Below are 100,710 nucleotides of genomic sequence, written 5' to 3'. Positions count from 1 at the left end.
CCGCTCTTTGTGCACGAAGCACAACTTTGGGAACCCACCAACCATTTTTCTCCCGCCGAAACGACTGGTGGGTACTCAAAGTCGCCCCTCGTGCCCAAAGAGCAGCCCCCTTCTCTTTGGGCACCACATCCAACTTTGGGAACCCACCGACCACGTTGTGCCTGTCAGAACGGTTGGTGGGTACTCAAAGTCGCGGTTTGTGCTCAAAGAACGGTCGGCTGCTCTTTGGGCGCGGGGTGGATGGTCGGTGGTGAAGGTGGCGTGGGCCGATAGGTTGGTGGTGTGGGTAGGCGGTTGGTGACGCGGAAGCGGGTCCAGGCGGTGGCGCCGTGGGCCGGGCTGGTCATGCTGTGGGCGGCGACCACGATGCTGGTCGGGGCGCTGGGGTTCTCGAACGACTCCGAGCGGGTCACGATCGGGGCGCACGCGGCAACGATCTCGCCGACGTTCGACGGTCATGCGACGCTCGATCTCGGGGCGGTGTTACCGCGGTTGCGGATCGCGACCGACACACCGGGCGGGGTCGGTGTGAACGTCGACATACAGGAGACTGACGCCGACAACCTCACCGAGCTGCTCAACCGTGACGCCCTGATCGCCTCGCAGCCCGACGGTGAGATCGCCCGGATCCAGCAGGTCATCCAGGAGATGGCCGTCGACAACCTCGTCGCCGGAGCTGGTTCGGGGTTGCTGGTGGTTGTGGTGGTGGCGACGCTGTGGACCTCACTCGGTCGTCGGCGGCGCCGCGAGTTGTGGGACTACGTGCACACGCACGAACGGCGGTTCGAGCACCGGGCCCTCGTCGTACTGGTCGCGATGCTGATCACGATCGCGTCGATCTTCGGCCCCGGACGGATGCGTACGGCGGAGGTCCCGCCGACCGAGTGGCGGCCGCTGTCGGAGTTGCTGCCGCAGTTGTCGCTCGACCCGCGGTTGAAGCGGGTCGAGGTCGCGTCTGGATTCTCCACCACCGGTGGTGTCGGCGTGATCAAGACGGCGGTCGAGACGTACGAGCGTTCGACCGAGTTCTACGGGCGGTTGCGGGATCAGGTCCCGCGGGTCGGCGGGCGGATCCACCAGGCGACCGAGAACGAGACGGTCGCGCTGCTGGTCTCGGACCGGCACGACAACATCGGGATGGACCCGGTCGCGGCCGAGGTCGCGAAGGTGGCCGGCGCGAAGGTGCTGATCGACGCCGGCGACGACTCGTCGTCGGGGCAGTCGTGGGAGGTGTTCAGCATCCACTCGCTGCGGGAGCACTTCAAGGACCTCAAAGTGGTCGCCGTCGCCGGGAACCACGACGCCGGCGGACACATCGAGGACGCGATGCGGAAGAACGGCTTCACCGTCCTCGACAGCAAGCCGGTCGAGGTCGAGGGGATCCGGTTCCTGGGCGACAGCGACCCGACCAAGACCGGGCTCGGCAGCGCGGACAGCCCCGGCGACGAGACGATCGCCGACCAGTCCAAGCGGCTCGCCGACGTTGCCTGCGAGCAGCCCGACGACAAGCGGATCTCGACAATGGTCGTCCACGACCCCTCGTCGTACGCCGAAACGGCCGCCCGCGGCTGCGCGATACTCCTGTTGTCCGGACATCTGCACCGGCAGGTCGGCCCCGAGACGAAGGTCGTCGACGATCGGCCGGTCACGACGTACACGAACGGGACGACCGGGGGAGCGGCGTACGCGTTCGCGCTCGGCTACACGCTGCGGCGGCCGGGGGAGATGACGCTGGTCACCTATACCGACGGCAAGCCGATCGGCCTGCAGACCGTCACCGCCGGGCTGGCCGGCGAAATCACCGTCGGGCCCTACACCCCCTTGCCTTCCTGACGTTTCAGGCTTCGCGGCCGCTTGTCACGGGGTGTTAACCCACCAGTAACGGGGGTGGACCAGCGGCGCAGTGGTCTTGTAGGAGTAGGGTTTTGTGACGTGCGTCGCGCAAAGATCGTTTGTACGCTCGGCCCGGCTACGGCCGCCCCCGAGCGCATCCTGGAACTCGTCCAAGCCGGTATGGACGTGGCTCGTCTCAACCTGAGCCACGGTGCCCATGCCGAGCACGAGCGGATCTATCAGCGGATCCGTACCGCCGCCGCGGAGACCGGCAAGAACGTCGGCATCCTGGTCGACCTGCAGGGTCCGAAGATCCGGCTGGCCGAGTTCGCCGAAGGCAAGGTCACGCTGACCTACGGCGAGCGCTTCACCATCACCACCCGGGAGGTGCCGGGTGACGTGACCATCTGCGGAACGACGTACGACGGTCTGCCCGGTGACGTGAAACCCGGCGACCAGCTGCTCATCGACGACGGCCGGATCGGGCTCGTCGCCGAGGAGGTGACCGCGACCGACGTGATCTGCCGCGTCACCGTGGGTGGCCCGGTGTCGAACCACAAGGGCATCAACCTGCCCGGCGTCGCGGTCAGCGTGCCGGCGCTGTCCGAGAAGGACGTCGAGGACCTGCGGTGGGCCCTGCACCTGCCCGCCGACATGATCGCGCTGTCCTTCGTCCGGGACGCCGCCGACATCGCCCTCGTGCACAAGATCATGGACGAGGAGGGCCTCCGGGTCCCCGTCATCGCCAAGATCGAGAAGCCGCAGGCGGTCGCGAACCTCGACGAGATCATCGAGGCCTTCGACGGTTTCATGGTCGCCCGCGGTGACCTCGGCGTCGAGCTCCCGCTCGAAGAGGTCCCGCTGGTCCAGAAGCTGATCATCGACCAGGCCCGCCTGAACGCCAAGCCGGTGATCGTCGCCACCCAGATGCTCGAATCGATGATCTCCGCCCCCCGCCCGACCCGCGCCGAGGCCTCCGACGTCGCCAACGCCGTCCTCGACGGCGCCGACGCCGTCATGCTCTCCGGCGAAACCAGCGTCGGCCGCTTCCCGATCGAGACCGTCAACACGATGGCCCGTATCGTCGAGTCCACCGAGGAACACGGCCTCTCCCGCGTCAAGGAAATCGAGTGGGAACCCCGCACCAAGGGCGGAGTCATCGCCCGCGCCGCGGCGGACGTCGCCGAGCGCCTCGACGCCAAACTCCTGGTCGCCTTCACCCAGTCCGGTGACACGGCCCTGCGCCTGGCCCGCTACCGCACCGAAATCCCCGTCCTGGCCTTCACCCCCGTCCCCTCGGTCAGCTCCTGGCTCTCCGTCGTCTGGGGCATCGAGACCCACATCGTCCCCACCGTCGACCACACCGACGAAATGGTCCGCCAGGTAGACCAGCGCCTGCTGGAACTGGGCAAACTCAAAAAGGGCGACCTGGTAGTAATCGTCGCCGGCTCCCCACCCTCCATCCCCGGCTCCACCAACGCCCTCCGAGTCCACCGAATGGGCGACGCCATCGAAGGCATCGCCCCGGCGTATCGGACTCCGAACCCGTAAACAGAGCGCTGTGACAGAGGCGGACGGCCAGGTGGTCGTCCGCCTCACTCATGTCTTAGGCCCGATGAACTCGTCGAGCCGAGCAACGCCTGCTTTTTGAGCCACCGACAGGGCATTTCGCCGAGGCATGCGCCAGGGGATGTCGAGCAGGCTGAGGGTCTCCTGACACAACCGCATGATGTCGGCCGACTCGTTGGAGAACTGGTACCGCGGGTACTCGTACCGCTTGGTCACACCACCGACCATCCGCGTCGCCCAGTTCGCTGCCCGGCAGCCGTCGGAGTTGAACAGCCCGCGCAGGAGCAGTTCCGGGTGCTCGGCAACGATCTCGCGCTGCCAATCCACCAACTCGATCCGCCGCCCGTGCTTCGGTCCGGCGCCATGCTGCGGAAACAGACACGGCCAGTGCTTCCAGTACGAGACAACGGACGTATACCCGACCGCCTGCACCCGATGGACCGGGCGGCTCGGGTGTATGGCGATCACAACCGCCGCGACCTCGTCGATCAGCCGCGGATACTTGTCGTCACAGGCGATCCGCAGCGCGTACACCTTCCGGCGATGCTCTGACAGACAGCCGTCGCCCAGATACCACCCCAATAGATGCGCGTACGACGCGCGGTCGAGCGCCCCACTCGAACACCGAGGGCAACTGCCGGACCGCGGCTCCGGATCGTCACGCCACTCACGCAACGCCGACCGGCTGACCCCGAGCCGCTTGCTGATCGCGTTGAGGCTCGCCCCGGAAGCCATCGCTTCCCGAGCCACAGCCCGCATCTTCTCGTCGTACATGAAGCGAGAATCGCAGGCCCTACAGACAAAAACTGTGCCCTGAGTGGGATTCGAACCCACACTGAATCGCGTTTGAGGCGACGCCCTCTGCCGTTGGGGTATCAGGGCTTTCTACCTACTGTGCAGGATTCAGATCCTAACCCATCGAGGTAGCTGGACCGCAAATTGTCGGTGGTCTTCGAGAGCATGTGGCATGGGGCACTTCAGGTCGCAGGAGACGGTTGACTCCGCGTTGCGGATGTCGGACAACGGGGTCAGCGATCGGGCCAACGCAGAGATACATGGCGTTGCGATCAAGACGATCAAGCGGTGGCGCCGGCTGTACCAAGAGCTGGGTCTGCCGCGGGGGACGGGTTTTCCGCCGACTCCTTGTCCTCGGTGTGATGGAGCGGAGCTGGATGAGAAGGCGTACGCGTTGCTGCTGGGGTGGTATCTGGGGGATGGGTGCATCGCCAAGGCGCGGCGGGGTGTGTTCACGCTGCAGATCGTGAATGACGTCAGGTACGTCGAGCTGAATCGCGAGATCGCCGAGACGATGATTCGGGTGAAGCCGACTGCTGGTCCGGTTCCTCGGCAAGGTATCGGGTGCGTCCGGACGGAGGTTAGGTGGAAGCATTGGCCGTGCTTGTTTCCGCAGCATGGGGCGGGGCGGAAGCATCTGCGGAAGATCGAGTTGGTCGAGTGGCAGTTGGAGATTGTTGCCAAGTACCCCGAGCAACTGGTGCGTGGGTTGTTCCACTCGGACGGGTGCCGGTTCGAGAATTGGGTGAGCAAGCCGGGGTCGGAGAAGCGGTACTTCTACTCGCGGTACATCTTCAGTAACAAGTCGGACGACATCCGCAACATCCTCACGCAGGCCCTCGACCTGCTCGGCATTCCTTGGCGAAGCCCGCGCTGGGATCACATCGCGGTGAGTCGGCGGGAAGGGGTGGAGAGGCTCGACACGTTTGTGGGGCCTAAGTCGTAGGTGGCGGGTCGATACAGTGGCCCTTGTGACTGCTAAGCGTGTGGTGATCGCTGAGGACGAGGCGTTGATCCGGATGGATCTGGCCGAGATGCTGGCCGAGGAGGGGTACGACGTCGTCGGGCAGGCGGGGGACGGCGAGGAGGCCATTCGGCTGGCTGCTGAGCATCGGCCGGATCTGGTGATTCTGGATGTGAAGATGCCGAAGCTGGACGGGTTGAGTGCGGCGGAGAAGATCGCGGGGGAGCGGATCGCGCCGGTGCTGATGCTGACGGCGTTCTCGCAGCGGGAGCTGGTGGAGCGGGCCCGGGACGCGGGGGCGATGGCTTATCTGGTGAAACCGTTCTCCAAGGCTGATCTGTTGCCGGCGATCGAGATCGCGGCGTCGCGGTACGTCGAGCTGGCGGAGCTGGAGCGGGAGGTCGCGGATCTGGCGGAGCGGCTGGAGACGCGGAAGCTGGTGGACCGGGCGAAGTCGGTGCTGCAGACGAAGTTCGGGTTGTCGGAGCCGGATTCGTTCCGGTGGATCCAGAAGACGGCGATGGACAAGCGGGTGTCGATGCGGCAGGTGGCCGAGCTCGTGGTGGACGAGGCCGGCGGCAACTGAGCGGGCGAGCGGCCAACCAGACAACCGGATCCGGTACTCCGGGGCTGGTTGCCGAGGGCATCCACCCGGCGGATGCCCGTCCGGGCGGGCGCCGGCGGGGGCGGACGGGCGGCGTACCGGGGGTTCGGTGCGCCGGACGGGCACGGATTGTCACCCGAAGGTGATGACTGGTGAAGATTTGTCACGGACCGTGCCGGAGGTGGCCTGTCGAAACCGGCCAGTCTTCACGCAAACGGGATGAAGAACTGACGCTGTGTCATCATCCTGCCGCTGGGACAGTTCTCAGATTGCAAGATGGTACTTACAGCTGTAACGACCTCACAACACAGCCAGTGCGCTGTTCGCTTGGGAGCATTCGGCGGTCTAACCTGCGGATGCTCGCGGCAAACGCGGGAGTCCGGGGATCGGCCGGACTATCCAGACATGGGAGGAACAGTGCACCAGCGTTCCGTAGTAAGGGTCGGCGCGTCGCTGATCGTTGCGTCGTTGGCCCTGACTGCCTGCGGTTCTCGCAGTGGCGGTGACAATGGCGGGGGGACTGGCGGCAGCACCAAGACCGCCAAGATCGGCATCATCGCGCCGCTGTCGGGTGACCTGTCGGCGCTGGGCCTCGGTATCCAGCACTCCGTCGAGCTGGCCATCAAGCAGGCCAACGACACCAACGCGATCCCGGGCTGGAAGCTCGAGGCCGTGCCGAAGGACGACGAGGGCAAGACCGAGCCGGGCAAGAACGCGGCCACCGCGCTGGCCGGCGACAAGGACGTCATCGGCGTCGTCGGCACGCTGAACACCAGCGTCGCCCAGCAGGTCCAGCCGGTGCTCGACCCGAAGCACATCGTCCAGGTCTCGCCGGCCAACACCGGCCCCGGCCTGACCCAGGGTGCGGCGTGGCAGACGGCGCCGAAGCGGCCGTACACCAACTACTTCCGCACCTGCACGACCGACGCGGTTCAGGGCCCGTTCGCGGCCCGGTACCTGTTCGAGACCGCGAAGATCACCAAGGTCGCCACGATCCACGACAAGAAGGCCTACGGCCAGGGTCTGGTCGGCACCTTCACCGACGAGTTCAAGAAGCTCGGCGGCCAGATCGTCGCGGCCCAGACGGTGAACCCGGACGACACCAACTACAGCGCGGTCATCTCGGCGATCAAGCCGTCCGGCCCGCAGGCCGTCTACTACGGCGGCGAGTACCCGCAGGCCGGGCCGCTCTCGCAGCAGATGAAGGCCGCCGGCCTGAACGTCCCGCTGATGGGCGGCGACGGCATCAAGGACCCGAAGTACATCACCCTGGCCGGTAAGAACGCCACCAACGACCTCTCGACGTCCGTCGGTGCGCCGACCGACTCGACCGAGGCCGGCAAGAAGTTCCTGGCCGACTACAAGACGGCCGGCTACAAGGAGGACTCCGCTGCGTACGGCGGTTACTCCTACGACGCGGCCAACGCGATCATCAACGCCCTGAAGACGTCGCTGGCCGGCGCTTCGGACGTCGAGTCGGCGCGTCAGAAGACTGTCGATGCCCTCGGCAAGGTTTCGTTCGACGGTGTGACCGGCAAGGTCGCGTTCGACCAGTACGGCGACAGCACCTCCAAGGTGCTGACCGTCTACAAGGTCGACGCGGGCGCGTGGGCGACCGTGGAGACGAAGGCTTTCGAGACCAAGTAAGCAAGGTCGACCTCATGTTCTCGGGGGTGGGAGAAGATCCTCCCGCCCCCGAGGCATGTCGTAACTGAGGTAGTTGGGAGGTCGACGTGGACCAGTTCTTCCAGCAGCTCGTCAATGGGCTGACCCTGGGATCGCTGTACGCCCTGATCGCCGTCGGGTACACCGTCGTCTACGGCATCGTGCAGCTCATCAACTTCGCCCACGGCGAGGTGTTCATGATCGGTGCGTTCGGCGCACTGACCACTTATCTGTTGTTCTTCGACGGCAAGACCTCGGTCTGGATCCTGCCGGTGATGATGCTCGGCGCGATCATCGCGTCGGTCGGCACCGCGGTGCTGATGGAACGTGTCGCGTACCGTCCCCTGCGGAACGCGCCACGACTGGCACCACTGATCACCGCGATCGGTATCTCGGTGTTCCTGCAGGAGTTCATCCGGCTGATGTACGACCAGCCCGCGTGGACCGTCGTCGTGTTCGCCGGCGGCGCGCTGGCACTCGGGTACGTCGTGGGTGGGCGGCCCGGCCGTCCGAACCTGAACCACCCGGTGACGAAGTGGCTCGACCGGGCCCCGTTGCTCGGTGCCGCGACCGGCGCCGTCGTACTGTGGATCGTCGCCCGGCTCGTCGAGCGGGAGCTGAGCGTTCTGCTCGTCCCCGGTGTCGTCATCGTCGGCGCCGCGGTCGGTACCGTCGTCGGTTGGTTGCTGTCGATCGCGGTCCGGAACAAGGCCCGGGTCGAGACCGGTATCCAGCCGATCGTGCTGGCTGCGGTCACCGCGGTGGCGGCGGCCGAGATCGGCTGGGTGCTGTGGCGCACGCTCATCACTCACGTCGAGTGGCCGAGTGCCAAGCAGAGCATCCCGTTCCCGCAGATCGACGTGGTCTCCGGTACGGCGCTCTCTGTCGGCGGAGTCACGATCCAGCGCTCGGCGATCTTCACGGTCGCCGCACTCGCGATCTGTGCGATCGTGCTGTGGTTCTTCATCAACCGGACCCGCGTCGGCCGCGGTATGCAGGCCGTCTCGCAGGACCCGGACACCGCTCGCCTGATGGGTATCAACGTCGACCGGATCATCGTGGTCGCGTTCGCCCTCGGTGCTGTGCTCGCTGCGATCGCAGGTGTATCGCAGGGACTGCAGAACAGCAACATCCAGTACCGGATGGGCTTCCTGGCCGGTCTGAAGGCGTTCACCGCCGCCGTACTGGGTGGTATCGGCAACATCTACGGCGCGGTCGTCGGTGGCCTCGTCCTCGGTGTGGTCGAGGCGATGGCGACGCAGTACATCCCGGGCCAGTTCGGTGGTAGTACCTGGAAGGACGTCTGGGCGTTCGTGATCCTGATTCTGGTTCTGGTGTTCAGGCCGCAGGGCCTGCTGGGCGCGAGGGTGGTGGACCGCGCATGACCGACGTACAGACACAGCCTCCGGCAGCGCCGGAGGTTGCGGGCGCGCCCAAGGGCCGTCCGTTCGCGTGGCCGCTCGGCCTGGCCGGCGCCGTTCTGGTGATCTTCGGATCGTGCCTGTCCTGGAGCTACGACGGCTCGATCCTGAACGATCTGTCGATCGACCTCTATCCCGGTGGCCTGCAGATCCTGGCGATCATCGTCGCCGTGGTGGCGCTGGTGCTGCTGGTGGCCGACAAGGGCAAGCTCGGTTGGTGGCTGGACACGACCGCCGGTCTGCGCGCGCTCGGGTCCGGGCTGGCACTGTTCATGGTGCTGACCCTGGCGGCGATCAGCGTCGAGTCCGACGGTCTGATCAACGTCAACCCCGGCGGGTACATCTCGCTGGTGGGCGCGCTGCTGCTCGCGGTGGCGGCCTGGCTGATGCCGTTGCGGCACGGGCTGCGCGACATGAGCAAGGCGAAGTCGCCGGCCTGGGCCGAGATCCTCGCGATCGCGCTGCTGATGGCGGCGCTGCTGTTCACGGCGGCGTACGCGCTCGGCCTGGACGACGCCTGGTTGTTCATCCTCTGCCTGGTCTTCATCGCGACGATCGCGGTCGCGCTGTTCCGGGTCGGAGCGATGAGCTGGATCAGTCATGCCGGGCAGCGGCACCGCAAGGTGCTGACGCTGGCGTCGTTCGCGGTGGCGTTCCTGTTCCCGTTCACCCAGAACGGGTCGGACGCGAACATGTCGATCGCGACCTCGGTGCTGGTCTTCGCGGCCACCGCGATGGGTCTGAACATCGTGGTCGGTCTGGCCGGTCTGCTCGACCTCGGGTACATCGCGTTCCTGGGTTCGGGTGCGTACGTCGCGGCGACGCTCTCGGAGTCGGCGTTCGCGACGATCGGCTGGAAGCCGCCGTTCCTGGTGGTCGTTCTGGTCGGTGCCTGTGTCGCGGCCCTGCTGGGTCTGGTGATCGGTTCGCCGACACTGCGCGTCTCGGGTGACTACCTGGCCATCGTGACGCTGGGCTTCGGTGAGATCTTCCGGTTCGCGATGTTCAACCTGGACGGCAACAACGGCCCGAACCTGACCAACGGGCCGAACGGTATCCCCGGGATCCCGGACCTGGTGCTGTTCGGCTGGGACTTCGGCGCCACCCGGCACCCGTTCGGGTTCGAGATCACCCGCTTCTCGAACTACTACTTCCTGCTGCTGATCCTGACCGGCGGCGTCATCCTGGTCTTCTCCCGGCTGAACAGCAGCCGGATCGGACGCGGCTGGGTGGCGATCCGGGAGGACGAGAAGGCCGCTGAGGCGATGGGTGTGAACGTCTTCGGCCTGAAGCTGCTGGCGTTCGCGGTCGGTGCGTTCCTGGCCGGTCTGGCCGGCACCATCAAGGCGCATCAGGACGGCGCGGTCAGCCCCGACCAGTACATCTTCCTGGAGTCGGCGTTCCTGCTCGCCGCGATCGTGCTCGGCGGTATGGGCACCATCGCCGGTGTGTTGCTGGGAGCAACGATCCTGAAGCTGCTGCCGGAGAAGCTGCGGTTCTTCTCGGAGTACCGGCTGTTGCTGTTCGGCATCACGCTGGTGCTGATGATGCGCTTCCGGCCCGAGGGTCTGGTAGCGAGCAGGCGGCGGCAGCTCGAGTTCCATGAAGAGGACGAGCAGCTCGCCGATGAGGTCGAGCACCAGCTCGTCGAGGAGGCCAAATGACCGTCACGGAATCCCGTCCGGCCGCTCCGGCGGTCGGCGGGCCGGTACTCGAAGCCTCCGGCGTCACCATGCGGTTCGGTGGTCTGCTGGCGGTCAACAACGTGAACCTGACCGTTCGCGAGGGCGAGATCGTCGGTCTGATCGGCCCGAACGGCGCCGGCAAGACGACGTTCTTCAACTGCCTGACCGGCCTCTACAAGCCGACCAGCGGGCAGGTCCGGTTCGCCGGCGTACCGCGGAAGGCCCCGGTGGCGCCGAAGCGGAAGAAGGTCAAGCCCGGACAGCCGGTGCCGCCGGAGGCCGCCGTACAGGTGCCGGTGTTGCCGCAGTTGTCGCCGTTGCCGCCCAAGCCGCGCGCCGTGGTGCGCGCGGGGATGGCCCGGACGTTCCAGAACATCCGGCTGTTCGCGAACATGACCGCGCTGGAGAACGTGATGGTCGGCCGCTACAGCCGGACCAGCGCGGGCGCGCTCACCTCGGTCCTGCACGGGCCGAAGTTCCGTCGCGAGGAGGCAGCCACCCGGGCCCGGGCCCAGGAGCTGCTCGACTTCGTCGGTCTCGGCCGGTCGACCGAGCACCTGGCCCGCAACATGCCGTACGGCGATCAGCGGCGGCTCGAGATCGCGCGGGCGCTGGCCACCGACCCGAAGCTCATCCTGCTGGACGAGCCGACGGCCGGTATGAACCCGCAGGAGACCCGGCAGGCGATGGACCTGATCTTCAAGATCCGGGACTCGGGCCTGTCGGTCGTGGTGATCGAGCACGACATGCGGTTCATCTTCAACCTCTGCGACCGGGTGCTCTGCCTGGTCCGGGGCGAGACCCTGATCGAGGGCACCCCGGGTGAGGTGCAGTCCGACCCGCGCGTCATCGAGGCCTATATCGGCACCGGTGAGGACGACGACGAGGACGACGACGACCGTCCGCAGGACGACGTCACCGAGGAGGCGAAGCCATGACGGATTCCACAGAGGAGAAGCCGCTCTCGGCGATGCTCGAGGTGCGGAACCTGGAAGTTGCCTACGGCAAGATCGTGGCCGTGAAGCAGATCAGCTTCAGTGTCGAGCAGGGGCAGGTGGTGTCGCTGATCGGCACCAACGGCGCCGGTAAGACGACCACGCTGCGGACGATCTCGGGTCTGCTCCGGCCGACCCAGGGTGAGATCTGGTTCCAGGGCGAGCGGATCGACAATGTCGCGGCGCATGACATCGTCACCCGCGGGCTGGCGCACTCGCCGGAGGGCCGGCGGATCTTCCCGCGGCTGACCGTCGAGGAGAACCTGCTGCTCGGTGCGTTCGCGCGCCGCGACCCGGCCGGTGTCCGCACCGACCTGGACTCGGCGTACGACCTGTTCCCGATCCTGGGGGAGCGGCGTAAGCAGCCGGCCGGGACGTTCTCCGGTGGTGAGCAGCAGATGCTGGCGATGGGCCGGGCGATGATGAGCCGGCCGAAGCTGATGATGCTGGACGAGCCGTCGATGGGTCTGTCGCCGATCATGATGAAGCGGATCATGTCGACGGTGACCGAGCTGCAGCGGCAGGGCACCACGATCCTGCTGGTGGAGCAGAACGCCCAGGCCGCCCTGAAGCGGGCGGACTACGGCTACGTGCTGGAGGTCGGTCAGATCAAACTGTCCGGCACCGGGCGCGAGCTGCTGGTCAACGACGATGTACGTAAGGCGTACCTCGGGGAAGACTGATCGCTTGTCCTCTCCTCGTTCAGTTGCGGATTACTACCAGCAGCTGAACGAGGAGAGGCGCGACGATCAGTGCCGGCAGCATGTCGGCGACGGCGATCTGCTTGATCTTCAGCAGCCTTAAGGCAACGCCGATCAGCATCACGCCGCCGGTCGCGCCGAGGGCGGTCACGTGGGCCTCCGGCAGGATGTCGCCCAGTACGGCGCCCACCGCGGTCATCAGCCCTTGAATGACCAGTACGACGAGGGCGGACACCATCACGCCCCAGCCGAGTGACGCCGCGAAGGCGATCGAGGCGAACCCGTCCAGCACGGCCTTGAGGAACAACTGGTCCGCGCCACGACCGAGCCCGTCGGACAACGCACCGAGGAACGTCAGCGGCCCGACGCAGAAGACCATTGACGCGGTAACAAAGCCTTCCACGAAAGTGCTTTCCCCGTCGCTGCGACGGAACCGGTGCTGCAGCCACGCGCCGAAACCCTCCAGCCGCTGCTCGATCCGGAGTACCGACCCCGTAATGCCGCCGATCAGCATCGCGCCGAGCACGATCAGGACCGGCGCACTGCTGCCGACCGCGTCGCTGAGCGCCTTGGCGCCCACGGTGAGTGCCGAGGTGATCGCGATCAGCAGCGTGACCAGACCGAGTGCGTCGGTGACCAGATCGCGGGTCCGGTGACTGAGTCGATGCCCGACGAGTACGCCGAGTGTCGACCCGGCCAGAACCGTTGCAACGTTGACGACTGTGCCGATTCCGACGAACAAAGCAGCTCTCCGCTCACTCTCCCGGGCGCAGCTTTGCAAGTGACCCTGGAGGGCCTACTGTTGCGCGAGGACGAGCGTATCGGGCCCGTCCCGTTCACCTCGGGGGTGGACCAGACCAGGAGGTCGCTGTGGCCGCTGCCATTGCGGTGCGGGACGCCCAGCCGGGGGATGCTGCCGCGCTCGTCGCGCTGTGGCGCGAGCTGACCACGACCGGTGCGCACCGCCTTCCCGGCGTGCCCACGGTCCCCGCGGTAGAGGTTGCCGTCAGCAAGCATCTGGCCGACCCGTGGGGCCGCCTGATCGTCGGTGAGCTGGACGGCCAGGTGCACGCGATGGCCTACCTGCGCCGGGCCGCGGTCAGCCCGCTGCACGACGACACCACGCTCACGGTGGAGTACCTGCACGTCAGTGATGCCGCCCGTCGGCACGGTGTCGGCAAGGCGATGATCGCCGAGGCGGTCGCCTGGGCCGAACACGAGAGCTGCCCGCACCTGGCCGTGGTCGCCCCGGCGATCGCCCGCGAGGCGAACCGGTTCCTGGCCAGGCTCGGGCTCGGACAGGCCGGCGTACTGCGTTTTGCGAACACGCACACGGTCGCCCGCCGGCTGGCCGCAGAGCACGCGCCGAACCTGCTGGCCCTGCTCTCCTCGCGACGCTCGGTGATCGCCCGCCGGGCTCAGTTGGCCCGGCCGTTGGCGACCGATCCGCTCAGCTACCCGCCGGAGCCTGAATCAGCTGGCAGGTGATTCGCGCCGTACAGACCCGCTTGTCGCGGTCGTCGGTGATCACGACCTCGTACGTCGTAGTCGTCCGGCCGAGGTAGACCGGAGTGGCGACGCCGGTGACCGTGCCCTCGCGGACGGCCCGGTGGTGGGTCGCGTTGATGTCGACCCCGACCGCGACCTTCCCGTACGCCGCGGCGTGCAGCGCGGAACCGATCGAGCCGAGGCTCTCGGCGAGCACGCAGGACGCGCCGCCGTGCAGGAGCCCGTACGGCTGGGTGTTGCCCTTGACGGGCATGGTCGCGACGACCCGATCCGGTGCGGCCTCGCTGACCGCGATCCCCATGAGTTGCAGCAGGCTGCCCTCGACGTCCATGCCTGGCGGGAGGTCGTTGTTAACTGTCACCGCAGCAGCCTAACTGCCGTGTTCGGAAACTGTCCCAGGGAAGCACTAGAGTCGGTGTGTGGCTCCAGATACTGACACTTCTACGCTGACCAAGGATCCAATGGCAGGCACAGCGACGGCAGGCAACGGCCGACCGCGCGTCCTGCTCCTTGATGGGCACTCGCTGGCCTACCGCGCGTTCTACGCCTTGCCGGTGGAGAACTTCTCCACCTCGACCGGGCAGCACACCAACGCGGTGTACGGGTTCACCTCGATGCTGATCAACATGCTGCGTGACGAGCAGCCGACGCACATCTGTGTCGCGTTCGACGTGTCCCGCAAGACCTTCCGCTCCGAGCAGTACACGGAGTACAAGGCCGGCCGGTCGAAGTCCCCGGACGAGTTCAAGGGCCAGGTGTCGCTGGTCAAGGAGGTGCTGGACGCGCTCCGCATCCCGACCACGGAGATCGACGGCTGGGAGGCCGACGACATCATCGCCACGCTCGCCACCCAGGCCTCCGAGCAGGGGTTCGAGGTGCTGATCAGCTCCGGCGACCGGGACTCCTTCCAGCTCGTCAACGAGAACGTGACGGTTCTCTACCCCAAGCGCGGCGTCTCCGAGATCGCCCGGATGGACCCGGCCGCGGTCGAGGCGAAGTACGGCGTACCGCCGCGGCTGTATCCCGACCTGGCCGCGCTGGTGGGGGAGAAGAGCGACAACCTGCCCGGCGTACCGGGTGTCGGTGACAAGACCGCGGCCAAGTGGCTCAACCAGTTCGGCTCGCTGAACGATGTGATCGACCGGGTCAACGAGATCAAGGGCAAGGCCGGTGAGTCGCTGCGCGAGCACCTGTCCGACGTGATCCGGAACCGGCAGATCAACGAGCTGATCCGCGACCTGACCCTGGATGTCACCGTCGACGACCTGCTCCGGGTGCCGTGGGACCGCGAGCAGGTGCACACGCTGTTCGACAGCCTTGAGTTCCGGGTGCTGCGTGAGCGGCTGGTCGCGGAGCACGAAGAGGTCGATGCCACCGTCGAGCACGGCTTCGAGCTGGACGGCGTGCAGCTGAAGCCGGGCGAGGTCGCGGCCTGGCTGACCAAGCACGTGAGCGCCGGTGAGCGGGTCGGCGTTGCGGTGCAGGGCAACTGGGGGCGTGGCACCGGTGAGATCACCGGACTGGCGCTGGCCAACACAGCGGGTGCGGCGGCCTGGTTCGACCCGACTGCGCTGACTCCCGAAGACGAGTCTGCCTGGCAGGCGTGGCTCGCGGACCCGAAGCAGCCGAAGGCGCTGCACGATGCGAAGGGCCCGCTGCTCGGTTTCCTGGAGCGCGGCTGGACGCTGGCCGGTCTGAGCTCGGACACCCAGCTGAGTGCGTACCTGGCGCGTCCGGATCAGCGTTCCTACGACTTGGCTGACCTGACCGTGCGCTATCTGAAGCGTGAGCTCCGGACCGAAGAGGTCGAGAACGGTCAGCTCAGCTTCGACGACATCGAGGGCGGCCCGGCCGCCGACCACACGATGCTGCGCGCCCGCGCGATCGCCGACCTCGCCGACACCCTGGACGCCGAGCTCGAGAAGCAGGCCGGTACGGCGCTCTTGGCGGATGTCGAGTTGCCGCTGATCGACGTGATCGCCGGGATGGAGCGCGACGGGATCGCGGTCGACCGCCCGTATCTCGAGGAGCTGGAAGAGCGGTTCGCGACCGGCGTCCGCGAGGCCGCCACGGCGGCGTACGAGGTGATCGGCAAGGAGATCAACCTCGGTTCGCCCAAGCAGTTGCAGGTGGTGCTGTTCGACGAGCTGCAGATGCCGAAGACGAAGCGGACCAAGACTGGCTACACCACGGACGCGGATTCGCTGCAGGCGCTGTTCGAGAAGACCGAGCACCCGTTCCTGGCGTACCTGCTGGCACACCGCGACGCGACCCGGCTGCGGCAGACCGTCGAGGGCCTGCTGAAGACGATCAGCCCTCGCGATGCGCGGATCCACACGACGTTCAACCAGACCATCGCGGCGACCGGCCGACTCAGCTCCACCGACCCGAACCTGCAGAACATCCCGATCCGCACCGAGGAGGGCCGCCGGATCCGGCAGGCCTTCGTCGTCGGCGAAGGCCACGAGTCGCTGATGTCGGCCGACTACAGCCAGATCGAGATGCGCATCATGGCGCACGTCTCCAAGGACGAGGGCCTGATCGCGGCGTTCAACTCCGGCATGGACTTCCACTCGGTGACCGCGTCGCGGGTGTTCTCGGTCGAGCCGTCCGAGGTGACCCAGGAGCAGCGCGCCAAGATCAAGGCGATGAACTACGGCCTCGCGTACGGCCTGTCGGCGTACGGGTTGAGTCAGCAGCTGAAGATCGGCGTCGACGAGGCCAAGGGCCTGATGGACGAGTACTTCGAAGGCTTCGGCGGAGTCCGCGACTACCTGCGCAGCATCGTCCTCGAAGCCGGCAAGAGCGGCTACACCGAAACCATCCTCGGCCGCCGCCGCTACCTCCCCGACCTCACCAGCGACAACCGCCAGCGCCGCGAGATGGCCGAGCGGATGGCCCTGAACGCCCCCATCCAGGGCTCCGCCGCCGACGTCATCAAGATGGCCATGCTCAAGGTCGACACCTCCCTCAAGGCTTCCAGCCTCCAGTCCCGGATGCTCCTCCAGGTCCACGACGAACTGGTCTTCGAAGTAGCCCCCGGCGAACGCGAAGCCCTCGAAGAACTGGTCCGCCGAGACATGGGCGCCGCCGTCGAGATGGACGTCCCCCTCGACGTCTCCGTAGGCGTAGGCCGAACCTGGCACGAAGCCGCCCACTAGTTCGCCGCAGGTTTCTGCACTGCATGGTCGAGGGCGGCTTTGCAGTGCAGGGTTGTGGTGGGGAAGACGGGGACGGGTAGGTCGGAGGCGGTGAGGGTGAGTTCTAGTTCGGTGCAGCCTAGGACGATTCCTTGTGCGCCTTGGGTGATTAGGTCGTTTGCGATGTGGATGAGGGACTCTCGGGACGGCTGGGAGACGAGGCCTACGCAGAGTTCGGTGTAGATGATGCGTTGGATCTCGGTGCGGGCGGGGGCGTCGGGGACGAGGGTTTGGATGCCGTGGTGGGTCAGGCGGTTGGTGTAGAAGGTTTGTTCCATCGTGTAGCGGGTGGCTAGGAGGCCGATGTGGGTGAGGCCTTGGGCGTGTACGGCGTTGGCTGTTACGTCGCCTAGGTGGATGACGGGGACGGTGACGGCTGCGGCGATGGTGTCGTAGACCTTGTGCATGGTGTTGGTGGCGATCAGGATCAGGGTCGCGCCTGCGGCTTCGAGGTCGGCGGCTCCGCGGGCCAGGATTCGGCCGGCGGCCGGCCAGTTGTTGGTGGCCTGGAGGTGTTCGATCTGGGCGAAGTCGACGGTGGCGACTCGGAGACGGGCAGAGTGCAGGCCGCCTAGGCGCTCTCGGACTCCTTGGTTCAGGAGTCGCAAGTACTCCGCGGTGGACTCCCAGCTCATTCCGCCCAGTACGCCGATGATCTCCATGCGGTCGATGATGCGTCGGCACGAGGTGGTAGCAGAAGAGCGATCTCGTGACCGGATCTGTCAGCATTGGTGACATGTCTGAGCTGGAACCCGATCCGCGCAGCCTGCTGGTGTTCAACGTGGTGGTCGAGGAAGGGTCGATGTCGGCGGCGGCCCGGCGGCTCGGGTGGACCCATCCTGCTATCAGTCAGCACATGCAGCGGTTGGAGCGAGCAGCCGGTACGGCGCTCCTGATCCGCTACGGCCGTGGAGTCCGGCCGACGGCGGCCGGTGTGGAGTTGGCCGCGGCGACCGCGGTTCTCGCCGGGGCGCAGTCGGCGGCTGCGGTGACGCTGCGACGACTCGGTGAGGCGGGCAGCGCCGTCGTACGGGTGGTGGCTTTTCCGACGGCTTGTGCGACGTTTCTCGTCGACACTGTGTCGGCGGTGGCGCCCGTGCGGGTGCAGCTACAGCAGGCCGAGCCTGAGGCTGCGATGGCGATGCTGGCTGAGCAGAAGGCCGATCTGGCCGTCGTGTTCGACGACGAGCCGTCAGCCGTGCAGCTGGAGCGGATCCCACTCTTCGACGACGAGTTGGTGCTCGTCGTACCTGAGGTTCATGTGCTGGCCGCAATGCCCAAGGTGTCCCCGACCCAGCTGAGCGAGTACACGGTGGTCGCGGGATGCGTACCGCTGGATCCGCCGCTGATCCGGCGGATCTCGGTGTGTCGCCGCGCAGGGCGGTCGGCGACCGAAGACGTGGCGCGGGTGCTGCAGGAGATCTGCGCTCAGGTGACGTAGTAGGGCGTGACGTCGGGGGAGAGGGCGCGCTCGATGAAGCGGAGCTCTTCTTCGCGCAGGTCTGGGAGTTTGTCGAGGGGCCACCAGCGGACATCGAGTGACTCGTCGTCGTTGACGCGGGCTTCGCCGGCGATCGGGCGGCAGCGGAAGCAGAGATCCAAGAACTGGACCTGGTCGCCGTTCGGATACATCGCCGGTGGGAACGACTCGACGTTGACCAGGCGTTCCACCGATGCCTCGACGCCGGTCTCCTCGTAGATTTCGCGGAGCAGGGCGGCCGCGGGTTGTTCGCCGGGTTCGAGGATGCCGGCCACGAGCGACCAGCGGCCGTTGTCGGCGCGCTGGACGAGCAGGACCTGGTCGTGGTCGTCGAGGACGACGGCGGTCAGGCCGGTGAGCCAGAGCAGGTCGTGACCGATCTTCGCGCGCAGCTCGAGGATGAACTTCGGGGTCGCCATGAAAACGACCCTATCCGGCACCGGGAGCAACTTTCTTTCCTGAGGAAAGTTGCGGACGGCGCTCGCTCACCCCTTTCGGACAGATCCGATCTCTGCCATTCTGCGGGACAGTCGATCGTAGATCCTATCGGATATCTCACAGACCGTATCGGGAGGCAGGATGCGCAAAGTGGTGAAACGACGGTCGTTCGTCGCCGGCGCCATGGGAATCGCCGCTGCAGGCAGCAGTGGCCTGCTGAGCGGGTGCGGCTCCAGTACGGCGGATGCGGGTGCCGCCCCGGAGAGCCTGACCCAGCCGCCCGTGGAGCTCGCGCCGCTGAAGTCCGGGATCAACTACCCAGCGGGGTATGTCGGTCCCAAGGCGCGCAAGCAGCAGACGATCGTGAAAGAGCCGGTGACGTTCACGGTCGTGGTCCCGCAGAGCCTCACCGTCGGTGACTGGTCGACGAACGAGTTCACCAAGTGGATGGAGCAGCAGACCGGGATCCGGATCCAGTGGCGGCAGGTGGCCGGCAAGGGCAACGACCCGGAGACCATGACGAAGGTCAACGCCATGATGGCGGCCGGCGACGTACCGGACGCGTTTCTCGGCATCACGTTCACCCGCTCGCAGCTCTACCTGTACGGCGCGCAGAACCTCTTCGTCGACCTGAACCCGTACCTCGAGCGCTACGCGCCCAACCTGCAGCAGGCGATGAAGGACTACCCCGAGGCGGGCAAGCTGATCGTGTCGCCGGACGACGGCGTCTACAGCTTCCCCGACTTCAACGACTGCTACCACTGCCGTGCCTCGGGCGGCCGGGCCCTGATCAACACCGAGTGGGTCCGCAAGGTCGGTCTGGCGGTGCCGACGACGACCGACGAGTTCCGCGAGGTGCTGACCGCGTTCAAGAAGGACGACCTCGGTGGCGGCGGGAAGACGATCCCGTTCGGCGGCTACAAGGACGCGCCGCTGGACACCTTCTTCATGAACTCGTTCCTCTACAACCCGAGCTACAGCGTCAACGGCGGTGACCGGCCATGGCTGGCCGTCTACGACGGCAAGGTCGAGGCGAACTTCGTCAAGGACGAATGGCGCGAGGGCCTGAAGTACCTGCACGGCCTGTACGCCGACGGGCTGCTGGCGAAGGACATCTTCACGGCGACCGAGGACCAGATCAAGCGGTACGGCGACAACCCGACCGGGCCGATCATGGGCGGTGCCCGGGTCTACTACTGGGGCACGTTCATGACGCTGGACCTGGACGACCCGAACGCGCGGTGGCGCCAGTACGAGACGATGACGCCGCTCAAGGGGCCGAACGGCGTACAGGTCGCTCCGTGGAACTACCTCAGCGTCGGCGTCGAGGTCTCGACGCTCGTGGTCACGCGCAAGTGCAAGCGTCCCGACCTGCTGGTGCGGTGGGCCGACTTCCAGATGGACCTCGAGGCCATCCTGCGCTCGTACGCCGGGCCGGACTTCCGCTGGTCGGCGAAGGGTGACAAGGGCATCAACGGTGAGCAGTCCGTGTTCGGCATGGAGTCCTGGAACACCGATGAGACCAAGGGCAAGACCTGGGATCAGTACGCCGTGATGTACCGGTCCGGCGATTTCCGGCTGGCCGAGCGGGTCAATCCGAAGAAGCCGACGTTCGAGTCGCCGCTGTACGAGCAGACCCGGGACCACTTGTTCCCGTACAAGCAGCCGATGGAGCAGCAGTTCCCGCCGGTCACCCTCGAGGCCGATCAGGCCGCGCTCGACGCCGAGATCGGGCTCAACCTCAAGAGCGAAGTGACCACCTCGCTGGCCAAGTTCGTCACCGGCCGGCTCGATCCGAACGACGACGCGCAGTGGAACGACTTCACCGGCCGCGTGCAATCGATCGGGCTGAAGCCCTACCTGGAGATCCAGCAGGCCGCCTACGAGACCTACCAGGGGTGATGGCGATGGCCACCACAACACCGACCGTGAACTCGGCGGGCTCGCCGGCTCCGGTGCAGGAAACCCGGTCCGACCGGATCGTGATGATCTGCAACTACACCGCACTCGGCCTGTTCACACTGGCTGTTCTCTACCCGCTCGTCTATGTGCTCAGCGCCTCGCTGAGTGATCCGAAGAATGTTGTCTCCGGCAAGGTCTGGCTCTGGCCGGTCGGGCTGAGCATCGAGTCGTTCAAGGCGGTCTTCGACTACGACTCGATCGTCAGCGGCTTCTCGAACTCCGTCGTGTACGCCGTCGGCGGGTCGGTGCTCGCGACCGTCCTGACCCTGTTCGCGGCGTACCCGTTGTCGCGGAAGGGGCTGCCGGGCAAGGGCCTGATCATGGCGCTGTTCGTGTTCACGATGATGTTCTCCGGCGGCCTGATCCCGTCGTACCTGGTGGCCGACCGGCTCGGCATCCTGAACACCCGCTGGGCGATCATCCTGCCGGCCGCGCTCGCGGTCTGGAACATGATCATCACCCGGACCTTCTTCCAGTCCACGATCCCCGAGGAGCTGGTCGAGGCCGCGAAGGTCGACGGCTGTACGGACTTCGGCTTCTTCTGGCGGATCGTGCTGCCGCTGAGCAAGCCGATCATCGCGGTCAACCTGCTCTTCTACGCCGTCGCCCAGTGGAACTCGTGGTTCAGCGCACTGATCTACCTGACCAACGAGCACCTGTTCCCACTGCAGCTGGTGCTGCGTCAGATCCTGCTGCAGAACCAGTTCGACCCGTCCCAGGTCCGCGACACCGCCGAGCTGATCCGGATGAAGGAACTCCAGGAGCAGCTGAAGTACTCGCTGATCGTGATCGCCACCATTCCACCCCTGCTCGTCTACCCCTTTGTCCAGAAGCACTTCGTCAAGGGAGCCATGGTCGGCTCCTTGAAGGGTTAGAAGATGGCCATCGACACTTTGGTACGACGTACTCCCGCGCGCAGCGGGGCTCAGCCGCGGCCGCGGAAGCAGGCTGTGTCGCTGGGGACGCGGATGCGGCGGAACTGGCAGTTGTACGCGATGCTGGCGGTCCCGCTGATCTGGCTGGCGATCTTCGCCTACTGGCCGATGTACGGCGCGATCATCGCGTTCAAGGACTACAACGTGATCGACGGGATCCTGGGCAGTCGCTGGGTCGGGTTCAAACACTTCGAGCGGTTCGTCGAGTCGTACCAGTTCGGGCGGCTGATCAAGAACACGCTGGTACTGCAGGTCTACGAACTCTTCGCGACGTTCTGGCCGCCGATCCTGCTGGCCCTCGGTCTGAACATGGCCCGCCGCAAGTGGTACCGCCGGTCGGTGCAGCTCATCACCTACGCACCGCACTTCATCTCCACGGTGGTCGTGGTCGGCATCATCGTCGTCCTCGTCGACCCGAACACCGGCGTACTGAACCAGCTGCTCGGGATCTTCGGGGCCGGGCCGATCGACGTACTCAACAACCCGGACTACTTCCGGCACCTCTATGTCTGGTCCAGCTCCTGGCAGACGATGGGCTTCTCGGCGATCATCTACCTGGCCGCGCTGACCAGCGTCTCCCCGGAGCTGCACGAAGCAGCGATCGTCGACGGCGCCTCCCGACTCCGCCGCGTCTGGCACATCGACCTCCCGGCGATCCGCCCGGTCGCGGTGATCCTGCTGATCCTCAACATCGGCACGATCATGACCGCCGGCTTCGAGAAGGTCCTGCTGCTGCAGAACACCCTGAACCTGCAGACGTCCGAAGTACTCGACACCTACGTCTACAAACTCGGCTTCGCCTCCGAGGTCCCGCAGTTCAGCTACGCGGCCGCGATCGGGCTCTTCCGCTCGGTCATCGGCCTGGTGCTACTGGTCATCGCCAACACCCTGGCCCGCAAGTTCGCGAAATCAAGCCTCTGGTGACGGCTGCTCACGGCCGGCCTGTCGATGCAGGCCGGCCGCGAGCGCCACAGCCAGTAGCAGGGCGCAGCCACTGGTGAGGGCGACCAGGGTCTTGACGCCGGTCATGCCGTTCGACAGGACGATGGCGGCGGTGACGGCGAGCACGATCAGGCCGGCCCAGATCAGCAGGGCGGCGCGCTTCTCCTGTTGCGCGATGGCGGCGTACACGACCATCTGCAGTACGGCGTACGCCGAGCCCGCGATCGCGAACATCCAGGTGAACGGGCCGAGTGTCGCGTACTTCTCCGGCCCACCGATCACCGCGACCACCAGGTCCGGCAGGACGAGCGTTCCGACGACTGTGCACACGCCGAGACCGGCGACCGCGAGGATCGCGCGGCGGAGCTTGACCGTGTCACCGGGGGAGTTGGCCAGGGACGGGAACACGATGACGATCACGAACTGCGGGAGGAACAGGCAGGCCTTGGCCACGATCACTCCGGCCGCGTAGTACCCGCTGTGCTGTCCGTCGAGCAGACCGCGGGCCAGCAGCACGTCGGCATTCGCGATCACGAAGAACGCGAGCAGAACGTGGGTGCCGTGCGCGGTCTCCCGCAGTACCTCCTTGACCAGCGGACGTGTCCCACCGGCCGCACCACGCAGCAGAACGCTGCCCAGCACAGCCGGTACGGCGGCGCCGAGCGCGAGCCCGATCATCGCCGAGTCCAGCGACGGGTGGATCAGCAGCGCACCACCGCCGAGCACCAGCCGGCCGATCCCGACCGAGGTGTACACCGCGGCCAGTTCGGTCCAGCGCTGGCTGCCCTGGAGGACGCCGAGCTGGGAGCCCATCAGAGTCAGCCCAGCGAGCGTTGGCGCGAGCAGGACGACCGCGACGATCGAGTCGATGTGCAGCAGCCACATGAACAGCGGTGTGGCGAGCAGACAGACCACGGTGAGGCCGACCGCCGTACGGCGACCTGCCTGCAGCATGGCGTGTGCCAGCGAGCCGTCGTCGGCGTGCGTGGCGAGCCGGCGCGCACCGGTGGCCTGCAGGCCGAGCGAGGCCACGTTGCCGATCAGCAGCAGCCCGAGCAGCGCAGTGATCGCACCGAACTGCTCCGGCACGAGCCGGTGCGTTCCGATCAGCGTGAAGCCGTAGGCGGCGACGTTCATGATCGCCATGCCGACCGCGACGACGGTGGCACTGCGCAGGAAGCTGAGCCTCGGCTCTGTGACGGAATTCATCGCCCCCAACCGTACGGGCCTGGGAGTTCCATATCACTATGGCCACGCCCAGCGATTGAGCGCCTCTGATCCGTTAGGGTCCGCCTGTGCTGAAGGCAGGAACGTCCGAGCAGGTGGTCTGGCGAGCGAGGCTCGTGCTGGGCTGTCTGTTGCTGTCGGCACTCTGTTTCCACCACGCACCGGGACCAGTTGCACCTGGTTCCAGAGTCAACGACCCGACTGCGCTGCTGCGGGGCGCACTGCACCTCTGGGACCCGGACAGTGCGCTGGGACAGCTGCAGAGTCAGTCCTTCGGCTACCTGCTGCCGATCGGCCCGTTTCAGTGGCTGATGCATGCGGTGTCGATGCCGGACTGGGTCGGGCAACGGCTCTGGTGGTGCGTGGTGCTGTGCGTCGCATTCCTCGGCGTGTGGAAGCTGGCCAACGCCTGGCGGTATGGCGTGCCCTGGACGCGGTTCGCCGTCGCACTGCTCTACGCCCTGAGCCCACTCCTCCTCAGCGGCATGTCGATCAGCTCAGCGGAAGTGTGGCCGCTGGCCATGGCTCCCTGGGTGCTGTTGCCGTTGGTGACGCCCCGGGCGCGGTCAGGCTGGTGGCGGGTCGGCTGGTCGGCCATGGCGTTCGCACTGATCGGTGGAGCGGACCCGGTCGCGGCCGGGCTGACACTGGTCCTCCCGATCGTCTGGTTGCTCACCCGGCGCCGCGACCGCTGGACACTCAAGGTCGCCGCGGGCTGGCTTGGCTGCGTCGTCGCCGTCTCGGTCTGGTGGCTCGTCCCGCTGCTGCTGGTCGTGCAGTACGGCACCCCAGCCGACCGCTCGGCCGCGTTCGTCCAGCCGCGCGGTGAAGTCGATGACCTGGACGCCGACCAGTGGCGACCATGGATCGAGAAGCAGAACACGAGCGGCAACGTGCTCGTCGTACCGACCGGTCAGCCGCAGTGGCTCGATGACGAGGTGGAGCGCCGTCTCGCCTCAGGCATCGGCGACCGTACGTTCCAGCAGGCCCTGACCCACGCCGGCGTCCGGTACGTCGTCATCCGCAACGACCGTGCTGCCGGAGTACCTCCTGCTGCGGTCGTTCACGAGACGCTGGACGAGGCGGGTCTGAAGCGAGTCGCGCATTTCGGTCCGGCGGTCGGGGACTACCCGAGTGTGGAGATCTACGACGTCGGTGGGGTGAATGTCGCCCGGCTGATCCCGGAGTCGCGATTCGTCGAGGTGCGTGGCGCCACGAGCGACGTACCGGCGGTGTTGTCGGCGCTGGGCGGCGACCGGGAGGCGATCACCGGCTCTGACGTGAGTGAGGCGCTCGGGCAGCTGCCGCTGATCCAGACCGACGGACTGCAGCGTCGAGCGCTCGGTGTGGACCAGCCGGCGGGCAGTCGGGCCGAGCGGGTCGAGTTGCCCGCGGCCGATCGGCAGCCGAGCGCACTGGTGCTCAGGAACCCGCAGATCGGACGCTCCGCTTGCGCGCATGTAGCCGGCCGGTCGGTGTGTCAGCCGAGTACGGCGCGTGACGCGGATGAGCCAGGTGGTTTGCTGCGAACCGTCGATCTGCCGCAGACCGCGTCGTACGAGCTGAAAGGTACGGCGCTGCCGCAGGACGGGCCTGCGCTCGATCGACTGCTGTCGGGGCCGATCGGAGTCAAGGCGTCGTCCCGTGCGGTCGCTGCACCGGAAGGGCGGCCGGGTGCCGTCGTCGACCAGGACATCACCACCACTTGGGTTGCGGACGCCGCAGACCGCGATCCGATCCTGACGCTGACCTTGCCGACCGCGAGGAAGTTGAGTGGGCTGCAGTTCCGGACCGAAGCAGCGCCTGCACCCGCCGAAGTCTCGCTCAGCTTCGACGGTGGTCCGGCCACGGTCAGCAAGCTGGATGCGGACGGCTACGTGCGCTTCGGGGAGCGGCTGGCTCGCACGGTCGAGATGCGTTTCGCCCGGACCGACAAGCCGGTAGCGATCTCGGAGATTCGCGTCGTCGGTGCCGACGAGCTGCGGCAGGCGCTACGGCTCGACAACCGGGTCGGGGAGTCCTGCGGGTCCGGGCCGGTGGTCAAGGTGGACGGCAAGCCGACCATGACGCGAGTGACCGGCTCGATGCGGGACCTCCTGCAGCGGCGTCCGGTCGCGTTCACCAGTTGCGATGCGGGACCCGTCGTACTGCAGGCCGGGCGGCACGAGGTCGATGTGCTGACGAACGGCGGTCTGGTCCCGACTGAGGTCACGCTGACCAAGGCAGGCTTCGGCGACGTGTCCGTGACGCCGGTGCACGGTGTGAACGTGTGGCGGCCGAACCCGGCCGCGCTGACCCTCGAGGTACCGGCATCGAGTAAGCCGTCGGTCTTGACCGTCGCACAGAACTACAACAAGGGCTGGGTCGCGTACGACGGCAGTGGGCGCAAGCTGACGCCGATCCGAGTCGCGGGCTGGCAGCAGGGCTGGGTACTGCCCGCAGGTGAGGAGCAGCTGGTCAACGCACGGTTCATGCCGGACCGGGCGTATCGGGCCGGTCTCCTGGTCGGCTCGCTTGGAGTGCTCGCCGTGATGGCGATGGCGGTGTTCTACCGGCGCCGGACCCGTCGGTCCGGACACCAGCTAAAGGCCGCTCCATGGTGTAGTAGCTGGCTGCAGCGAGCCCGATGGACGCGAGCAGAGTCGTAACGAACAGGAACACGAACTGCGTGCTGATGCGCTCGAGCAGCGTCAGCGCGATCACCTGGTACGCGAACACGCCGTACGTGAGGTTGCCGGCCAGACGAGCCGGTCTGCCGCCCAGGTAGTGCGCAGTACGAGCGCTCGGGGCCAAGGCCGGGAACAGCGCACAGGCCGCGATGCCGGTGTAGAGCAGGCTCTTCACTGCGGTCTGGCCGGGGGTGGCGGGCGATTGATCGTATGGACCGGCCAGCGGAGTCGCGGCAAGCAGGAGGAGCGCGGCTGCGACACCCCAGACGGTCCCGGGGATCGTGGTGAGGATGTCGAGGGCCGACGAGCCGAGCCGGCCGGTGCTGCGAGCGACCTGCCACAGCGCGAAGCCCATGCCGACCGCGAACCAGCCGAGGTACCCGGGCAGCCAGAGCCCGGCGTTCGGGTGATGTGTCGCGGCCATCACGGTCATCCACACCGGGCCGAGCACAGTGAGCCCCGCGAGCACGGTCAGCCGCCAACGGACACTGCGCCGGGTCGGACGCTCGTACCCGGTCAGGAGCTTGGCCAGCGCCGGGAGGATCACGTAGAACGCTGCGATCGCAGCCAGACTCCACAGCTGCGTGAGACCGGGCGCTGGCGAACCCTCGAAGTACACCTGCGTGAGCGTCGCGTGCTGCAGGTACGTCGACCAGTCAGCCGAGTGCAGCAGCACCGCAGCGAGCAGTACGGCGACCCACAGCACGGGCAGGATTCGCACGGCCCGCTTCCGCAGGTAGGGCAGTGTCAGCGGCGGCAGGGTGCCCTCGAACCACGCCACCACGTGCGGCCGGTAGAGCAGGAAGCCGGAGATCGCGCAGAAGACCGCAGCGCCGACGTCAAGCCGCGACAGCAGACCAGCGAGCGCTCCGGCATCGCTGTGCAGAGCGACCTGTGCAGTCAGCACCGCCAGCGCGGCCATAACCCTCAGACCGTCGAGTGCCGGGAACCTGTGGCGCGTCATCCCCAGTCCTCTCATGCACAGGCCTCCTTGCGGGCCGACCAGATCGCCGTACCGGGGACGTAGCGGCCGCGATGCGGACCCCAGCCACCCCAGACCAGCGTGTGACCGGCAGGCCACTCCGGTTCGAGCAGATCGTCGACCACGAAGCCGGACTCGGTCAGCGCACGAATCCAGTCACCGATCGTCCGGTGATGCTCCACGTAGACCGGCGTACCGGCGTCGTCGACCTCGACGTACGGCGTCCGGTCGAAGTACGGCTTGTCGATCCGCAGACCGCCGGCGTACGGGTCGTCGGGCATCGTCCAGCGGAACGGATGGGTCACCGAGAAGACCAGCAGGCCCTCAGGTTTGAGAGTGCGGGCGATCTCGCGCAGTGCGGTCCCCGCGTCGGCCACGAACGGCAGCGCACCGAACGCCGAGCACACGATGTCGAACGTGGCGTTGGCGTAGGGGAGTGCCGTCGCATCGGCAGCGACCGTCCGGACCGCGGTACCGGTCCGGACGTCCAGCTCCCGCGCGAGCCGCAGTTGCTCCAGCGAGATGTCGAAGGCAACGACATCGGCGCCTTGGCCCACCAGCCAGCGCGCACACTGGGCTGCGCCGCAGCCGACCTCGAGGATGCGCTTGCCACGCACCGGTCCGAGCAGCTGCGCGGACTCCTCGTCGACACCCTCGGGACCCCAGATGAACCGGTCGTCGCCGAGGAAGTCGCCGTGGTCCTCGAGGTACTGGGCGGCGGCGGAGTTCCAGTAGGTTCGGCTGGCCTGAGAGCTCTCGGCTTCGGTCAGCTCGATACGTTGCGGCTCGACCACGCGGTGACTCTAGCGAGCTTCGGCCGCCCGCGTCGCGATCGCCTGGTTCATCGCGCGGAACTGTGGCTCGATCGTGTCGCGCAGCATGCCGGCCGTGAACGGTACGGCGGCGCCGCGGAAGATCTCCTCCTGGATCAGCTTCGACCGCCCGTCGGGCAGCGCCTCGATCCGGAACGCGTGCTCACCGTCGAAGATCCCGCCGAATCCGATCCGGCCGATCCAGCGCAGTTCGCGGCCGGGCTGGACCGCCAGCAGCTTGGGCGTGAACGTCGTCTCCGCGCCCTTGGTGTCGCGCAGCACGTTGGTGATCGTGCCGCCGACGGCGAGCGGACCGGTCGAGGAGACGATGAACGGGTTCCAGGCCGGGTAGTGCTCGCGGTCGGTCAGCACTGTCCAGACCTGGTCGGGGGAGGCGTTGATCTCGACCTCGGTGCGCAGAACCGTCGGGCGGACGATCGTGTAGGTGGTGTAGCCGGCCAGCAGCAGAACAAAGACGCCAAGGCCTACCAGCAGGCGACGTTTCACGGGGACTCCTCAGGTCCAAGGACGCTGAGCACCAGCGTCCGAGCGTATTCAGGGGTGAGCGGCTCTTGCGTGACCAGGAGCCGGTAGTACAGCGGGCCGACCAGTTGGTCGACCAGTAGGGCGGGCGCGACATGGTCGAGCACGAGCCCGGCCTCCTGCGCCTTCGCCACGACAGCGGTGACGGCTCCGTGCCGCTCCGCCCAGAGGGCGCGGACGCTCTCGCCGACGCGCGGCTCACGGGCGGCTGCGGCCGCGAGATCGGCGATCAAAGTGGTCGGCGTCTCGGACAGACCTGCGGCGATCGCGGTGACCAGTGCGGTCAGATCGGCCCGCGGATCATCGGACGGCTCGAACGGGATCTCCTCGCGCATCATCGCGATCAGTGCGACGACGAGCTCGGCCTTGGACGCCCAACGCCGGTACAGCGTGGTCTTGGCGACCCCGGCCCGCTCGGCGACCCGGTCGATCGACAAACCGTCGTACCCGCCGTGCCGCAGCTCTTCGGCCGCGGCTGCGAGCAGCCTGCCCTCGATCGCGGTGTCTCGCGGCCGTCCCCGTGTCATGGCCTTTACGCTACGGCGGTAGCGTAAATAAAGCAAACGCCGCCGAGGTCTTGCCGAAAAGCTGAAAGCTCCTCATCGTGGTCTGTTACTGGTTGGTCACTTAACGTCAAAGGCGGCGGCATGAAGAGAACCTTGATAGCGGTGGCGGTAGCGACCGGACTGCTCGCCAGTGGGCTGACGCCGCTGCCGGCGATGGCGGCTCCGCCGCTGGTCTATGTGGCGATGGGCGACTCGTTCGCCGCGGGTTCGCTCGTGTTGCCGGCCAAGGAGCCGCTGACCTGTGCGCGCTCGGCGGTCAACTACGCGTCCCTGATCGCCGCGCAGGTGCAGCCCGCCAAGTTCCGCGACGTCACCTGTGGCGCGGCGACGACCGCGCACTTCGCGAATCCACAGCCGGGCATCATCCTCGGCACGGCAGCACCGCAGTACGACGCTCTGAGCGCGGACACCACGCTGGTCTCGGTCGGGATCGGCGGCAACGACATCGGGCTGGTCGGGCTCGCGTTCTCCTGCGTGAACCTGCTGCCGCAGCCGGTCGGGACCTCGTGCAAGGCGACCAACACCACAGGTGGTGTGGACAAGTTGGCGCAGAAGATCGACGCGTTCGCGCCGACGTACGGGACTGTGATCGAGCAGATCCGGCAGCGGGCGCCACAGGCAAAGATCCTGATGGTCGGCTACCCGACCGGGATCCGGAAGGGCGGCTGCTGGCCGGTCGTGCCGGTGTGGGCCGCGGATGCCGACTACCTCCAGTCGGCGCTGACCCGGCTCAACCGCCGGATGGCGGAACAGGCGAGCGCGCACGGAGCGACGTACGTCGATCTGGCCACGCCGAGCGTTGGACACGACATGTGCAAGCCGGCCGGGACACGGTGGATCGAAGGGCTGATCCCGAGTGTGACGACCAACGGCCTCGTGCCGCTGCATCCGAACGCGGCCGGGCTGCGCAACGCAGTACCGACGGTTTTGGCGGCGATGGCAGGATCGGGCGGGTGGATGGACTAGCGGCAAGTGCAGTTCCGCTGACCGGCGGTTACCAGGGGCAGACCTACGCGGTAACCGCCGGCGGCGAGGAAGCGGTGCTGAAGCTGTACGTGAAGGATCCGGATCGGGCGGTCGTCGATGCGGCTCTGCTGCAGCTCGTGCGCGGGTTGCTGCCGGTACCGCGGATCCTCGATCTGAAGCGCGAAGGGTCGCTGGAGGACCCGCCGTACTTGCTGATGGAGCGCCTGCCAGGCGTGAACCTGCAGGTCTATCTGGAGACGGCCGGTCCGGACGAACGGCGGAAGGTCGGCGCTCAGCTGGGGGAGTTGCTGGCCCGGCTGAGCGGGATGCCGTTCCTGACCGCGGGCATGTTCCGGGGCGGCGAGCTGACCGTCGAGCCGTTCGGTCCGGGTGACCTGGAGGAGTACGCCGCCGGCCTCGGTGTCGCGTACGGCGGTCTCGCGGAGGTGTTCGCGGAGGCCGAAGACCTCCTGGATGGCGCCCAGAATCGGTTCTGTCTGGTTCACAGCGACTTCAACCCGAAGAACCTGCTGGTGGACCCGGACACCGCCCGCATCACCGGCCTGATCGACTGGGAGTTCTCGTTCGCAGGTTCGCCGTACGCCGATCTTGGCAACCTGCTGCGGTTCGAGACGGACCCGGTGTTCGCCGGCGCGGTCCTGAGCGGGCTACGGGGGAGTGGAGTCGAGCTTCCGGAGCCGCTCGTGGACCTCGGCCGGGCCGCCGATCTGTGGGCTCTGCTCGAGCTCGCCTCGCGGGCGGCGGACAACCCGGTCGCGGCCGCTGCGGCGGCTCTGGTGTACCGGATGGCGGACACGCGGACCCTGTCCGGAGACCGTCCTGACCTGGAGGTCGTACATTGAGCTGAGTGGTACGTCGGGAGACCTCGGCGGGTGCCCGGTGCCGACCGGGTGCCCCAGGTTGTGTTGCCTCCGTCAAGACCGGTATTCTGTGAGATGCGCTATGGGCCTGCGCGACCTCGGACGGAGCAGGCTCGTGCTCGCAGCTTGTCGGTGGTGAATCTGTGCTCTCCAGGCAGTCCAGCGGTGTGGTGCGATCCAACGGCTCATACGCAACCTGACGAGACCACCAGTCCACGGAGCAACCCACCACATGACGGCCAGCATCGAGGCACCTCTCGACCCCGCAGTTCGCACCACCCCGCAGGTAGCGGTCAATGACATCGGGTCGGAGGAAGACTTCCTCGCGGCGATCGATCAGACCATCAAGTACTTCAACGACGGCGACATCGTTGAGGGCACCATCGTCAAGGTCGACCGGGACGAGGTTCTCCTCGACATCGGTTACAAGACCGAAGGCGTGATCCCCTCCCGCGAGCTGTCGATCAAGCACGACGTCGACCCGAACGAGGTCGTCAACGTCGGCGATCACGTCGAGGCCCTGGTTCTCCAGAAGGAGGACAAAGAAGGCCGCCTGATCCTCTCGAAGAAGCGCGCCCAGTACGAGAAGGCCTGGGGCACGATCGAGAAGATCAAGGAAGAGGACGGCGTCGTCACCGGTACCGTCATCGAGGTCGTCAAGGGTGGTCTCATCCTGGACATCGGCCTCCGTGGCTTCCTGCCGGCCTCGCTCGTCGAGATGCGTCGCGTCCGCGACCTCCAGCCGTACGTCGGCCAGGAGATCGAGGCCAAGATCATCGAGCTCGACAAGAACCGCAACAACGTGGTCCTGTCGCGCCGGGCGTGGCTGGAGCAGACGCAGTCCGAGGTGCGGATGAACTTCCTCACCCAGCTGCAGAAGGGCCAGATCCGCAAGGGTGTCGTCTCCTCGATCGTCAACTTCGGTGCGTTCGTGGACCTCGGCGGCGTCGACGGTCTGGTGCACGTCTCGGAGCTGTCCTGGAAGCACATCGACCACCCGACCGAGGTTGTCGAGGTCGGCCAGGAGGTCACCGTCGAGGTGCTGGACGTCGACATGGACCGCGAGCGCGTCTCGCTGTCGCTGAAGGCGACCCAGGAAGACCCGTGGCAGCAGTTCGCCCGGACCCACCAGATGGGCCAGATCGTCCCGGGTAAGGTCACCAAGCTGGTGCCCTTCGGTGCGTTCGTCCGCGTGGAGGAGGGCATCGAGGGTCTGGTGCACATCTCCGAGCTGGCCGAGCGTCACGTCGAGATCCCGGAGCAGGTCGTCCAGGTGAACGACGACGTGATGGTCAAGATCATCGACATCGACCTCGAGCGGCGCCGGATCTCGCTGTCGCTGAAGCAGGCCAACGAGGGTGTCGACCCGGTCTCCGACGACTTCGACCCCACGCTGTACGGCATGGCGGCGACGTACGACGAGCAGGGCAACTACATCTACCCCGACGGCTTCGACCCGGAGACGGGCGAGTGGCTCGAGGGCTTCGATGCTCAGCGTGAGGAGTGGGAGCGGCAGTACGCCGAGGCCCACCTGCGCTGGGAGGCCCACAAGAAGCAGATCGAGGACGCCAAGACGGCGGACGTCGAGGCCGGCGAGGCCTCCACGTACTCCTCGGCCACCGGTGGCGGCAGCGCTGCTCCGAAGGACGACGCTCCCGCCGAGGGCGCGCTCGCTTCCGACGAGGCACTGCAGGCACTGCGTGAGAAGCTGACCGGCCAGGGCTGATCAGTTAGCTGACTGCCAGGACCCTCGCATCCTTCGGGTTGCGGGGGTCCTGCACGTCTACGGGCCGCGGTGGGTGGGCTTGCGGAAGCCGTTGCCCCAGGTGCCGCCGCCCTCACCCTTCATCCGGGTCTTCAGCTCGATCACCGTGGCCCGCGCGGTACTGGAGGTGAAGAACCCGATTCGGTACGGCTCGTTCGGCGTGCCCGCTTCCCAGGCCGGCACCTGCTGTTCGCCGTACCGGACCATGCGGACCGGCGGGTCCTCACCGGCCTTGATCCGCGCCGCGTCCTGCGCACATGCCGGTACCCGTCGTGTCGCGCCGCTGCGCGGCGTCCACACCACGTCCAGGCTCGCCGGTCCGTGCTGCGGGTTGAAGAAGCACGGCGTACGGCGCTCTGGCAGCGGAAGGCCGTCGACTCGGGCTCGAGCGCAGGCGAGGGCGTACCGACCGGCGGTGAGGGTGTCGATCACCGCACTGATCGCCTCGACGGACTTCAGCTTGTCGACGAGCCGTTTCGCGCTTTCATAGGCGTCCAACGCGGTCTGGTAGTCGTGCCGGGCGTCCGCATCGAGCTCATGCGCGTCACCGAATCGCGTCAGCTCCTCGCCGAATACGATCGCGTCCTCTTCTGCCATCAACTGGACGTGCTCTAGCTCGCGCAGGTCCCGGCGCCGCCGTCTCCACCCCATAAGTCATAGTAGGTCGCGTGCTACGAGTTGGACTGACTGGAGGAATCGGCGCCGGCAAGAGTGCGGTGTCGTCGCGGCTGGCGGCGCGGGGTGCGATCGTGATCGATTCCGACGTGCTGGCGCGCGAGGTGGTGGCTTCCGGGACCGATGGACTGGCCGAGGTGGTGGCCGCGTTCGGGCCCGAGGTGCTGACTGCTGACGGGGAGATGGATCGACCGGCGGTCGGGCGGATCGTCTTCGGCGACGCCGAGGCGCGACGCCGGCTCGAGGCGATCATTCATCCGCGGGTGCGGGCCCGGGCCGCTGAGATCGAGGCGGCCGCGTCCGACGACGCGATCGTGGTGCACGACATTCCGTTGCTGGTCGAGACTGGCCAGGCCGACCGCTTCGACGTGGTGCTCGTGGTCGACGTACCGGCTGCTGTTCAGCTGGAAAGGCTGACGCAGCAACGAGGTATGGCGGAATCCGAGGCCGAGCAGCGGATCGCCAGCCAGGCAACGCGGGAGCAGCGACTGGCCGTCGCCGACGTGGTCGTCGAGAACGCCGGAACGCTGGCCGAGCTGGACACCCGGCTCGATGAGGTGTGGACCACGTTGCGGGAGCGCGCAGGGCACGGTCCGGACACGAAAGCGTGACCCCTGCGCGGTAAATGATGTTTCCGGGATCGGTTGTACGAGAATCTGTCCGGTCCGAAAGCCCTGAAGTCCCGAAGTAGGGAGGATGGCGTGGTGTGTCCGCGCTGCAACTCTGACGTCCCCGAGGTCTCGCGGTACTGCCACCACTGTGGCAACGACCTGCGGTCCGGGGACACGGAGCGGAAGAACGCGTACGCGGCGAGGCCCGATGAGTCGGTCGCGTCGTTCAAGTTGGTCTCCACGATCATGCCGCAGGGCTCGGGTAAGCAGCCCTACACGTACAAGGTCGCACTCGGCATCGCGCTGCTGCTGACCGTCGTGACGGCCGCCCTCGGTGCGCTGCCGGTGGCGATCATGGTGGCGGCCTTCTCGGTGCCGATCGTCTACATCCTCTATCTGTACGACGTGAACCTGTGGGAGGACGAGCCGATCCCGGTCGTCGCGGCGGCCTTCGTGCTGACCGGCGTACTCGCGGCCGTCTTCACCTGGCTGTGGTCGGACAACATCGCGCTGTCCACCGACACCATCGGGTCGAACGACATCGGCCCGTCGGGGCGCGATCTGCTGATCCTGCTTCTGCTTGTGCCGGTCGTGTCGGAGCTCATCCGCCAGGTCGGCCCGCTCTACCTGGCCTCGCGGCCGCGGTACGACGACCTGATGGACGGCTTCACCTTCGGTGTCGTGGCCGGCGTCGGGTACGCGTGTTTCGAGACGCTCGTCCTGCACTGGGGCTGGATCAGCGGCGGCTTCGCCGGTCCGGGCAGCAGCGCCGGGACGTGGATCTCGATCGTGGTGCTGCACGGATTCATCAAGCCGCTGATCTACGGTTCGGCGACCGGCCTGGCCGGTGCGGAGTTCTCCGGCCTCGGCGCCGGGTACGACGGCTTCACGCCGCGCTGGGTGAGCGGTCTGCTCCAGGCCATCGTGGTGAACGCGCTGTTCCAGGGCGGTGTCTACCTGCTCGGTTTCGTCGGCGGCCACGGTTCGACGATCGGCGCCGTACTCGGTGTCGTCTGGGGCCTGTTGCTGCTGGGCGCGCTGATCATCCGGGTCCGGACCGTGCTGCACAAGGGCCTGCTCGAGGCCGCACTGGAGTCCGCCGCACGCGGTGGCTCCAACCACGCCTCCGGCGACCAGGCCTTCTGCTCGCGCTGTGAGATGCCGCTCCTGCCGCACTCGGACTTCTGCTCCGCCTGTGGCAACTCCGTCCGCTCGGTGCCGAAGTCGGCCCGTGGTGTGACCGCACCGGCGACAGCGAGTGGGTACGACGTGACGACTGGGGAGACGCAGGCATGAGCAACCAGCAACCTCCGTACGGACAGGGCCAGCCTCCGCAGGGTCCGCCGCCTGGCTACGGGCCGCAGGGCCAGCCGCCGCAAGGACCGCCGCCCGGGTACGGACCGCCTCCGCAGGGTCCGCCTCCCGGATACGGCCAGCCGCCGCAGGGGCAGCCCCCGCAGGGGCCGCCGCCCGGTTACGGTCCGCCTCCGCAGGGTCCGCCGCCTGGCTATGGCCAGCCGCCGCAGGGTCAGCCTGGCTACGGCCAGCAGCCCCAGGGGCAGCCGGGATACGGGCAGCAGCCGGGGCAATCGCCGTACGGGCAGCAGCCCTATCCGGGCCAGCAGCAGGGGTTCCCCGGGCAGCAGCAGGGGTACCCGGGACAGCCGCAGTACGGCGGCGGGGCTCCGCGGGGTAAGGGCAACAGCAAGATCCTGTACCTGGCCGGTGGCGGTCTGGTTGTCGTCGCGGTGATCGGCATCGTGCTCGCGCTGATCTTCGGTGGTGGCGACGACAAGAAGCAGGTCCAGCCGACCCCGACGGAAAATGGCGGCGGCGACAACGGCAACAGCCAGCCGGTCGACGAGGGCATCGAGGTCGGTGAAGGCGTCTTCGTGAAGCCGGCCACGGGCTACGTGCGCAAGGAACTGAAGGACTTCAAGGGCGTCTACCTGCTCAAGTCGGGTGAGGCCTACTTCATGGTCCAGGTGTTCAAGGCCGAAGGCGAGACGGCCGACACCGTCCTGCCGAAGCTGCTGACCGCCGAGACCAAGGCGCACACCTCGGTGAAGACCAAGGAGCCGGTCCGGATCACCCCGGGTGCGAACGACAAGACCCCGGTCAAGGTCGCCATCACGCAGTCCTACTCCGGTCTGTCGGCCGGTCAGCAGGGCAGCACCGAGGTCGTCGGCTTCGTCGGTGTGATCGAGCGCAACGACGGCGTCATCACGCTGGTCCGGGTGCTCGCCCGCAAGGACAAGGTCTCGACCGCGCAGCCGGACAGCACCGCGATGCTGCAGTCGGTGCTCAAGAGCCAGTGACCGGAAAACGCGACAAAGGGGCCGGGGACAGCAACCCGTGGGTGAGCAAACCCGGCCCCGACGAGGACCCAGCGGCAGCGCCGGCACCGGCGCTGCCGCCGTCCCCGTGGAACCTCGAGGTCCCACCAGGACCTCAGCAGCCTGACGGTCCGGCGACCGAGACGTCGTCCGCGTGGGGTGACAAGGTCGGTCCGCCGTCTCTGCGTCGTCCACCGCCTGTGAAGAAGGGCCCCCGGATCCCCCCGGTGCTGCTGCCGATCGGCGCCGGTCTGGTGGTCGTCGCGCTGGTCGCGGTGGCATTGGTGCTGCTGTCCGGCGGTGACAAGAAGGGCGCTGACCCGGTGCCCAGTACGACGCCGACGCCGACCACGCCGAGTACGTCGTACACGCCGCCGGCCGGTGCGATCCCGGTCGCGTTCGGAGTGTCCGTCGTACCGGTCCCGGGCTGGAGTGTGCTGGAGACCGAGAAGCAGGGCAAGGAGCTCGTCACCTACGCACCGAACGGTGAGGCGCGGGCGTTCTTCTGGGTCCGCCAGAAGGAGAACGTGACCGCGAAGGCGTACCTGCTCGCGATCATCGAGGGCGAGACCGAGAACGAGATCGCCAAACTCGGTGACGAACGGAACCTGCCGTGCCCCAAGGACGTCCTGGAGGAGTGCATCGCGATGAGCTACACCTCCACGGCCAAGGACAAGGCCGGGCAGGACGTCGCCGTACAGGGCTATGTGGAGGTCTACCTGCGCAAGGACAAGGTGGCCACCGCACTGGACTTCCGGACCCGCACCGACTTCGCGCCGAAGGCCGAGGCGGACGCCGCCCAGATGAAGACGTCGGTTCTCGACAGTTTCTGATACCTTCCCCGCCCCACCACCCCGGTCTTGTGCCGAACCCCCGACACCACGAGGAACAGCTATGAGTCAGCAGTACGGACCACCTCCGGGCCCGCCGCCGGCCGCCGCACCCGGTGGCTGGGGCAGCGGCCCCGGTGGCGCGGGACCCGCGGGTCCCGGCGGCTGGGGGCCGGGTCCTGGCCGCCCGCAAGGCCGGCCGGCCAAGTCGAACCGGTCGCAGTTCATCATCATCGGCTGCGCGGTGCTCGCGATCGTCCTGGTCGCGGTCGGCGTCGTCCTGCTGGTGACCGGCGGTGGCGACGACAAACCGGTCGCGGAGCAGACCCCGGACGCGCCCGGCACCATGTACACGCCGCCGGCGGACTCGAAGCCGGACGACTCCAAGGGGCCGAACGACGTCGGTGTCGAGGTCGGCCGCGGGATCTGGTTCACGCCGGCCAAGGGCTGGCTGCCGGACCCGAAGTCGAAGACGCAGTCCGGGAAGAACTACATTCTGCAGCAGTTCAACGTCCGCGGCCTGATCGACGGGTACTACTGGGTCCGCCAGACCGAGCTGTACGACGCGAAGGGGTTCGCCGAGCACCTGGTCGACGTCGAGTCGAACGGGATGCAGAACGTGGTGATCGGCAAGGGTGAGGTCTGCAAGCCGGCCAACGAGGCGATCAAGACCTGCTACGCGCTGAACTACACCGCCAAGATCAAGACCAGCAAGAACGGCCTGATCGACTACAAGGGCTTCGTGACGGCGTACGCGGACAAGTTCGACCGGGTCACCGCCACCGACGCGGGTCTCGAGGCGCGGGTCTACGAGCGGCGCTTCAACCAGCTGCAGTCGATGAACGCGAGCGTTGAAAAGAGCTTCTGACCAGGGCTTTCAGTTTTTGTCGGCGGCGCCACGTACGGTTGGACCCATGAGACAGGTCTCGGATCTCCAGCGTATGGTGGCGCCGCTCAAGGTGGTGTCCGACTTCGATCCGGCCGGTGACCAGCCGGCCGCGATCGCGGAGCTCGAGCGGCGGATCAACGCCGGCGAGCAGAACGTCGTACTGCTGGGCGCCACTGGTACGGGTAAGACGGCGACGGTCGCCTGGCTGGCGGAGAAGATCCAGCGGCCGATGCTGATCCTGCAGCCGAACAAGACGCTGGCCGCGCAGTTCGCGACCGAGCTGCGGCACTTCTTCCCGGAGAACGCGGTCGAGTACTTCGTCTCGTACTACGACTACTACCAGCCCGAGGCGTATGTCCCGCAGACGGACACCTACATCGAGAAGGACTCCTCGATCAACGAGGAGGTCGAGCGGCTGCGGCACTCGGCGACTTGGTCGCTGCTGACCCGGCGGGACGTGGTCGTGGTGGCGACCGTCTCCTGTATCTACGGCCTGGGCTCCGCCGACGAGTACCTGAACCGGATGATCCACGTGAAGGTCGGCGCCGAGATGGACCGCGACGGTCTGCTCCGCAAGCTGGTCGGCGTGCAGTACGCGCGCAACGACCTGGCCGGCACTCGCGGCACGTTCCGGGTCCGCGGCGACACGCTCGAGGTCTTCCCGGTCTACCAGGAGCTCGCGGTCCGGGTGGAGTTCTTCGGTGACGAGATCGAGCGGCTGATGACGCTGCACCCGCTCACCGGTGAGGTCCTGAGCGAGGAGAACGAGCTCTATATCGGCGCCGCGACGCACTACGTGACGGCGCCGGAGAAGATGGAGCGCGCGATCACCTCGATCGAGGCCGAGCTGGCCGAGCGGCTGGCTGAGCTCGAGCGCGGGGGCCAGTTGCTGGAAGCCCAGCGGCTGCGGATGCGGACGACGTACGACATCGAGATGATGCGCCAGATCGGCACGTGTTCCGGCATCGAGAACTACTCCCGGCACACCGACGGCCGCGAGGCCGGCACCGCGCCGCACTGCCTGCTGGACTACTTCCCCGAGGACTACCTGCTCGTCATCGACGAGTCGCACGTGACGGTCCCGCAGATCGGCGGGATGTACGAGGGCGACATGTCCCGCAAGCGCACCCTGGTCGAGCACGGCTTCCGGCTGCCGTCGGCGATGGACAACCGCCCGCTGCGCTGGGAGGAGTTCCTGGAGCGGATCGGCCAGACCGTCTACCTGTCCGCGACCCCGGGGCAATACGAGCAGGACAAGTCCGACGGCTTCGTCGAGCAGCTGATCCGCCCGACCGGCCTGATCGACCCCGAGGTCATCGTCAAGCCGACCAAGGGCCAGATCGACGACCTGATCCACGAGATCCGCCTGCGCGTCGAGCGCGACGAGCGGGTCCTGGTCACCACCCTGACCAAGAAGATGTCCGAGGACCTCACCGACTACCTGCTGGAGATGGGCATCCGGACCAGGTACCTGCACAGCGAGGTCGACACCCTCCGCCGCGTCGAGCTGCTCCGCGAGCTCCGAATGGGCGAGTACGACGTCCTCGTCGGCATCAACCTGCTCCGCGAAGGCCTCGACCTCCCCGAGGTCTCCCTGGTCGCCATCCTCGACGCCGACAAGGAAGGCTTCCTCCGCTCCGGCCGCTCCCTGATCCAGACCATCGGCCGCGCCGCCCGCAACGTCTCCGGCCAAGTCTTCATGTACGCCGACAAGATCACCCCGTCCATGGAACAAGCCATCGACGAAACCAACCGCCGCCGCGCGAAACAGATCGCCTACAACACCGAGATGGGCGTAGACCCGCAGCCCCTCCGCAAGAAGATCGCCGACATCACCGACATGCTCGCCCGCGAAGACGCCGACACCGCCGAACTCCTCGGCTCCGGCCGAACCCAGTCCCGCGGCAAAGCCCCCGTCCCCGGCGCCGGCAAAGGCCGAGCCGGCGAAAAGGCAAGGGAGCTGGCCGGCGGCCTCCCTTCCTCCGACCTAGCCGACCTAATCCAGCAACTAACCGACCAAATGCACAACGCCGCCGCCGAACTCCAGTTCGAAGTAGCCGCCCGCTACCGAGACGAAATCTCCGAACTCAAAAAGGAACTCCGCCAAATGACCAACGCCGGCGCCAAGTAGCGCCATGGCACCGGCAGAATCAGCTGTGTAGGCCCGGCCAGGTGTTGGAGTACTCAGCTGGCATTGCCCGGAGTCTCGCAGGCCCCGGCCGACATCTTCGGGCCGGCCGGGGGGAGCGGGGCGACTAGACCGAGTTCAGGCAGATCGGGATCGCGATCGTACTGGCAGGCTTGGTGCGATCGGGCTGGTGGAAGAACTGACCGCAGTACTGGGTACCGGCCGGGGCGTTCTGAGGCGCCTGGAGACCTTCGTTGAACCCTTGCTGCCCGTGCCAGACACCCGTGTAGAACGAGCCATCGCTGCCCGTGACCCGGGTGTACCCGGCCAGCGGCTGGGCGGCATCGTTCTCCTTTGTCCCGACCACGACCTCCCACCAGTTCGCGTCGTACGGGCAGACGGTGATCTTGATGACCCCGTTCAAACCGAACCCGAGAGGCTGCTCCCGACTCTGGCACTCAGCCGCCGGCGCCGCAGCGGTGCGCTGTGACCCGACAGCGACCCCACCGGACGCAGCAGCCAACCCGACCGCGGCGACCGCGGTGACGAGACGACGTGACATCGCCCTCAACTTCATATTCCCTCCAACACTCGTGGTCCCAGAAGTCCACCCGGAGCCGGCCTGGCCCGCAACAGATTCGACCCTGTTGCAAACCGCACATGTTGCAGTTCTACGCAGAGAACCACGAGGAGTTCACCGGCAACCGAGACCTCGCCAGCATCCGCGCGCTGCACCCGGAACTGCAGTCCTTCGACACCTGGCTTGACCTGCACAAAGATGCCCTCAAGGCCGCCCTGAAGGGGCCGTTGGCTGCTTCGAAGCCGTCGCGGCCGCCGAGGATAGCGCCGGTGGTGCTGGTGTACTCGTCGGTGATGTTCGGCCGCGGGTTCGTGATGCCGCCCATCCAGTCCATGGCGTGATTCGGGCCGGCCACGAATCCGTCGAGCGATATCGTGAAGTGCCAAAGCACCTTGCCCGCGGCGGTCTGCGGCTCGGTGTCCGGAAGTGCAGTCATCAGAATCTCCTGCCGTCTTGGTGTTAGGTACGGCGGGTCTCGTCGACCGTTAGCGTGAAGATGTCGGGGCGGCTGTAGTGGCCGACCGGGTCGAAGTCGAAGACGGCTCGATCGCGGTCGCCTAGGTCCAGTTCGGCGAGGAGGACGGTTTCGCCGGTGCGGGCTGGGCCGGCGAGGATTTCGCCGAGGGGGTTGATGATGGTGCTGCCGCCGTTGATGAGGCCTTCGACGTACTGGTTGGCGCTGATCACGAAGCAGCGGCCTTCGAGGGCGACGTGGCGCATCGTCGCCTGCCACTGGTCGCGGTCGTCGACGGTCGGGGCACACCAGATCTCGACGCCCTTCGCGTACATGCTCTGCCGGAACAGCGGCATGTAGTTCTCCCAACAGATCGCCGCACCCAGTACGCCGTACTGAGTCGGTACGGCGGCCATCGTCGAGCCGTCGCCCTGTCCCCAGAGGTACCGCTCGGCCGCGGTCGGCATCAGCTTGCGGTGTTTGGCGACGAGACCGGGGGTGAAGAACAACGCGGTGCAGTACAGCGTCCCGCCGTCCCGCTCGATCACTCCAGCCACCAGGTCCACCTTCAGCTCGGCGGCCAACTCCGCCAGCCGCGCAGTATCCGGTCCCGGTACGGCGATCGCCGCCTCCCGATAGCGCAGGAACTGCTGACGCCCTTCCGCCGACCGCGATCCCACCGTCACCCCGAAGTCCATCCCCTTCGGATATCCACCCAGGAACGCCTCCGGCAACACCACGAGTCGCGCGCCGCCCGCCGCGGCCTCACGCACGTAGTGCTCCGCCTTCACCAGCGTCGCCGCCGTATCGAACAACACCGACCCCGCCTGCACCGCCGCCACCACGACTGAGTTCATGCTGAGGAGCGTAGATCGAGAGAGGATGGCGGGATGAGCCAATTGAGCCGGAACGACGTGCTGGAGTACTGCCTGGGTAAGCCGGGCGCCTGGCAGGACGAGCCGTGGGACGGCGACGTGGTGGCGAAGGTGGCCGAGAAGATCTTCGTGTTCATGGGGACAGACAGCGTCGGCCTGAAATGTGGCGCCAACCGCGATGAGGCCGACGAGTTGGTGGCGGCTTATCCCGAGGATGTTTCGAAGATGCCTTATATCGGGCGGTCGGGGTGGAACACGGTTCGGTTCGGTGGCGGCGTACCGGATGACGAGGTGTTCGAGCTGATCGATGCGTCGTACGACACCGTGGTGTCCAAGCTTCCCAAGAGTCGGCGGCCGGTCTGATCTGAGCAATTTCGGGGGAGTGGTCGGCGAGTCGAGGCAGGCGTTGAGGGGCGAATTTAGCCTCGGGGAATGACTGAGTTGTGGGGGAAGAAAGCACTTGTGACCGGGGCTACGTCGGGGATCGGGCGGGCCATTGCGCAGAGTTTCGCGAAGGCCGGGGCCGAGGTGGTGGTCACCGGTCGGCGGGCTGAGCAGGGCGCCGAGACGGTGGAGCTGATCACCGCGGCCGGGGGACAGGCGACGTACGTGCAGGCTGATTTCAGTGACATGGCCGAGGTCGAGCGGTTGGCGCAGCTGGTCGGTGACGTGGACATCCTGGCCAACAACGCCGGGTATTACCCGATGGTCCCGACCACCGCGCTCACCCCCGACGAATATCAACGCATCTACGACGTCAACCTGCGCAGCGCCTACTTCCTGACCGCCGCGCTCGCACCGCGGATGGCCGCCACAGGCGGCGGGACGATCGTCAACACGTCCTCGATCGGCGCCCGGATCGGCCTGCCGGTCGCGGCCGCGTACAGCGGGACCAAGGCAGCGCTGGAGTCGATGACCCGGTCGTGGGCGGTCGAGTTCGGACCGTCCGGCGTGCGGGTCAACGCCGTCTGCGCGGGTGGGGTCCGGACCGAAGCGCTGCTGTCGATCATGCCGGAGGAGGCGCTCGCCCAGAGCAGCGCGCCGGCGCCGCTGGGACGGATCGGTACGCCGGAGGAGATCGCCGAGGTGGTGTTGTTCCTCGCGTCCCCGCGGTCGAGTTTCGTCACCGGTGCGGTGATTGTCGCGGATGGTGGGTACAGCGTTCCGTAACAGTTCGTGACTATTCCCGGAGCGCCGTGTGATGATTTCGACAGGCGGACACGGTGTCCTGGATTTGGAGTCTGGGTCGGCGACCCGTCAGACTAGGGGTGAAGAAGGGGAGTATTCCTTCGCGGCGGCATCGTCATCACGGCCGTGGGTCCGTCCCACGCCCGGTGCCCCCGGTCGGCCACGTGGTCGGCGGAAGAGACCTTCGGAGTCCTGTCTCAGCTGCACTCCGGAGGTTACGCATGCACGTTGCTGACTACGTTTGGTACATCACGGTCGGTCTACTGCTCGCTCTGCTGGCTTTCGACGTGTTCGTGATCGGCCGCCGCCCGCATGAACCCACCACCCGTGAGTCCGCGATCGCGATCGCGTTCTACGTCGGTCTGGCCGTCGTCTTCGGGCTCGGTGTCTGGGTCTTCTCCGGCGGTCAGTACGCCGGTGAGTTCTTCGCCGGGTGGCTGACCGAGTACAGCCTCAGCGTCGACAACCTCTTCATCTTCCTGATCATCATGTCCAGGTTCGCGGTGCCGAGGAAGTATCAGCAGACCGCGTTGCTGGTCGGCATCATCCTGGCGCTGGTCTTCCGCGGCGTCTTCATCGCCGTCGGAGCCGCGGCGATCAACGAGTTCTCCTGGGTCTTCTACCTGTTCGGCGCGTTCCTGGTCTACACCGCGGTCCACCTGGCCAAGCAGGGTGAGAACGACGATGACGACTACAAGGAGAACGCGGTCATCCGGTTCGCGAAGAAGCGGCTGAAGGCGACCGACGAGTACAACGGCGTCAAGCTGACAGTGGTCCAGAACGGCAAGCGCCTGGTCACCCCGATGGCGATCGTCATCATCGCGCTCGGTACCACCGACCTGCTGTTCGCGCTGGACTCGATCCCCGCGATCTACGGCCTCACCCAGGAGCCCTTCCTGGTCTTCACCGCCAACGTCTTCGCCCTGATGGGTCTGCGGCAGCTGTACTTCCTGCTCGGCGACCTGCTGCGCCGCCTGGTCTACCTGTCGATCGGCCTGTCGGTGGTGCTCGCGTTCATCGGTGTGAAGCTGGTCCTGCACGCGATGCACGTGAACGAGTTGCCGTTCATCAACGGCGGTCACCACATCGAGTGGGCTCCGGAGATCCCGATCTGGTTCTCGCTCGGCTTCATCATCGTCACGCTGGGCATCACCACGGTCCTGAGCCTGCGCAAGTCCCGCAATCAGCCGGCCGCGGTCGAGGCCAAGGACGACTCCGCTCAGGACGAGGTCCCGGCCCCGGACGCGCACAAGGCCTGAGTCAGAAGCACCCAGCAGTCAGAAACGCGCCGCGGCGACCAACGTCGTACGGCGCTCGTCGGGAAGCGGTTCGTCCTCGAGCCGCTTCCCGGTCTCTGACGCGTGCAGCATCCCGGTGGGGGAGACGAACCCGACGTGATGCACGACCTGGCCCGGGCGGGCGAAGAAGTACAGGTCGCCGGGCTGCGCGTCGTCGATCGGCACGTTCTCCAGCGTGTCCGCCTGATCATGCGCATCCCGCGGGATCCGCAACCCGAGCACCCGGCTGACGGTGTGCGTCAGCCCGGAGCAGTCCAGCCCGTACGCCGACGTGCCGCCCCACAGGTATTCCAGCCCAAGGAACTGACCGCCGAGCCGCAGCCGATCCTCCGCGGTCGAGGGCTCGGCCACTGAGCGCAGTACGTCGTTCGCCAGCCAGCCTGACCCACCATCCGGAGTGGCAACCCGCGTGTACCCGCCCGCCTGCTCAACCGAGGCCAGCACGGTGCCGAACGACAGCGTCATGACCGGTGCACCAACCGCCGGCTCCGCGAGCAGCGGTGCAGTCGGCACGGTCACGGCGACCGGATCGGTCGCACTGCTCGGCAGCTCACCCAGATGGCTCGACGGCACCCAGCCCGGGTACCCGAGCTCGTCCTTGGACGACGGCTGCCACGGCGCAACGATCTCCGACCAGCCATCGCGCTCGGTGCGGACCAGCACCGGCTCTGCGAAGAGCAGCTGGGACAGCGTCCGGCCGTGCAGGCCGAGGCGGCTCTCGCGGTCCATCGACTTCGCCCACGCAGCCACATCGGGCTGCGCGGCAGTGGCGGGCGCGTCGATCTCGCGGGGCGCGTCCGGTTCGGTCCACACCGTGCTGATCGGGACCTTGGCGGCGACAAGCTTCATACCGACAAGCCTGTCACGCCGAGACCAGGCTCAAACGGAAGTCGGATCAGCGCGCCGTTGTACCGGATCCCGCCGGTCACCGGTGCGTCACGCAGCCACCACGCCGCGTCGAGATCGTTGACCGCGGAGGTCGGGTAGGCCGCGACCAGAGCGGCTGCCGCACCAACCCCGACGTGGCTCTCCATCATCGAGCCGACGATCGTCCGGATGCCGTGCTCCCGGGCGAGTTCGAGCAGGGTCCGGGCCGGCGCGAGTCCGCCACATTTGGCCAGCTTCACGTTGACCATGTCGGCGGCGCCATGCCGAATCACCGCCACGAGATCGCGGACGCCGTACACGGACTCGTCGGCGAGGATCGGCGTACCGACTCGGTCGGTGACCCACGCCATCCCCTCGAGGTCAGCGGCGACGACCGGCTGCTCGACCAACTCCAGGTCGCAGTCCTCCAGTGCGTTGATGGCGTTCACCGCGTCGCGGCGCGACCAGCCTTGGTTCGCGTCCAGCCGCAACCGCGGTCCCGGTCCGATCGCGTCCCGCACCCGGCGGACGCGCTCCACATCGGCGGCCGCGTCAGTCCCGACCTTCACTTTCAGTACGTCGAACCCGTCAGCGACCCGTGCCTTCGCGGCGGTCGCAAGTGCGTCGGCGTCGCCGACCGAGAGCGTCACGTCGGTTTGGACCGTGTCGACGGTCGAGCCGAGGAAGCCGTGCAGGCTGACGCCAAGTCGTCGGGCAGCGAGGTCGTGCAGGGCGGTATCGACCGCGCCTTTCGCGCCGAAATTCCCGGCGACCGCGTTCTGCACGCGACGCAGGGCCTCGGTGAGGTCATCCGGGCCGAGGCCGTCCAGCGCGGCGGTGATCGGTCCCTCGACACAGGCCTGCGCGCCGGCGAGCGATTCGCCGGTCACCTTCCAGACCTGCGGAGCCTCGCCCCAACCGCTCAGCGAACCGTCGCTGAGCTCGACCAGGAGTGAGTCGGCGTGCGTCGCAGTCCGGAGTGCGGTGATGAAGGGAGTGTGCAGCGGCGCGGAGATCAGATGGGTGGTGAGTTTCATCGGATCGCTCCCAGGTCGTGCCGGTGGTTCCACGCCTCCAGCGCAATCTCCGCGATCAGTTGCTGGGCGCGGGCGTCCGGCAGGTCGGACGTCGTACAGACGACGAGGACGAACGGGTCCGCGTCCGAGGGCCGGACGATCCCACCATCGTGCCGGATCCGGGTGTCCCAGCCGTTCTTGTGCTCGACGCGCGTGCCGGGTGGGAGCAGTGCCGGGATCTCGCCCTTCCACTGGTTGGCCGCGAGCAGGTCGCGAAGGTATTCGTTGCTCACCGCAACGAGTACGCCGGCCAGCCCGGCCGGGCTCATCTCGTTGCTGATCCCGGCCGCCTGGGCCGCGCGGTCGTCGATCCCGCGCCGGATCGCGCTGGCGCCGTCGCCGTACTCGGCCAGCACGGCGTGGGCCGCGTCGATGCCGACCTGTTCGAGCACGAGGTTGGTGGCCAGGTTGCTGGACACCGTGATCATCTCGGTGGCGAGCCAGCCGAGCGGCACCTTCGTGCCGAGCTTGGTCCAGGTGGCCGGCGCCTCGTCCTCATCCGGATTCACGCCGAACCGCCCGCCCGCCTGCGAGGCGAAGTCGTTGTGCACCAAGACCGGCTGATCGAGCGTGAGCTCACCGGCCGCGATCTTGCGCTGCATCGCCATCGCCACCGGCAGCTTCATCGTGCTGGCCGAGTAGTGCGTCCGCCCCGCTTCGTGCTCGAACACCGGCGTCCCGTCGGCCCGCCCCAACCACACCCCGAACTCGCCGCTCCCGTCGACCGCCGCGAGCAGTTCCGCAATCGCCATAGCACTCACCTTCGCACATATCTTTCCAGGCCCATATTCGACCCCGCACATTTGTTTCCTGGCAGACTTCTGCGGGTGTCCACCAGTTTCGGCTTGCTGCTCGGCTTCGTCGCCGACCGGGTCCTTGGCGATCCTCGGCGGTTCCACCCGGTCGCGGGTTTCGGGCAAACCGCGACCCGGCTGGAGTCACGCCTGTACGCCGACTCGCGGGCGGCCGGTACGGCGTACACGACTGTCCTGGTCGGTACGACGGCGCTGGCGGGAGTCGCGGTCGAGCGGCTGACCCGGGAACGGCCCGTCGTACACACGCTCGTCACGGCCGCCGCCACGTGGACCGTGTTGGGCGCTCGGAGTCTGGACCGCGAGGCCGAGACGATGGCCGGGTTCCTGGAGGCGAAGGACATCCCGGCCGCGCGGGATCGGCTCAGCTACCTGTGTGCCCGGGACGCGACCACCCTCGAGTCGGATGAGCTGGCGCGTGCGACGGTCGAGTCGATCGCGGAGAACACCTCGGATGCGTGTGTGGCACCACTCGTGTGGGGTGGTGTGTTCGGTGTGCCCGGCCTGCTGGCCTACCGCGCCGCCAACACGCTCGACGCGATGGTCGGGTACCGGTCCCCGAAGTACGCGAACTTCGGGTGGGCTTCGGCACGACTGGACGATCTTGTGAACCTCCTGCCGGCGCGGGTGTGCGCCGTACTGACTGGAGTGGTGGCTGAGCGGTGGAGCGAGGCACGGCGGGTGTGGAAACGCGATGCGGCGCAGCACCCGAGTCCCAACGCCGGTCCGGTCGAGGCGGCCTTCGCTGGTGCACTTGGGCTGTCACTGGGTGGGACGAACAGCTACGGGTCCTATAGCGAAGACCGTGGCACGCTGGGGGACGGGCCGACGCCGACGGTCGCGGATGTTCGCCGTACGGCGGCTCTGGCGCGGCGAGTCGGTATCGCCGCGGCGGGTGCGGCCGCGATCCTGGCAGTTGCGAGAGGACGGTTATGGGACTGAGCCGACGGCCGATGCGGATCGCGCTGATCCGGCACGGCGAGTCCGAGGCGAACCTGGACAAGTCGATCTACGAGCGGGTCCCGGACCACTCCGTCGCGCTGACCGCGCACGGCTGGGAGCAGGCGGCCAAGGCCGGGCGTGAGCTGCGGGAGCTGTTCGACAACGAGCCGATCCGGGTTTACGTGTCGCCGTACCTGCGCACACTGCAGACACTCAAAGGACTCGAGCTCGACGACCTGATCGGGATCGCACGGGAGGAGCCGCGGCTGCGGGAGCAGGACTGGGCGAACTTCCAGGACACCGAGGACATCGAGCGGCAGGAACGGTTGCGCGACTCGTACGGGCACTTCTTCTACCGGTTCACGCATGGTGAGTCGGGGTCGGACGTGTACGACCGGGTGTCGAGTTTCCTGGAGACCATGCACCGTGACTTCGAGCAGGCGGATGCGCCACGCAACGTGCTGCTGGTGTCACACGGGCTGACCATGCGGCTGTTCTGCATGCGGTGGTTCCACTGGTCGGTCAAGTACTTCGAGACGCTGCGGAACCCGGCCAACGCAGAAACCCGGGTGCTGCTGCGTCAGCCCGACTACCGTTACAAGCTGGACCGGCCGTTCGAGCGCTGGACGACCGCACATGAGCCCACTGACTTGGAGCGAGCAGCGTGGTTGTAGAGCAGACCCGGGAAGCGGCCATCGACCTGCTGCGGAGTCTGAGCCCGGAGCAGCGGGCGTTGGCTCAGGCGGCGTTCGACACACCGGATCACCAGGAGTGGACCTATCTGCCGGGGGACCGGCCGGGACTGCCGTTGTCGTCGCTGACACCCGCACAACAGCAGTTGGCGCTCCGGCTGATCGCACTGGGCTGCAGTGAACGCGGTCTGGCCGATTCACTCGCCGTACTGGACGCAGAGGTGCTCCTGCGCGGTATCCCGGCGCTGCCGGAGTCAGGGGACTGGGAGGGCACTGTCCTGGGCGGCCGCTACTACCTGCGGATCCTGGGTGACCCCGCCGGCTTCGAACCGTGGGCCTGGCGACTGAACGGTCACCACCTGGCAATCCACCTGACTCTGGTCGACGGTGCGATCTCTTTCACACCCTCGTTCATCGGCTCTAACCCGGCCACCGCCCCATCGGGCCGCCGCTTCCTGGCCGGCGAGAGCGACCTGGGCTTCCAACTCCTGCACGCCCTAGACGACAGCCAGCGCGCAGTCGCAGTCGTCTCACCCGATGCTCCCGACGACATCCTCACCCGTCACGACCCGGTAGCCGACCCGTCCCTGCTACACCGCGGCCTGGCGTACGGCGACATGACCGCCGACCAGCGTCAGATCCTCAGCCTCCTCGTCGGCCAGTACGTCGGCCGCGCAGCCGGCCCCATCGGCCTCCAGACCTGGCAAGACCTGACCGAACAAGGCATCGAGAACCTCACCTTCGCCTGGGCCGGCGAAACCACCCCCGGCCCCGGCCGGCGCCACTACTACTCCCTGGCCGCCCCCACCTTCCTGGCCGAGTACGACAACACCCAGGACAACGCCAACCACATCCACTCCGTCTGGCGCTCCCACCGCTCCGACTGGGGCACCGACCTCCTAGCCGCCCACTACGCCGCCCACGGCTGAGGTCACCAAACCCGGCGCTCACCCTTGCTCAGCCCGAACTGGCCCAGCTCGACCCTGCGCCGCAGCCGCTTTCGCCGGTACGGCGCCACGACGGCCAACGCGATCCCGTCCCGGTGCTCGGCCTCGACGCGGATCCCGTCGGTCCAGCCGTCCTCGTCGATCTGGACGTCCGCGACCACCGCTACCGCGACGAGGTCGTCACGCTGCGCGCGTAGCCCGGCCCACAGCACCTCGAAGACCTTGGCGGTGTCCGGTTCGTCGGCCATCTCGATCGATCCCTCGCCGGCCGCGTCCATGCTGAGCGAGAACGGGGCGAACCCGCCCTGTTTGCCGACCTGCTGCTCGGCTAGCTCGAGCGCCGTACCGAAGAGGCCGTCGAGAGCTTCCTGAGCCCGCTGCGAGGCTGCGTCGCGCCAGGATTCCATGGGTGGTGCCGCCTTCTGGTCGAAGTGATGTGTTCCGCATCCTGCCAATCGACGGGGTCGGATAGGGTGCAGGCGTCAAGCGACAGCTGTGCAGGAACCCGGTGTGAGTCCGGGGCGGTCCCGCCACTGTGACCTACCGGCGATGAACAACGCCGCGGGGAGTCAGGAACTGCTGCTGTCGCACCTCCGGCCGGGGCGTGGATACCCCCAGGAAGGACCGGTTCAGCGTGCCCGCGAACCTGTTGCTGTTGTCGACTGCCGACACCGATCTCTTGGCCGCGGCGGAGGCGGAGGCCGGCTGGAAGGTCGCGAACCCGGCCCGCCTGGAGCTGTCTGAACTCGCTCCGTTGCTGAATACCGCTCAGATCGTGGTGGTGCGGCTGCTGGGTGGCAAACGCGCCTGGGAGGAGGGGCTGGACGCCGTACTGGCCTCCGGGAAGCCAGCCGTGGTGGTCAGCGGTGAGGCGGCTCCTGATGCGGAGCTGATGTCGCTGTCGACTGTGCCTGCGGGTGCGGTGACCGAAGCGCTGGCTTACCTGCGGGAGGGCGGCGCGGACAACCTCCGGAACCTGGCCGGCTTCTTGAGCGACACCATCCTGCTCACCGGCGACGAATTCGACCCGCCTGCTGCACTCCCGGCGTACGGGGTGCGGGGGACGTTTGTCGAGGACGACCGGCCGGTGGTCGGGATCGTGTACTACCGCGCGCATGAGATCGCGGGGAACACGGCGTTCGTCGACGCGCTCGCGGCTGCGGTCTCTAAGGCCGGTGCGCAACCGCTGCCCGTCTACTGTGGGACGCTGCGCGGGCTGGACCCGACAAGCGCTGAGAACGCCGGACTGTTCGAGCTGCTGCGCAAATGCGACGTGCTGGTCACCACGCTGCTCGCAGCCGGTGGATCGGTCGCAGCGAACGCCAGCGCCGGTGGTGCGGACGACGCCTGGGACGCTGGAGCGCTCGCGTCACTCGACATCCCGCTGATCCAGGGGCTGGCGCTGACCTCGACGCGTGAGCAGTGGCTGGCCAGCGACGCGGCGATCAGTCCGCTCGACGCCGCCACGCAGGTCGCGATCCCCGAGTTCGACGGCCGGATCATCACCATCCCGTTCTCCTTCAAGGCGTATGACGCCGACGGGCTGGCCCGCTACGCGCCGGACCCCGAGCGGTGCACCCGGCTGGCCGGGATCGCGGTCGCGCACGCCCGCCTGCGGCACGTCCCGGTGGCCGAGAAGAAGCTCGCGCTGGTGCTCTCGTCGTACCCGACCAAGCACGCCCGGATCGGCAACGCGGTCGGTCTCGACACCCCGGCTTCGGCGGTCCAACTGCTCGGCAAGCTCGAGGAGGCCGGGTACGACCTCGGCGGGCTCGACCTTAGTGAGTTGCAAGGGGCTGATGGTGCGGACGGGCTGATCCACCGGCTGATCGCGGCCGGCGGTCACGATGTCGACTGGCTGACCGACGAGCAGCTGGCGTCCGCGGTCGCGACGATCCCACTGTCGACGTACTCGACCTGGTTCGCGCGCGTTCCCGAAACGTTGCAGGAGGCAATGACCGAGGCCTGGGGCTCAGCGCCGGGATCTTTGTACGTCGACAACTCCGGCCCCGAACCCGCGATTGCGCTGGCCGCGCTCCGATTCGGCAACGTCGTACTGATGATCCAGCCACCGCGTGGCTTCGGCGAGAACCCGGTCGCGATCTACCACGACCCCGACATGGCGCCGTCGCACCACTACCTGGCGGCGTACCGGTGGTTGGAGAACGCTCCGGCCGATGGCGGCTTCGGGGCGCATGCGGTCGTGCACCTCGGTAAGCACGGGACGCTGGAATGGCTGCCTGGCAAGGGAATCGGGATGGCCGCCGACTGCGCGCCGGACGCCGTGCTCGGCAACCTGCCGATGGTCTACCCGTTCATTGTCAACGACCCGGGCGAGGGCACGCAGGCGAAGCGGCGGGCGCATGCGGTCGTCGTCGACCACCTGGTGCCGCCGATGGCGCGGGCCGAGACGTACGGCGACATGGCCAAGCTGGAGTACTTGCTCGACGAGTACGCGACCGTCCAGGCGCTCGACCCCGAGAAGGTGCCGACGCTGCGGGCGCAGATCTGGACGCTGATCCAGGCGGCCCAGTTGCACCACGATCTGCACACTGACGAGAAGCCGGAGGACGACGACTTCGACGAGTTCGTCCTGCACCTCGACGGCTACCTGTGCGAGATCAAGGACGTGCAGATCCGCGACGGACTGCACATCCTCGGCGGTGTCCCGGCCGATGAAGCGCGGATCAACCTGGTCCTCGCCGTACTGCGGGCGCGGCAGCTGTGGGGCGGTTCGTACTCGATCCCCGGTCTGCGGACCGCGCTGGGGGAGACCTTCGGTGTCGACGAGGCCGAGCTGCTCGCGAACCCGGGTCTCGCCGCCGAGCTGTCCTCGTTGGCGACGCTGGCCGATCTTCCCGCAGTGAGTGGTGCGGATGGCGTCGACATCCTGGAGGCGGTCGCGCGCAAGCTGGTCGTCGCGATGGAGACTCTGAGCTGGGATGCGTCGAAGGTCCCGGTCGTCGTGACCGAGGTGATCGGCCGGTCGTCGGCCGGGGTCGAGTCCTCGCTGACCTTCGCAGCAACTGAGGTGGTTCCGCGCCTGAACCGCACGGATGACGAGCTGACGAACGTACTGCGCGCGCTGGACGGTCGCTTCGTCGAAGCCGGCCCGTCGGGTTCGCCGACCCGCGGTCTGGTGAACGTGCTGCCGACCGGCCGGAACTTCTACGCCGTCGACCCGAAGGCGATCCCGAGCCGGAACGCCTGGGATGTCGGTGTCGCGCTGGCCGACTCATTGCTGGCCCGGCACAAGTCCGAGACAGGGGAGTGGCCGCGTTCGGTCGGCCTTACCGTCTGGGGTACGTCGGCGATGCGGACCCAGGGCGATGACCTGGCCGAGGTGTTGTGGCTGCTCGGCTGCCGCCCGGTCTGGGACGAGGCGTCCCGTCGCGTCACCGGGTTCTCGGTGGTCCCGCTGGAAGAGCTGGGGCGGCCGCGGATCGACGTGACGATCCGCATCTCCGGGTTCTTCCGGGATGCGTTCCCGCACGTGGTGTCGCTGCTCGACGAAGCGGTCCGGACGGTTGCGGCGCTGGACGAAGATGCCGCCGACAACTATCTGCGGGCCCATGTCGACGATGACGTTGCCGCGGGCAACGACGTACGGTCGGCCACGGCTCGGGTCTTCGGATCCAAGCCGGGCTCGTACGGTGCCGGGTTGCTGCCGCTCGTGGATGCGCGGAACTGGCGGACCGACGCCGAACTGGCCGAGGTGTACGCGGTCTGGGGTGGGTACGCGTACGGCAAGGATCTCGACGGCGCCGAGGCGCGCGGGTCGATGGAGCGTGCGTACGCGCGGATCCAGGTCGCGGCGAAGAACGCGGATACCCGTGAGCACGACATCATGGATTCCGACGACTACTTCCAGTACCACGGCGGCATGATCGCGATGGTGCGGCACCTGACCGGTACGAATCCGAAGGCCTATGTCGGCGACTCCGCCGTACCGGCGCAGGTCAAGACGCGGACGCTGGAAGAGGAGACCAAGCGAGTCTTCCGGGCGCGCGTGGTGAACCCGCGGTGGATGGCCGCGATGCGGCGGCACGGGTACAAGGGCGCCTTCGAGATGGCGGCGACCGTGGACTACCTCTTCGGGTACGACGCGACCGCGGGCGTGGTCGACGACTGGATGTACGAGACGCTCACCACCGAGTACGTCGCCGACCCGGAGATGGCCGAGTTCTTCCGCAAGTCCAACCCGTGGGCACGGCACGGGATCGCCGAGCGGCTGCTCGAAGCCGCTCAGCGTGGACTCTGGTCCTCTCCGAGTGATGAGGCGTTGGAGACCCTGCGGAACGCAGTCCTTGAGACGGAGGGTGACATCGAGGACCGCGGCTGATTGGGTGGACGTATGGCGCGGATCCTGATCACCAACGATGACGGTTTCCAGGCACCCGGGATCCGCGCACTCGCGCCGGTGATCGCCTCACTCGGGCACGAGGTCTCGGTGATCGCGCCGCTGGACGACCAGAGCGGTTTCGGTTCGGCCCGGGTCGGGACTGTCAACCGCCCGATCCAGACCGTCGTCGAGGAAGAGGGCGGCATCAGCTACCGCGGGGTCGCCGGGACACCGGCCCTCGCGGTGACGCTCGCCACGGTCGGCGCGTTCGGGCCGGCGCCGGACTTGGTGTTGTCGGGAATCAACCGCGGGCACAACATCGGCGTACCGATCTTCCACTCGGGGACCGTGGCTGCGGCGTTGACCGCGGCGGGTCAGGGGATCTCCGGGGTCGCGGTCAGCATCGAAGGCGCGGCCCCGACGAACTGGATAACCGCGGCGACGATGGCCGGTGAAGCCCTCGCCTGGATCGCCGCCGAGCCGGTGGGAACCGTGCTCAGTCTGAATGTTCCGGACCGCCCGATCGACGAACTGGCCGGCGTACGGCACGCGACGCTGACCCCGATCACGCGCGAGCGTCTGGTTGCGACCACTGCCCCGACCGGCGAGCCGATGATCACGGTCGCGCCGCCGCGCCCCGACCCGCCGGCCGGGACCGACGAGGCGCTGCTGCGCGCCGGCTACGTCACCGTCAGCCCGCTGATCGGCATCCGCGTGCTGCCGGATGACGACGCCGCGATCGCGCTGGCGAAGCGGCTGTCGTCGTACCGATGAAGGTCAACGGCACCAACCTGTACGTCTCGGAGTACGGGTCGGCTGATTCGCCGCCGCTGCTGTTCATTCACGGTCATGGCGGTGGCTACCACTGGACGCAGTGTCAGGGCTCGCGACTCGGCACTGCGTTGCACGTGATCGCGCCGGATCAGCGCGGTGTCCTGCGGTCGGATCCGACCGAGCTCGAGATCCGGATGGACATCCTGATCGACGACTTCGAGGCACTCCGCCTTGCGTTAGGTATCGACCGGTGGGCGATCCTCGGCCACTCGGCAGGCGGCAACTACGCTGTCGAATACGCGATCCGGCACCCCGACTCCGTCACCGCCGTCGTCTTCGACTGCCCCTGCTGGGACTTCGACGCCAACGACCGCCACCGCCTCCCCATCTTCGCCGCCCTCTACGACCAGGCCGGCGACCCAGCCAGCGCAGCCCGCTGCCGCGAACTAGCCGCCCTCCCACGCCGCCTGACCCCGGCCGACAAAACCTACGAACTCGCCTTCGGCCTAGGCGAAGCCTTCCAGGACTTCTCCTGGTACGACCCCACCAACCGCCCCGCCTTCGAACAACTAGGCCGCAACGCAGGCTTCACCGACGAAATGTGGTCCCGCGCCTACAGCCACCTCCCAACCCTCACCGACCTCTACACCTCCAAACTCGACCGCCTAGCCGACATCCCCCACCCCACCCTCCTCATCAGAGGCACCAAAGACCCAGCCGACCCCCACTCAGTCCACACCTACCGCAACACCGGCCGCCCAGCCGTCACCTTCGCCCACTCCGGCCACTTCCCCCACTTCGAACAGCCAGCCCTGTATGCCGAGACTGTTCTGACCTTCCTAACGACAGGAGGTGTCGCCTCAGGCTGACCGCAGGAAGGTGCGCCCCCGGTTCCGGGCGGTGGGTGCTAGGTCTATATGTCCTGTTCTTAGAGCGATTGCCTGCCTGATGACGTCGATCACCCACACCGGATCCCGCAGAACCTGGTGATAGGTGAAGCGCAGCACCAGCCAGCCGGCGGCGACGAGATTGTCGTAGCGGCGGCAGTCTGCCGCGTAGTCCGGTGCCGACCCATGGAACTCGTAGCCCTCGGCCTCGAGCGCGATCCGAAGCACTCGGTGACCGAGGTCGACTCGCATCCGGATCCCGTCGTGCTCGATCTGTACCTGAAGCTCGAAGCCTTCGATGCCGGCCTCGATGAGCAGGCTCCGCAGGACGGATTCCAGGAAGCTCTCGGCCAGTGCACTGGCGGCTGTCGCGACCCGAAGTGCCATCGGGCACCCCGCGCCGCGCATAGCGGCGATCGCTGAGTTCAGCTCGCTCGAGTTGAGGTTGCCGGATCGCAGCGCGGCATCGGCGATGGCGAGGGCCTGTCCGAACGGCAGGATCCGGCAGCAGTCGACGACGGTACGGTCCAGCCCGGTGACCCGGTGCCGCCGCTCGTCAGCGGAGACTTCCGCCCAGTGCAGGACAGCCGGCCGACCGGCTCGTGGCCGGCGCTTCGCGGGAACGATGATGTGCGGCTTGTCCGGTAGAACCAGGAGAGGCAACCGCCAGAGGGCCGCGGCGCTCAGATAGGCGACCACGCCGTCGTAGGCGAGGGCAGCCAGCTTTGCCGGCTCAAGGGTTGGCAAGGCATAGACGCCGCGAGCGATCCGCTCGACCTCGCCAAGGCGGACGGCAGCGTTCAGGTGATGCCGGGTGGTCACGCGGATCAGCTCAGCAGTTGTCGCTGAGCCACCCGACCGGGCGAGGAAATCGGATACGGAGTGCACCTATCGATGGTGACGGAAAGTCAACCGCCGGGGCTGAAGTTATCCACAGGCCTCCGTGCGACAGGACGTATACGTCCACTGCGGGCGGCCGAGGGGAAGCGGCAGGCTGGGGTGGCTGGGTAGTAGGTCTATACGTCCTGTTCTTCGGCGGATCAAAGCAAGCTGAGGAGGTGGGCGGTCGAGGTGGCTGGTTCGCCGGTGGGGGTGGTGAGGGTGTCTTCTAGGCCTAGGCGGAGGTGGTGGGCTTGGGAGCGGGCCCAGTGGAGGGTTGGCCAGGTCCAGTGGGATTCGCCGTGGACGAGGATGGGGGTGTTGGTGGCGGGGAGGGCGGCGAGGATGGATTGGGCGGCGGTGGGGCCGTCGGGGCCGGGGGAGATACCGGGGATGGCTTCGATCAGGATGCGGTGGGTGGGGCCGGACCACGCCAGGTAGGTGGCGGCGGCTTGGGCGGTGAAGAGGCCGGCCTCTACGGCGATTCCTCGGGACAGGAGGAGGTCGGCGACCTGGGCGGCGCCGGGTTCGTGGAAGTTGACGCTCGCGAAGTCGGGGCCGGGGTACCACTCGGCGATCAGGCGGAGGCGTTCGGTGAGGTCGGGGACGATCGGTTCGCGGGTCGAGACGCCGAGGGGGACGCCTGGGCAGGCGGTCTGGACTGCTTCGACGGCGGCGCGGAGGTCGGGCCAGTGCAGGCTTTCCCGTTCGTCGGCGCCGCGGGGGTGGATGTGCAGGGCGTCGGCTCCGGCTTGTACGGCGGCCGCGGCGGCTTCGGCGAGTTCGGCCGGGGTGATGGGGACACCGGGGTGCTCGGCGCGGGTGCGGTCACCGTTCAGGCAGGCCTTGATCATGCGGTCAGGGTAGGTGTGAACCTGGTCGCTGAGCGGCGGGGCGGGGTGTGCCATGATCGAGCGGACAGGTGTGGAGGAACACCGGTGACCGGGTGCAGACCCGGAAGTCCGGGGCGGTCCCGCCACTGTGACCGGGAGACCGGAAGCCAGGACATCCACACCCTGTCCGCCGCGGTCCCCGTGGCGTACCAGCTGCCGAAGCGGGCGTGGACACCCGCTGACGAAGGGATTCCCCGCTGATGCGGCCTGCGCCACCCTCGACCGGCTTCCCGTTCACCGCGGTGGTCGGGATGGAAGACCTTCAGCTCGCGCTGATCCTCGCGACGATCTCACCGGCGATCGGCGGGGTGCTGATCCGCGGCGAGAAGGGTACGGCGAAGTCGACCGCCGTCCGCGCGCTGACCGAGATCCTGCCGCCGGTGGACGTCGTACCGGGGTGCCGGTTCTCGTGTGACCCCGCGGCTCCGGCGGCGGACTGTCCGGACGGGCCGCATGTCGCGCCCGAGGCGGTGAGCCGGGCGGCTCGGTTGGTCGAGCTGCCGGTCGGCGCGACCGAGGACCGAGTGCTGGGGTCGTTGCACCTCGAGAAGGCGCTGGCGGAGGGCGTCACGGCGTACGAGCCTGGGTTGCTGGCGGCCGCGCACCGCGGACTGCTGTACGTCGACGAGGTCAACCTCCTGCACGACCACCTGGTCGACGTGTTGCTCGACGCCGCCGCGATGGGCCGGGCGACGGTCGAACGCGACGGGGTGTCGGTCACGCACCCGGCGCGGTTCGTGCTCGTCGGCACGATGAACCCGGAGGAGGGCGAACTGCGGCCGCAGCTGCTCGACCGGTTCGGCCTGACCGTCGATGTGGTCGCGAGCCGCGATCCCGCCGTGCGCGTCGAGGTGATGCGCGCGCGACTCTCCTACGAGGCCGACCCGGCCGCGTTCGTCATCCGGTACGACGGTCCGCAGCGTGAGCTCGCGGAACGGATCGTGAAGGCGCGCGACCTGCTGAGCGAAGTCATCCTGACCGACTCGGCCTTGCGTCAGATCGCCGAGATCTGCGCGTCGTTCGACGTCGACGGTATGCGCGCCGACCTGGTCACCGCCCGCACCGCCGTCGCCCACGCGGCATGGTCCGGCCGAACCGTCGTCGAGGTCGAAGACGTGCGTGCGGCCGCCAAACTAGCCCTTCCACACCGTCGCCGCCGAAACCCGTTCGACGCCCCCGGCATGGACGAAGACCAACTAGAACAAGCAATCCAAGACAGCACGCCGCCGCCGCCCGACCCCGACGACGACCCCGATGGTGGACCGGACGACGGTGGACCCGGCGGCGGCGTGGACCCGGAGCCGACGGACTCGACCGACGGGCCGGATGCGGATCGGGAGCCGGACGCCGGTCAGCCCGAGAAGCAGATCCCCGGTCCTGCACCGGCTGGTGATGTCGCGGGAAGCTCCGAGCCGTACAAAGCGCGACTGCTGAGTGTGCAGGCTGCGGGTGCCGGGGTTGCTGGTAGGCGGTCCCGGGCGATCACCGAGGTCGGGCGCGTGGTGGGCGACCGCGCACGCGTGGGACGAGAGTCGGGCCGGCCGCACCTGCTGGCGACGATCCGGGCAGCAGCACCACACCAGCACACCCGCGGTCGGATCGGTGCCGGGCTGGCGGTTCGGGCTGGGGATGTGCGGCTTTCCGTTCGGGAGGGGCGCGAGGGGAACCTTGTGTTGTTCTGTGTGGATGCTTCTGGGTCGATGGGGACGAAGCGGCGCATGGGTGAAGTGAAGACGGCGATCGTCTCGTTGCTGCTTGACGCGTACCAGCGGCGCGACACGGTCGGGCTTGTCACCTTTGCGGGTGCGGAGGCGACTGTTGCGTTGCCGCCGACCGGGAGCGTGGAGACCGCCGTACGGCGGCTTGAGTCGCTGCCGACTGGGGGTCGGACACCGCTGGCCGAGGGGTTGTTGCAGGCAGCCGAAGTACTGCGGATTGCGGCGATCCGGGATCCGCGGAGAAGGCCGTTGCTGGTGCTCGTGACGGATGGGCGCGCGACGCATGGCGAGAAGGCGTTTGCGCGGGCGAAGCAGGCGGCTGGTTGGCTGGCGCAGCGCGGGATCGCGACTGTGGTGGTCGACTGTGAGCCGCGGCGCGGGGTTCGGCTCGGGCTGGCTGGTGAGCTTGCGGCTGACCTGGGTGCGGAGTATCTCGACCTCGGGGATGTTGCCGCTGGCAACCTTGTTCGTGCGGTCACCGAAAGGAAGGCGGCCTGATGCCGAAGGGACAGCCGGAGGTCGTACCGCAGGACGGCCTGACCACGCGGCAGCGTCGCAATCGCCCGTTGCTGATGGTGCACACGGGTGAGATGAAGGGGAAGTCGACCGCCGCCTTCGGGATGGCGTTGCGCGGCTGGAACCAGGGCTGGAACATCGGGGTCTTCCAGTTCGTGAAGAGCGCGAAATGGAAGGTCGGCGAAGAGGGTGCCTTCAAGGCGCTCGGTCAGTTGCACGAGGCAACTGGTCAGGGTGGGCCGGTCGAGTGGCACAAGATGGGTGAGGGCTGGAGCTGGTCGCGCAAGGCCGGTACCGAGGAGGACCACGCCGCCGATGCCGTGGAGGGCTGGCGCGAGATCCAGCGCCGGATCGCCGCCGAGACCCACGATCTCTACGTGCTGGACGAATTCACCTATCCGATGAAGTGGGGCTGGGTCGACGTCGACGAGGTCGTCGAGACGCTCGTCAACCGGCCCGGTCACCAGTACGTCGTCATCACCGGCCGCAACGCCGACCAGCGCCTGATCGACGCGGCGGACCTGGTCACCGAGATGACCAAGGTCAAGCACCCGATGGACGCCGGGCAAAAAGGCCAGCGAGGTATCGAGTGGTAGCCGCTGGGGCGGGATCGAACGGCTGCCCGAGGAGCCGGGCGTGGTGATTCCACGGATCGTCGTGGCGGCGCCCTCGTCGGGTGCCGGGAAGACGACGGTCGCGGTCGGCCTGATGGCGGCGTTGCGCCGGGCCGGGCACGTGGTGGCCGGGTTCAAGGTTGGTCCGGACTACATCGACCCGGGGTTCCACGCTGTGGCCACTGGTCGGCCCGGTCGCAATCTTGACCCGATGCTGTCCGGTGAGGAGCGCGTGGCGCCGCTGCTCGCGCATGGCGCGCAGGGTGTAGACATTGCGGTGATCGAGGGCGTGATGGGCCTGTACGACGGCGCGCTGGGGACCGAAGGTTTCTCGTCGACCGCGCATGTGGCGAAGTTGCTCAAGGCACCGGTTGTCCTCGTGGTGGATGCTTCCGCCGCAGGGCGGAGTGTCGGGGCGGTTGTGCAGGGGTTCGTTGCCTTTGACACCGAGGTGCGGATCGTCGGGGTGATCCTGAACAAGGTCGGTTCAGATCGGCATGAGGCCGAAGTGCGGGCTGGAGTGGCGCCGACCGGCGTACCGGTGCTGGGGGTATTGCGGCGGGACACCCGGTTGACGGTGCCGAGTCGGCATCTGGGGTTGGTGCCGGCCGATGAGCAGCGGGAGCAGGCGGAGAACGCGGTCGAGGCTGCGGCTGAGCTGGTCCGTGCTGGGGTTGACCTGGAGGCGTTCGTTGCGGCGGCTCGGGCGGCCTCCGAGCTGGAGACGTCAGCGTGGGATCCGGCGGCGGAGGTGACGCCGGCGGAGGGAGGTCGACCGGTTGTGGCGGTGGCTGGTGGGCCGGTGTTCTCGTTCCACTACACCGAGACGACGGAGTTGCTGACGGCTGCTGGGGCTGAGGTGGTCCGGTTCGATCCGCTGCACGACCCGTTGCCTGAGGCAACTGCTGCGTTGTATCTCGGTGGTGGGTTTCCGGAGTTGCATGCGGAGGCGTTGTCGGCCAATGAGCAGTTGCGTCGGCAGGTCGCGACCGAGATCGCGGCTGGGCTGCCGGTGATCGCGGAATGCGCCGGGCTGCTGTACCTGTGCCGCGAACTCGACGGTCACCCGATGACCGGCGTACTCCCGGCGACCGCGCGGATGACGGGCAGTCTGACGCTGGGCTACCGGACCGCGATCGCGGCGACGACGACGGCGTTCTTCGACGAGGGTCGCCGGGTTCGGGGGCACGAGTTCCACCGGACTGCGGTTGAGCTCGACGGTGAGGTCGACGCGGCTTGGTACCTGCCCGGCGGGGTCGAGGGGATTACGCGGCCGCGCGTGCATGCGTCGTACCTGCATCTGCATTGGACGGCGAGTCCGGACGTGCCCGCGCGGTTGGTGGCGGCGGCACGCGTGCATGCTGGGTTGGAGAAATGAACCTGGTCGTCGGCGTCGGCCTCCGCGCCGGTACGTCGTACCGCGAGCTCCGAACGCTGGTAGACGAAGCCGTCGCTGAGGCAGGCGGCGAGGTGCGGATCCTGATCACGGTCGAGGGGCGTGAGTCCGAGCCGGGTGTCCAACGGCTCGCTGCCCACCTAGGTGCGGAGCTACAAACAGTCGCCCCAGCCGAACTGCGTCGCCAGAACGCGCCAAGCCCAAGCCAGCAGGTCGACCACCTCGCCGGCACCCCAAGCGTCGCCGAAGCCGCCGTCCTCACCACAGGCGCCAATCTGATAATCCCCAAACGAACTTCGGCGCAAGCGACTGTTGCGGTGGGGCGGCTTGCCTCCGCTCCGGGGTATGCGCCGGGGGAGCGGGCGGTGGTGCATCGGGTGCTGGCTGAGCGGCGGGATGTACGGCGGGGGTTCGTGGACCTGCCGATTCCGGATGACGTGCTGACGCGGGTGCTGGAGTCTGCGCACCGGGCGCCGAGTGTCGGACTCAGCCAGCCGTGGGACTTCCTGCTGATTCGGGAGATCGCGACTCGGCGGAAGATTCATGATTTGGCGGCTGCGCAGCGGGATGCGTTCGCGGCTTCGTTGCCGGAGGAACGGCGTCAGCAGTTCGACGGGTTGAAGATCGAGGCGATCCTCGACACCCCACTGAACATCGCAGTCACGTGCGACGCCGGCCGCGGTGGACGACACGTCCTCGGCCGGCACGCGGATCCGCGCACCACGTGGTTCTCGGTCGCGATCGCCATCCAGAACCTGTGGCTGGCCGCGCGCGCCGAAGGACTCGGGGTCGGCTGGGTCTCGTTCTTCGAGCCCGGCGAGGTCGCCGCGGTACTCGACCTACCCGCCCACATCGAGCTCGTCGGCTACCTCTGCATCGGGTACGTCGACCAGTTCGCCCCCGCACCGGAGCTGGTCCGGTCGGGCTGGGCGTCGCGCCGCCCGCTGAGCTGGGCCGTGCACCAGGAGTCGTGGGGAAGGCGAGGCCTCCCAGGCGCCGAGCCAACCTCGATCGCCGAAGACGCCGAACAAGCGGTGCTGAGCACCCGCACCCCCGTGGCTGATGGCGGAGCGCCTCAGAATGTGGCGCAGCGGGAGTCTTCCTCGGGTGGTTGGGCTCCGACTCACGTAGCTGGGGGTGGTGTGGCGCCGGGAGACTCCACCCCGGGACCTCCGGCTCGGGAGATGGCGCCGGGAGCGTCCCTCGGGTGTCCTGCGCCGGGGCTTGGTTCCGGTGGGTCGACGCTGGGTGATGCTGGTTCGCGGGCGCAGGTGGTTCGGGTGGTGGTTGGTGGGGATCCTGCCGACTACCTCGGGCGGGCGGACACTCTCGTGGTACAGGTGGGGGCGAAGCCTGCGGCTGACTTCGGGGTGTTGTGGCGGCCGGTGCGGGATGTGGTGGAGGGGGTCGAGACCGGCGTGGAGATCGTGCGGGATCTGGCGATGCAGGGGGCTGGGGAGATCGTCGTACGGGTGGTTGCTGACGGCGAGGTGGCGGTTGCGGTGGGGCGAGGACTGCGGGTGGGGGCTGGTGCTTGTGGGGTTGGGTTTCGGGATGAACCGGGGGAGCTGCGAGACTCCTCCGCATGACTGTGCCACCCAGTGGGGGATCCATGTACGTGCCCGCCTTCTCGATGAAGCAGCGGATCACGCTGATGGCCAACAAGTACGAGCTGATCACGACCAACCCGGACGGGTCCGACGGGCCGTTGCTGGCGTTCGCGCAGCAGAAACGGATGGCGTTCAAGGAAGAGGTCACGTTCTACACCGACGACACCAAGTCGCAGGTGGTGTTCTCGTTCAAGGCGCGGAAGCGGATCGACCTCGGGTCGGGGTACGACGTTTTCGACGCGAACGGGCAGCAGATCGGCTGGTTCAAGAAGGAGTTCGGGAAGAGCCTGCTGCGGTCCAGCTGGCAGCTGACCGGGGCCGGCTTCGAGTCGTCGGGGACGGAGCGGAGCGCGGGGATCGCGATTCTGCGCCGGGTGTGGGACTTCGTGCCGTTCGTCGGTGAGATCCCGCTGCCGTTCATTTTCCACTTCGACTTCACCGACAACGCGAACCAGCAGCCGATCCTGTCGGTCGAGCGGAAGATGTCGATCCGGGACCGGTACCGCATCACGGTGCAGGACCAGCGCGTCGACTTCCGGGTCGCCGCTGCCATGACAGTCGCCCTGGACGCCCTCCAGAGCCGCTGATCAAAGCATAAAAACGCCCGTCGTACGGCTCGTGTACTACTGGGGTCGTACGGCGGGCTCACTCTTTCGGGTGAACTGACCCTGAGCCCCCTTGGCTGGGCTTGCCGCCGGTGCGAGTCTTGAAGACATGGGTGCAGCGCAGCGCAGTCGACGGTGGTTGGTTCCGGTTTCAGCGGTGGCCGTGGTGGCCGGAGTGGGGACGCTCGGGCCGGTGGTTGCCGATGCCTCGCCGAAGTTGCCCGATATCTCCGCACAGCAGCTGCTGGCGAACGTGCAGACCGCGAAGGTCGACGGGCTGAGCGGCACGGTGCACTCGTCCGCGGATCTCGGACTGCCGGCGCTACCCGGTGTGACCGGTGGTAGCGATTCCGCGAGCGGTCAGGTGACTGAGTTCCTGAGCGGTGAGCACACCGCCCGGGTCGCCTTCGCGGCGCCGGACAAGGCGCGGGTTTCGGTGCTCGACAACATGGCCGAGCGGGTCTGGACGACGGACGGCAAGTCCGCCTGGGCCTACGACTCGGGTAAGCGCGAGGCCGTCAAGCTCCAGGTTCCGGAGCACAAGGCCGGCAAGCCGGAGAAGGCGCCGCAGTCGTACAACCCGCAGGACGTGGCCAAGCAGTTCCTGGACGCGATCGACCCGAGCACGAAGGTCGACGTCAGCGGTACCGAGAAGGTCGCCGGGCGGGACGCCTACAAGCTGCGGCTGACCCCGAAGACGGATAAGACGACGGTCGGCTCCGTGACGCTCGCGGTGGATTCCAAGACCTGGGTCCCGCTGCAGGTGAGCGTGCTGCCGAGGACCGGCAAGGACCCGGCGGTCGAGATCGGCTTCACCCAGGTCTCCTTCGCCGTACCGTCCGCGAGCACCTTCACCTTCACTCCGCCGAAGGGCGTCGAGGTCACTCAGCCGAAGGTGCCGACCACGCGGCCGGACGTCCCGAAGAGCATCCCGAGCAAGCCGGACGCCAAGCCGGAGAAGAAGCCCGGTACGGCGGATGGGCCGACCGTGCTCGGGGAGGGCTGGGCCTCCGTGGTGATGGTCAAGGGTGTGAAGCTCACCGGCGACGGTGGTCCGGTCGACCAGTTCCTGGCGAGTGCGCAGACGGTCGAGGGTTCGTGGGGCAAGGGCAAGATCGTGACCAGCAAGATGGTCAACGCCCTCATCACCGACGACGGCCGCGTCTTCGCCGGCCTGGTCACCCCCCAAACCCTCCAGGACGCCGCAGCCAAGGCACCCCGCTGACCGTGACAGAGACTCAGGTGTCCGAGGGGTCTTCAACAGCCTCCTCGGACCACAAACCCCCACCTGCCACTCCGACCGGCGGCTCTCCGCTCATCACGAGAGGGCTCACGAAGCGGTTTCGGGGTGGGCAGGTGGCGGTGGACTCGGTGGATCTCGAGGTGCCGGCGGGGAGTGTTTTCGGCTTCCTCGGGCCTAACGGGTCCGGCAAGACCACCACGATCCGGATGGTGCTCGGGCTGATCGCGCCGACTTCGGGCGCGGTCGAGTTGCTCGGGCAGCCGATGCCTAAGGCGCAGTTGCGGGTGTTGCCGCGGGTGGGGGCGTTGGTGGAGGGGCCGGCGTTCTATCCGTTCTGGAGTGGGCAGGCGAACCTGCTGCGCTTCGACGCCGCCGACCGGACGGCGGACCCACGCACTCGCAAGGCCCGGGCTGGTGAGGCGCTCGAGCGGGTCGGTCTCTCGAACGCGGCCGGCAAGAAGGTGCGGGCGTACTCGCTCGGCATGAAGCAGCGGCTGGCGATCGCGGTCGCGCTCATGCAGCGCCGTGAGCTGCTGGTGCTCGACGAGCCGACGAACGGCCTCGACCCGCAGGGCACTCGCGAGGTGCGGCACCTGATCCGCGAGCTGGCCAACGACGGTACGACGATCTTCACCTCGACCCACCTGTTGGCCGAGGTTGAGCAGGTCTGCACGCATGCCGCGGTGATGAGCCGTGGCCGGCTGATCCGCCAGTCGAGCATGGCCGAGTTGCGCTCCGAGTTGCGTCCGCGCCTGGTCGTGAAGACACCGGATGTCGCCGCAGCCGCCGAGACCCTGAAGAGCCTCGGCGTGACCGACCTGCGAACCGCCGGCGACACCGTCGAGGGTGACGCGGGGGAGTTGCCGCTCGAGAAGTTCGCCGCGGGGCTGGTTGCCGCGGATGTCCGGATCCACGGGTTCGGCCTGGAGCGTCCCAGCCTCGAAGAAGCCTTCGTCGCGCTCACCGGGGAGGGTTTCGATGTCGCCGAGTAGCGCAGTCGCCGGGGTCGCGATCGCGAGGCCGAGCGCCGGCCGCCATACGCTGGCGTTGTTCAAATCCGAGCTGCAACTCGTCTTCGGCCGCGCCCGGACCTGGGTGCTGCTGGCCGTGCTTGCCGCCGTCCCGGTGATGATCGGCGTCGCGATCAAGCTCTCCGGTGCCGAAGGCGGCGCCGAGGGATTCCTCGGCCAGGTCGCAGGAAACGGGCTGTTCCTGATCGTGGCCAGCCTCGGGCTCTCGCTGCCGTTCTTCCTGCCGACCGCAGTGACTGTGATCTCGGGCGAATCCCTGGCCGGTGAATCCAGCCTCGGCACCCTGCGAAACCTGCTCACCGCACCGGCCGGGCGCTCCCGGCTGCTGGCCGCGAAGATGGTCGCGCTGGCGATCTTCTGCCTGGCCGCGACCTTCACGATCTGGGTCGCCGGCCTGATCGTCGGTTTCGTACTCTTCCCAGTCGGCGACGTCCTGCTGCTCTCCGGTACGACGATCTCCCTCGGCGAAGGCCTACTCCGGGCCCTGGCGATCGCCGTGGTGATCGCACTCTCCCTGATGGGTCTCGCCGGCATCGGCCTCTTCGTCTCATCGCTCACCTCGACCCCGCTCGCGGCGATGGCAGCCACCTTCGGCACGTTCATCGTGCTCGGCATCCTCTCGGCGATTCCGCAGATCGACGTGATCCACCCCTGGCTGCTGATGTACGGCTGGACGTCGTTCGCCGACCTCCTCCGCGACCCGCCGTACTGGGATGCGATCGTCCGCAACCTGCTCCTGCAAGCCGGCTACCTGGCCGTCTTCTACTGTGCGGCGTGGGCCCGGATCACCAGTCGCGACATCGTCTGACCGTTTCGTGGGTGTGGAGATCGCGTGGTGGCGCCGCAGTCCGAGCCACCGCGGCGGGTCAGGCGACTGGACTCGCCCTCGCTGGCGGCAACCACAGCCCGGAAGTCCAGGCAACCTTTCACCTCTGGCCGCCGACCTCGCCAAGCAGCCCAGCCACAGGCCGCCCCAGCCACACCTCCTCTGTAAACCGGCCGCAGCGGCGAGCAACCGGCGCCGTACGTTGCCGGCCGCATCTGAGCGACCGCAGCAGCAGGTGACAATAGGTGGGTGGATCCCGACCTGGTCGCCGTACTGCGTTGTCCGGTCTGTGCCGAGGCATTGGCGCTGACCGACCGGACAGCGCGCTGCGCGCAGGGGCATGCGTACGATCTCGCGAAGCAGGGCTACCTCAATCTGTTGCCCTCGGCATCGAATGGGATCGAGGGTGATTCGGCCGGGATGATCGGCGCCCGGACGGTGTTCCTCGGCGGCGGTCACTACGCTCCGATCCGGGACGCGTTGATCCTGCGCGCGGCCGAATATCTGCAGCCGGACAGCGACGAGCTCGTCGTCGAGGTCGGCGCCGGCACCGGCTACTACCTCGCCGGCGTCACCGGCAGATCGCGACCGGGGCTCGCTCTCGACGTCTCCCGGTACGCCGCTCGTCGCGCCGCGAAGGTGGATCCGCTGATCGGGTCGGTGGTGTGTGATGCCTGGCGCGAACTGCCCGTGGTGGACGGCGCGGCCCAGGTCGTACTGAATGTGTTCGCCCCGCGGAACGCGACCGAGATGGCTCGGATCTTGCGACCGGGTGGCGCGCTGCTGGTGGTGACTCCGAATCCGGAGCACCTCGCCGAACTGGTCGGCGTACTGGGGATGGTGTCGGTCGACGAGGACAAGGAGCGGCGCCTGCAGGACGCGCTCGGTGGGACCTTCGTCGAGACCGGCCGCGAGGTGATCGCAGAACCGATGCGGCTCGATCGAACCGCGGTGGAGCAGTTGGTGCTGATGACGCCGAGTGCGCGGCACATCTCGCCACACGAACTCGCGGACCGGATCGCGGTCTTGCCGGAACCAGCGCTGGTGACCCTGTCGGTCACGCTAACCACCTGGCAGCTCAGCTGATCCGACGCCGGCTAGCACGGCATCGCATCAGGAGCGCTGTTGGTCAGGCAGCCTTGGCGACCAGTTCCTTCGCGACCACGGCCCCGAGTTCCTCGGCCGTGACGTGGGCCTCGGCCTCGGAGGCCTTGGACAGGTCGATGAGCGACTCCATGCCTGGGGTGACCGGGGCGAGGGTGAGCTCGGCGGCCGCGATCCGGACGTTCATCTTGAACACGTCACCGAAGATGCGCTCCAGGTACGCCGTCGCGTGGTCCCAGCCGTGCTTCGGCGAACCGGGCTGGTAGCCGCCACCGCGGGCGAGGGTGAAGATCGCCGGGCGGCCTTCCACCGGGTTCTCGACGTGGTAGGCCATGTCCAGCAGGAGGACGTCGATCCAGGCCTTCACATGCTGGGCGATGCCGTAGTTGTACAGCGGGACGGCGAGCAGGACCGCGTCGGCGTTCTTGAGTTCGTTCGTCACTTCCTCGGCCAGTGCGCGGGCTTCGGTGAGCAGCTGCTGCTCTTCGTCGGTGGCCGGCTCCTCGCCGACCTGGGCCTTGGCCAGCGCCGGCCAGACCGTCGCCGGCAGCGGGTTGCGGCCGAGGTCCCGGCGGACGACGACGCCGTCCGGGTGTTCGGCCCGCCAGGCCGCTTCGGCGCTGTCGGCGAGCGCCCGGCTGACCGATCCGTTCAGGCGCACGCTGGCGTCGACGCGTAGCAAGGTCGTCATAGTCGTTCTTCTCCTTGGGGGCTGTAGAGGCTCATTCGAGCTGCTACGAAGATAATCTGTTGAGCAGAACATATTCAAGTCAGATCGTATTCCGGGTGGTGTAGACCACGTAGACTGGGCGCGTGACCAGTACTTCGCCGGATGTCGGCGCGCGAACGGCCCACGGCGTCTCGCCGCGGGTGGCCAGTGGTGCGCCGGTCGAGGCCGATCTGGGCTGGGCGCTCGGGGTCGTGTTCCGCCGGTACGCGAAGGCCTCCGGGGCCGCGCTCGACGACGTACCGGGTGGGCCGCGCGGCTACCAGGTGCTGGCCACGGTGACGTCGGACGGGCCGAAGCGGCAGCTCGATCTGGCCGCTCAGCTGGGCGTCGACCGGACCGTGATGACGTATCTGCTCGACGACCTCGAGAAGGCCGGGCTGGTGCAGCGCCAGCCCGATCCGGCGGATCGGCGCGCGCGGCTGATCGTGCCGACCGAGCAGGCGACCGAGACCCTCTGCGACCTGGAGCGCCGGCTCGCGGCCACCGAGGACGAGGTGCTCGGCAGCCTGGATGAGGCGGAGCGCGCCAGCTTCCGCACACTCCTCCAGCGGGTCGCGCTGAAGGCGGATGCAATCGATCCGCTGCACAACGCCTGTGTGCTGGCGGACGAGAGCGTCGACCCGGCCACCACCTAGTGCAGCGGCACGAAGCCTGACTCGTAGGCCTTGATGACGGCCTGCGTGCGGTCCCGGGCGTTCAGCTTGGACAGTACGTTCGCGACGTGGGTCTTGACCGTCTGCAGCCCGAGGATCAACTCGGCCGCGATCTCCGCGTTCGACAGGCCACGAGCCATCAGCCGCAGAACCTCCTGCTCGCGGTCAGTCAGCTGGAATTCGTCGAGCCCGGTCGGCCGCTGCGCCTGCGCTCCGACATGGGCCAGCGCCAGCGCTCGGATCGCCTCCGGGAACAGCAATGACTCGCTGCCGGCGACTGTGCGGATCGCCGCGATGATGTCGTCCGGCGGGGTCCGCTTCAGCAGGAACCCAGATGCGCCGGCGCGAAGGGCGTCGTACACGTAGTCGTCGTTCTCGAAGGTGGTCACCACCAGGACGCGCGGTGCCGGGTCGAGGCTGTCGAGCAGCAACCGGGTCGCCTGGATGCCGTCGACCGCGGGCATCCGGACGTCCATCAGAACAACATCGGGACTGGTACGGCGGACGACCGGCAGCACCTCGGCGCCGTCACCGGCCTCGCCGACGACGGTCAGATCCGGCTCGGCGTTGATGATCGCGCGGAGTCCGCTGCGGATCAGCGGCTCGTCGTCGACCACCACCACGGACAGCGTCATGCCTGTCATCCCTTCGTCGTCACTGCGACCGGCAGCGATACGGTCAGCCGCCAGTCCTCGTCGTCCCGGCCGGCCGTGACTGCACCACGCAGTACGGCGACTCTTTCACGGATGCCGGCCAGTCCCCGCCCGCCACCGGAGTTGGCGGAGTCGCCACTGACCGGGTTGGTCACGGTCAGCCGCAGCCCGGAGGTGTCGAGCCGGATCTCCAGGGCCACGGTCAGCTGGTCGTCCGGGTGACCGGCATGCCGGATCGCGTTGGTGAGCCCTTCCTGGAGGATCCGGTAGGCCTCCCGCGACACTGCTGCGGGCAACTTGTCGAGGGCCCCGATGCGCTCGATCGTGACGGTGATCCCGCCGGCCCGGGTGGACTCCACGAGTCGGTCGAGATCGTCGAGAGTCGCCTGTGGGGCGGTCGCCGAACCCGGCCGGCGGTCATCGCGCAGGAGCCCGAGAACGTGGTCGAGATCGGCCAGCGCCGACCGGGCCGAGGTCTCGATTGCACCCAGAGCGGTCTCGGCGAACTCCGGGTCGCTGGCCAGAACCCGGCGGGCGGCGGCGGCCTGAATCGTCACCAGGCTGAGCGCATGGCCGACGCTGTCGTGCAGTTCGCGGGCCAAACGGTTGCGCTCGGCAAGTGTCGCCGTACGGCGCTCGAGGAGTTCGATGCGCTCGGCCGCTGTCGGGCCGAGGATGCGAGGTGCGAGATGGGCGAGCAGTGCGCCGACGGCCGACGAGATCAGGAACAACACCGCCAGTGCGACCAGGACCACGAGTGGCATCCACAGATCGGTCCAGCTGCCAGTGACGTCGTACGAGATGCCAGGTACGAGCTCTTGCGAACCCGTCGAGCGGAAGGGGGCGACGAGCAGTACCGGCCCCGCGCCGACGACGGCGGTGCTGAGGATGCCGACGATGCCGCCCGCCAGCAGATGCAGGGTCAGCCAGAAGGCAGTACGGCGGCGCTGGGCCCACGTCTTCGCCGGGCCGAGCGGCCGCTCGTCGAACTTCACCCCGAGCAGCGACGAGACCGCGATGCCCTCCACCTCACGTACAGCGGGCAGCAGGCCGATCGCGAGCGGCGGCGCGACGCCGAGCAGGATCAGGATCACGGCACTCGCCGGACCCGGCAGCCGCAGGTCGTGCGTGAGCGCGCCGACCGCACTGCCGACCAGGAGAACGGCCAGGACCAGTGCGGCGCCGATCAGGAGATAGATCCAGCGCAGGTACGTCGACGCCCGGCCGAGGGACCTGAGTGCGTTCACCACGCCCCCATGGTGTCAAACCCGGGCCGTCCCAACCTCCCTCGGCGGAGTGAACGGGCTGAACGGAGTGCTCGGAATCACAAGAGGTTGAGGGTTTACGCAAATTTGATGCCGAAGTCCCCGATCGGCGCTCCGGGGGCGTCGCGATCTGCTGTTCATGCGGGTACGGTCTGTGGTCGGGGCGGGTGGCCGGGCCGGGAAGGGCCAGGTCAGGGGGAACGGCTCCAGGACAGGTGGCACAGCGCGAACTGCGGGAAGCACAGTGCACTAAGGGCAGGTAAAGTCACTGTGAAGTCCCGGGGGGCCGATTGACCACCTTTCCATATTTGATGTTTGATCAAATATCGGATGAGAGAGGTCGATATGAGGTTGAGGCGTTCCGTCGTCGCGCTGACGGCGGTCCTGGGGCTCGCCCTGGTCAGCGCGTGCAACAGCGGGAACGACAAGGGCAGCGACAGCGGTTTGCAGAAGGTCAGCTACCTGACCTCGTTCGGCCAGTTCGGCCGCGAAGCATATGCGTACGTCGCGCTGGAGAAGGGCTACTTCAAGGACGCCGGTTTCGACGTCAAGATCAGCCCCGGGTCCGGCACCGTGGACGTGATGAAGCAGGTAGCCGGTGGTCAGGCCGACTACGGCATCGGTGACTTCACCGCGATCACGATCACCCTGGGCAAGCAGAAGCTGCCGGTGACCACGGTGGGGATGATCCACCAGAAGTCGCTGGCCGCGATCGTCTCCCTCGAGGGGATGGGCATCAAGGAGCCGAAGGACCTGGTCGGCAAGAACATCGGCGACCAGCCTGGTTCGACCAACCAGGTGACGTTCCCGGTCTATGCCCAGCGGGTCAAGATCGACGACAAGTTGGTCAACTTCGTCCCGGCGCCGCCGCCGGCGCTGCCGCAGTTGCTGTCGACCGGCAAGGTGCAGGGCATCGGCCAGTTCGTGGTCGGCGTCCCGCTGGTCGAGAAGGCCGACAAGGACGGCCGCAAGGCTGTCGTGCTGCCGTACGGCGATGTGCTGCCGGAGCTCTACGGCAACGCGATCCTGACCCGGTCCGATCTGGCCAAGGAGCACCCGGACCAGGTGAAGAAGTTCACCGGTGCGCTGCTCAAGGGGCTGCAGGACGCGATCAACGATCCGGCCGCCGCGGCCGAGATCCTGAAGAAGTACGTGCCGACGACCGATGTCGGCGTGGCCAAGCAGGAGCTCGAGCGGATGAAGCCGTACACGGTGCCGGCCAACTCGGGTGATCCGCTCGGCGCGGTCGACACCGAGCGCGTCCAGAAGATCCTGGACATCCTCGGCGGCGCGAAGGCGATCACTCCGGGCACGCTCAAGCCTGCTGACCTGGTCACGGTCGACCTGGCCCCCAAGGGCTAGGCCGCATGATCCGGCTGGACGGTGTGGGTCAGGTCTTCGACGGACGCGAGGGCTCGATCACGGCCCTCGAGAAGATCGACCTGCACGTCCGCGCCGGTGAGTTCGTCACGCTGATCGGCCGGTCCGGGTGTGGCAAGTCCACCCTGCTCCGGCTGATCGCGGGACTGTTGTCGCCGACCTCGGGCACGGTCAAGGTGGCGGGGGAGCCCGTCACCGGACCGCGTCCGGATGTCGCGTTCATGTTCCAGCGTCCGGCGCTGCTGGCCTGGCGGTCGGTGCTGTCCAACGTGCTGCTGCCGGTGGAACTGGACCGCACGATCCGCGACCGGACGGCGTACAAGAACCGGGCGCATGAGCTGCTCGAGCTGGTCGGGTTACAAGGGTTCGAACGGCGGTTGCCGCACGAGCTGTCCGGTGGGATGCAGCAGCGGGTGTCGCTGTGCCGGTCGCTGATCCGCGACCCGCAGGTGATGCTCATGGACGAACCGTTCTCCGCGCTCGACGCGCTCACCCGGACCGAGCTGTCCGAGGAACTGCAGCGGATCAAGATGGAGCTGTCCACCACGATCGTGTTCGTCACGCACTCGATCGACGAAGCCGTCGTACTGGCCGACCGGGCCGTTGTCCTCTCTCCCCGGCCGGGTCGCCTGCGCGACGTCGTCGACATCGACATCCCGAGGCCGCGAAGCCTCGGTCAGAACAGTCATCTGGAGGATGTGGCTCGGATCAGCGCCAGGCTGCACGCGCTGCTGGCCGACAAGACGCCGCCGATCGCCGAGCGGCTGGTCGACGAGGTGTGGCCGCGATGACGAAGCGTTCCTGGTGGACCGAGTCCCGGGCCGCCGCCATCCTGCTTCCGATCGTCGGCCTGGTCGCGGTGATCGCGCTCTGGTGGCTGGCCACGATCGTCTTCTCGGTGCCGGACTACCTGGTGCCGAGCCCGGGCGACGTACTGGTCAGGTTCAGCCAGGACCCGGTGATGATGCTGCAGAACGCCGGGGTCTCGCTGCTGGAGACACTCGAGGGGTTCCTGCTCGCGATCGTGGTCGGGATCCCGATCGCGTTGCTGATCGTCCGGTCGGCGATTCTCGAGCGGCTGGTCTACCCGCTGCTGCTGATGGTGAACGCGATCCCGAAGGTCGCGATCGCGCCGCTGCTGGTGGTGTGGATGGGCTTCGGTCAGGGGCCGAAGGTCCTGATGGTGCTGCTGATGTGCTTCTTCCCGATCGTCATCTCGACCGCCCAGGGGATGAAGTCCACCCCGGTCGAGCTGGTCGAGCTGCTCCGGTCGCTGAACGCGAGCCGGACCCAGGAGTTCTTCAAGCTCCGGCTCTGGCACGCGCTGCCGCAGATCTTCACCGGGCTCAAGGTCGCGATCTCGCTGGCCGTGATCGGTTCGGTGATCGGTGAGTTCGTCGGCGCCACCCAGGGGCTGGGCTATCTGATCTACACGTCCGGTGCGAGTGCCGACACCGCGCTGGCGTTCGCGTCGATCACGTTGCTCAGCATCATGAGCATCATCTTGTTCTACGGGCTGGTCTGGCTCGAACACGTGTTGCTGCCCTGGGCCCAGGAGAGCCGGTGACAACTCAGGCATCCGACGCCGACCGCCGCGTCCTGGTCCGGCCGTCGTGGCTGGAGGCAACCGTCTCGGCCGTCTTCAGCGCGGTCGGCTTCGAGCCGGACGACGCCGTCTCGATCGCCATCGCGCTCGTCGAGGCGGACCTGCGCGGGGTCAGCTCGCACGGCATCATGCTTGTCCCGATGTACGTCGATCGCCTGAATGCCGGCGGGGTCACCCGTGAGCGCGAGCTGGACATCGTGTCGGACGCCGGTGCCGCGCTGGTCGCGGATGCCCGAGGCGGGATGGGCCAGCTGTCCAGCCCGCAGGCGATGGGTCAGGCGATCGAGCGCGCGGGGCGGTACGGCATCGGCCTGGTGTCGGTCCGCAACGCGCATCACTTCGGTGCGGCCAGTCGCTGGGCCATGCAGGCCGCGCAGGCCGGCTGTATCGGGATCGCGATGTCGAACACGACACCGTTGATGCCGGCCCCGGGTGGCGCCGAGCGACTGGTCGGCAACAATCCGCTGGCGATCGCCGTACCGACTGCTTCCGGTGTGGAGATCGTGCTCGACATGGCACTGTCGGCTGTTGCCCTGGGCAAGATTCGGTTGGCGGCCTCGGCCGGTCAGCCGATCCCCGACACCTGGGCCACCGACCCGTCCGGCATCCCGACGACGGACCCGGAGGAGGCCGTGCTCGGCATGCTGCTGCCGGCCGCAGGGCACAAGGGATTCGGGCTGGCGCTGATGATCGACGTACTGACTGGGGTTCTGAGCGGTGGCGGCTGGGGCGATCAGGTACGCCCCCTGTACCGCGAGCCGGGTCGGCCGAACGACTGCGCGCATCTGTTCCTGGCGATCGACCCGGAGCTGCTCGGTGGTGCCGACAGCTTCCGCCGCCGCTCGTCCGGGCTGGCGGACCGGGTCCGCGGCAGCGCGACCGCACCAGGGGTGGACCGGCTGTACCTGCCGGGTGAGATCGAGGCGGAACGCGCGGCTCACCAACGGCGGCACGGCGTACTGATCGAGAGGTCGGGTTTGGACGGACTGCTGGCGACTGCTCGCGCGGTCGGCGCCGTCATCCCGGCCGGAGGGGTGCTGAACTGATGGCGAAGAGTCAGGTCACGACGAGCGAGCTGCACAGCCCGAACGGCGTGTTCTCGCAGGCGACCACGGTCGCGGCGACCGGGCGGTTCGTGTTCGTCTCCGGGATGACCGCACGCCGTCCGGACGGCAGCATCGCCGGCGTCGGCGACATCCGGGAGCAGACTCGGCAGGTGTGCGAGAACGTCTCCGCCGCGGTTCGTGCCGCGGGTGGCACTTTGGCGGATGTCTGCCGGGTGGATGTGTACGTGCGCAACATGGAGGACTTCGCGAAGATCCACGAGGTGCGCGCGCAGTACTTCGTCGAACCGCTGCCCGCGTCCACGATGGTCGAGGTCAGCAAACTCGCGCATCCGGACTACTTGATCGAGATCAATGCAATTGCCGTGATTGCACCTACCGGGGGTGATTCCATGCGTGGCGTCGAGTGGACCTGAGATGAAGTACGTGATGGTGTCGTACGACGGTATGGAACGGCCCGGCGTACTCTCCGACGACTCGGTTCTGTTGCTCTCAGCAACGGATCTGACCGACGTGGTTGTCGCCGGTGCCTCGCTGTCGGGGGAGAAGATCCCTTATTCTGCTGGCATTCTGCGGCCGCCGTTGCGGCGGTTCCGGCGGGACATCCTGTGTACCGGGTGGAACTACTGGGACCACTTCGAGGAGAGCAAGGGCAAGCGCGAGGGGCAGGACGTCGACCGTCCGCTGCACCCGACGTTCTTCACCAAGGGGCCGGATGTGGTGATCGGCCCGTACGACGACATCGCGTGGGACCCTGCCATCTCTTCGAAATGGGATTACGAGGCCGAGGTGGCGCTGGTGATCGGCAAGACCGGACGGAACATCCCGGTGGCCGACGCACTCTCGTATGTCTGGGGCTACACGTTGGCCAACGACGTGTCGCAACGGGACCTGCAGCGTGCGCATGGCGGTCAGTGGCTGAAGGGCAAGAGCATCGACAACACCATGCCGCTCGGGCCGTGGATCGTGACGGCTGACGAGCTGGGCGACCCGCAGGATGTACAGCTGCAGTGCCTGGTGAACGGTGAGGTACGGCAGGACGCGTCGACGCGGCAGATGGCGTTCGACGTGGCCACGCTGATCAGTGAACTGTCGTTCGGGATGACACTGCGGCCGGGTGACCTGCTGCTGACCGGGACGCCGGCGGGGATCGGGAACGCGCGGGAGCCGCAGGTGTTCCTGCAGGACGGCGATGTGGTGGTCACACGCTCGGACAAGCTCGGTGAACTGCGGAATCGGGTGGTGGCCGTATGAATGGTCCGTTGGAGCTGCTGCCGGGCGGCGGCCGTGGTGGACGCCGGACGCTGGCGGAGCATGCGGCCGCAGAGCTGCACCAGCTGATCCTGTCCGGCGAGCTGCCGAGCGGTACGCCGCTGCGACTCGTGGAGCTGGCCAATCGGCTCGAGATGAGTCAGATGCCGGTGCGGGAAGGACTGCGGCGGCTGGAGGCGCTCGGACTGGTCGAGATCATCCCGCACCGCGGTGCCTGGGTGCGCGACCTGTCGCTGGAGGACCTGCGGGACACCCACGAGACCCGGCTGGCGCTGGAGTCACTCGCGGTGCGGGCTGCTGCTGAGCGGTTCACCGAAGCTGATGTTGAGAAGGCTGCGGCCGCGCTGGCGGATCACCTGCGGCTGTCACAGGCGCAGGACCTGGCTGGTGCTCGGGACGCGCATGCGGACTTCCACTTCGCCGTGTACCGGGCCAGCGGGTCGCAGTGGCTGCCTCGGGCTATTGAACCGGTGTGGCAGAACAGCGAGCGCTACCGGTTCGGTAGCCCGCTCACCGCGGCCATGATCGAGCAGAACCGGTCTGAGCACCAGGCGATCCTCGACGCGTGTGCGGCACGAGACATTGACGGTGCTGAGACCGCATTGCGCAGTCATCTGGCTGGTGCGTTCCAGCGGATCACCGAGACGATGACTTCGAGACAGAAGGAGTCGTCGTGAAGGTGACCTTTGACGCGACCGGAGTGGTCGTCGTGATCACGGGTGGCGCTCAGGGCATCGGTGCGGCGCTGGCGAGCGCGATCACGTCGTACGGCGGGACTGCTGTGGTGTTCGACGTGGTGAAGCCGTCGGACCCGGCTGTCTCGTTTGTCGAGGTCGACGTGGCGGATCGGGCGGCGGTGGACTCGGCGGTCGCCGGAGTGGTCGCGAAGTACGGGCGGATCGACGGACTGGTCGCCGGTGCGGCGGTGCAGCCGCGGTCCGCCGTACTGGACCTGGATCCGGCGGAGTGGAGTCGCACGCTCCAGGTGAACCTGGACGGCGTGGTGTGGGCGTGTCAGGCCGTCGTACCGCACATGGTGGCGCAGCGGTCCGGTTCGGTCGTGGTGTTCACCTCTGGGATGGCGTTGACGGGCTATCCGGGTGCGGCGGCGTACGCGACGAGCAAGGCCGGGCTGGTCGCGTTCGCGAAGTCGCTCGCGGCTGAGGTGGCCGCGGACCGGGTGCGGGTGAACGTGGTCGCGCCCGGGGTAATCGACACCGAACAGTTCCGAAATGCGAACCACGGGGTGGACCGGGAGCACTGGCGGGAGACGATAGGGATCGGCGACCCCGAGGACGTGGTCGGCCCGTTGCTGTTCCTGCTGTCCGATGCGGCCACGATGACCGGTTCGACGCTGACCCGGGAGCGGGCCTTCTCTTCTGAAGGGGGTGTCCGGTGACTGCTGACCAGCTGCCGGTCGTCGTCGTGGGTGCCGGTCCGATCGGTCTGACCACGGCACTCGGTCTCGCGCACTACGGCGTACCGTTCGTGCTCCTCGAGGAGGACGCGACACTGTCCTCGGACACCAAGGCCGGTACGACGCTCAGCCGGACCCTGGAGATCTGGAACCGGTACGGCGCGGTCGAGGAGATCCTGAACGCCGCGGTCCGGATCGACGAGATCGGTGACATCGACCGGGCCACCAACACGCCACGGGCGTCGGTGCGGCTGGCCGAGCTGGTGAACGACACCCAGTTCCCGTTTGTGATCAACCTGCCGCAGCAGCGGATGGAACCGATCCTGGCGGCCGCACTGGAGCGCGCTGGGCACACCGTCCGGTTGCAACACCGGGTGACGTCGTTCGAGGTGCTGGACGACCGCGTGGTGTTACAGGTGGAGACACCGGACGGTCCGCAGAGGCTGGAGGCCGCGCAGCTGCTGGCCTGCGACGGCGGCCGCAGCAAGATCCGCGACGCGCTCGGTGTGCCGGTGGTGGGGGAGACGCTGCCCGAGCGGTACATGCTGATCGACGTGGACGTCGACCTGGACGTCGATAACGCGCGCGACTACCCGTACCTCGCGTACTTCGCGGACAAGACCGAGTGGATGGTGCTGATCCGGCAGCCGGACAACTGGCGGTTCCTGTTCCCGCTGGCACCCGGGGCCGAGACGCCGGGTGACGTGGACCTGCTGGTGAAGGTGAAGCAGTTCATCGGCGAGGTGGACCGCATCGAGCTGCTGGGCACCGTCATCTACAACGTGCACCACCGGGTCGCGGACAAGTGGACCGTCGACCGCAAGGTGTTCCTGATGGGTGACGCCGCGCATCTGATCACCCCGATGTGGGCGCTGGGTCTGAACACCGGTGCGCTCGACGCCTCCAACCTGCCGTGGCGGCTGGCCTGGGTACTGCGCGGCTGGGCCGATCCGGCGTTGCTGGACGGTTACGAGCAGGAGCAGCGGCCGGTCGCGGTCAACGGGTCCGGCGAGATGGCCGAGGCGGCCCGGAAGTACATGTCCCACCAACGTGGTGCGGTGACTGCCGACACGAGTGACTGGGCGACGGCGTACACGAGGACTTTGCTCGGGGTGCGATTGGACGTGGACGGAGTGGGGGACTGGTCGATGGTGGCCACGACCGCCGAGCCGCCCGCCGTACGGGCAGGCGACCGGGCACCTGACCTCGCCTTGCAGGGACCGGCTGGGCGAGTGACGGTTCACGACCTCGTGCGGGAGTCGTTCGTCGCGCTGTACTTCACCGATGTGCGGCGGCGACCGGAGATCCCGCTCAACGACTCACCTGCGCTGCGCCACTACGCGGTGTCCCGCTGGGACGCGCCGCACGACTCCGGGCTGCGCGACAGGTCGCTGTTCGATCCGGGCAGCGTTGCCACGAACCGGTACGGCGTACCGGCGGAGAGCGTCGTACTGCTGCGGCCGGACGGGCATGTGGCTGCGGTGGCGCCGCTGTCGGCCGGTGTGGCCTTTGAGCTGTACTCGCGCGTTACTGGCCGGCCGGTGCCGCGGGAGGAGAGCTAGATGGCTTCTTTCGATGAGCCGCTGCGTGAGTTGTTGCTGCAGACGGATGACCTGGAGTGGGTCGAGAAGTCCTTGGACGGGCTGTCGCACAAGATGTTGTGGCGAGACCCGGAAACCGAGGCGTCGATCGCGCTGGTGCGTTTCGAGAAGGGCAGTGGGATTCCGTCGACGCACAAGCACGCGTCGAACCAGTTTATGTTCTGTCTGAGCGGGCGGTACGTGTATGTGCCGACCGGTGTCACGCTCGTGAAGGGCAGCTTCTACTGGAACCCCAAGGGCCTCGTGCACGGGCCGACGCTGGCCGAGGAGACCTCGGTGCTGCTGGAGGTGTACGACGGTCCGCACTATCCGGAGCGGCCGGCGTTCTACGACAACGACGAGGATGCGCGCTGACATGGCGGGCTGGGACGTCCATACGCACCTGATACCGCCGACCGTGCTCACGGCGGCGTACCGGGGTGAGTACGGGCTGTCCGTTGACAGCGGCATGTTGGTGATCGACGGGCAGCGGCTGCCGCTCAAGCGGCTGGCGGACCCGGCAGCTTTGCTGCAGTGGATCGCTAAACAAGAGCTGGACGGCGCTGTGGTCTCGGTGCCGCCGGCTCTGTTCAGGTACGACGCAGGTGTCGAGTGGGCCGAGTTGGTGAACCAGGGGCTCCGCGAGCTCGCCACACCACAGCTGCGGGTGCTCGGCCAGCTACCGCTGCTGGATCCGGCCGCACCGGCGGTGGCTGCGGCTCTTGCTCGGGAGGGCGTTTTCAGCGGGTTCGCTCTCGGTACGCCGGACTATGCGGGCCTCGATCCGGTGTGGCAGGTGCTGCACGAACTGGAAGCTTTCACCCTCATTCATCCAGGACACAGTGACGACAAGCGGCTCCGATCGTTCTACTTGTCGAACCTGTTGGGGAATCCGTACGAGACCGGGGTCGCCGCGGCGTCACTGGTCTTCGCGGATGTGCCGGGCCGGTTCCCGGGGATCCGGTTCTGTTTGTGTCATGGGGGAGGGGTGACGGCGGCGGTGGCGGGACGATGGCAGCGCGGAGTGGAGACGGGCCGGCCGGGGATCGAGGAGCTCTCGATGCCGGTGATCGAGGCGGTCCGCAGTTTCTACGTCGATGACCTCGTGCATGACGAGGCGATGCTGCAGCTGCTCACCAAGACCTTCGGTGCGGCCCATGTGCTGGCCGGTAGCGACTGGCCGTTCCCGATGGGCAGCGATGCGCTCGCGAGCGAGCGCGCGGTGACAGCCGGCGAGCTGACCGCGCCCCTGGCCAAGGAGGTCTCCGACCGGTGAGGTGGCGGTTTCCGTCGAGGGGTGTCGTGATCACATATCAAATGGGGGACAGATGAGGTCGCAGGAGGGGACCGTGCTGCGCAGGCACGGACCTGGCCCGGAGCTGGCGGTCGAAGAGATCGAGCAGACTGCCGGACCGGGGGAGACGCTGGTCGAGATGCGGCTGGCCTCGGTGACAGCCCAGGACCGGACCGCGCTGAGCGGCAAGCAACCGGCAGCGTCATTCACACCGGGCTCCGAGGGGTTCGGTGTGGTCGTGAGCTCGGCAGTCGCCGAGACCGGCGCTGGCGTGGTGCTGCGCGGCGAAGGGGTCGGCGTGACCAGGCCTGGGCTGTGGGGCCGGTACGCCGTCGTACCCGATGCGGCTGTCCATCCGGTACCGGCGTCGCTGGACCCGGCGACCGCGCTGGCGTTGCTGACACCGGCGTTGACCGCACACACCGCCGTACGGCGAGTTGGCCAGGTGCGCGGTGGTGAGACGGTCGTCGTCACCGGCATCACCGGACTGGTCGCGCGGCTGTGCGCAGCGGTCGCTCGGTCGGCCGGCGCGGCGCGGGTGATCGGGTTGGCTGGAGTCGTCGAGCCTGTCGACCTGGTTGGTGATCTGGTCGACCAGATCGTCCGCGTGGACGAGTTGGGCCAGGTCGGTCGCGACCTGCCGTGGTGCGACCTCGCGGTCGACACTCTGGGCGGTCCGGTGACCAGTGGGGTGCTGGGACACATCACACCGGGAGGGCGAATCGCCCTGCTGGGTTACAAGGCCGGTGAGTTCACCACACTCGACCTGCACCAGCTGATCGGTCGCGACCTCCGCGTGCTGCCGGTGAACGTGCAGCGGACGACACTCGAACCCGGTGCGGTCGGTCAGGCTTTGGCCGACATTGCACCGGCCCGGCTGCGGCCGGAAGTCGAGCTGTTGCCGGCTGCCCAGGTCAGTGAGGTTCTGGACCGATCCGCTTCCGGTGCACGGTTTTTGCTGGATCTAACGGCCCTCAGCTGAACTTTTGTGGTGAGCAATCTGTCGGCGAAAGCGCGCACTCGGCCCAGCCTGCCGTACGGTTACCTCCCAGAGCTGTTCTGTGTGGAGGAGAGAGGCAGCCCGCGCCCAATGACCCGACGACTCGAGCTCACGCCTGGGGGACCGACCGGCCGTCGTACTCTCGCCGAGGAGGCCGCCGCCGAGCTGCACGAGCTCATCCTGTCCGGCGAACTCCCCAGCGGTACGGCGCTCCGTCTCGAGGAGCTCGCCAAACGCCTGGACATGAGCCAGATGCCCATCCGCGAAGGCCTCCGCCGGATGGCCGCCCTCGGCCTGGTGGAAATCGTGCCCCACAAGGGCGCCTGGGTCCGCGAGCTCTCCCTCGAAGACCTCCGCGACACCCACCAGACCCGCCTCTCGCTGGAGTCCCTGGCCGTCCGAGCCGCCGCCACCCGCTTCACCGAAGCCGACGCCGCAGCCGCCCGCACTGCCCTGGCCGAGCACGTCCGCCTCTCCAAACTCGGCGACAACATCGCCTCCCGCCAGGCCCACACCGAGTTCCACTTCGCCATCTACCGAGCCGGCGGCTCCCGCTGGCTCCCCCGAGCCATCGAACCCGTCTGGCAGAACAGCGAGCGCTACCGCTTCGGCTCCCGCCAAACCAAAGCCCGCATCGAACAAACCCGCCGCGAACACCAAGCCATCCTCGACGCCTGCATGGCCCACAACGAGACCCAAGCCGAAACCGCCCTCCGAGACCACCTGGAAGGCGCCATGAAACGCATCACCGAAACCATGGAACGCCGTACCACCCGAGCCTGAAAATCTCAGATCCACGAAAGGTAGTCGTCGTTCACTTCGGGCAGATTCTGCGAGTCGTGAGCCGGGCGCTCTTCGGCGAACGCACTCGCGACAGCGTCGAGCATCTCTTCGACACCGCTCCAGTACGGCGCCGACGCCATACCGCCCTCGGGATGCCACTCCACGACGCACCCGACCTGGTCTCCGTCCCGCAGGTCGACGTACAGGCCCGCAGCACCTGCCGCGTCGACAGCATTCCCATCGCCGGTAAGAGGTTGTACAGGGGAGGGATGAGCGAACCCCGGATGTACCGGTGCTCGGTTCCGTTGGCGATCTGCAGGTACTCGACCAGGTCCGCCGGTAGTGGCCGGTTCATCGCGGCCTGCAGGTAGCGGAGGTCGACGGCCGTCGCCGGTGGGTTGATGTGCGGCACCGTGGACGGGTGGTTGGTTGCGAGCCAGTCGACGATGCGGGACCAGGACTTGCTGACGGTCACGCGAGGTGCGCCGGGAAGCCTCCGGTGGCCAACGGGCTCCAGCGAGTGGGGGTGATGCGGATGAGGCATTTGCCTTGGGCTTGCATGGCTTCGCGGTACTCGTCCCAGTCGGGGTGCTCGCCGGCGATGGAACGGTAGTAGTCGACCAGCGGCTCCACCGCCTCGGGGAGCTGGATGACCTCACCCTCACCGTCCACCTGCACCCACGCGCCGTTCCAGTCGTCCGACAGCACCACCACGCTGGTCTGCGGATTCCGCTCGACGTTCGTGCTCTTGGCACGCTGCGGGTACGACGAGATGACGATGCGCCCCGCGGGGTCGACACCACCGGACACAGGCGACGCCTGCGGCGTACCGTCCGCTCGAGTGGTGATCAGCAGCATGTGATGACGCGGCCGCACAAACTCCAGCAGCCCCTCAAGATCAACCTTGGTGTTGGTGGCAATAGTCCTCGGCATGCCACCACCCTATGCGCGCCTCCACCCGCCACCCCACCCCGTGCCCCCGCGACCGAAGCCACCGTGCCCCGCGACCGAAGCCACCGTGCGAATGTGATGAGTCGCCCGGTGAGTGCGGGAACCGTGTCGCCGAAAATCGATTTCCAGCGACACGGTTCTCACAGTCGACGTGCGGCTGAGGGGAACTTATGGGGGTGTCAGGCGGCGTGGGGGTGGTGAAGCCATCGGCGAGAAGCGATGGGAGTGGCTAGGCAGGCGCGGTGTGCCTCTTGGATGCGAGTGATCAGGGCGGGCGGGTTCCGCAGGTCCAGAGCTGTGACTCGAAGGACTGTCAGACCAGTGCGTTCGAGACCCTCTTCGCGGTAGTTGTCGCGGGTCTGCTGGCCGAGATCCCAGTGGTACTCGCCGTCGTACTCGAGGGCAAGACCGCCAAATGACTCCAGCAGGTCGACGATGCCGAGGAATCTCCCGTCGAGGTCGTAAACCGGTGCGTTGACAAGGAGTTGGGTCAGGCCTGCTGCGCGGCAGATCATCCGCAGCCTCGACTCAGGCGGCGACGCCGCTCGCCCGTTGAGCAGCGGTAGCGCGTCGCGCAGTTGGCGAACACCACGACGCCGGGAGTGGGCGGCTTCGTACGCCGCGATCGCCGTTGCATCCACAAGTCCGGCATGGACAAGGCCGTCGCCCGCAACGACGGCCTCGGTCAAGTCCGGCGCGAACCTCATCAAGTCGTACGCCGTCCGGGCGCCGGCCGTGCACGGTACGCCGGCTACCTGCACCACGTCTTCAGGTTCCAGCGCTGCACGCAAGGACCGGATGCCGGGACGATTCACCACGGTGTTCGGCGGGATCGCCACCAGTACAGGTTCACCGAGCCGGCCCTGCGCGGCGATGGCCGATCCCCAGCCACCGTCCAGCACCGTGACTCCTTGCAGATATGCGGAAGCCCAGCCGCCGACAACGCCGCCGTACGGCATGACCGCGACCGCATCCAGGATGCGCTGCCTGACGGGATCTCTGACCTGCGCCGACCGGTGATAGCCGAAATGCGGCGAGCTCCAGGAACCCGACTCCAACTGTGCCCGCGTAACTCCGGTAGCGAGCAGATCCATCCTGCGACGAGGCATGAACCCGCGACCGATGTATTCCATCCCCCAACGATGCCCTGAATCACCACTCGCCCCAGCAAGTTATCCACAGACACCCCCGCCACTGAAGCCACCGTGCGTCGCGCCGGCCACCCCGCCACCACCCGCCATCGAAGCCACCGTGCTTTGCGCCCGCGACTGAAGCCACCGTGTCAGGGCGGGTGATGTCAGCGAGTGTGAGGAGTTAGTCGTTGGAAACCCCTTACCGGCGACCAAGTCCTCACAGTCGATGGTCGACTCCCCACATTCGCACGGTGGCTTCGGTCGCGGGGTGGTCTGATTTGCAGGGTGGCTTCGGTCGCGGGGTGGGGGTGGGGGATCGCGGGGTGGGTTAGAGGACGGCTGTCTCGTGGACGGTTAGCCACTGGGTGCCTGCTAGTACGGCGGTGGTCCAGCGGGCGGTGCCGATCGAGTGTTGTTCCAGGAAGCGGCAGACTGTGGTGTCGGCGGACTGGGCGAGTACCTCGAAGTGGTCGATGGTGATCTTCAGTCCTGGTACGGCGTTGTGGGCTGTGCTCAGTCCGGTCATCAGCTCGTCCTGGCCGACCTTCACGCCGTCGATCGTGATCAGGGTGAAGTCTGGTCGGTGGGCGGCGCGGAAACGCTCTAGCACCTCCGGACCCGCCGTACCGCCTAGCCAGGCGGCCAGGTTGTCGTGGTGGGTGACCACTGCGTCGTACAGGGTGTTCATGAGAGGTCTCCGTAGAGGGGCAGCGGGTCGATCAGCTGCTCCAGTTCGTGGTCGGTGAGTTGGTTGATGCGGTCCTTGGCGCGCTGGGCCTGTGGGGTGGTGGGGATCTTGCCTGCCAGCAGGCTGGGCAGGGCGATCTCGTAGCCGGCCCGGACGCGTGGGGCGTAGCGGTGGCGGGTGCGGGCGACGGCTGAGGACACCCGGAGCGCGTGTTCGTTCAGGTACTGCGCACCGGGCCGGTCGGTCTCCCGGGCGGCGAAGCGGTAGCCGTTCGCACGGTCGCAGGCGGTGCAGCCGAGTGGGCCGGCGCCGAGGCCGGATCCGCACTCGGAGCAGGTCAGCTGCTTGAGTGCGCCGTCCACGACTCGCCAGTCGAACTCGGAAGTGTCTTGGAGGACGACCTCGGCCAGGTCGCGGGCTTCCGGCGTACCGGGGGTGACGCCGGACTCTGCGCAGAGCGCCTGCCAGGCGGTGTCGATGCTGTCCTCGACCTCCTCCAGCGCGCGCCGGAAGGAGGGGTGGTCGACACGGAGCATGGTCGGACGATAACCGTTCGGAGGGTTGTGGACGACCGGATTGACACAGTCGAACAGGTGTTCGAACATGGGATCATGACGGGGATCACGGCGCTTGACGAGGCTCGTGCCTTCCTGTCCACGACGAAGGCGCGGGGCGCCAAGGCCCGGGTGCAGCAGGCGCTGGACACGGCGACGGTGGACAGGGCGCTGCCGACGTCACCGGTGGTCTCCGAGCTGCTGGCCGGGGCTCCGCTGCGCGGCGGCGCGGTGTACTCCGTGCAGGGGTCGACGGCGCTGGTGATGGCGCTGATGGCGGGACCGTCCGCGGAGGGCGCCTGGTGTGGCGTGGTCGGCATGCCGTCGTTCGGTGCGGAGGCGGCGCAGGCGCTGGGGGTCGACCTGGAGCGCCTCGTGCTGGTGCCGGAGCCGGGTCCCGAGTGGCTCAGCGTGGTCGCCGCACTGGTCGATGCACTGAGTGTCGTCGTGGTCCGGCCGCCCGGTGAGGTCACGCCAGGTGAGGCGTCCCGTCTGGCCGCCCGGTTGCGGACCCGTGGTGCGTTGCTGATCGCCTCCGGTTCCTGGCCGGGCAGCGAAGCCCGACTGGAGATCGAGAGCAACACCTGGACCGGCCTGGGCGACGGCGAAGGACTCCTCGCCGCCCGCCAAGCCACCGTCGCCGTCACCACCCGCCGAGCCGGCACCACCCCACGCCGCCACCACCTCTGGCTCCCCGCCCCCGACGGCACCCTCCACACCATCACCCCACCTGCTTTGAGCGCAGCCCCCACCTGGCAAGAAGAGGCGGTCGGCTGATGCGCGGGGTGGCACTTGCCTGGGCGGGGAGGGGGAGAGGCGCCACCCTCCCCGCCCCCACACCCGCTGGGGGCTTGTGGTGAGGGGGCGGGAGGTTAGTCGGGTGATGGTGGTTTGGGTGCCGGACTGGCCTGTGGTGGCGGCGGGGGTGGGGGACGGGGCTGTTGCGGTGCTGGAGAAGGGGCGGGTGCTGGCTACTTCGGCGGCTGCTCGGCGGGAGGGGGTGCGGCGCGGGCAGCGGGCTCGGGAGGCGCAGGCTCGGTGTCCGGAGCTGGTGGTGGTGAAGTACGACGAGGTGGCGGATGCGCGGGCGTTCGAGCCGGTGGTGGAGTGTCTGGAGGTGTTGACGCCGGGGGTGCAGGTGATCCGGCCGGGGATGTGCGCGGTGAAGGCGCGCGGGCCGGCCCGGTTCTACGGGAGTGAGTCGGCGGCGGCGGAGAAGTTGCTGGACCGGCTCGAGACGTTCGAGGTGCCGGGTGGGCGGGTCGGGGTTGCGGATGGTCCGTTCGCGGCCGAGCAGGCGGCTCGGGTGAGCTCGGAGCAGACTCGGGTGCTGGTGGTGCCGCCGGGCGAGTCGTCGAAGTTCCTCGCGCCGCTCAGCGTCGACGTACTCGAGCAGCCAACGCTCACCGGCCTGCTGCGTCGCCTCGGGTTGCGGTCGCTGGGTGCGTTCGCGCAGTTGGCTGCCGCCGAGGTGCTGACCAGGTTCGGCCCGGACGGTGCGTTCGCACATCAGCTGGCCCGCGGGGCGGACGACCGGCCGGTGGTGGCGCGGGAGGTGCCGCCAGAGCTCACCCGCACGCTCGAGTTCGAGCCGCCGGTGGACCGGGTCGACCAGGTGGCGTTCGCGGTCCGGTCGGTGGCCGACGAGCTGGTCGACCGGCTGACCGAGCTCGGCGGGGTGTGCACGACACTGCGGGTAGAGGTCGGTACCGAGTCCGGCCGGATCCACGAGCGCGAGTGGCTGCACCCCCGCTGGTTCACCGCGGCCGACGTGGTCGACCGGGTCCGCTGGCAACTCCAAGGCAGCGGTACGGCGACCAGTGGGCTGACCTCACCGGTCACCCGGATCCGGCTAGTCCCCGAGCAGGTGGACCCGGTCGGTGCCCAAGCCGACGGCCTGTGGGGCGGCGGACCGGACGAGCGGATCCACCGCGCACTGTCCCGAGTCCAGAGCATGCTCGGCCACGGCGCTGTCGTGTCCGTGGTGGTCGGCGGCGGCCGCGGCTTCGCAGAGCGCCAAACCCTGGTCCCCTGGGGCGACCGCCCGGTCCCCGCCCATTCACCCGACCAGCCCTGGCCGGGCGCGATCACCGCACTAGCCCCTACCACCGTCTTCTCCGAACCGCTCCCGGCCCAGGTCTACGCCGCCGACGGCACCCAGGTCTCGGTCACCGCCCGCGGCGACCTCACCGCCGTACCCACCGCCTTCCGCCTAGCCCCCGGCCGCCACGTCGCCGACAGCAACAAACTCCACCCCATCACCGCCTGGGCCGGCCCCTGGACCACCGAAGAACGCTGGTGGGACCCCGCCACCACCACCCGCCAAGCCCGCTTCCAGTTCGTCACCGCCGACACCCGAGCCTGGCTCTTCACCCTCCACCAAGCCACCTGGCACCTCCAGGCCACCTACGACTGAAGCGCGCCCCGGCCCGATCGGATGGACCTCAAGCCAGGGTCGCCTGCTCTTTGTGCACGAGATCCATCTTTGTGTACCCACCAGTCATTATGAGGAGCTCCGCGTGGTTGGTGGGTTCCCAAAGATGAGCGGGGAGGGGAGGGGAGGGGAGGGTTAGGGGGTGGTGGGTGGAGCCAAGGCTTCGGCTCGGGTTTGGAGGTAGTGCTGTTCGGGGGTGCTTTGGGTTTGGCGGGCGGCGGTCAGGTAGGCGGCTCGGGCGGCGGCTGTGTCGCCGGCTAGTTCGTGGAGGTGGGCTCGGACGGCGGCGACGCGGTGGTGGTTGGTGAGGGTGGGGTCGATGTCGTCGAGGAGGGTGAGGCCGGCGGCTGGGCCGTGGACCATGGCTACGGCGACTATGCGGTTGAGGGTGACCATGGGGCCGGGGGCGGTGGACTCGAGGAGTTCGTAGAGCATCAGGATCTGGCGCCAGTCGGTGTCGTCGGCGACTGAGGCCTCATCGTGTACGGCGGCTATGGCGGCCTGGAGTTGGTAGGGGCCGACGGGGGCGGACTTCAGGGTGGCTGCGATCAGGTCGGTGCCCTCGGCAATGGCTGATGCATCCCAGAGAGAGCGGTCCTGGTCGGGGAGGGGGACTAGGTGGCCCTCGGGGGTGGTGCGGGCGGGGCGGCGGGCGTCGGTGAGGAGCATCAGCGCCAGCAGGCCGGCGACCTCACCTTCCGACGGCAGTTGCTCACGCAGTTGCCGGGTTAGGCGGATGGCTTCGGTGCTGAGCTCTACTCGGTGCAGGGAGTCGCCGGAGGACGCGGTGTAGCCCTCGTTGAAGATCAGGTAGAGGACGTGCAGTACGGCGGTCAGTCGGGCCGGCAGTTCGTCGGGTGGTGGCAGGGCGAACCGGGCGTCCTGCAGTTTGGCTTTAGCGCGGCTGATTCGCTGGCCGATAGTTGCCTCGGGCACCAGAAAGGCCCGGGCGATCTCGCCGGTGGTCAGGCCGCCGACCGCGCGCAGGGTGAGTGCGACCTGCGACTGGGTGGTCAGCTCGGGGTGGCAGCACAGCATCAGCAAGGTCAGCGAGTCGTCGACGGACGGCGCCGGTTCGGGCTCGGGCTGTACGCCGACCGCCTCCTCCCGCCGCTGTCGGGCCGCCTCACTGCGCAGTACCTCGATCCGCCGTCGCGACGCGACCGTGATCAGCCAACTGCGCGGATTCTCCGGTACGCCGTCAGTCGGCCACTGCATCGATGCCGCGAGCAACGCCTCCTGAACCGCGTCCTCGCAGGCGTCGAAATCGCCGTACCGGCGCACGAGTGCGCTCAGCACCGACGGCGCCTGCGACCGCAGTACCTCCTCGAGCTGCATCACATGTACGCCGACAAGTCGCGTACCGGGCGCACTTCGACCACGCTGTACGGCGCCTCCGGGATCAGCGCGACGATCTCGGCCGCACGCTCCATCGACTCGCAGTCGAGCAGGTAGAAACCGGCCAGCTGTTCCTTCACCTCGGCGAACGGGCCGTCGGTGGTCAGCGGCTTGCCGTCGCGGACCAGCACCTGTTTGGTCGCCGACGGTTCGGCCAGCGACTCCGAGGCGAGCAGCTCGTTGCGCTCGGCCAAAGCTTCGTGCAGAGCCGCGTAACCGGCCATGCCCTCACGCTTCTGTTCGTCGGTCAGACCGTCCCACACTGCACGGGACTCCGGATTGCCATAGATCAGTACCAGGAACTTAGACACGGTCCAGTATCGATCGGATTACCGGTTTGCAGCAGCCATAGCGGGGGACTCGCCGAGGCGTTCAGGTGTAGAGGGCGTCCGGGGCATGCCCCGCCGCGTGGCCGGGCATGGCCCTGTCGGTGGGTCCAAGTACAGTTACAGCGACATTCAGGGGTGAGAGAGGAGGGGGCGCGTGCCGGACTTGGAAGTGTCCGACCGGGTGCTCACGATCCCGAACGCGCTCAGCTTCCTCAGGTTGCTGGGTGTGCCGCTGTTCCTGTGGCTGATCCTCGGACCGCACGAGGACGGCTGGGCGCTGCTCGTGCTGGCGATCTCCGGGTTCACGGACTGGGCCGACGGCCAGATCGCGCGGCGGATGAACCAGACCACTCGGCTCGGGCAGATGCTCGACCCGGTGGCCGACCGGCTGTACATCTTCGCCACCGTGCTCGGTCTGGCGTTGCGCGACATCATCCCGTGGTGGCTGGCGATCGCCTTGCCGCTGCGCGACCTGTTGCTCACGTTCACCCTGCCGGCGCTGCACCGCCGCGGTTTCAACGCGCTGCCGGTGCACTTCCTCGGCAAGTCGGCGACCTTCTGCCTGCTCTACGCGTTCCCACTGCTGCTGCTCGGTGACGGCGACAGCACGCTGAACCTGCTGGCCCGCGTCTTCGGGTGGGCGTTCGCGATCTGGGGGACGGCGCTCTACTACTGGGCCGGCGTGCTCTACTTCGAGCAGCTGCGGCACCTGATCCAAACAGTGAAACCGATCAGCGACACGGCTAGGTAGCCAGTGACCCAGCCCGCAACCAAGCCTCCTCCGCAGCGCCGCGTCGATGCCTCGATGTCGCTGCTGAACAACCTGATGGCGCACCCGATCGACGAGGGGTACGCCGTTGCCGCGCGGACCCAGCAGGACGGCAAGCCCGTCCGGTCGCGGCACCGGGTGATGCTCGCGGTGGCGGCGCTGGTGCTCGGCTTCCTGCTCGCGGTCGCGGCCTCGCAGAACTACCGCAGTGCGCCGGAGGCGGAGAAGCAGCGCAAGGAGCTGATCGCCCGGATCAACCAGGCCGACACCCGGCTGACTGGGCTGCGCACTGACCAGTCCCGGCTGGCCGACGAGGTCCGTCGGCTGCAGGCCGGGGGACTGACCAACGCGGACAACGGTGTAGCGCTGCAGCAGAAGCTCGACGACCTAGAGCTGCAGACCGGAGCGATCGCGGTCACCGGTCCCGGCCTCAAGGTCGTCGTCAACGACGCCAAGGACGCGGACAAGGAGGGCCGACTGCTTGACGTCGACCTCCAGCAGCTCGTCAACGGGTTGTGGACGGCCGGCGCGGAGGCGGTTTCGGTGAACGGTCACCGGCTCACGTCGATGACCGCGATCCGCGGTGCGGGCAGTGCGATCACTGTCGACTACAGCTCGCTGACCCCGCCGTACACGGTGCTGGCGATCGGCGACACCGGGACGCTGCCGGCCCGGTTCGCGCAGAGCTCGGGCGGCCAGTGGGTGCAGTACCTGGTCAGCAACTTCGATGTCCGGATGACGATCACGACGGAGGATTCCTTGCTGGTGCCGGCGGATGCGACCATCGCGCTGCGATACGCGAAGGTCGGTGGCTCGAAATGATCGCCGTACTCGGACTGGTCATCGGCGTGGTGATCGGGCTGCTGGTCGCCCCGGACGTCCCGGAGTGGGCGCAGCCGTACCTGCCGATCGCGGTGGTCGCGGCGCTGGACGCGGTGTTCGGCGCACTGCGCGCGTTCCTGGACGGGATCTTCGACGACAAGGTGTTCGTCGTGTCGTTCGTCTCCAACGTGCTGATCGCGGCGCTGATCGTCTACCTGGGTGATCAGCTCGGCGTCGGCTCACAGCTGTCGACCGGCGTGGTCGTCGTCCTGGGCATCCGCATCTTCACCAACATGGCCGCGATCCGCCGCCACATCTTCCGGGCCTGACATGAGTGACGACAAACCGAACACGCCGGACCCGGAGAACCCCACTCCCGACGACCAGCCCACGGTCATCGCCAGCTGGTGGAGCCAAGACGGCACCCCCGCCAAACCTGGTGAGCCGACCAAGGCTGGTGAGCCGGGCAAGGACGGTACGCCGGATGAGAAGCCGGCGAGTGAGCGAACGGTCGAGGAGCAGTCGGCAGCCGAGCGCAAGCCGGATGAGCGCGCCGCAAATGAGCGTACGGCGGATGAGCGTACGGCGGATGAGCGTACGGCGGGTGAGCGGAAGGCGGATGCGTGGCAGGCTGCCGACCCGGCACCGCGGCCGCGGGCTGAGCATGCGAAGCCGCCGCGGTTCGATCCGCCGGTTACGCCCAAACCACCCGTCGAGGCGGAGCCGGAGCATCCGGTCGAGCCGACGCCGATGCCGAAGAAGCCTCGGACGCCGAACCTCGCCGTACGGCGATTGAAGGCCGGGTTCAAACCGTCGCGCGGTCAGGCGATCGTCGCGGTCGTCCTCGCGCTGGTGGCCTGTACGGCGGTCGTCCAGGTGCGCGTCAATCGCGCCGACGACGGGTACCAGAACGCGCGCCGTGAGGACCTGATCGCGATCCTCGACGGCCTCGGGCAGAACACCCGGCGGCTCGAGGGTGAGATCGCCGAGCTGGAGGAGCGGAAGAACACGCTGTCGTCCAGTGCCGACAAGGCGGAGACGGCCAAGCAGCAGGCGGAGGCGCAGATCCGCGCGCTCGGGATCCTCGCGGGGACGGTGCCCGCGCACGGGCCCGGGGTGCGGATCACCCTGAACGACCCGCAGGGCAAGATGACGTCCAGCAACCTGCTGGACGCGATCGAGGAGCTGCGCGACGCCGGTGCCGAGGCGATCCAGATCAACGGGACGGTGCGGGTGGTGGCCAGTACCGACTTCGTCGACGACGCCCCCGGGATCAAGATCGACGGGATCAAGGTGAACTCGCCGTACGTGATCGAGGCGATCGGCGACTCGCACAGCCTGGCCGAGGCCTCCAACTTTCCCGGTGGGCTGGTCAGTGAGGTGACCGGTCCCCAGGTGGGCGGTACGGCGGACGTGAACGAGGAGACCAACGTCGCCATCACTGCCTTGCACGCGCAAGAAGAGCATCGCTACGCTCGCCCGGCGCCCAGCCCATCCAAATAGGCACAGTCAAGTAGTCAAAGCCCGTCAAAGTAACGTCCAGTCCGGCTTCGAGAAAGAGGAACGACGGTGTACCCCGAAGACCTGAAGTACACGGCCGAGCACGAGTGGGTGAAGGCCGGCGAGGGCCCGGTGCGGGTCGGTATCACCGACTTCGCGCAGGACGCGCTCGGTGACATCGTGTACGTCCAGCTCCCCGAGGTCGGCAGCGTGGTGCGCGCCGGCGACTCCTGTGGCGAGCTCGAGTCGACCAAGAGCGTCAGCGACCTGTTCGCCCCGGTGAACGGGACCGTGCGGGCCGTCAACGAGGCCCTGGCCGACCAGCCCGACCTGGTCAACACCGACCCGTACGGCGAGGGCTGGCTGCTCGACATCGAGGTCGACGACGACGCCGAGGTCGACGCCCTGATGGACGCCGAGACCTACCAGGGCCAGCTCGACCCGAGCTAGGGCGTCACTGATAGGTTTACCGGACCTCAACCGCTGATCGAGGGTTGGGGTCCGGGTCCACACTGTAACCACGGGGTCTACGACACAACGTCGCCTAACGGCGATCGGGAGGATCACAGCATGCCGTTCTGCAACCAGTGCGGGCACGAGAACTCCGAGGGCAGCCGCTTCTGCTCGCAGTGCGGAGCCATGCTCCCTGGGGCGGACCGGCCGGCCGCCGCGACGCCGACGCCGGGTGTCACCGACACCGCGATGCTGACGCCGATCAGCGCCGAGCCGGAGACCGAGCGCTTCGACCAGGGCGAGCCGCTGTCGGCCGACGACCAGGCCGCGGTCGGTGCACTGCCGGCCGGATCGGCGCTGCTGATCGTGCAGCGCGGCCCGAACGCGGGGTCGCGGTTCCTGCTCGACGTCGACGTGGTGACCGCGGGCCGGCACCCGGACAGCGACATCTTCCTGGACGACGTGACGGTGTCCCGCCGGCACGCCGAGTTCCGCCGCGACGCGTACGGCGTCAAGGTCCGCGACGTCGGCAGCCTGAACGGGACCTACGTGAACCGGGACCGGATCGACGAGGTCCAGCTGAACAACGGTGACGAGGTCCAGATCGGCAAGTACCGGCTGGTCTACTACGCCAGTGGCCAAGCCTGAGCTCTCGATCGGCGAGGTCCTGCAGATCCTGCAGGCCGAGTTCACCGATGTCACCATCTCCAAGATCAGGTTCCTCGAGGCCGAGGGGCTGGTGACACCGGCGCGCACCGCGTCGGGCTACCGCAAGTTCAGCGCGGGTGATGTGGAGCGGCTGCGCTACGTGCTGACCGCGCAACGTGACCAGTACCTGCCGCTGAAGGTCATCAAGGAGCACCTCGGTGCGATCGACCGCGGTCTGCGCCCGGCGGCCGGTGGACCGCCGATCGCCCCCAGTACGCCGGCCTCCGGGCCGGCCGCCGACGACTTCGGTGCCACCGGCACCGACCTGCGGCTGACCAAGGCGGAGCTCTGCGCAGCCGCCGGAGTCAGTACGGCGTTGCTCGCCGAGCTGGAGAGTCACGGCCTGATCGTGGCCGAGGGCAAGCATTACGGCGGCGACGCGATCGTCGTCGCCCAAGTCGCCGCCGAACTGGCGACGTACGGCATCGAACCCCGTCACCTGCGCCCGTTCCGCACCGCGGCCGACCGCGAGGTAGGACTGATCGAGCAGGTCACCGGCCCCCGCCGTACCGACCAAACCCAAGAGTTGGCAGCCCTCACTGTGCGGTTGCACACGGCACTGGTGAGATCCCGGCTGCCGCACTGACCACCGCGGAGTAGGCTGAAGGTGTGCGCGAAGTCGACGTAGTCGGAGTCCGGGTCGAGATGCCCTCGAGTCAGCCCATCGTGCTGCTCCGGGAGGTCGGCGGCGAGCGGTACCTGCCGATCTGGATCGGTGCGGCCGAGGCGAGTGCGATCGCTTTCGCCCAGCAGGGGATGGAGCCACCGCGGCCACTGACGCATGATCTGTTCGCGGAGACGATCCGGGTGCTCGGGCACACGCTCAGTCAGGTCCGGATCGTGAACCTGACCGACGGGGTGTTCGAGGCGATCCTGGTCTTCGACGACAAGACCGAGATCTCGGCCCGCCCGTCGGACTCGATCGCGATCGCGCTGCGCACCGGTACGCCGGTGTTCTGCACCGAGGAGATCCTCGCCGAGGCCGGGATCCCGGTCCCGGAGAGTGAGACCGAGGCCGACGAGGTGCAGGAGGAAGAGGAGGTCGAGCGCTTCCGCGAGTTCCTCGACCAGGTCACCCCGGAAGACTTCGACAAGAGCTGAGCCCAAAGACTGGAGGCTGAGCCTCAAGACCGGGAAGGTAACGATTCGTCTGGGAGTCGCGACACGCTAGCCGCTCGGAGCGGTTGTCGTTGACCCTCCCAGGTCGGCGGCTTACCGTGAAGGAGTCGTGGGGAACTGTTACTCCACGGAGATGGCTCGTTCCAGTCGGTATCCAGGGAGGCTCAGGCGTGACACGCACCGGCGACACGGATCTGACGGCGCAGTCGACGTCCGAAGCACGCGCCGAGGCGGCCGCCACTGCCGGCGTTCAGGGTCTGCTGTTCGACGACGATCTGCGGCCGATGCCGGAGGATGTCGGGTTCCGTGGGCCGACGGCCTGCGCCGCGGCCGGGATCACCTACCGCCAGCTCGACTACTGGGCGCGGACCGGCCTGGTCTCCCCGTCGGTGCGCCCGGCGACCGGCTCCGGCACCCAGCGGTTGTACGGTTTCCGTGACGTTCTGTTGCTGAAGGTGATCAAGCGGCTGCTCGACGCCGGGATCTCGCTGCAGCAGATCCGGACCGCGATCGCCCACCTGAGCAAGCGCGGGATCGACGACCTGACCCAGATCACGCTGATGAGTGACGGCGCGTCGGTCTACATGTGCACCTCACCGGACGAGGTCATCGACCTACTGGCCGGTGGCCAGGGAGTCTTCGGGATCGCCCTCGGCGGTGTCTGGCGCGAGGTCGAGGGTTCACTGTCCGAGCTGCCCACCGAGCGTGCCGACGGTCACGGCGAGGGCGAGGACGAGTCCCACGCCAGCGACGAGCTGGCTGCCCGCCGCCGGGCCCGCGCAGCCGGCTGAGGTACTCTGCTCTGTAGCTGTTCACCGCACTCGGGAGAGACCCGTTCACACCGGGCGCCGAAGGGGCAATTCCTCCCCGGAACCTCTCAGGCCCATGGACCGGGTGCGTCAGGCAACTCTGAAGCGTGCACTCGTGCGTGACAGAGGGGGAGGCCACCCGGAAGCTACTGCAAGCAACGGAGCCTCTTTCGATGACCGAAATCTCTGCAATCTTCGCCGACCGGCACATCGGGCCCCGCCCCGACGAGGTCGCGCGGATGGTCGAACTGCTCGGGTACGCCGACGTCGACGCGCTCGCGGATGCCGCCGTACCGGCCTCGATCCGGTCGACCGAACCGCTGCGCCTCCCGGAGCCGGCCTCCGAGGTCGACGCGCTGACGGAGTTGCGCCAGCTCGCGGCCCGCAACAACGTCGCGACCTCGATGATCGGGCAGGGCTACTACGGCACCTTCACGCCGTCGGTGATCGTCCGCCGCCTGGTCGAGAACCCGGCCTGGTACACGGCCTACACGCCGTACCAGCCGGAGATCTCGCAGGGCCGGCTCGAGGCGCTCCTGAACTTCCAGACCGTCGTCTCGGACCTGACCGGTCTCCCGACCGCCAACGCGTCGCTGCTCGACGAGGGCACCGCGGCCGCCGAGGCGATGACGCTCGCGCACCGCTCCAACCGCAAGAGCAAGTCGAACCGCTTCCTGGTCGACTCCGACTGCTTCGCACAGACGATCGCGGTCGTCGAGACCCGCGCCGAGGCACTCGGCATCGAGGTCGTCGTCGCCGACACCATCGACGGTCTGCCCGAGGGCGACTTCTTCGGCTTCCTGGTGCAGTACCCGGGTTCCGGCGGCGCTGTCCGTGACCTCAAGCCGCTGATCGCCGCCGCACACGAGCGCGAGACGCTGGTCGCGGTCGCTTCCGACCTGCTCGCCCTGACGTTGCTCGAGGCACCGGGGGAGGCCGGCGCCGACATCGTCATCGGCTCTTCGCAGCGCTTCGGCGTACCGCTCTTCTACGGCGGTCCGCACGCCGGCTTCATGTCGGTCCGCGCCGGTCTCGAGCGGTCGCTGCCCGGTCGGCTGGTCGGTGTCTCGGTCGACGCCGACGGTGCCCCGGCGTACCGGCTCGCGCTGCAGACGCGTGAGCAGCACATCCGTCGCGAGAAGGCGACCTCCAACATCTGTACGGCGCAGGTCCTGCTGGCCGTCGTTGCGTCCATGTACGCCGTCTACCACGGACCGGATGGGCTGCAGGCGATCGCCGGTCGCGTGCACGGTTTCGCGGGCAAGCTGGCCGCGTCGCTGCGTGCCGGTGGTGTCGAGGTCGTGCACGGCGACTTCTTCGACACCGTGCTGGCGCGTGTCCCCGGTGCCGCTGCGGACGTCGTTGACGCCGCCCGGCAGAACGGCATCTGGCTGCGCCAGGTCGACGCCGACCACGTCGGCATCTCGTGCGACGAGAAGACCGATGTCGCCGCGCTGACCCGGGTCTGCCAGTCCTTCGGCGTCCAGTACGACGACACGCTGGCCGCGCCCGAGATCGCCGTACCGCGGACGTCGGAGTACCTGACGCACCCGGTCTTCAACACGCACAAGTCCGAGACGTCGATGCTGCGCTACCTGCGCAAGCTGTCCGACAAGGACTACGCGCTCGACCGCGGCATGATCCCGCTCGGCTCGTGCACGATGAAGCTGAACGCGACCACCGAGATGGAGGCGGTCACCTGGCCCGAGTTCGCCGATATGCACCCGCTGGCGCCGATCGAGGACGCCGCCGGGTACGTGAAGCTGATCGGTCAGCTGGAGCGCTGGCTGGCCGAGGTCACCGGGTACGCGAAGGTGTCCATCCAGCCGAACGCGGGTTCGCAGGGTGAGCTCGCCGGACTGCTGGCGATCCGCGGCTACCACCGGGCCCAGGGCAACGAAGACCGCAACGTCTGCCTGATCCCCGCGTCCGCGCACGGCACCAACGCGGCGTCGGCCGTGATGGCCGGGATGAAGGTTGTTGTTGTCAAGGGCAACGATGACGGCACGATCGACCTGGACGACCTGCGGGCCAAGGCTTCCGAGCACGCCGAGAAGCTGGCCGCGATCATGATCACCTACCCGTCCACCCACGGGGTGTACGAGGAGAGCGTCACCGAGGTCTGCCGGATCGTGCACGAGGCCGGCGGTCAGGTGTACGTCGACGGTGCGAACCTGAACGCGCTGCTGGGTCTCGCGAAGCCCGGCCAGTTCGGCGGCGATGTCAGTCACCTGAACCTGCACAAGACCTTCTGCATCCCGCACGGCGGTGGCGGCCCGGGCGTCGGCCCGGTCGCAGTCGCCGCGCACCTCGCGCCGTACCTGCCGAACCACCCGCTCCTCGACCAGGCCGGGCCCGAGTCCGGTGTCGGTCCGATCAGCGCGGCGCCGTTCGGCTCGGCCGGTGTGCTGGCGATCTCGTGGGCCTACATCCGGATGATGGGCGGCGAAGGCCTGACCGCGGCCACGAAGGCCGCCGTACTGACCGCGAACTACGTCGCCAAGCGCCTCGAGGGCGCCTTCCCGGTCCTCTACACCGGCGAGAACGGTCTGGTTGCCCACGAGTGCATCCTCGACCTGCGCCCGATGACCAAGGAAACCGGCATCACCGTCGACGACGTCGCCAAGCGCCTGGTCGACTACGGCTTCCACGCCCCGACCATGTCCTTCCCGGTCGCCGGCACCCTGATGGTCGAGCCCACCGAATCCGAAGACCTCGTCGAGCTCGACCGCTTCTGCGACGCGATGATCGCCATCCGCCACGAGATCGACCGAGTAGCCGCCAACGAATGGCCGGCCGACGACAACCCGCTGGTCAACGCCCCGCACACGGCAGCCTCGGTGATCAACGACAAGTGGGAACACGCCTACACCCGCGAAGAGGCCGCCTTCCCGCAGTCGGTCGACCGAGCCTCGAAGTACTGGCCCCCCGTCCGCCGCATCGACGGCGCCTACGGCGACCGCAACCTGATCTGCTCCTGCCCGTCCCCGGAGTCCTTCGAGTAACCCCTTCGCAACACCCTCTCCCAAGGCCGTCTGCTGACCCCAGCAGGCGGCCTTGAAACGTCTATGTCACGCAATTGACAGGCGCCCACCCAACCCTCGGTGCATGAAGACAACCACGAACGACTACGACCTCGACATCCGGCTCTCGGCGCTCGTCGAGACCGGCGGCACGGACGCTGCGACCGGGTACACCAGCAGCCCGTGGACCACCGAAGCCGTCTGCTGCACCGACAACTGCTGCGGCTGAACCCACAACCGAAGGAGTACAACCATGCCCATCGGCATCGACGAGTTCGACCTCGACATCCGCCTGACCGAACGGAGGGCGCACGAAGTCAAGGATCCGGTGACAGTACACACCACGCGACCGACCGGCGGAGGCCCGTGCTGCACCGACTTCTGCTGCCCCGGCTGAACCCCATCAGGAGGAACTGTGCCGAACGTAACGAGTGACGAGTTCGATCTGGATATCCGGCTCACGCCGCAGGACGTGCACGGCGCCGCCGTGTTCGTGACGTCGTTCACCAGCCGTCCGAGCACCGGAGCCCCGTGCTGCACGGACAACTGCTGCCCCAACTGAAGCCCGTTCGGGCA

Annotated in this window: 101 protein-coding genes, 1 tRNA gene, 1 pseudogene and 3 riboswitches; of the genes and pseudogenes, 73 read left to right on the top strand and 30 right to left on the bottom strand. The window is 67.8% G+C overall.

What is annotated here, in order from left to right; genetic code table 11:
• Positions 1 to 282: 282 nt before the first annotated feature.
• Together ABD231_RS29000 and pyk are read left to right on the top strand one after the other, a co-directional pair.
• Positions 283 to 1,833 carry a metallophosphoesterase family protein gene (locus ABD231_RS29000; protein ID WP_344158772.1) on the top strand — a complete coding sequence of 517 codons (1,551 nt, stop codon included), beginning with the start codon at positions 283 to 285 and terminating at the stop codon, positions 1,831 to 1,833.
• Positions 1,834 to 1,932: 99 nt separating this feature from the next.
• Positions 1,933 to 3,384, top strand: a complete 1,452-nt coding sequence (gene pyk, locus ABD231_RS28995; RefSeq protein ID WP_344158770.1) for a pyruvate kinase — start codon at positions 1,933 to 1,935, stop codon at positions 3,382 to 3,384.
• 48 nt (positions 3,385 to 3,432) lie between these two features.
• Here the strand turns inward: pyk and ABD231_RS28990 are convergent, their stop codons facing one another.
• Together ABD231_RS28990 and ABD231_RS28985 are read right to left on the bottom strand one after the other, a co-directional pair.
• Positions 3,433 to 4,176, bottom strand: a complete 744-nt coding sequence (locus ABD231_RS28990; protein ID WP_344158768.1) for a transcriptional regulator — start codon at positions 4,174 to 4,176, stop codon at positions 3,433 to 3,435.
• Positions 4,177 to 4,211: 35 nt separating this feature from the next.
• A tRNA-Leu gene (locus tag ABD231_RS28985) sits at positions 4,212 to 4,284 on the bottom strand.
• Positions 4,285 to 4,369: 85 nt separating this feature from the next.
• Between ABD231_RS28985 and ABD231_RS28980 the strand changes: the two genes are divergently transcribed.
• The 7 genes from ABD231_RS28980 to ABD231_RS28945 all read left to right on the top strand — a co-directional run bounded on the left by ABD231_RS28980 (position 4,370) and on the right by ABD231_RS28945 (position 12,214).
• On the top strand, positions 4,370 to 5,143 hold the full coding sequence (locus ABD231_RS28980) for a transcriptional regulator (RefSeq protein WP_344158766.1): 774 nt from the start codon (positions 4,370 to 4,372) through the stop codon (positions 5,141 to 5,143).
• Between the two features lie 16 nt (positions 5,144 to 5,159).
• Positions 5,160 to 5,747: an ANTAR domain-containing response regulator gene (locus ABD231_RS28975; protein WP_344158764.1), complete on the top strand. Its 588-nt coding sequence runs from the start codon at positions 5,160 to 5,162 to the stop codon at positions 5,745 to 5,747.
• A 423-nt stretch (positions 5,748 to 6,170) separates the two neighbouring features.
• Positions 6,171 to 7,412, top strand: coding sequence for a branched-chain amino acid ABC transporter substrate-binding protein (locus ABD231_RS28970; protein ID WP_344158762.1), 1,242 nt, complete (start codon positions 6,171 to 6,173; stop codon positions 7,410 to 7,412).
• An 86-nt stretch (positions 7,413 to 7,498) separates the two neighbouring features.
• Positions 7,499 to 8,815 (top strand): branched-chain amino acid ABC transporter permease, encoded by a 1,317-nt coding sequence (locus tag ABD231_RS28960; protein ID WP_425554215.1) that lies wholly within the window; start codon positions 7,499 to 7,501, stop codon positions 8,813 to 8,815.
• A complete protein-coding gene (locus ABD231_RS28955; RefSeq protein WP_344158760.1) occupies positions 8,812 to 10,515 on the top strand; it encodes a branched-chain amino acid ABC transporter permease in 1,704 nt (567 codons plus the stop codon). The genes ABD231_RS28960 and ABD231_RS28955 overlap by 4 nt, the downstream gene beginning before the upstream one ends.
• Positions 10,512 to 11,474 carry an ABC transporter ATP-binding protein gene (locus ABD231_RS28950; protein WP_344158758.1) on the top strand — a complete coding sequence of 321 codons (963 nt, stop codon included), beginning with the start codon at positions 10,512 to 10,514 and terminating at the stop codon, positions 11,472 to 11,474. Before ABD231_RS28955 ends, ABD231_RS28950 begins: the two co-directional genes overlap by 4 nt.
• Complete coding sequence (locus ABD231_RS28945) at positions 11,471 to 12,214, top strand: ABC transporter ATP-binding protein (RefSeq protein WP_425554214.1); 744 nt, start codon at positions 11,471 to 11,473, stop codon at positions 12,212 to 12,214. Before ABD231_RS28950 ends, ABD231_RS28945 begins: the two co-directional genes overlap by 4 nt.
• Before the next feature lie 19 nt (positions 12,215 to 12,233).
• Here the strand turns inward: ABD231_RS28945 and ABD231_RS28940 are convergent, their stop codons facing one another.
• Positions 12,234 to 12,974 carry a DUF554 domain-containing protein gene (locus ABD231_RS28940; RefSeq protein ID WP_344158756.1) on the bottom strand — a complete coding sequence of 247 codons (741 nt, stop codon included), beginning with the start codon at positions 12,972 to 12,974 and terminating at the stop codon, positions 12,234 to 12,236.
• 128 nt (positions 12,975 to 13,102) lie between these two features.
• Between ABD231_RS28940 and ABD231_RS28935 the strand changes: the two genes are divergently transcribed.
• A complete protein-coding gene (locus tag ABD231_RS28935; protein WP_344158754.1) occupies positions 13,103 to 13,720 on the top strand; it encodes a GNAT family N-acetyltransferase in 618 nt (205 codons plus the stop codon).
• Here ABD231_RS28935 and ABD231_RS28930 read toward each other — a convergent pair.
• The gene (locus ABD231_RS28930; RefSeq protein ID WP_344158752.1) at positions 13,683 to 14,102 is read right to left on the bottom strand and encodes a hotdog fold thioesterase; all 420 of its coding nucleotides are present in this window, start codon (positions 14,100 to 14,102) and stop codon (positions 13,683 to 13,685) included. The genes ABD231_RS28935 and ABD231_RS28930 overlap by 38 nt on opposite strands.
• A 100-nt stretch (positions 14,103 to 14,202) precedes the next feature.
• Between ABD231_RS28930 and polA the strand changes: the two genes are divergently transcribed.
• Complete coding sequence (gene polA, locus ABD231_RS28925; RefSeq protein WP_344158750.1) at positions 14,203 to 16,902, top strand: DNA polymerase I; 2,700 nt, start codon at positions 14,203 to 14,205, stop codon at positions 16,900 to 16,902.
• On the opposite strand, the gene ABD231_RS28920 is transcribed toward polA, so the two are convergent.
• On the bottom strand, positions 16,899 to 17,603 hold the full coding sequence (locus tag ABD231_RS28920) for an aspartate/glutamate racemase family protein (RefSeq protein WP_344158748.1): 705 nt from the start codon (positions 17,601 to 17,603) through the stop codon (positions 16,899 to 16,901). The genes polA and ABD231_RS28920 overlap by 4 nt on opposite strands.
• Positions 17,604 to 17,677: 74 nt before the next feature.
• Between ABD231_RS28920 and ABD231_RS28915 the strand changes: the two genes are divergently transcribed.
• Complete coding sequence (locus ABD231_RS28915; RefSeq protein ID WP_344158746.1) at positions 17,678 to 18,382, top strand: LysR family transcriptional regulator; 705 nt, start codon at positions 17,678 to 17,680, stop codon at positions 18,380 to 18,382.
• On the opposite strand, the gene ABD231_RS28910 is transcribed toward ABD231_RS28915, so the two are convergent.
• Positions 18,370 to 18,840, bottom strand: a complete 471-nt coding sequence (locus tag ABD231_RS28910) for an NUDIX hydrolase (protein WP_344158744.1) — start codon at positions 18,838 to 18,840, stop codon at positions 18,370 to 18,372. The genes ABD231_RS28915 and ABD231_RS28910 overlap by 13 nt on opposite strands.
• A gap of 160 nt (positions 18,841 to 19,000) precedes the next feature.
• On the opposite strand from ABD231_RS28910, the gene ABD231_RS28905 reads away from it, so the two are divergent.
• Genes ABD231_RS28905 through ABD231_RS28895 form a run of 3 tightly spaced genes read left to right on the top strand, consistent with a single transcriptional unit; the run spans position 19,001 to position 22,680 of the window.
• Complete coding sequence (locus ABD231_RS28905) at positions 19,001 to 20,761, top strand: extracellular solute-binding protein (protein ID WP_344158742.1); 1,761 nt, start codon at positions 19,001 to 19,003, stop codon at positions 20,759 to 20,761.
• A gap of 5 nt (positions 20,762 to 20,766) precedes the next feature.
• Positions 20,767 to 21,696 carry a carbohydrate ABC transporter permease gene (locus ABD231_RS28900; protein WP_344158740.1) on the top strand — a complete coding sequence of 310 codons (930 nt, stop codon included), beginning with the start codon at positions 20,767 to 20,769 and terminating at the stop codon, positions 21,694 to 21,696.
• Positions 21,697 to 21,699: 3 nt separating this feature from the next.
• Positions 21,700 to 22,680: an ABC transporter permease gene (locus tag ABD231_RS28895; protein WP_344158738.1), complete on the top strand. Its 981-nt coding sequence runs from the start codon at positions 21,700 to 21,702 to the stop codon at positions 22,678 to 22,680.
• On the opposite strand, the gene ABD231_RS28890 is transcribed toward ABD231_RS28895, so the two are convergent.
• The gene (locus ABD231_RS28890) at positions 22,666 to 23,907 is read right to left on the bottom strand and encodes a lipopolysaccharide biosynthesis protein (protein ID WP_344158736.1); all 1,242 of its coding nucleotides are present in this window, start codon (positions 23,905 to 23,907) and stop codon (positions 22,666 to 22,668) included. The two genes, ABD231_RS28895 and ABD231_RS28890, sit on opposite strands and share 15 nt — an antisense overlap.
• 86 nt (positions 23,908 to 23,993) lie before the next feature.
• On the opposite strand from ABD231_RS28890, the pseudogene ABD231_RS28885 reads away from it, so the two are divergent.
• A pseudogene (locus ABD231_RS28885) lies at positions 23,994 to 25,847 on the top strand (alpha-(1->3)-arabinofuranosyltransferase domain-containing protein); the annotation flags it as partial.
• Positions 25,848 to 26,394: 547 nt separating this feature from the next.
• Here the strand turns inward: ABD231_RS28885 and ABD231_RS28880 are convergent.
• The 4 genes from ABD231_RS28880 to ABD231_RS28865 are packed head-to-tail and all read right to left on the bottom strand — an operon-like array spanning position 26,395 to position 29,458.
• On the bottom strand, positions 26,395 to 27,558 hold the full coding sequence (locus tag ABD231_RS28880) for an acyltransferase family protein (protein WP_344158734.1): 1,164 nt from the start codon (positions 27,556 to 27,558) through the stop codon (positions 26,395 to 26,397).
• 11 nt (positions 27,559 to 27,569) lie between these two features.
• The gene (locus ABD231_RS28875; RefSeq protein ID WP_344158732.1) at positions 27,570 to 28,370 is read right to left on the bottom strand and encodes a class I SAM-dependent methyltransferase; all 801 of its coding nucleotides are present in this window, start codon (positions 28,368 to 28,370) and stop codon (positions 27,570 to 27,572) included.
• Between the two features lie 9 nt (positions 28,371 to 28,379).
• Positions 28,380 to 28,895, bottom strand: coding sequence for an SRPBCC family protein (locus ABD231_RS28870; RefSeq protein WP_344158730.1), 516 nt, complete (start codon positions 28,893 to 28,895; stop codon positions 28,380 to 28,382).
• Positions 28,892 to 29,458 carry a TetR/AcrR family transcriptional regulator gene (locus ABD231_RS28865; RefSeq protein WP_344158728.1) on the bottom strand — a complete coding sequence of 189 codons (567 nt, stop codon included), beginning with the start codon at positions 29,456 to 29,458 and terminating at the stop codon, positions 28,892 to 28,894. The genes ABD231_RS28870 and ABD231_RS28865 overlap by 4 nt, the downstream gene beginning before the upstream one ends.
• Before the next feature lie 120 nt (positions 29,459 to 29,578).
• On the opposite strand from ABD231_RS28865, the gene ABD231_RS28860 reads away from it, so the two are divergent.
• The 3 genes from ABD231_RS28860 (at position 29,579) to rpsA (ending at position 33,070) form a co-directional block, all read left to right on the top strand.
• Complete coding sequence (locus ABD231_RS28860; RefSeq protein WP_344158726.1) at positions 29,579 to 30,463, top strand: SGNH/GDSL hydrolase family protein; 885 nt, start codon at positions 29,579 to 29,581, stop codon at positions 30,461 to 30,463.
• The gene (locus ABD231_RS28855) at positions 30,451 to 31,326 is read left to right on the top strand and encodes a phosphotransferase family protein (RefSeq protein ID WP_344158724.1); all 876 of its coding nucleotides are present in this window, start codon (positions 30,451 to 30,453) and stop codon (positions 31,324 to 31,326) included. Before ABD231_RS28860 ends, ABD231_RS28855 begins: the two co-directional genes overlap by 13 nt.
• Positions 31,327 to 31,576: 250 nt before the next feature.
• The gene (gene rpsA / locus ABD231_RS28850) at positions 31,577 to 33,070 is read left to right on the top strand and encodes a 30S ribosomal protein S1 (protein ID WP_344158722.1); all 1,494 of its coding nucleotides are present in this window, start codon (positions 31,577 to 31,579) and stop codon (positions 33,068 to 33,070) included.
• A gap of 57 nt (positions 33,071 to 33,127) precedes the next feature.
• On the opposite strand, the gene ABD231_RS28845 is transcribed toward rpsA, so the two are convergent.
• Positions 33,128 to 33,760 (bottom strand): hypothetical protein, encoded by a 633-nt coding sequence (locus tag ABD231_RS28845; RefSeq protein ID WP_344158720.1) that lies wholly within the window; start codon positions 33,758 to 33,760, stop codon positions 33,128 to 33,130.
• Between the two features lie 17 nt (positions 33,761 to 33,777).
• On the opposite strand from ABD231_RS28845, the gene coaE reads away from it, so the two are divergent.
• From coaE to uvrB, 6 genes are all read left to right on the top strand, one after another.
• Complete coding sequence (gene coaE, locus ABD231_RS28840) at positions 33,778 to 34,395, top strand: dephospho-CoA kinase (protein ID WP_344158718.1); 618 nt, start codon at positions 33,778 to 33,780, stop codon at positions 34,393 to 34,395.
• A gap of 90 nt (positions 34,396 to 34,485) precedes the next feature.
• Complete coding sequence (locus tag ABD231_RS28835) at positions 34,486 to 35,691, top strand: PrsW family glutamic-type intramembrane protease (RefSeq protein WP_344158716.1); 1,206 nt, start codon at positions 34,486 to 34,488, stop codon at positions 35,689 to 35,691.
• On the top strand, positions 35,688 to 36,713 hold the full coding sequence (locus ABD231_RS28830) for a hypothetical protein (protein WP_344158714.1): 1,026 nt from the start codon (positions 35,688 to 35,690) through the stop codon (positions 36,711 to 36,713). Before ABD231_RS28835 ends, ABD231_RS28830 begins: the two co-directional genes overlap by 4 nt.
• Positions 36,714 to 36,754: 41 nt before the next feature.
• Positions 36,755 to 37,564, top strand: coding sequence for a hypothetical protein (locus ABD231_RS28825; protein ID WP_344158712.1), 810 nt, complete (start codon positions 36,755 to 36,757; stop codon positions 37,562 to 37,564).
• A 61-nt stretch (positions 37,565 to 37,625) separates the two neighbouring features.
• Positions 37,626 to 38,429 carry a hypothetical protein gene (locus tag ABD231_RS28820; protein WP_344158710.1) on the top strand — a complete coding sequence of 268 codons (804 nt, stop codon included), beginning with the start codon at positions 37,626 to 37,628 and terminating at the stop codon, positions 38,427 to 38,429.
• Positions 38,430 to 38,475: 46 nt separating this feature from the next.
• Positions 38,476 to 40,581, top strand: a complete 2,106-nt coding sequence (gene uvrB, locus ABD231_RS28815; protein WP_344158708.1) for an excinuclease ABC subunit UvrB — start codon at positions 38,476 to 38,478, stop codon at positions 40,579 to 40,581.
• 124 nt (positions 40,582 to 40,705) lie between these two features.
• Here the strand turns inward: uvrB and ABD231_RS28810 are convergent, their stop codons facing one another.
• Complete coding sequence (locus ABD231_RS28810) at positions 40,706 to 41,155, bottom strand: hypothetical protein (protein ID WP_344158706.1); 450 nt, start codon at positions 41,153 to 41,155, stop codon at positions 40,706 to 40,708.
• A gap of 83 nt (positions 41,156 to 41,238) precedes the next feature.
• On the opposite strand from ABD231_RS28810, the gene ABD231_RS28805 reads away from it, so the two are divergent.
• On the top strand, positions 41,239 to 41,499 hold the full coding sequence (locus tag ABD231_RS28805; protein WP_344158704.1) for a hypothetical protein: 261 nt from the start codon (positions 41,239 to 41,241) through the stop codon (positions 41,497 to 41,499).
• A gap of 118 nt (positions 41,500 to 41,617) precedes the next feature.
• Here the strand turns inward: ABD231_RS28805 and ABD231_RS28800 are convergent, their stop codons facing one another.
• On the bottom strand, positions 41,618 to 42,469 hold the full coding sequence (locus tag ABD231_RS28800) for a nitrilase-related carbon-nitrogen hydrolase (protein WP_344158702.1): 852 nt from the start codon (positions 42,467 to 42,469) through the stop codon (positions 41,618 to 41,620).
• 33 nt (positions 42,470 to 42,502) lie between these two features.
• Here ABD231_RS28800 and ABD231_RS28795 point away from each other — a divergent pair, with 33 nt between their 5' ends.
• From ABD231_RS28795 to ABD231_RS28785, 3 genes are all read left to right on the top strand, one after another.
• Entirely contained in the window at positions 42,503 to 42,850 is a 348-nt protein-coding gene (locus ABD231_RS28795) for an MmcQ/YjbR family DNA-binding protein (RefSeq protein WP_344158701.1), read from the top strand.
• A gap of 69 nt (positions 42,851 to 42,919) precedes the next feature.
• Positions 42,920 to 43,657: an SDR family NAD(P)-dependent oxidoreductase gene (locus ABD231_RS28790; RefSeq protein WP_344158699.1), complete on the top strand. Its 738-nt coding sequence runs from the start codon at positions 42,920 to 42,922 to the stop codon at positions 43,655 to 43,657.
• Between the two features lie 239 nt (positions 43,658 to 43,896).
• Positions 43,897 to 44,934: a TerC family protein gene (locus tag ABD231_RS28785; protein WP_344158697.1), complete on the top strand. Its 1,038-nt coding sequence runs from the start codon at positions 43,897 to 43,899 to the stop codon at positions 44,932 to 44,934.
• 18 nt (positions 44,935 to 44,952) lie between these two features.
• On the opposite strand, the gene ABD231_RS28780 is transcribed toward ABD231_RS28785, so the two are convergent.
• The 3 genes from ABD231_RS28780 to ABD231_RS28770 are packed head-to-tail and all read right to left on the bottom strand — an operon-like array spanning position 44,953 to position 47,668.
• Positions 44,953 to 45,822, bottom strand: a complete 870-nt coding sequence (locus tag ABD231_RS28780; protein WP_344158695.1) for a C40 family peptidase — start codon at positions 45,820 to 45,822, stop codon at positions 44,953 to 44,955.
• The gene (locus tag ABD231_RS28775) at positions 45,819 to 46,877 is read right to left on the bottom strand and encodes a mandelate racemase/muconate lactonizing enzyme family protein (protein WP_344158693.1); all 1,059 of its coding nucleotides are present in this window, start codon (positions 46,875 to 46,877) and stop codon (positions 45,819 to 45,821) included. Before ABD231_RS28775 ends, ABD231_RS28780 begins: the two co-directional genes overlap by 4 nt.
• Positions 46,874 to 47,668 (bottom strand): serine hydrolase, encoded by a 795-nt coding sequence (locus ABD231_RS28770; RefSeq protein ID WP_344158691.1) that lies wholly within the window; start codon positions 47,666 to 47,668, stop codon positions 46,874 to 46,876. Before ABD231_RS28770 ends, ABD231_RS28775 begins: the two co-directional genes overlap by 4 nt.
• A 75-nt stretch (positions 47,669 to 47,743) precedes the next feature.
• Here ABD231_RS28770 and ABD231_RS28765 point away from each other — a divergent pair, with 75 nt between their 5' ends.
• From ABD231_RS28765 to ABD231_RS28755, 3 genes are read left to right on the top strand one after another with little or no spacing between them, the layout of a single operon-like run.
• Complete coding sequence (locus tag ABD231_RS28765) at positions 47,744 to 48,670, top strand: cobalamin biosynthesis protein (RefSeq protein ID WP_344158689.1); 927 nt, start codon at positions 47,744 to 47,746, stop codon at positions 48,668 to 48,670.
• Positions 48,661 to 49,344: a phosphoglycerate mutase family protein gene (locus tag ABD231_RS28760; protein ID WP_344158687.1), complete on the top strand. Its 684-nt coding sequence runs from the start codon at positions 48,661 to 48,663 to the stop codon at positions 49,342 to 49,344. The genes ABD231_RS28765 and ABD231_RS28760 overlap by 10 nt, the downstream gene beginning before the upstream one ends.
• Positions 49,335 to 50,291: a DUF3500 domain-containing protein gene (locus tag ABD231_RS28755; protein WP_344158685.1), complete on the top strand. Its 957-nt coding sequence runs from the start codon at positions 49,335 to 49,337 to the stop codon at positions 50,289 to 50,291. The genes ABD231_RS28760 and ABD231_RS28755 overlap by 10 nt, the downstream gene beginning before the upstream one ends.
• A gap of 2 nt (positions 50,292 to 50,293) precedes the next feature.
• Here the strand turns inward: ABD231_RS28755 and ABD231_RS28750 are convergent, their stop codons facing one another.
• Positions 50,294 to 50,716, bottom strand: a complete 423-nt coding sequence (locus ABD231_RS28750) for a hypothetical protein (RefSeq protein WP_344158683.1) — start codon at positions 50,714 to 50,716, stop codon at positions 50,294 to 50,296.
• Positions 50,717 to 50,763: 47 nt separating this feature from the next.
• Positions 50,764 to 50,908, top strand: a riboswitch (cobalamin riboswitch).
• Between the two features lie 35 nt (positions 50,909 to 50,943).
• Between ABD231_RS28750 and cobN the strand changes: the two genes are divergently transcribed.
• The 3 genes from cobN to ABD231_RS28735 are packed head-to-tail and all read left to right on the top strand — an operon-like array spanning position 50,944 to position 56,294.
• Positions 50,944 to 54,651: a cobaltochelatase subunit CobN gene (cobN, locus tag ABD231_RS28745; protein ID WP_344158681.1), complete on the top strand. Its 3,708-nt coding sequence runs from the start codon at positions 50,944 to 50,946 to the stop codon at positions 54,649 to 54,651.
• Positions 54,652 to 54,663: 12 nt separating this feature from the next.
• Positions 54,664 to 55,425: a 5'/3'-nucleotidase SurE gene (surE, locus tag ABD231_RS28740; RefSeq protein WP_344158679.1), complete on the top strand. Its 762-nt coding sequence runs from the start codon at positions 54,664 to 54,666 to the stop codon at positions 55,423 to 55,425.
• Positions 55,422 to 56,294: an alpha/beta fold hydrolase gene (locus tag ABD231_RS28735; RefSeq protein WP_344158677.1), complete on the top strand. Its 873-nt coding sequence runs from the start codon at positions 55,422 to 55,424 to the stop codon at positions 56,292 to 56,294. The genes surE and ABD231_RS28735 overlap by 4 nt, the downstream gene beginning before the upstream one ends.
• On the opposite strand, the gene ABD231_RS28730 is transcribed toward ABD231_RS28735, so the two are convergent.
• Together ABD231_RS28730 and ABD231_RS28725 are read right to left on the bottom strand one after the other, a co-directional pair.
• Positions 56,286 to 57,200, bottom strand: a complete 915-nt coding sequence (locus ABD231_RS28730) for a DUF559 domain-containing protein (RefSeq protein ID WP_344158675.1) — start codon at positions 57,198 to 57,200, stop codon at positions 56,286 to 56,288. The genes ABD231_RS28735 and ABD231_RS28730 overlap by 9 nt on opposite strands.
• A 152-nt stretch (positions 57,201 to 57,352) precedes the next feature.
• On the bottom strand, positions 57,353 to 58,045 hold the full coding sequence (locus ABD231_RS28725; RefSeq protein ID WP_344158673.1) for a 3-keto-5-aminohexanoate cleavage protein: 693 nt from the start codon (positions 58,043 to 58,045) through the stop codon (positions 57,353 to 57,355).
• A gap of 76 nt (positions 58,046 to 58,121) precedes the next feature.
• Positions 58,122 to 58,199, top strand: a riboswitch (cobalamin riboswitch).
• Positions 58,200 to 58,284: 85 nt separating this feature from the next.
• Here ABD231_RS28725 and ABD231_RS28720 point away from each other — a divergent pair.
• From ABD231_RS28720 to ABD231_RS28680, 9 genes are all read left to right on the top strand, one after another.
• On the top strand, positions 58,285 to 60,300 hold the full coding sequence (locus ABD231_RS28720; RefSeq protein WP_344158671.1) for a putative cobaltochelatase: 2,016 nt from the start codon (positions 58,285 to 58,287) through the stop codon (positions 60,298 to 60,300).
• The gene (cobO, locus tag ABD231_RS28715; RefSeq protein WP_132416152.1) at positions 60,300 to 60,914 is read left to right on the top strand and encodes a cob(I)yrinic acid a,c-diamide adenosyltransferase; all 615 of its coding nucleotides are present in this window, start codon (positions 60,300 to 60,302) and stop codon (positions 60,912 to 60,914) included. Before ABD231_RS28720 ends, cobO begins: the two co-directional genes overlap by 1 nt.
• Before the next feature lie 40 nt (positions 60,915 to 60,954).
• The gene (locus tag ABD231_RS28710; RefSeq protein WP_344158666.1) at positions 60,955 to 62,310 is read left to right on the top strand and encodes a cobyrinic acid a,c-diamide synthase CobB; all 1,356 of its coding nucleotides are present in this window, start codon (positions 60,955 to 60,957) and stop codon (positions 62,308 to 62,310) included.
• The gene (bluB, locus tag ABD231_RS28705; protein WP_344158664.1) at positions 62,307 to 63,917 is read left to right on the top strand and encodes a 5,6-dimethylbenzimidazole synthase; all 1,611 of its coding nucleotides are present in this window, start codon (positions 62,307 to 62,309) and stop codon (positions 63,915 to 63,917) included. Before ABD231_RS28710 ends, bluB begins: the two co-directional genes overlap by 4 nt.
• Entirely contained in the window at positions 63,914 to 64,525 is a 612-nt protein-coding gene (locus tag ABD231_RS28700; RefSeq protein WP_344158662.1) for an LURP-one-related family protein, read from the top strand. Before bluB ends, ABD231_RS28700 begins: the two co-directional genes overlap by 4 nt.
• Positions 64,526 to 64,652: 127 nt before the next feature.
• Complete coding sequence (locus tag ABD231_RS28695; RefSeq protein ID WP_344158660.1) at positions 64,653 to 65,768, top strand: LolA family protein; 1,116 nt, start codon at positions 64,653 to 64,655, stop codon at positions 65,766 to 65,768.
• Positions 65,769 to 65,899: 131 nt separating this feature from the next.
• On the top strand, positions 65,900 to 66,778 hold the full coding sequence (locus tag ABD231_RS28690) for an ABC transporter ATP-binding protein (RefSeq protein ID WP_344158658.1): 879 nt from the start codon (positions 65,900 to 65,902) through the stop codon (positions 66,776 to 66,778).
• Complete coding sequence (locus ABD231_RS28685) at positions 66,765 to 67,625, top strand: ABC transporter permease (RefSeq protein WP_344158656.1); 861 nt, start codon at positions 66,765 to 66,767, stop codon at positions 67,623 to 67,625. Before ABD231_RS28690 ends, ABD231_RS28685 begins: the two co-directional genes overlap by 14 nt.
• Positions 67,626 to 67,892: 267 nt before the next feature.
• Positions 67,893 to 68,729, top strand: a complete 837-nt coding sequence (locus ABD231_RS28680; RefSeq protein WP_344158654.1) for a putative RNA methyltransferase — start codon at positions 67,893 to 67,895, stop codon at positions 68,727 to 68,729.
• Between the two features lie 43 nt (positions 68,730 to 68,772).
• On the opposite strand, the gene ABD231_RS28675 is transcribed toward ABD231_RS28680, so the two are convergent.
• Complete coding sequence (locus ABD231_RS28675; protein WP_344158652.1) at positions 68,773 to 69,438, bottom strand: FMN-dependent NADH-azoreductase; 666 nt, start codon at positions 69,436 to 69,438, stop codon at positions 68,773 to 68,775.
• 122 nt (positions 69,439 to 69,560) lie between these two features.
• On the opposite strand from ABD231_RS28675, the gene ABD231_RS28670 reads away from it, so the two are divergent.
• Entirely contained in the window at positions 69,561 to 70,112 is a 552-nt protein-coding gene (locus ABD231_RS28670) for a MarR family winged helix-turn-helix transcriptional regulator (protein ID WP_344158650.1), read from the top strand.
• Here the strand turns inward: ABD231_RS28670 and ABD231_RS28665 are convergent.
• Together ABD231_RS28665 and ABD231_RS28660 are read right to left on the bottom strand one after the other, a co-directional pair.
• Positions 70,109 to 70,765 carry a response regulator transcription factor gene (locus ABD231_RS28665; protein WP_344158648.1) on the bottom strand — a complete coding sequence of 219 codons (657 nt, stop codon included), beginning with the start codon at positions 70,763 to 70,765 and terminating at the stop codon, positions 70,109 to 70,111. The two genes, ABD231_RS28670 and ABD231_RS28665, sit on opposite strands and share 4 nt — an antisense overlap.
• Positions 70,766 to 70,770: 5 nt before the next feature.
• Positions 70,771 to 72,033, bottom strand: coding sequence for a sensor histidine kinase (locus tag ABD231_RS28660; RefSeq protein WP_344158646.1), 1,263 nt, complete (start codon positions 72,031 to 72,033; stop codon positions 70,771 to 70,773).
• A gap of 360 nt (positions 72,034 to 72,393) precedes the next feature.
• Here ABD231_RS28660 and ABD231_RS28655 point away from each other — a divergent pair, with 360 nt between their 5' ends.
• From ABD231_RS28655 to ABD231_RS28595, 13 genes are all read left to right on the top strand, one after another.
• Entirely contained in the window at positions 72,394 to 73,410 is a 1,017-nt protein-coding gene (locus tag ABD231_RS28655) for an ABC transporter substrate-binding protein (protein ID WP_344158644.1), read from the top strand.
• Positions 73,411 to 73,415: 5 nt separating this feature from the next.
• The gene (locus tag ABD231_RS28650) at positions 73,416 to 74,219 is read left to right on the top strand and encodes an ABC transporter ATP-binding protein (RefSeq protein ID WP_344158642.1); all 804 of its coding nucleotides are present in this window, start codon (positions 73,416 to 73,418) and stop codon (positions 74,217 to 74,219) included.
• Complete coding sequence (locus ABD231_RS28645; protein ID WP_344158640.1) at positions 74,216 to 74,995, top strand: ABC transporter permease; 780 nt, start codon at positions 74,216 to 74,218, stop codon at positions 74,993 to 74,995. The genes ABD231_RS28650 and ABD231_RS28645 overlap by 4 nt, the downstream gene beginning before the upstream one ends.
• The gene (locus tag ABD231_RS28640) at positions 74,992 to 76,080 is read left to right on the top strand and encodes an Ldh family oxidoreductase (protein ID WP_344158638.1); all 1,089 of its coding nucleotides are present in this window, start codon (positions 74,992 to 74,994) and stop codon (positions 76,078 to 76,080) included. The genes ABD231_RS28645 and ABD231_RS28640 overlap by 4 nt, the downstream gene beginning before the upstream one ends.
• On the top strand, positions 76,080 to 76,514 hold the full coding sequence (locus ABD231_RS28635; protein ID WP_344158636.1) for a RidA family protein: 435 nt from the start codon (positions 76,080 to 76,082) through the stop codon (positions 76,512 to 76,514). Before ABD231_RS28640 ends, ABD231_RS28635 begins: the two co-directional genes overlap by 1 nt.
• A 1-nt stretch (position 76,515) precedes the next feature.
• On the top strand, positions 76,516 to 77,352 hold the full coding sequence (locus tag ABD231_RS28630) for a fumarylacetoacetate hydrolase family protein (protein WP_344158634.1): 837 nt from the start codon (positions 76,516 to 76,518) through the stop codon (positions 77,350 to 77,352).
• On the top strand, positions 77,349 to 78,047 hold the full coding sequence (locus ABD231_RS28625) for a GntR family transcriptional regulator (protein ID WP_344158632.1): 699 nt from the start codon (positions 77,349 to 77,351) through the stop codon (positions 78,045 to 78,047). Before ABD231_RS28630 ends, ABD231_RS28625 begins: the two co-directional genes overlap by 4 nt.
• The gene (locus ABD231_RS28620) at positions 78,044 to 78,769 is read left to right on the top strand and encodes an SDR family NAD(P)-dependent oxidoreductase (protein WP_344158630.1); all 726 of its coding nucleotides are present in this window, start codon (positions 78,044 to 78,046) and stop codon (positions 78,767 to 78,769) included. Before ABD231_RS28625 ends, ABD231_RS28620 begins: the two co-directional genes overlap by 4 nt.
• The gene (locus ABD231_RS28615; RefSeq protein ID WP_344158628.1) at positions 78,766 to 80,349 is read left to right on the top strand and encodes an FAD-dependent monooxygenase; all 1,584 of its coding nucleotides are present in this window, start codon (positions 78,766 to 78,768) and stop codon (positions 80,347 to 80,349) included. Before ABD231_RS28620 ends, ABD231_RS28615 begins: the two co-directional genes overlap by 4 nt.
• Positions 80,350 to 80,742: a cupin domain-containing protein gene (locus tag ABD231_RS28610; RefSeq protein ID WP_344158626.1), complete on the top strand. Its 393-nt coding sequence runs from the start codon at positions 80,350 to 80,352 to the stop codon at positions 80,740 to 80,742.
• Position 80,743: 1 nt separating this feature from the next.
• Entirely contained in the window at positions 80,744 to 81,643 is a 900-nt protein-coding gene (locus tag ABD231_RS28605; RefSeq protein WP_344158624.1) for an amidohydrolase family protein, read from the top strand.
• Between the two features lie 52 nt (positions 81,644 to 81,695).
• Positions 81,696 to 82,643 carry a quinone oxidoreductase family protein gene (locus ABD231_RS28600; RefSeq protein WP_344158622.1) on the top strand — a complete coding sequence of 316 codons (948 nt, stop codon included), beginning with the start codon at positions 81,696 to 81,698 and terminating at the stop codon, positions 82,641 to 82,643.
• A 108-nt stretch (positions 82,644 to 82,751) separates the two neighbouring features.
• Positions 82,752 to 83,444, top strand: a complete 693-nt coding sequence (locus tag ABD231_RS28595; RefSeq protein ID WP_344158620.1) for a GntR family transcriptional regulator — start codon at positions 82,752 to 82,754, stop codon at positions 83,442 to 83,444.
• A gap of 31 nt (positions 83,445 to 83,475) precedes the next feature.
• Here the strand turns inward: ABD231_RS28595 and ABD231_RS28590 are convergent, their stop codons facing one another.
• The 5 genes from ABD231_RS28590 to ABD231_RS28570 form a co-directional block, all read right to left on the bottom strand.
• Positions 83,476 to 83,919: an SMI1/KNR4 family protein gene (locus tag ABD231_RS28590; protein WP_344158618.1), complete on the bottom strand. Its 444-nt coding sequence runs from the start codon at positions 83,917 to 83,919 to the stop codon at positions 83,476 to 83,478.
• Positions 83,916 to 84,377, bottom strand: a complete 462-nt coding sequence (locus ABD231_RS28585) for a PPOX class F420-dependent oxidoreductase (protein ID WP_344158616.1) — start codon at positions 84,375 to 84,377, stop codon at positions 83,916 to 83,918. The genes ABD231_RS28590 and ABD231_RS28585 overlap by 4 nt, the downstream gene beginning before the upstream one ends.
• Positions 84,378 to 84,574: 197 nt before the next feature.
• Positions 84,575 to 85,528, bottom strand: a complete 954-nt coding sequence (locus tag ABD231_RS28580; protein ID WP_344158614.1) for a hypothetical protein — start codon at positions 85,526 to 85,528, stop codon at positions 84,575 to 84,577.
• A 328-nt stretch (positions 85,529 to 85,856) separates the two neighbouring features.
• Positions 85,857 to 86,216 (bottom strand): hypothetical protein, encoded by a 360-nt coding sequence (locus tag ABD231_RS28575; RefSeq protein ID WP_344158612.1) that lies wholly within the window; start codon positions 86,214 to 86,216, stop codon positions 85,857 to 85,859.
• Positions 86,213 to 86,752 carry a hypothetical protein gene (locus tag ABD231_RS28570; RefSeq protein WP_344158610.1) on the bottom strand — a complete coding sequence of 180 codons (540 nt, stop codon included), beginning with the start codon at positions 86,750 to 86,752 and terminating at the stop codon, positions 86,213 to 86,215. The genes ABD231_RS28575 and ABD231_RS28570 overlap by 4 nt, the downstream gene beginning before the upstream one ends.
• Before the next feature lie 75 nt (positions 86,753 to 86,827).
• Between ABD231_RS28570 and ABD231_RS28565 the strand changes: the two genes are divergently transcribed.
• Positions 86,828 to 87,547 carry a hypothetical protein gene (locus ABD231_RS28565; RefSeq protein ID WP_344158608.1) on the top strand — a complete coding sequence of 240 codons (720 nt, stop codon included), beginning with the start codon at positions 86,828 to 86,830 and terminating at the stop codon, positions 87,545 to 87,547.
• A gap of 118 nt (positions 87,548 to 87,665) precedes the next feature.
• Complete coding sequence (locus tag ABD231_RS28560) at positions 87,666 to 89,186, top strand: DNA polymerase Y family protein (RefSeq protein ID WP_344158606.1); 1,521 nt, start codon at positions 87,666 to 87,668, stop codon at positions 89,184 to 89,186.
• 153 nt (positions 89,187 to 89,339) lie between these two features.
• Here the strand turns inward: ABD231_RS28560 and ABD231_RS28555 are convergent, their stop codons facing one another.
• Together ABD231_RS28555 and ABD231_RS28550 are read right to left on the bottom strand one after the other, a co-directional pair.
• Positions 89,340 to 90,542 (bottom strand): RNA polymerase sigma factor, encoded by a 1,203-nt coding sequence (locus tag ABD231_RS28555; RefSeq protein ID WP_344158604.1) that lies wholly within the window; start codon positions 90,540 to 90,542, stop codon positions 89,340 to 89,342.
• Complete coding sequence (locus tag ABD231_RS28550) at positions 90,542 to 90,913, bottom strand: YciI family protein (RefSeq protein ID WP_344158602.1); 372 nt, start codon at positions 90,911 to 90,913, stop codon at positions 90,542 to 90,544. Before ABD231_RS28550 ends, ABD231_RS28555 begins: the two co-directional genes overlap by 1 nt.
• Before the next feature lie 172 nt (positions 90,914 to 91,085).
• Here ABD231_RS28550 and clsA point away from each other — a divergent pair, with 172 nt between their 5' ends.
• The 13 genes from clsA (at position 91,086) to ABD231_RS28485 (ending at position 100,696) form a co-directional block, all read left to right on the top strand.
• Positions 91,086 to 91,682 carry a cardiolipin synthase ClsA gene (gene clsA / locus ABD231_RS28545; RefSeq protein ID WP_344158600.1) on the top strand — a complete coding sequence of 199 codons (597 nt, stop codon included), beginning with the start codon at positions 91,086 to 91,088 and terminating at the stop codon, positions 91,680 to 91,682.
• A 3-nt stretch (positions 91,683 to 91,685) separates the two neighbouring features.
• Positions 91,686 to 92,522 (top strand): DUF881 domain-containing protein, encoded by an 837-nt coding sequence (locus tag ABD231_RS28540; protein ID WP_344158598.1) that lies wholly within the window; start codon positions 91,686 to 91,688, stop codon positions 92,520 to 92,522.
• Complete coding sequence (locus tag ABD231_RS28535; RefSeq protein WP_131352136.1) at positions 92,519 to 92,851, top strand: small basic family protein; 333 nt, start codon at positions 92,519 to 92,521, stop codon at positions 92,849 to 92,851. Before ABD231_RS28540 ends, ABD231_RS28535 begins: the two co-directional genes overlap by 4 nt.
• A 1-nt stretch (position 92,852) precedes the next feature.
• Entirely contained in the window at positions 92,853 to 94,025 is a 1,173-nt protein-coding gene (locus ABD231_RS28530) for a DUF881 domain-containing protein (protein ID WP_344158592.1), read from the top strand.
• Positions 94,026 to 94,091: 66 nt separating this feature from the next.
• On the top strand, positions 94,092 to 94,472 hold the full coding sequence (gcvH, locus tag ABD231_RS28525; protein ID WP_344158590.1) for a glycine cleavage system protein GcvH: 381 nt from the start codon (positions 94,092 to 94,094) through the stop codon (positions 94,470 to 94,472).
• Positions 94,473 to 94,592: 120 nt separating this feature from the next.
• Positions 94,593 to 95,123, top strand: a complete 531-nt coding sequence (locus ABD231_RS28520; RefSeq protein WP_344158588.1) for a zinc-ribbon and FHA domain-containing protein — start codon at positions 94,593 to 94,595, stop codon at positions 95,121 to 95,123.
• On the top strand, positions 95,110 to 95,769 hold the full coding sequence (gene ftsR / locus ABD231_RS28515; RefSeq protein ID WP_344158586.1) for a transcriptional regulator FtsR: 660 nt from the start codon (positions 95,110 to 95,112) through the stop codon (positions 95,767 to 95,769). The genes ABD231_RS28520 and ftsR overlap by 14 nt, the downstream gene beginning before the upstream one ends.
• A gap of 23 nt (positions 95,770 to 95,792) precedes the next feature.
• Positions 95,793 to 96,284 carry a bifunctional nuclease family protein gene (locus ABD231_RS28510; RefSeq protein ID WP_344158584.1) on the top strand — a complete coding sequence of 164 codons (492 nt, stop codon included), beginning with the start codon at positions 95,793 to 95,795 and terminating at the stop codon, positions 96,282 to 96,284.
• 188 nt (positions 96,285 to 96,472) lie between these two features.
• Positions 96,473 to 97,093, top strand: a complete 621-nt coding sequence (locus ABD231_RS28505) for a MerR family transcriptional regulator (protein WP_380157574.1) — start codon at positions 96,473 to 96,475, stop codon at positions 97,091 to 97,093.
• 21 nt (positions 97,094 to 97,114) lie between these two features.
• Positions 97,115 to 97,205, top strand: a riboswitch (glycine riboswitch).
• 79 nt (positions 97,206 to 97,284) lie between these two features.
• Entirely contained in the window at positions 97,285 to 100,116 is a 2,832-nt protein-coding gene (gene gcvP, locus ABD231_RS28500) for an aminomethyl-transferring glycine dehydrogenase (protein ID WP_344158582.1), read from the top strand.
• A gap of 103 nt (positions 100,117 to 100,219) precedes the next feature.
• Complete coding sequence (locus ABD231_RS28495; RefSeq protein ID WP_344158580.1) at positions 100,220 to 100,363, top strand: hypothetical protein; 144 nt, start codon at positions 100,220 to 100,222, stop codon at positions 100,361 to 100,363.
• Positions 100,364 to 100,387: 24 nt separating this feature from the next.
• A complete protein-coding gene (locus ABD231_RS28490) occupies positions 100,388 to 100,531 on the top strand; it encodes a hypothetical protein (protein ID WP_344158578.1) in 144 nt (47 codons plus the stop codon).
• An 18-nt stretch (positions 100,532 to 100,549) separates the two neighbouring features.
• Positions 100,550 to 100,696: a hypothetical protein gene (locus ABD231_RS28485; protein ID WP_344158576.1), complete on the top strand. Its 147-nt coding sequence runs from the start codon at positions 100,550 to 100,552 to the stop codon at positions 100,694 to 100,696.
• The last annotated feature ends 14 nt before the right edge of the window (positions 100,697 to 100,710 follow it).

Origin of the sequence: Kribbella yunnanensis, assembly GCF_039529655.1 — a bacterium.
In the GTDB taxonomy this organism is placed as follows: domain Bacteria; phylum Actinomycetota; class Actinomycetes; order Propionibacteriales; family Kribbellaceae; genus Kribbella; species Kribbella yunnanensis.
The sequence above is the reverse complement of the archived record's forward strand: the minus strand, read 5'-3'. Positions and strand labels throughout refer to the sequence as shown.

Coding starts and splice junctions, on each gene's coding strand:
- ABD231_RS28605 (WP_344158624.1), top strand. CDS start 80,744: ATGGCGGGCTGGGACGTCCATACGCACCTGATACCGCCGACCGTGCTC.
- ABD231_RS28775 (WP_344158693.1), bottom strand. CDS start 46,877: ATGAAACTCACCACCCATCTGATCTCCGCGCCGCTGCACACTCCCTTC.
- ABD231_RS28790 (WP_344158699.1), top strand. CDS start 42,920: ATGACTGAGTTGTGGGGGAAGAAAGCACTTGTGACCGGGGCTACGTCG.
- ABD231_RS28805 (WP_344158704.1), top strand. CDS start 41,239: ATGTTGCAGTTCTACGCAGAGAACCACGAGGAGTTCACCGGCAACCGA.
- ABD231_RS28555 (WP_344158604.1), bottom strand. CDS start 90,542: ATGCAGCTCGAGGAGGTACTGCGGTCGCAGGCGCCGTCGGTGCTGAGC.
- ABD231_RS28685 (WP_344158656.1), top strand. CDS start 66,765: ATGTCGCCGAGTAGCGCAGTCGCCGGGGTCGCGATCGCGAGGCCGAGC.
- ABD231_RS28700 (WP_344158662.1), top strand. CDS start 63,914: ATGACTGTGCCACCCAGTGGGGGATCCATGTACGTGCCCGCCTTCTCG.
- ABD231_RS28490 (WP_344158578.1), top strand. CDS start 100,388: ATGCCCATCGGCATCGACGAGTTCGACCTCGACATCCGCCTGACCGAA.
- ABD231_RS28530 (WP_344158592.1), top strand. CDS start 92,853: ATGAGTGACGACAAACCGAACACGCCGGACCCGGAGAACCCCACTCCC.
- ABD231_RS28770 (WP_344158691.1), bottom strand. CDS start 47,668: ATGGCGATTGCGGAACTGCTCGCGGCGGTCGACGGGAGCGGCGAGTTC.
- ABD231_RS28655 (WP_344158644.1), top strand. CDS start 72,394: ATGAGGTTGAGGCGTTCCGTCGTCGCGCTGACGGCGGTCCTGGGGCTC.
- surE (WP_344158679.1), top strand. CDS start 54,664: ATGGCGCGGATCCTGATCACCAACGATGACGGTTTCCAGGCACCCGGG.
- gcvP (WP_344158582.1), top strand. CDS start 97,285: ATGACCGAAATCTCTGCAATCTTCGCCGACCGGCACATCGGGCCCCGC.
- ABD231_RS28920 (WP_344158748.1), bottom strand. CDS start 17,603: ATGGAGATCATCGGCGTACTGGGCGGAATGAGCTGGGAGTCCACCGCG.
- cobO (WP_132416152.1), top strand. CDS start 60,300: ATGCCGAAGGGACAGCCGGAGGTCGTACCGCAGGACGGCCTGACCACG.
- ABD231_RS28970 (WP_344158762.1), top strand. CDS start 6,171: ATGGGAGGAACAGTGCACCAGCGTTCCGTAGTAAGGGTCGGCGCGTCG.
- ABD231_RS28645 (WP_344158640.1), top strand. CDS start 74,216: ATGACGAAGCGTTCCTGGTGGACCGAGTCCCGGGCCGCCGCCATCCTG.
- ABD231_RS28800 (WP_344158702.1), bottom strand. CDS start 42,469: ATGAACTCAGTCGTGGTGGCGGCGGTGCAGGCGGGGTCGGTGTTGTTC.
- ABD231_RS28865 (WP_344158728.1), bottom strand. CDS start 29,458: ATGACACGGGGACGGCCGCGAGACACCGCGATCGAGGGCAGGCTGCTC.
- polA (WP_344158750.1), top strand. CDS start 14,203: ATGGCAGGCACAGCGACGGCAGGCAACGGCCGACCGCGCGTCCTGCTC.
- ABD231_RS28635 (WP_344158636.1), top strand. CDS start 76,080: ATGGCGAAGAGTCAGGTCACGACGAGCGAGCTGCACAGCCCGAACGGC.
- ABD231_RS28630 (WP_344158634.1), top strand. CDS start 76,516: ATGAAGTACGTGATGGTGTCGTACGACGGTATGGAACGGCCCGGCGTA.
- ABD231_RS28595 (WP_344158620.1), top strand. CDS start 82,752: ATGACCCGACGACTCGAGCTCACGCCTGGGGGACCGACCGGCCGTCGT.
- ABD231_RS28580 (WP_344158614.1), bottom strand. CDS start 85,528: ATGGAATACATCGGTCGCGGGTTCATGCCTCGTCGCAGGATGGATCTG.
- rpsA (WP_344158722.1), top strand. CDS start 31,577: ATGACGGCCAGCATCGAGGCACCTCTCGACCCCGCAGTTCGCACCACC.
- ABD231_RS28695 (WP_344158660.1), top strand. CDS start 64,653: ATGGGTGCAGCGCAGCGCAGTCGACGGTGGTTGGTTCCGGTTTCAGCG.
- ABD231_RS28880 (WP_344158734.1), bottom strand. CDS start 27,558: ATGACGCGCCACAGGTTCCCGGCACTCGACGGTCTGAGGGTTATGGCC.
- ABD231_RS28915 (WP_344158746.1), top strand. CDS start 17,678: ATGTCTGAGCTGGAACCCGATCCGCGCAGCCTGCTGGTGTTCAACGTG.
- ABD231_RS28750 (WP_344158683.1), bottom strand. CDS start 50,716: ATGGAATCCTGGCGCGACGCAGCCTCGCAGCGGGCTCAGGAAGCTCTC.
- ABD231_RS28945 (WP_425554214.1), top strand. CDS start 11,471: ATGACGGATTCCACAGAGGAGAAGCCGCTCTCGGCGATGCTCGAGGTG.
- uvrB (WP_344158708.1), top strand. CDS start 38,476: ATGAGACAGGTCTCGGATCTCCAGCGTATGGTGGCGCCGCTCAAGGTG.
- ABD231_RS28950 (WP_344158758.1), top strand. CDS start 10,512: ATGACCGTCACGGAATCCCGTCCGGCCGCTCCGGCGGTCGGCGGGCCG.
- ABD231_RS28895 (WP_344158738.1), top strand. CDS start 21,700: ATGGCCATCGACACTTTGGTACGACGTACTCCCGCGCGCAGCGGGGCT.
- ABD231_RS28990 (WP_344158768.1), bottom strand. CDS start 4,176: ATGTACGACGAGAAGATGCGGGCTGTGGCTCGGGAAGCGATGGCTTCC.
- ABD231_RS28810 (WP_344158706.1), bottom strand. CDS start 41,155: ATGAAGTTGAGGGCGATGTCACGTCGTCTCGTCACCGCGGTCGCCGCG.
- ABD231_RS28830 (WP_344158714.1), top strand. CDS start 35,688: ATGAGCAACCAGCAACCTCCGTACGGACAGGGCCAGCCTCCGCAGGGT.
- ABD231_RS28665 (WP_344158648.1), bottom strand. CDS start 70,765: ATGACGCTGTCCGTGGTGGTGGTCGACGACGAGCCGCTGATCCGCAGC.
- ABD231_RS28625 (WP_344158632.1), top strand. CDS start 77,349: ATGAATGGTCCGTTGGAGCTGCTGCCGGGCGGCGGCCGTGGTGGACGC.
- ABD231_RS28570 (WP_344158610.1), bottom strand. CDS start 86,752: ATGCTCCGTGTCGACCACCCCTCCTTCCGGCGCGCGCTGGAGGAGGTC.
- ABD231_RS28780 (WP_344158695.1), bottom strand. CDS start 45,822: ATGAAGCTTGTCGCCGCCAAGGTCCCGATCAGCACGGTGTGGACCGAA.
- ABD231_RS28675 (WP_344158652.1), bottom strand. CDS start 69,438: ATGACGACCTTGCTACGCGTCGACGCCAGCGTGCGCCTGAACGGATCG.
- ABD231_RS28565 (WP_344158608.1), top strand. CDS start 86,828: ATGACGGGGATCACGGCGCTTGACGAGGCTCGTGCCTTCCTGTCCACG.
- ABD231_RS28720 (WP_344158671.1), top strand. CDS start 58,285: ATGCGGCCTGCGCCACCCTCGACCGGCTTCCCGTTCACCGCGGTGGTC.
- ABD231_RS28760 (WP_344158687.1), top strand. CDS start 48,661: ATGGGACTGAGCCGACGGCCGATGCGGATCGCGCTGATCCGGCACGGC.
- ABD231_RS28845 (WP_344158720.1), bottom strand. CDS start 33,760: ATGGGGTGGAGACGGCGGCGCCGGGACCTGCGCGAGCTAGAGCACGTC.
- ABD231_RS28600 (WP_344158622.1), top strand. CDS start 81,696: ATGAGGTCGCAGGAGGGGACCGTGCTGCGCAGGCACGGACCTGGCCCG.
- ABD231_RS28905 (WP_344158742.1), top strand. CDS start 19,001: ATGCGCAAAGTGGTGAAACGACGGTCGTTCGTCGCCGGCGCCATGGGA.
- ABD231_RS28650 (WP_344158642.1), top strand. CDS start 73,416: ATGATCCGGCTGGACGGTGTGGGTCAGGTCTTCGACGGACGCGAGGGC.
- ABD231_RS28520 (WP_344158588.1), top strand. CDS start 94,593: ATGCCGTTCTGCAACCAGTGCGGGCACGAGAACTCCGAGGGCAGCCGC.
- ABD231_RS28795 (WP_344158701.1), top strand. CDS start 42,503: ATGAGCCAATTGAGCCGGAACGACGTGCTGGAGTACTGCCTGGGTAAG.
- bluB (WP_344158664.1), top strand. CDS start 62,307: ATGAACCTGGTCGTCGGCGTCGGCCTCCGCGCCGGTACGTCGTACCGC.
- ABD231_RS28610 (WP_344158626.1), top strand. CDS start 80,350: ATGGCTTCTTTCGATGAGCCGCTGCGTGAGTTGTTGCTGCAGACGGAT.
- ABD231_RS28820 (WP_344158710.1), top strand. CDS start 37,626: ATGAGTCAGCAGTACGGACCACCTCCGGGCCCGCCGCCGGCCGCCGCA.
- ABD231_RS28860 (WP_344158726.1), top strand. CDS start 29,579: ATGAAGAGAACCTTGATAGCGGTGGCGGTAGCGACCGGACTGCTCGCC.
- ABD231_RS28725 (WP_344158673.1), bottom strand. CDS start 58,045: ATGATCAAGGCCTGCCTGAACGGTGACCGCACCCGCGCCGAGCACCCC.
- ABD231_RS28585 (WP_344158616.1), bottom strand. CDS start 84,377: ATGCCGAGGACTATTGCCACCAACACCAAGGTTGATCTTGAGGGGCTG.
- ABD231_RS28955 (WP_344158760.1), top strand. CDS start 8,812: ATGACCGACGTACAGACACAGCCTCCGGCAGCGCCGGAGGTTGCGGGC.
- ABD231_RS28900 (WP_344158740.1), top strand. CDS start 20,767: ATGGCCACCACAACACCGACCGTGAACTCGGCGGGCTCGCCGGCTCCG.
- ABD231_RS28535 (WP_131352136.1), top strand. CDS start 92,519: ATGATCGCCGTACTCGGACTGGTCATCGGCGTGGTGATCGGGCTGCTG.
- ABD231_RS28980 (WP_344158766.1), top strand. CDS start 4,370: ATGGGGCACTTCAGGTCGCAGGAGACGGTTGACTCCGCGTTGCGGATG.
- ABD231_RS28735 (WP_344158677.1), top strand. CDS start 55,422: ATGAAGGTCAACGGCACCAACCTGTACGTCTCGGAGTACGGGTCGGCT.
- ABD231_RS28785 (WP_344158697.1), top strand. CDS start 43,897: ATGCACGTTGCTGACTACGTTTGGTACATCACGGTCGGTCTACTGCTC.
- ABD231_RS28575 (WP_344158612.1), bottom strand. CDS start 86,216: ATGAACACCCTGTACGACGCAGTGGTCACCCACCACGACAACCTGGCC.
- ABD231_RS28910 (WP_344158744.1), bottom strand. CDS start 18,840: ATGGCGACCCCGAAGTTCATCCTCGAGCTGCGCGCGAAGATCGGTCAC.
- ABD231_RS28495 (WP_344158580.1), top strand. CDS start 100,220: ATGAAGACAACCACGAACGACTACGACCTCGACATCCGGCTCTCGGCG.
- ABD231_RS28890 (WP_344158736.1), bottom strand. CDS start 23,907: ATGAATTCCGTCACAGAGCCGAGGCTCAGCTTCCTGCGCAGTGCCACC.